This window comes from Pseudomonas sp. MDT1-85, assembly GCF_054898065.1.
Window position 1 is genome coordinate 230686 of the sequence record NZ_CM142715.1, and the last position, 114964, is coordinate 345649.

Below are 114964 nucleotides of genomic sequence, written 5' to 3' on the forward strand. Positions count from 1 at the left end.
GGCGACGGCTTTGATATTGTCGAACAATAACTCGACGTCCGTCGTGGACATAGCCTTTTCCAACAGTTCAGCCTGCCAGTGCGACATAGAGATTCCTTCTCTTCTTTAGTGCTATCAGCGTCGTGCCAACATGCCTAGCATACTTCCAAATGTTTCCGCTAGCTGTCAAGGGTGACAGCTAGTACGCAATCTCGCCGCGCGCTCTAATCGGAACCCAACAAGTCACTATAAGGGTAGATGTGATGGATTACGTGTCAGGACGTTACGACGAGTTAACGTCAGTAGAGCGTCAGCGGTTGGCACATTATCGGTATCAGGTGTTCGTTGAACGCCTCGGCTGGCAATTGTCGACGCCTTCCGATTTAGAGTTCGACCAGTTTGACCATAGTGGCACTCATTACATCGTCGCTGAACAGGACGACGGAAATATAAAAGGCTGCGCACGCCTTTTACCCACCACCCAGCCGTATCTATTAAGTGAAGTGTTCACCTCATTGCTGGGCGGCGTTCCTGCTCCTTGCCAGGATGACATTTGGGAGCTGTCACGCTTTACCTCTCTGGATCTTGATGCTCCTACCTGCAAAGACGAACAAATGATGTCCGACGAAAACACCGTTGGCCTGTTCATGGCCACCCTGGATTACGCCAAAACCTGCGGTGTTTCGCATCTGGTGTCGGTTTCCCCTGTCGCTATCGGTCGTTTGTTGAAGCGCGGCGGCATCGATTTCAAATGGCTGGCACCTCCCCAAGTACTGGACAACCGTACCCTGGGAGCCTGTTACATCACCGTTCAGTAACCCTTCCTGACGCCCGGTAACGCATAAAAATATTAAGTGAAGCTGCTGATACGAGCCGAGCGGCTCATATCGGTGTGGGTCGATTTCGCGACATGGATAGCTACTGCTGGAAAACCAACGTTCAACACAGAGGGAAGATCATGATCGACATGGAAAGGAAAGTCGGAAAAGACATCGTACATAAGGGTCACGATGACGATGTGTTGATTTACGACGCTCGCCACCAGCTACCCGCTTGGCTGTCCGCCGCCATCGTTCAACAGGCGAACCTTGATCCAGTGGATCTCGACATCGTAAACCAGGCCTATCGCCTGGACAGCGATCGACTGGTGCTGCGCTCGTTACCGACGATTATCGGCCTGGACGAACTCGAACAGGCGGGCATGTTGGCCTGTCTGCCAGAGCTTCTCGCCTGCTACGAAAAAGCAACCGATCACCTGGTACTGACAGGTGTCTGGGTACTGGAAAGTACCGAAGCCAAGCTGGCACAACTGCTGGGTTACGACGACCTGCTCGACGTAGGCCAACGGCGGCGGGTGCATGATGTCCTCAAGAATATGGACGGTTGCCCACAGCAAGGCTTGCTGTACTTCACCCTGTTCAACGACACCTCCAATTACTTCTTTTACCGCAAGCACCATGAACACGTTCCTGGCCTGATGTTGATCGAAGTCGCCCGCCAGGCCATGTACGCGCATTTCTACGAACACAGTGGCTATGCACGCGGTGAGGTGTCGATTTCCATCGTTGACCTGCTGTCGAACTTCCCCCGTTATACCGAGTCGTCCTTTCAGGTCGACGTACTCGTCGGCGATTACGATGAACTGGCTCAACCTCGGGCACGAAAAGTCGACAAGCGCGCGCGTTTCTTCCAGAGGGGCGAACTGGTGGCCGATATCCGGCTACACGGCGAAGTCATCAAAATGCCCGTCTTCAAGCGCATGCGAAACATCAATATCGACCCGGCCTTCTGGTTCCGGCCGCTCAAAGGTATACGGCATGAAGTGCTGGTACGTCTTGAGTCCGGTCGTCATCTGGCCGGCCGGTTGGAGTTGCTTTCAATGGCCGGGCTGCAAGTGCAGTGTGACAGCTTGGCCAGCCCGCTCGACACGCCCGCGCAGGGGCATGCCTACCTTTATCTGGAAAGCGAGGGAATGATCAGCCTGCCAGTGCAATCGGTACACGAAAGTGATGCGCCCAAGGGTCGCCTGCTCACACTGCAACTGGCGGACCTGGATTCACAGTTGCGATTCAAATGGCGAGAAGTACTCAAGCAGTTCACTTACTTCTCCCATCAGGAAACAGTCCCCGCCCCCGCTCTCGAGCAGCCACTCTGGATGACGCTTAACCAGGCGTTATCGATGTCTGAGCAGAGGACAGAAGCATGATGGACCGTTATCCCCACGTGCTTGAGCCGCTTCGACTGGCAGGCGGGTTGGAGCTGCGCAATCGTCTGTTTTTTGCTTCGATGGGCGTGGATCTGGCCGATCATAGCGGGTGCGTGACGCCCGCCATGATCGAGTTCTATCAGGGCATCATGGAGGGCGGCTGTTCCATGGCGTTTCTGTGCAACGCCACGGTATCACCCCAGTCCCGACTGCAGAGCACCGGGCTCGGACTGTACGATCAACACCAGGGCGAATCGCTCAAAGCCATGTTCGAGATGTCCGAGCGCGTCAACACTCCAGTGGGCGTGCAGTTGCAACATTACGGTGGTCAGGGCACCACGACGCACACCGGCGTTGCCGTGCTGACGCCCAGTGGCGTGCCATGCCCGCGCGTGTCCAAACTTGATCCGGACTATCGGGTTCGGATCATGGACGAAGCGGACATTGCCCTGGTGATCGAGCAGTTTGCCCATTCCGCCTGGCTGGCCTGGACTAACGGTGCCCGACTGGTGCAATTGCAGGCATCCAACGGTTATCTGCTGAGCAGTTTTCTGTCTCCACACACCAATAAGCGAACGGATCGTTATGGGGGCAGCGAAGAGAACCGTGCCCGTCTGCTGCTCGAAGTGGTCCAGGCCATCCGCGAACGAACCAATGGTGCGCTGATTATCACCATCAGGCTGGGTATCGATGATCGTCTGGGTGAGCAGGGGCTGCAATTCCCGGATATCAAAGAAACAGTCCAGGCACTCTGCCAGGCCGGCGTTGCAGCACTGGAGTGTTCAATGTGCATGGGCGCAACCTTCGGCCAGTTAATCGTCCACTCCTCGACGATGGATGACTACCTGCAAGCCGGTGTCAGGGCCATCAAAGCTGTGTCGACGGTACCGGTGGGGTATGCCGGCTTCACCGATGGGTTAGACAAAGCCGAACACTTGCTGGCCGATGGCGTCTGCGACTGGGTAGGGATGTCCAGGGCCCTGTTCGCCGACAACGACCTGATAAACAAAACGCTTCAGGGCCGTTCCAACGACATTCATAAATGCCAGTGGGACAGTAAGTGCTTCAGCGACAAAAGTAATCCGCGCCTAGACCGGGTGTATTGCTGCGTGAACCCGAAATACTTGAGACCCTCGTTGGCATAAGGATGCGACACATGTACGACTTCACAGGAAAAGTGTGCCTGGTAACAGGCGGAACCAGCGGGATTGGCGGGGGCGTCAGCGAACGCCTGATCGAGGCGGGAGCCGATTTGATTGTGTTCGGCAGAGACGCAGAAAAAGGTGCGCAGCTGGCAGACCGGTTGGGTGAGCGCTGCCGGTTCATTGCCTGCGATGTCGCCGATCCAAGTCAGGTAGAGCAAGCATTCGATACCATTCGATCCCTTTACGGCAGGCTCGATTGCGCCTTTAACAATGCAGGAGTGACCGCCCGCTATGGCACGCTGGCGGACTCGTGCCCGGATGACTGGATGAAGGTGATGAACATCAACGTCAACGGCACCTACCACTGCATGAGGCATGAACTGCAAATCATGCTCGGCCGGGGCACAGGCGCCATCGTCAACACCTCGTCCTGTGCCGGCGTGGTCCCTATTGGCGGCCAAGTGGCCTACGTCGCCAGCAAACAGGCCATCAACGGCATGACCCAGGTGGCGTCCATCGAAAATGCCAGACTGGAGAATGGAGGATGCATTCGCGTCAACGCGGTTGCCCCTGGCCCTATTCTGGGCGGCATGAACAGCGAAGCACGCTTGAAAGCAGCACCGGAAAACACCCAAAGAAAAATCAACGTCACCTCCATGAAACGCTTCGGTACGGCGGATGAAGTGGCAAACGCCGTACTCTGGCTACTCAGCGATCAGGCGTCCTACGTCACGGGTGTGGTCATGCCCATCGATGGCGGCTACGCGAGCGGCAAATTCTGATATGAACAGCGCATTCATGACAGGCGTCGGCCGTGGGTTCGGCCTGGCACTTGCTCTGGAGTAAACATCGGGTGCCCGTCATCGGTGTTTGACTGAACGCACTCAGAAGGCAAGACAGCACACACAAAACGACCCGCACATGGCGGGTCGTTTTGTGTGTGGCGAAGGATCAAGTTTCACTCACCTGTGGATAACTTATTCCACAGTCACCGACTTCGCCAGGTTACGTGGCTGGTCCACGTCTGTGCCTTTCAATACGGCGACGTAGTACGAGAGCAGCTGCAGCGGAATGGTGTAGAGGATCGGCGACAGGATGTCGTGAATGTGCGGCATTTGGACGACATGAGTGCCTTCACCATTGGTCATTCCGGCTTGTTCATCGGCGAAGACGATCAGCTCACCACCACGGGCGCGGACTTCCTGGAGGTTGGACTTCAGCTTCTCCAGCAACTCGTTGTTCGGCGCCACGGTGACCACTGGCATGTCGTTATCCACAAGCGCCAACGGGCCATGTTTCAGTTCGCCCGCCGGGTAGGCTTCCGCGTGGATGTAAGAGATTTCCTTAAGTTTGAGTGCCCCTTCCATTGCCACCGGGAATTGCGCGCCGCGACCGAGGAACAGTGTGTGGTTCTTCTCGGCGAACAGCTCGGCGATTTTTTCCACAGTGTTGTCCATGGCCAGGGCTTCGCCCAAACGGGTCGGTAGGCGACGCAGTTCTTCGACCAGTGTGGCTTCGACGCCTTCGGCCAACGTACCGCGAACCTGGCCCAGAGACAGGGTCAGCAACAGCAGGCCAACCAATTGAGTGGTGAAGGCTTTGGTCGAGGCCACGCCGATTTCGCGGCCGGCCTGGGTCAGCAGCGTCAGGTCCGATTCACGCACCAGAGAGCTGATGCCGACGTTGCAGATTGCCAGGCTGGCGAGGTAACCCCCTTCTTCTCTGGAAAGAGCCTTGGCATTACGCAGCGCGGCCAATGTGTCGGCGGTTTCACCTGACTGGGAGATGCTCACGAACAGGGTGTCGGGCTGCACCACTACTTTGCGGTAGCGGAATTCGCTGGCGACTTCGACCTGACATGGGATGCCAGCCAGTTCTTCGAGCCAGTAACGGGCAACCATGCCGGCGTGGTAACTGGTACCGCAGGCGACGATCTGTACATTGCGCACCTTGGCGAATAGCTCGGCAGCTTCCGGGCCGAATGCCTCGACCAGCACCTGGTTATGGCTCAGGCGACCTTCGAGAGTGCGTTGTACAACGACCGGTTGCTCGTGAATTTCCTTGAGCATGTAATGGCGAAATTCGCCCTTCTCAGCCGCTTCGGCACCATCGCGGTACTGAACGCTTTCACGCTCGACGAGCGCGCCATCGATGTCCCAGATTTGCACGCTGTCGCGGCGAATTTCGGCGATATCGCCTTCTTCCAGGTACATGAAACGGTCGGTCACCTGACGCAGCGCCAACTGGTCGGAGGCCAGGAAGTTCTCACCCATGCCCAGACCGATCACCAGTGGGCTGCCACTGCGGGCCGCCACCAGGCGATCGGGTTGAAGGGCGCTGATCACCGCCAGGCCGTAGGCACCGTGCAGCTCTTGCACGGTCGCTTTCAGGGCTACCGTCAGGTCGGGTTGCAGCTTGAGTTTTTCATGCAGCAAATGCGCGATGACTTCAGTGTCGGTGTCCGACGTGAACACGTGGCCCAAAGCCTGGAGTTGCTCGCGCAGGGCTTCATGGTTCTCGATGATGCCGTTGTGCACCACCGCCAGATCACCGGAAAAATGCGGGTGAGCATTGCGTTCACACGGCGCGCCGTGGGTCGCCCAACGGGTATGGGCAATGCCCAGGCGGCCGACCAGAGGCTCTTCGTTCAGCGCCTGTTCCAGTTCGCTGACCTTGCCCGGACGACGCGTGCGCAAGAGTTTTTCATCGTTGGTGTACACCGCCACACCGGCGCTGTCATAGCCACGGTATTCCAGACGCTTGAGGCCTTCGAGCAGGATGGCGGTAACGTTACGTTCTGCGACTGCACCAACAATTCCACACATGCTAGTTCTCCTGACTGACGGCGGCGCAAATCAAATTAATGCTGCGGGCCTGAATCAGATCGCGCGCCTCCAGTGGCAGGCGATCATCGGTAATGAGGGTATGGACGCTGCTCCATGGCAGCTCCAGATTGGGAATTTTGCGGCCGATCTTGTCGGCCTCGACCATCACGATCACTTCGCGGGCAACCTCGGCCATGACACGGCTCAAGCCCAGCAATTCATTGAAGGTGGTGGTGCCGCGCACCAGATCGATGCCATCGGCACCGATAAATAACTGATCAAAGTCATATGAGCGTAGTACTTGCTCGGCCACCTGACCCTGGAAGGACTCGGAATGCGGGTCCCAGGTGCCCCCGGTCATCAACAGCACCGGCTCGTGCTCGAGTTCGCTCAAGGCGTTGGCGACATACAGGGAGTTGGTCATCACCACCAGACCCGGTTGCTGACCGAGTTCCGGGATCATCGCGGCGGTGGTGCTGCCGCTGTCGATGATGATTCGCGCATGCTCGCGGATCCGCGTGACGGCGGCGCGGGCAATGGCCTGCTTGTATTTGGAAACCGGTTGCCCGAGGTCGGCGACCAGCTCCTGAGGCATGGTGACCGCCCCGCCATAACGCCGCAGCAGCAAACCGTTGCTTTCAAGCGCCGCCAAGTCCTTGCGAATCGTAACTTCCGAGGTTTCGAAGCGCTTGGCCAGCTCGTCCACGCTGACTTCCCCCTGCTCATTGAGCAAGGCGAGGATGTTGTGGCGGCGTTGGGGCGTGTTGCGCTTGGACATGGCTTGGTAAGTTTCGATTCGAAAGATAACGTAAGCAATCAAAACCTATTAGCGAAACTTCGTCAAGCGGGACACGATAAAAATGATCTGCGGATGAAAAGCTTCGCGGGCAAGCCTCGCTCCTACAGGGCCGGAGTCGTAAACACATTTGTGAACGACCTAAAATCCTGTAGGAGCGAGCGGTGCGGCGATCCGACTTGCCCGCGAAAGCGATCTCATGAGCGCACATCATGCGCTGTGGATAACTCAGCTCTTCTTGATCTTCTCCGGCCGTTTCCAGCCATCGATGTTCTTCTGCCGAGCCCGACCCACAGCCAACTGAGCCTTATCCACATTCTGGGTAATGGTCGAACCGGCCGCTGTGGTCGCCCCCGCAGAGATATCCACAGGCGCCACCAACGAGTTGTTGGAACCGATGAACACATCTTCGCCCAGCACGGTTTTCCACTTGTTGGCACCGTCGTAGTTGCAGGTGATGGTGCCTGCGCCGATGTTGGTACGCGCACCGATCTCGGCGTCGCCCAGGTACGTCAAATGCCCGGCCTTGGCGCCTTCGCCCAGATGAGCGTTCTTCAGTTCAACGAAGTTACCCACATGCGCGCGAGCTTCCAGCACCGTCCCGGGACGCAAACGAGCGAACGGGCCGGCATCGCTGCCTTCACCGAGCATCGCGCCGTCGATATGGCTGTTGGCCTTGATCACCACGCCTTTGCGCAGGGTGCTGTCCTTGATCACGCAGTTCGGACCGATCACCACGTCGTCCTCGATGACGACTTTGCCTTCGAGGATCACGTTGATGTCGATCAGTACATCCCGACCAACGGTGACCTCACCCCGCACATCGAAACGCGCCGGGTCGCGCAGGGTCACGCCTTGAGCCATCAAATGACGAGCCGTGCGCAACTGATAGTGACGCTCAAGCTCAGCCAGTTGCTTGCGATCGTTGGCGCCCTGCACTTCCATGGTGTAGTGGGGGTGTTCGGTGGCCACCACCAGACCATCGCTGACCGCCATGGCGATCACGTCGGTGAGGTAGTACTCGCCTTGGGAATTGTTATTGGAGAGACGACTCACCCAATCGCCCAGACGTTCGAAAGGTAGCGCCAGAATGCCGGTATTGCCTTCAGTGATCGCACGCTCGACGTCGTTGGTGTCTTTATGTTCGACGATGGCGGTAACCTTGCCGGCGGCATCGCGGACGATGCGGCCGTAACCCGTCGGATCATCCAGTTCGACAGTCAACAGGCCCAGTTGCTGCGGTTCAGCCAGCTTGAGCAGACGTTGCAGGGTTTCGACTTCGATCAACGGTACGTCACCGTACAGAATCAGCACGGTGTCGGACTTGATGAACGGTACAGCCTGGGCCACCGCATGTCCGGTACCCAGCTGTTGATCCTGCAGGACGAAATTCAGGTCATCGGCGCCCAGACGCTCGCGCACCACTTCGGCACCATGGCCGATCACCACATGGATGCGTTGTGGATCAAGTTGCCGGGCCGTGTGGATAACATGACCAAGCATTGAGTTACCGGCAACCGGGTGCAGAACTTTCGGCAAGGCCGAACGCATGCGCGTGCCTTGGCCGGCAGCGAGGATAACGATTTCAAGAGACATGACAGGCTACTAATCCTGGGGGGTCAGCGGCTGCGACCGGGTGATAAAAGTCGGAAAAGAAAAAAGGGTAGCCGAGGCTACCCTTTTTAATCAATCACACAATAAGTCGATGGCCGATTAGTGGCCGAACTTCTTGCGGATCTGCTGGACGGTGCGCAGCTGAGCTGCAGCCTCGGCCAGACGTGCGGCAGCAGAACCGTAATCGAATTCCGCGCCTCGCTCATGCAAGGCCTTCTCGGCAGCCTTAACGGCTTCCTGAGCGGAGGCTTCGTCCAGGTCGGCAGCACGTTGCACGGTGTCGGCAAGAACCTTGACCATGTTCGGCTGAACCTCGAGGAAACCACCGGAGATGTAATACACCTCCTCTTCCCCGCCCTGCTTGACCAGGCGGATCGGGCCCGGCTTGAGATTCGTGATCAATGGCGCGTGACCCAGAGCGATACCAAGATCACCCAGGGCACCGTGCGCAATCACCATCTCGACCAGGCCGGAAAAGATTTCCCCTTCCGCGCTGACGATATCGCAATGGACTGTCATAGCCATCTGATTGCCTCAACCTAAATTAGCGCCCGTTGCCGGGCGCCGGGATTACAGTTTCTTGGCTTTCTCGATCGCTTCTTCGATGCCGCCGACCATGTAGAACGCTTGTTCTGGCAGGTGGTCGTAGTCACCGTTGAGGATGCCTTTGAAGCCAGCAATGGTGTCTTTCAGGGAAACGTATTTACCCGAAGCACCGGTGAAGACTTCAGCCACGAAGAACGGCTGCGACAAGAAACGCTGGATTTTACGAGCACGGTTTACCAACTGCTTGTCGGCTTCCGACAGCTCGTCCATACCCAGGATCGCAATGATGTCCTTCAGTTCTTTGTAACGCTGCAGAACATACTGTACGCCGCGAGCGGTGTCGTAGTGGTCCTGGCCGATCACGTTCGGGTCCAGCTGGCGCGAAGTCGAGTCGAGTGGATCGACCGCAGGGTAGATACCCAGGGAGGCGATGTCACGGGACAGAACGACGGTGGCGTCCAAGTGGGCGAAGGTGGTTGCTGGCGACGGGTCAGTCAAGTCATCCGCCGGTACGTATACCGCCTGGATCGAAGTGATCGAACCTTCCTTGGTCGAAGTGATACGTTCTTGCAGAACGCCCATCTCTTCAGCCAGGGTCGGCTGGTAACCTACTGCAGAAGGCATACGGCCCAGCAGTGCGGATACTTCAGTACCGGCCAGGGTGTAACGATAGATGTTGTCGACGAACAGCAGAACGTCGTTACCTTCGTCACGGAACTTCTCGGCCATGGTCAGGCCGGTCAGTGCTACGCGCAGACGGTTACCCGGCGGCTCGTTCATCTGACCGTAAACCAGTGCCACTTTGTCCAGAACGTTGGAGTCCTTCATCTCGTGGTAGAAGTCGTTACCCTCACGAGTACGCTCACCCACACCGGCGAACACGGAATAACCGCTGTGCTCGATGGCGATGTTACGGATCAGTTCCATCATGTTTACGGTTTTGCCTACACCGGCACCACCGAACAGACCGACTTTACCGCCCTTGGCGAACGGGCAAACCAGGTCGATAACCTTGATGCCGGTTTCCAGCAGGTCGTTGCCGCCCGCTTGTTCAGCGAAGGATGGCGCAGGACGGTGAATGCCCCAGCGCTCTTCGGTGTCGATCGGGCCAGCTTCGTCGATCGGGTTACCCAGAACGTCCATGATCCGGCCCAGGGTCGCTTTACCGACTGGTACGGAGATGGCTGCGCCAGAGTCGATGACGTCCAGACCGCGCTTCAAGCCTTCGGTGGAACCCATCGCAATGGTACGAACCACGCCGTCGCCCAGCTGCTGCTGAACTTCCAGGGTGGTCCCGGCCGCGCTTTGAACTGTCAGCGCGTTGTAGATGCTCGGTACGCTGTCGCGTGGAAATTCCACGTCGATAACGGCGCCGATGATTTGAACGATACGTCCGCTACTCATAGCTGGATCCTCTGAATATTTGAACCGTTAAACCGCGGCAGCGCCGCCGACGATTTCCGAGATCTCTTGGGTGATCGCAGCCTGACGCGCCTTGTTGTAGACCAGCTGCAAATCGCTGATCAAATCACCGGCGTTGTCGGTAGCGTTCTTCATCGCGATCATCCGCGCAGCTTGTTCAGCCGCATTGTTCTCGACCACCGCCTGGTAGACCTGCGACTCCACGTAACGGACCATCAAGCCGTCAAGCAACTCTTTGGCGTCCGGTTCGTACAGATAATCCCAGTGGTGCTTGAGTTCTTGATCTGCGGTTGCCACCAGTGGAATCAACTGCTCCACGGTAGGCTGTTGCGTCATGGTGTTGATGAACTTGTTGGACACCACGGACAGGCGGTCAATACGGCCGTCCAGGTAGGCATCCAGCATCACCTTGACGCTGCCGATCAGGTCATTGATCGATGGCTCTTCACCCAGGTGGCTGATAGCTGCTACGACGTTACCGCCGAAGTTGCGGAAGAAAGCCGCACCCTTGCTACCCACTACACACAGATCAATCTCGACGCCGTTGTCGCGGTTTACCGCCATGTCCTTGACCAAGGCCTTGAACAGGTTGGTGTTCAAGCCACCACACAGACCACGGTCACTGCTCACCACGACGTAACCGACGCGCTTTACTTCACGGTCGATCATGAACGGGTGGCGATATTCCGGGTTGGCGTTGGCCAGATGGCCAATAACCTGGCGGATGCGCTCCGCGTAAGGACGGCTAGCAGCCATGCGCATTTGTGCCTTGCGCATTTTACTGACCGCCACTTTTTCCATGGCGCTGGTAATCTTTTGCGTGCTTTTGATGCTCGCAATCTTACTGCGAATCTCTTTTGCGCCTGCCATGTAACACCTATCAGGTTAGCAAGCGGGAGCCTTGCGGCCCCCGCTGCGGCTTACCAGGTTTGGGTGGCCTTGAACTTCTCGATACCGGCTTTCATGCCAGCGTCGATTTCGTCATTGAAGTCACCCTTCACGTTGATCTTCGCCATCAAATCGGCGTGATCGCGGTTGAAGAAAGCAATCAGCGCTTGTTCAAAGCTGCCGATCTTGGCGATTTCGACGTCAGTCAGGAACCCACGCTCAGCGGCATACAGCGACAGCGCCATGTCAGCGATCGACATTGGTGCGTATTGCTTCTGCTTCATCAGCTCGGTAACGCGCTGACCATGCTCAAGTTGCTTACGGGTCGCTTCGTCCAGGTCAGAAGCGAACTGGGCGAATGCCGCCAGTTCACGGTACTGAGCCAGAGCGGTACGGATACCACCGGAGAGCTTCTTGATGATCTTGGTCTGAGCGGCACCACCCACACGGGATACCGAAACACCGGCGTTCACAGCAGGACGGATCCCGGAGTTGAACATGGCCGATTCCAGGAAGATCTGACCGTCGGTGATGGAAATCACGTTGGTCGGAACGAACGCGGAAACGTCGCCAGCCTGGGTTTCGATGATCGGCAGTGCGGTCAGGGAACCGGTTTTGCCGGTCACTGCGCCGTTGGTGAACTTCTCTACGTACTCTTCCGAAACGCGGGATGCGCGCTCCAGCAGACGGGAGTGGAGATAGAACACGTCGCCTGGGTAAGCTTCACGGCCTGGTGGACGGCGCAGCAGCAGGGAAATCTGGCGGTAAGCCACTGCTTGCTTGGACAGATCGTCATAAACGATCAGCGCGTCTTCACCGCGGTCGCGGAAGAATTCACCCATGGTGCAACCGGAGTACGGTGCCAGGAATTGCAGCGCAGGAGATTCCGAAGCACTGGCAGCCACGATGATCGTGTTGGCCAGAGCGCCGTTTTCTTCCAGCTTGCGAACCACGTTGGCGATGGTCGATTGCTTCTGACCAATTGCTACGTAGACGCAGAAAATGCCGCTGTTTTTCTGGTTGATGATCGCGTCGATCGCCAGAGCGGTTTTACCGATCTGACGGTCACCGATGATCAGCTCACGCTGGCCACGGCCGACCGGGATCATGGCATCGACAGCCTTGTAGCCAGTCTGTACAGGCTGGTCAACCGACTTACGCCAGATCACGCCTGGAGCAACTTTCTCGACCGCGTCGGTCTGTGTGTGACCCAGTGGACCTTTGCCGTCAACAGGGTTACCCAGTGCGTCGACTACGCGACCCAGCAGTTCCTTACCAACCGGAACTTCGAGGATGCGGCCAGTGCACTTGGCGCTCATGCCTTCAGCCAGAGACTGGTAAGCGCCCAATACAACGGCACCTACAGAGTCTTGCTCGAGGTTGAGAGCCATACCGAAGACGCCGCCCGGAAACTCGATCATCTCGCCGTACATAACGTCGGCCAGACCGTGAATCCGCACGATACCGTCAGATACGCTGACGACAGTGCCTTCGTTACGGGCTTGGGAGGTCACATCGAGTTTGTCGATGCGGCCCTTGATAATTTCACTTATTTCGGAAGGATTGAGTTGCTGCATTGCTCTGCTGCCCCTTCAAACTCAAGATTTCAATGCTTCGGCAAGGTTCGCGAGTTTGCCGCGAACCGAGCCATCGATAACCAGGTCGCCGGCGCGGATGACAATGCCCCCAATCAGGGATTTGTCTTCCTCGACTTGCAGGCGCACTTCCCGGTTGAGTCGTGCACTGAGAACCTTGGCGAGTTTGTCTTGCTGTTCTTGGTTCAATGCAAAAGCACTGGTCACTTCAACGTCTACCGACTTCTCTTGTTCAGCCTTGTACAGGTCGAACAGAGCGGATATCTCCGGCAAAAGCGGGAGACGGTCGTTTTCGGCAACGACGTTAATGAAGTTCTGTGCCTTGGCATCAAACTTGTCGCCGCACACGTCAATAAACGTGGCGGCCTTGTTTGCGCTCGTCAGTCGCGGGGCCTTGAGCACGCGCTGCATGGTGTCGTCTTGCGACACTGCTGCAGCCAGGCCGAGCATGGCTGACCAAGAGGCCAGTTGCTGGTGGGCCTGGGCGTGCTCGAAGGCTGCCTTAGCGTAAGGTCGGGCCAACGTGGTCAATTCTGCCATGATCGCCCTCGCTTAAATTTCAGCAGCCAGTTTGTTTACCAGCTCCGCGTGCGCGTTTTGATCGATTGTGGCACCCAGGATCTTCTCGGCGCCGCCGACAGCCAGTGCACCCAATTGGGCACGCAGCGCGTCTTTGACACTGTTCAGTTCCTGCTCGATCTCGGCCTGAGCCTGAACCTTCACACGGTCAGCGTCGATACGGGCTTTTTCAACAGCCTCTTCAACGATCTGGTTACCGCGTTTCTTGGCTTGCTCAATGATTTCAGCTGCCTGAGCTTTCGCTTCGCGCAGTTGTTGACCCGCTTTATCTTGGGCCAACTCCAGGTCGCGAGCTGCTCGGGCGGCAGCGTCCAGTCCATCCGCGATCTTCTTCTGACGTTCGTGCAAAGCCGCGATGACCGGAGGCCATACGAACTTCATGCAAAAAAGTACAAAAATTAAGAACGCAACGGACTGGCCAATCAGGGTTGCATTAATGTTCACGCCAACACCTCGCTCGTTCGTTGCACAACACACTAATCACTCGACGATTCGAGTGATTAGCCAGCGAGTTGACCAACGAATGGGTTCGCGAAGGTGAAGAACAGAGCGATACCAACACCGATCATGGTTACGGCGTCGAGCAGACCGGCAACGATGAACATTTTAACTTGCAGCATTGGAACCATTTCTGGCTGACGCGCGGCGCCTTCCAGGAACTTGCCGCCCAACAGGCCGAAACCAATTGCGGTACCCAGTGCGCCCAGGCCGATCAACAGTGCAACAGCGATAGCGGTTAGACCAACTACAGTTTCCATCTTTCCTCCCGACTTTTACGTCGTATGGTTTAGGTTTTTTAGATTTTAAAGCGGTAAAACAAATCGTTTCATAGCCCTTTTCGGGCCCCCACCCGTGTTACCGGGTGGGACATCAGACCAGTCAAGACTGGTCTTAATGGTTCTCTTCGTGCGCCATCGACAGGTAAACGATGGTCAGCATCATGAAGATAAACGCCTGCAGGGTGATGATCAGGATGTGGAACACAGCCCACGCCCACTGCAGAACTATGCCCAGGCCGCTAAGCCAGAGCAGACCGCTGCCGAACATCACAGCAATCAGAATGAAGACCAGTTCGCCGGCATACATGTTGCCGAACAGACGCAGTGCCAACGAGATTGGCTTGGCAATCAGTGTCACGAACTCAAGCAGGAAGTTCACCGGAATCAGCAGGGCTTGAACGAAGATGTTCTTGCTGCCGAACGGGTGCAGGGTCAGTTCGCCGATGAAACCGCCGATGCCCTTGACCTTGATGCTGTAGAAAATGATCAACGCGAATACCGACAGGGCCATGCCCAGGGTAGCGTTCGGGTCAGTAGTCGATACGGCGCGGAACGGAATGTGCGGATCGCCGGAGATCAACATGGCCACTTGAGGAATCCAGTCAACCGGAATCAGGTCGACAGCGTTCATCAGGAAGACCCAGACGAAGATGGTCAGCGCCAACGGTGCAATCACCGGGCTACGGCCATGGAAGCTGTCTTTCACGCTGCCATCGACGAATTCGACCAATACTTCAACGAAGTTCTGCAAAGCACCAGGCTGACCGGAAGTCGCCTTCTTTGCCGCCATGCGGAAAAGAAGAACGAAAATCAGACCCAACGCGACCGACCAGCCGAGAGTATCGACGTGGAAAGCCCAGAAGCCCATTTCTTTGGCTTCTGCTGCGGTGTGGGCAAAACCCCACCCGCCAGTTGGGTGCTGACCGAAGGTCAGGTTCTGCAAGTGGTGCTGGATATAGCCCGAAGCGGTTGTCTCTGCCATGGTTGCCTCAAACGCCCTAAGGTCTCGAAAGTCTTGTTCTCATTAGCAGGGGAGCGAACCAGCTAACCAGTTGGGTCAGCACGAAGACGCCGAATACTGCTAACGGCGCCAATGGCTTCACACCTGCAAACGTCAATGCAAACAGCACTGCCGTCAAAATCAGTTTGCCCGCCTCGCCGGCATAAAAAGACCGGACGATGGCTTGAGCTGCTCGGGCGCCGGAAAACCGAAATGCCCTGTGAGCGAAATAAATATTGGGAAGTAAGGCTATCAGGCCTCCGCAGAGTCCTGAGTACCCGGCAACGACTCCATGCCATTGCCAGAGCGCCAAAGCGGCGATCAGCAAAACGACAAATTGAGCCATTAACACCGGAAAAACTGCCAGGCGATGGAACGGCAAGCGGTCTGGCGTGCGGTTTTCCATCTCTTTTGCTCCCCAATGGTCGGCTGCCAGAATTCAATAACCTGGCATAATTTGTGCCGACAAAATGCGCGCAGAGTATAGGGGCGGTTCTGCCCCTATTCAACTGTCAGGTAGTGATTTCCGACTTCACGCTACATGAGGAATTGTTTCAGCGGATGTGTGCGAGTACACCTTGAAGCTCATCAAGAGAGTTATAGCCAATCACCAACTGCCCCTTACCCTTCTTTCCGTGGCGGATCTGCACCGCAGAGCCTAGGCGCTCGGCCAGGCGCTGCTCCAGTCGGGCGATATCCGGGTCCGGTTTTGCCGGTTCCACAGGCTCCGGTTTGCCACTCAACCACTGGCGAACCAGTGCTTCAGTCTGGCGCACAGTCAGCCCCCGTGCGACAACGTGTCGCGCCCCTTCAACTTGTTGATTTTCCGGCAAACCGAGCAAGGCACGGGCATGACCCATTTCCAGGTCGCCGTGAGACAGCATGGTTTTGATGACTTCCGGCAGCGCAATCAGACGCAACAGGTTGGCGACGGTGACGCGGGACTTACCCACAGCCTCGGCCACTTGTTGCTGCGTCAGCTTGAATTCCTGCTGCAAACGCTGCAAGGCCACCGCTTCTTCGATCGGATTGAGGTCTTCGCGCTGGATGTTCTCGATCAGCGCCATGGCGATGGCGGTTTCATCCGGCACATCGCGAACCATCGCCGGGATGGTTTCCTGGCCAGCCTGCTGGCTGGCACGCCAGCGGCGTTCGCCGGCGATGATTTCGAAGCGCCCGCTGCCGATCGGGCGAACCACGATCGGCTGCATCACGCCCTGGGCCTTGATCGACTGCGCCAGCTCTTCCAGTGCTTGAGGATCCATGTCCCGACGCGGCTGGTACTTGCCACGCTGGATCAGGTCCAGGGGCAGGTGCTGCAGCTCACGCTGATCGGCTTGTACCGCTTGCTCTTCCAGCGAGCTGACAGTCGGACCACTCAGCAGTGCATCCAGTCCACGTCCGAGACCTCGTTTCTTGACGGCCATGGGGATTCCTTAAGTTGCCTGAGCAGCGGCGATGCGTGAGTTTTTGCGCTGACGGCGAACCATCTCGCCCGCCAATGCCAGATAAGCAATCGCGCCCCGCGATGATTTGTCGTAGGCCAGCGCCGGCATGCCATAGCTTGGCGCTTCGGCCAGACGGATGTTGCGCGGAATCACGGTGTCGTAGAGCTGTTCGCCGAAGTGTTCCTTGAGCTGCGCCGATACGTCGTTCATCAGGCTCAGGCGCGGGTCGTACATGGTCCGCAACAGGCCTTCGACTTTCAGGTTCGGGTTCAGCAGTTCGGCAATGCGCTTGATGTTATCCACAAGGTCGCTCAACCCTTCGAGCGCGAAGTACTCGCACTGCATGGGGATAATTACCCCATCGGCGGCAACCAGCGCGTTGAGCGTCAACATCGAAAGCGACGGTGGGCAATCGATCAAAATGTAATCGTAGTTTTCACGGATCGGTGCCAACGCACTGCGCAGCCGACTTTCCTTCATCTGCATTTCCAGCAGAACGACTTCGGCCGCGGTCAGGTCGCGGTTGGCCGGCAGCAACTGATAACCGCCGTGCTCGGAATAGTGCATGGCCTGGGCTAGATCGCATTCACCGATCAGCAGGTCGTAGACCGAGTTTTCCAGGCCGTGTTTATCCACACCGCTACCCATGGTGGCGTTGCCCTGTGGATCGAGATCGATCAACAGCACCCGACGCTTGGTAGCGACCAGGGAAGCTGCGAGGTTGATGCAGGTGGTGGTCTTGCCCACACCACCCTTTTGGTTCGCTATCGCGAATACCTTAGCCATTCTTGCTTGTGTTCCCAATCATGCCGTGCGGCGCAGTATCAGCAGATGGCGTTGGCCTTGGCAACCGGGTACGGCCAGGGCGTGTTCGCTATCGAGGTGGAAGTCTGCCGGCAATGCTACCAGCTCATCAGCGGGATGAACGCCCTTCATTGCCAGCCAACGTGTTTGGGTGTCGCCCAAATGGCGAGTCCAGTTGCTGAAGTTCTCCATGCTGCTGAACGCACGGGAAATGATCCCGTTGAATGGCAGTTCAGGCTGGAAGGCTTCAACGCGACTGTGGATAACTTGCAGGTTATCCAGTTTGAGTTCGAGTCTGACTTGGGTCAGGAAGCGGGTTTTCTTGCCGTTGCTGTCCAGGCAGGTCACTTGCGACTCGGGAAACAGGATCGCCAGGGGAATCCCCGGCATGCCGCCGCCACTGCCCACATCCAGCCAACGGCCGTTTTCGATGAAGGACATAACGCTCAGGCTGTCGAGCAAATGCCGTGAAACCATTTCGTCCGGATCACGCACTGCCGTGAGGTTGTAGGCCTTGTTCCATTTTATCAACAGGGCCAGATAACCCAGCAGCTGTGCATGCTGGGCTTCCGTCAGGTTGACACCGAGCTGGCGAGCACCTGTGGATAACTCTTCGGCGTGTTGCGAGGTGACCAACGAACTCAAGCGCTTTGCTCCAACTGACGGCCCGCGCCGCGTTTTTTCAAATGAATCATCAACAGCGAAATCGCTGCCGGGGTCACGCCCGGAATACGCGACGCCTGGCCCAGGGTCTCTGGACGGGTCGCGCCGAGCTTGCTCTGGATCTCTTTCGAGAGACCGGAGATGTTCGTGTAATCGATATCCACAGGCAGTTTGGTGTCTTCGCTGGCCCGCAAGCGCGCGATCTCATCTTGTTGACGATCGATGTAGCCGGCATATTTGGTTTTGATTTCGACCTGTTCGGCGACCTGTGGATCTTCTGCGCCCCCACCGGTCACGGCGATCAGACCAGCGTAGTCGATTTCCGGACGGCTCAGCAGGTTGAGCAAATTGTATTCGTGGGTCAGCGGTGTACCGAACTTCTCGGAAATCGCATCGCCCTGCTCGGTGCCCGGACGAACCCAGGTACTTTTCAGGCGTTGCTCTTCCAGATCGATGCTTTCGCGTTTCTTGCAGAACGCTGCCCAACGCACGTCATCCACCAGACCCAATTCGCGACCTTTTTCGGTCAAACGCAGGTCTGCGTTGTCTTCGCGCAGGATCAAACGGTATTCGGCGCGGGACGTGAACATCCGATACGGTTCCTGGGTACCCAGGGTAATCAGGTCGTCGACCAAAACGCCGATGTACGCCTCGTCGCGACGCGGGCACCAGGCATCTTTGCCCTGAGCACGCAGTGCGGCGTTGGCTCCGGCCAGCAAACCCTGGGCGCCGGCTTCTTCGTACCCAGTGGTGCCGTTGATTTGCCCGGCGAAGAACAGACCGCCGATCACTTTGGTTTCCAGGCTGTATTTCAGGTCACGCGGGTCGAAGTAGTCGTACTCGATAGCGTAGCCCGGGCGAACGATGTGCGCGTTTTCCATGCCGCGGATCGATTGCACGATCTGCAGTTGCACGTCGAACGGCAAGGAAGTGGATATCCCGTTCGGGTACAGCTCGTGGGTGGTCAGACCTTCCGGCTCGATGAAGACCTGGTGGCTTTCCTTGTCGGCAAAGCGGTGGATCTTGTCTTCGATCGATGGGCAATAACGCGGGCCGATGCCTTCGATCACGCCGGAATACATCGGCGAACGATCAAGGTTCGAAGCAATGATTTCGTGGGTACGGGCGTTGGTGTGGGTAATCCAGCAGCTGACCTGTTTCGGATGCTGCTCTTTGGAGCCCATGAACGACATCACCGGAATCGGCGTATCCCCTGCCTGCTCGGTCATCACCGAAAAATCCACAGTGCGACCGTCGATACGCGGCGGTGTACCGGTTTTCAGGCGACCGACCCGCAATGGCAGTTCACGCAGGCGATGAGCCAGCGCAATTGACGGCGGATCACCGGCGCGACCGCCGGAATAATTCTGCATGCCGATGTGGATAAGTCCACCGAGGAAGGTACCGGTGGTCAACACCACGGAATCTGCGAAGAAACGCAGGCCCATTTGGGTGACAACACCGCGCACTTGTTCCTGCTCGACTATCAGGTCGTCGGCGGCTTGTTGAAATATCCACAGGTTCGGCTGGTTTTCCAGAGCTTCGCGGACAGCGGCCTTGTACAGAACCCGATCTGCCTGAGCGCGGGTTGCACGCACGGCGGGGCCTTTGCGGCTGTTCAATACGCGAAACTGAATACCGCCTTTATCGGTAGCCATGGCCATCGCGCCGCCCAGGGCATCGATTTCTTTAACCAAATGGCTTTTGCCGATCCCGCCAATGGCGGGGTTGCAACTCATGGCACCGAGGGTTTCCACGTTATGCGTCAGCAACAGGGTTTTTGCCCCCATACGTGCTGACGCCAGTGCTGCCTCGGTACCGGCATGACCGCCGCCGATGACGATCACTTCAAAACGGGAAGGGAAATCCACCACGCACCTCGTGCCTGCTTCAGTCAGGTAATCCGGAAATAGTTTGAGCTCAGGTTTTTGGACCTGGTCGGCAAGTATAGGGACTTCGCCCTTCCTAAAGAACCCTTTGCACAAAATTTAACCAGCTGTGGAGAAGTCGAGGTTATAGAAATTAAAAAGAGAGAAATTTATTAAATCTTTGTTTTTATGTTTATTTCTACTGAGCCACCTTTCTGTGGATAGATTGATACAGCCCTTTATATTCAATATGTACAGAGATTCAAAACCCTGTGGTCATGTGCCAACGAGGCCCTTGGATAACCGGTTTAAGCCTGTGGATGAAAGGGATGGTTATCCACAGAGCGGGTTATCTTCAGTTTTCAGGCCTTGTTATCAACTGCCCTTAGCGGCACTTATTCACAGGGCTTAATCCACAGAAAAGCCGTCGAATGAGCAAATCCCGGGCAAGGGAAATCCGCTCAAGCGAAGAATCTGCTCGGCACTGGGGAAAAAATTTCAGAAAAGGAGAGAGCAGACAGGCCCGAATGGCCTGTCTGTGGACAGCGAAAGGGACTATTTACCGATACAGAAGCTGGAAAAGATCCTTCCCAGCAGATCATCGGAGCTGAATGCGCCGGTGATTTCGCCTAAAGACTGCTGTGCCTGCCGCAAATCTTCGGCCAGCAGTTCACCGGCACCCGCTAACGTCAGCTGCGCACGGCCATGCTCGAGGGATGCACTCGCATGACGCAGTGCCTCCAGGTGGCGCCTGCGAGCACTGAAGCTGCTTTCGGAAGTCTGTTCGTAACCCATGCAGGCCTTGAGGTGCTCACGCAGCAATTCCAGGCCTTCGCCGGCAGACCTCGCACTGAGGCTGATAGTAACGTGGCCATCGTTGCTGACTTCCAGGGCAATCGCTTCGCCCGTCAGGTCAGCCTTGTTACGGATCAGCGTAACTTTTGCTGGATCCGGACGGGTTTCGAGGAATTCAGGCCACAAGGCAAAGGGATCAAGGGCCTCGGGAGCTGTGGCATCGACCACCAGTAATACCCGATCGGCCTCGCCGATGGCTTTCAACGCCCGTTCGACGCCAATTTTTTCCACCTGATCATCGGTATCGCGCAGGCCGGCAGTGTCGACCACGTGCAACGGCATGCCATCAATGTGGATATGTTCGCGAAGAATGTCCCGGGTAGTGCCGGCAATCTCGGTCACGATCGCGGCTTCACGTCCGGCCAAGGCGTTCAGCAGGCTGGACTTGCCGGCATTCGGCCGGCCGGCGATGACCACGGTCATACCGTCCCGGAGCAAGGCCCCTTGCCCGGCTTCACGCAGCACTGTGGATAATTCATCGCGCACTTTGTCGAGCATGCTCAGGACATGGCCATCGGCGAGGAAGTCGATTTCTTCTTCGGGGAAGTCGATGGCTGCTTCGACATAAATGCGCAGGCCTATCAGTTGCTCGGTGAGGTTATGCACACGCTGGGAAAACGCACCCTGCAACGAACGCAGGGCATTTCGTGCCGCCTGTGCAGAACTTGCCTCGATCAAGTCGGCAATGGCTTCGGCCTGAGCCAGATCGAGCTTGTCGTTGAGGAAGGCGCGCTCGCTGAATTCACCCGGCCGGGCCAGACGACAGCCCAGTTCCAGGCAACGCTTGAGCAGCATATCCAGAACGATTGGCCCGCCATGGCCCTGCAGTTCGAGCACATCTTCGCCGGTAAACGAGTTCGGTCCCGGGAAATATAAGGCGATGCCTTCGTCCAGCACCTCTTCGTTTGCACTGAGGAACGGGCCGTAATGGGCAAACCGCGGTTTCAGTTCGCGACCGCTGATGGCTTTGGCCGCCAGACTCGCCAGCGGCCCGGAAATACGGACGATGCCCACACCGCCGCGACCTTGAGCGGTGGCGACGGCAGCGATGGTTTCACGAGGAGCGCTCATAAACCGGTATCCAGACAAAAGTGACAGATAGCAAAACGCCCCACTAGGGGGCGTTTTGAGTGGTTATCCACAGAGTAAGTTACGCCTCGGCTTTTTTGGTAGCCGCTTCGATCTTACGCGTGATGTACCACTGTTGGGCGATCGACAAAACGTTGTTCACAACCCAATACAGCACCAGACCTGCAGGGAACCACAAGAAGAAGAAGGTGAAGATGATTGGCATCATTTTCATGACCTTCGCCTGCATCGGATCCGGAGGAGTCGGGTTCAACTGCTGCTGGATGAACATGGTTACGCCCATGATGATCGGCAGAATGAAGAACGGATCCTTGATCGACAGGTCAGTAATCCACAGCATGAACGGCGCCTGGCGCATTTCCACGCTTTCCAGCAGAACCCAGTACAGCGAAAGGAAAACCGGCATCTGCACCAGGATTGGCAAGCAGCCACCCAGTGGATTGATCTTCTCTTTCTTGTACAGCTCCATCATGGCTTGCGACATTTTCTGCCGGTCGTCGCCATGTTGCTCTTTCAGCGCGGCCAGTTTCGGTGCCACTGCACGCATGCGCGCCATGGATTTGTAGCTGGCAGCCGACAGCGGGAAGAAAATCCCCTTGATCAGCATGGTCAGAAAGATGATCGACCAGCCCCAGTTACCGACCAGCGCGTGGATATGTTGCAGCAACCAGAATATTGGCTGGGCAATGAACCACAGAATGCCGTAGTCGACGGTCAATTCCAGACCTGGGGACAACTCTTTCAGCACAGCCTGGCTTTTCGGACCGGCGTACAGAACGGCGCTGGTTTCGGCTTTTGCACCTGGCGCGACAGTCATTGCCGGGGCGGTGTAGCCGATGATGTAGTTGCCTTTACTGTCTTTACGGGTCTGGACGATGTTGTTTTCGCCCTTGACCGGAATCCATGCAGTCACGAAGTAGTGCTGCAACCAGGCAACCCAACCACCGGTGACGGTTTCTTTCAGCTGAGCCTTGTCCATGTCGCTCATCGACACTTTCTTGTACGGCTCGTTACTTGTCCACAGGGCGGCGCCCAGGTAAGTCGCGGTGCCGGTGGCAGTGCTGGAAGAAGGATCGGAGCTGGCGTCACGCTTCAATTGCGCGAACATTGCACCGGACCAGGGCTGAGCGCTCTGGTTATCGATCAGGTAGGAAACGGTTACGTCATACAGGCCACGTTTCAGCGTGAAACGTTTGATGTAGTTGACGCCGTCCTTGCTGAACTTCAGGTCCGCGACCAATTGGTCTTGACCGTCAGCCAGTTGATAAATCTTCTTCTCGGAGGAGTAAACCGGACGACCGGCAGGACTTGCGTCCGGACCGTTGGTGCCGATCAGGCCACTCTGAGCCAGATAAGTCCGCTCGTTGCCGTTATCAAACAGCTGGAATGGAATTTCCGGATGATCCTGGCGACGTGGATACAGCGGCAACGTCAACTGGGCAACATCACCACCTTGTGGATCGATTGCCAGGTTGAGCACATCCGTTTTGATCTGGATGAGGTCTTTGCTTGCAGCTACTGGTGTTTCAGCAGGTGCAGTTGCACTGGTATCGCTTGCGGCGCGTGGAATGTCGTCACTGACAGAAGCATTATTGCCAGTCGCCGAATCCGGTAGGCCCGGTGCGGTAGTACTGGAAGCAACATTCTGAGTCGGCAGGGCAGCCTGGCCATAGTCCTGGTTCCATTTAAGGACCATAACGTAGGACACGATTGCCAGGGCGACGATCAGGATCGTGCGTTTGATATCCATGATTACTCGGCCATCGAAGAAGAACGGGAGGTAGGGATAGATGGAACCGGGTCATAACCACCGGGATTCCACGGATGACAGCGACCTAAACGACGAAAGGTCAGCCAGCCACCGCGCAGAAGGCCATGATTTTCTATGGCTTCATACGCGTAGCAGGAACAACTGGGGTAGAAACGACAGTGACTGGCCATCAGGGGACTGATGGCATAGCGATAAAACTGGATCGGAACGAGTGCCAGTTTACGCATCGGGACTGTCTACCCCTACAGTTTCGGTTTTGACTGCTGGTACCGGCTTGCTGCGTGCCAGACGTTTCCAGAGTTTGTCGAAATGCTGAATCAATTCGGGGCTTTCTACGTCACCCAAACCTTTGCGCGCGACGATAACAATGTCCCAACCGACCAGTAAATCCTGGTTCAGGCGAAACGATTCGCGCATCAGACGTTTGAGGCGATTGCGCTCGACGGAGAGCTTTACGCTCTTTTTCCCGATAACCAACCCGAGACGGGGGTGATCAAGATCGTTATTGCGCGCAAGGAGCAGGAGATTTTTCCCCGGAACCTTGCCGGTAGGGGAGTCAAAGACTGCCTTGAAATGCCGGGGAGTAAGCAGACGCTTTTCCCGACTGAAGTCCTGACTCACCTCCAGTGCCGGATTATCAAACTGCCAGACGCGCACGACCTTTGGCGCGACGACGCGACAGGACGGCACGACCGTTCTTGGTAGCCATGCGAGCACGGAAACCGTGGGTACGAGCGCGTTTGATAGTGCTTGGTTGGAAAGTACGTTTCATTGTCGTGTTACCTGGTTCGTCCACAACGGGCCGGAATGGCCCCCGTTTTAAGAGACCGGGGATTCTAGAGAAAGCAAGCCTCTAGGTCAATTTCCAACCAGCGTTTCCTTATAAATAGATCTCCAGACGATTTGCTCGTCGAAGGTCGTTCGCTAGATATAGAAATAAAGAAGGGAATTATTTAAAGCTTTTCTGTAAAGCTTATAAAAGCTAGGGACGCGTTCATCTGTGGATAACTACCTTTAGCCCTTCTAAACCGTGGTGTACAGAGAATGACAACTACGGTGGAAAACGGTGGTCAGCCTGTGCTGCGCTGTCGGATAAGCTGTGTGTGGAAAGGCCAGTTATCCACAGGCAGGTTATCCACCGAGTTTTGCCCCCACTTGTCCAGTGCCCTCATGGGCGGTTATCCACAGAGCTTATGCACATACCGTTGGTCTTTTTTTCGAGGGTTAACGCATTGATAAATCATGTCCTGTGCGCAACCTGCATGTGGATAAGTGGACGACTGGTCGCTACAATGACCGCTTGTTTTTGCCTCACCGGCTTTCAACTTAGGGGATATCCGTGTCAGTGGAACTTTGGCAGCAGTGCGTAGAGCTTTTGCGCGATGAGCTGCCTGCCCAACAATTCAACACTTGGATCCGTCCACTACAGGTCGAAGCCGAAGGCGACGAGCTGCGTGTCTACGCGCCGAACCGTTTTGTTCTCGACTGGGTCAATGAAAAGTACCTGGGTCGCGTCCTTGAACTGCTGGATGAGCATGGCAATGGCCTGGCGCCGGCGCTTTCCTTATTAATAGGCAGCAAACGCAGTTCGGCACCGCGTGCGGCACCTAATGCCCCATTGGCCGCCGCGGCGTCCCAGGCTCAGGCCGCTCAAGCGCCTGTCAGCGCTCCGGCGCCGGCCCCGGCAGCTGCATCGACCAAACGTGCGACACAAAAGGTTGCTGAAGTCAGTGAAGAGCCGTCCCGCGACAGCTTCGATCCAATGGCCGGCGCCAGTTCTCAACAGGCCCCGGTTCGTTCCGAACAGCGCACGGTGCAGGTCGAAGGCGGGCTCAAGCACACCAGCTACCTGAACCGCACCTTTACCTTCGAGAACTTCGTCGAAGGCAAGTCCAACCAACTGGCCCGGGCTGCGGCCTGGCAGGTGGCGGACAATCCCAAGCACGGTTACAACCCGCTCTTCCTTTATGGCGGTGTCGGCTTGGGTAAAACCCACTTGATGCACGCTGTGGGTAACCACCTATTAAAGAAGAATCCGAATGCCAAGGTCGTTTACCTGCATTCGGAGCGGTTCGTGGCCGACATGGTCAAGGCCCTGCAGCTGAACGCCATCAACGAATTCAAGCGCTTCTACCGTTCGGTGGATGCGTTGCTGATCGATGACATTCAGTTCTTCGCCCGTAAAGAACGTTCCCAGGAAGAGTTTTTCCACACCTTCAACGCCCTGCTTGAAGGTGGCCAGCAGGTCATTCTCACCAGTGACCGCTACCCGAAAGAAATCGAAGGCCTTGAAGAGCGCCTAAAATCCCGCTTCGGCTGGGGCCTGACGGTAGCCGTCGAGCCGCCGGAGCTGGAAACCCGCGTGGCGATCCTGATGAAAAAGGCCGACCAGGCCAAAGTCGATCTGCCCCATGACGCGGCGTTCTTCATTGCCCAGCGTATTCGCTCCAACGTCCGTGAGTTGGAAGGCGCGCTGAAACGCGTGATCGCCCACTCGCACTTCATGGGCCGCGACATCACCATCGAGCTGATTCGCGAATCCCTGAAAGACTTGTTGGCGCTGCAAGACAAACTGGTCTCTGTGGATAACATTCAGCGCACGGTCGCCGAGTACTACAAGATCAAGATCTCCGACCTGCTGTCCAAGCGTCGTTCACGCTCGGTAGCACGTCCGCGTCAGGTTGCAATGGCGTTGTCCAAAGAGTTGACTAACCACAGCCTGCCGGAAATCGGCGATGTGTTTGGCGGCCGGGACCACACGACTGTTTTGCACGCCTGCCGCAAGATCAACGAACTTAAGGAATCCGACGCGGACATCCGCGAGGACTACAAGAACCTGCTGCGTACACTGACCACTTGATGAACACCAGCGCAGCTTATTAAGGCAAGGGACTAGACCATGCATTTCACCATTCAACGCGAAGCCCTGTTGAAACCCCTGCAACTAGTCGCAGGCGTCGTCGAGCGCCGACAGACCTTGCCGGTGCTCTCCAACGTGCTGCTGGTTGTCGAAGGCCAGCAACTGTCGCTGACCGGTACCGACCTGGAAGTCGAGCTGGTCGGTCGTGTACAACTCGAAGAGCCTGCCGATCCAGGTTCCATCACTGTGCCTGCGCGCAAGTTGATGGACATCTGCAAGAGCTTGCCGAACGATGCGCTGATCGACATCAAGGTCGACGAGCAGAAGCTCGTGGTGAAGGCCGGCCGTAGCCGCTTCACCCTGTCGACCCTGCCGGCCACTGACTTCCCGACGGTGGAAGAAGGCCCAGGCTCGCTGACCTGCAGCCTTGAGCAAAGCAAACTGCGTCGTTTGATCGAGCGCACCAGCTTCGCCATGGCGCAGCAGGACGTTCGTTACTACCTCAACGGCATGCTGCTGGAAGTTTCGGCCGGGATCATTCGCGCCGTAGCCACCGACGGTCACCGTCTGGCCATGTGTTCGATGCAGGCCGATATCGGTCAGCCGGACCGTCATCAGGTGATAGTGCCGCGCAAAGGTATTCTGGAACTGGCGCGTCTGCTGACCGAACCCGACGGCAACGTCAGCATCGTGCTGGGCCAGCATCACATCCGCGCCACCACTGGCGAGTTCACCTTCACCTCGAAACTGGTCGACGGCAAATTCCCTGACTACGAGCGTGTTCTGCCTAAAGGCGGCGACAAGCTGGTACTCGGCGATCGCCAGGCACTGCGTGAAGCGTTCAGCCGTACCGCGATTCTGTCCAACGAGAAGTACCGTGGCATCCGTCTACAACTGGCCAATGGTCAGCTGAAGATCCAGGCAAACAACCCGGAGCAGGAGGAAGCGGAGGAAGAAGTGGGTGTTGAGTACAACGGCGGTTCTCTGGAAATCGGCTTCAACGTGAGCTATCTGCTCGACGTACTGGGCGTGATGACCACCGAGCAGGTTCGCTTGATCCTGTCCGACTCCAACAGCAGTGCGCTGGTGCAAGAGTCCGACAACGACGACTCGGCCTACGTTGTCATGCCGATGCGTCTGTAATCATGTTCAGCAGAACCTAGATGTCCTTAAGTCGCGTCTCGGTCACCGCGGTGCGCAATTTGCACCCGGTGACCTTCTCCCCCTCCCCCCGAATCAACATTCTTTACGGCGCCAACGGCAGCGGCAAAACCAGTGTTCTGGAAGCCATTTATCTGCTGGGGCTTGCCCGTTCGTTTCGTAGCAGCCGTCTGTTACCCGTCATTCAATACGAGCAATTGGCGTGCACGGTATTTGGCCAGGTCGAATTGGCTGAGGGTGGGCACAGCGCGTTGGGGATATCTCGCGACCGCCAGGGTGAGTTCCAAATTCGCATCGACGGTCAGAACGCCCGAAGCGCAGCGCAACTGGCAGAGATCCTGCCGCTGCAGCTGATCAACCCGGACAGTTTCCGCCTGCTGGAAGGTGCGCCGAAGATTCGCCGACAGTTTCTCGACTGGGGTGTGTTCCACGTGGAACCCCGATTCATGTCCACGTGGCAGCGCTTGCAGAAGGCCTTGCGCCAGCGAAACTCTTGGCTGCGACATGGTACACTTGACGCCGTTTCGCAAGCGGTTTGGGACAGGGAACTGTGCCAGGCCAGCGCTGAAATAGATGAATACCGCCGCGCTTACATCAAAGCCTTGAAACCAGTCTTTGAACAGACCTTGAGCGAACTGGTTGAGCTTGAGGGCTTAACGCTCAGCTATTACCGAGGCTGGGACAAAGACCGGGAATTGAGTGCAGTGCTCGCCGGATCCCTTCAGCGGGATCAGCAAATGGGTCATACCCAGGCCGGACCACAACGCGCTGATTTGCGTCTTAGATTGGGCGCACATAACGCCGCGGACATCTTGTCTCGCGGTCAGCAGAAGTTAGTGGTCTGCGCATTGCGGATCGCCCAAGGGCACTTGGTTAGCCAGGCCCGTCGCGGCCAGTGTATTTATCTGGTGGATGACCTGCCGTCCGAACTGGATGAGCACCACCGTCGCGCGCTTTGCCGCTTGCTGGAAGACTTACGCTGCCAGGTTTTTATCACCTGTGTAGATCACGAATTATTGAGGGAAGGCTGGCAGACGGAAACGCCAGTCGCTCTGTTCCACGTGGAACAGGGCCGTATCACCCAGACCCACGACCATCGGGAGTGAAGGCATTGAGCGAAGAAAATACGTACGACTCAACGAGCATTAAAGTGCTGAAAGGCCTGGATGCCGTACGCAAACGTCCCGGTATGTACATTGGTGACACCGACGATGGCAGTGGTCTGCACCACATGGTGTTCGAGGTGGTCGATAACTCGATCGACGAAGCTTTGGCCGGCCATTGCGACGACATCAGCATCATCATCCACCCGGACGAATCCATCACCGTTCGCGACAACGGTCGTGGCATCCCGGTAGACGTGCACAAAGAAGAAGGCGTCTCGGCAGCCGAGGTCATCATGACCGTGCTGCACGCCGGCGGCAAGTTCGACGACAACTCCTACAAAGTATCCGGCGGCCTGCACGGTGTAGGCGTTTCGGTTGTGAACGCCCTGTCCGAGGAGCTTGTTCTGACGGTGCGCCGCAGTGGCAAGATCTGGGAACAGACCTACATCCACGGTGTTCCGAAAGAGCCGATGAAAATCGTTGGCGAGAGCGAAACCACCGGCACCCAGATTCACTTCAAACCGTCCGATCTGACTTTCAAGAACATCCACTTCAGCTGGGACATCCTGGCCAAGCGGATTCGTGAGCTGTCCTTCCTCAACTCCGGTGTCGGCATCGTCCTCAAGGATGAGCGTAGCGGCAAGGAAGAGTTGTTCAAATACGAAGGTGGTCTGCGTGCGTTCGTTGAATACCTGAACACCAACAAGACTCCGGTCAACCAGGTGTTCCACTTCAATATCCAGCGTGAAGACGGCATCGGCGTTGAAATCGCCCTCCAGTGGAACGACAGCTTCAACGAGAACCTGTTGTGCTTCACCAACAACATTCCACAGCGCGATGGCGGTACTCACCTGGTGGGTTTCCGTTCCGCACTGACGCGTAACCTGAACACCTACATCGAAGCTGAAGGTCTGGCGAAGAAGCACAAAGTTGCCACCACTGGTGACGATGCCCGTGAAGGCCTGACCGCGATCATTTCGGTAAAAGTGCCGGATCCGAAGTTCAGCTCCCAGACCAAAGACAAGCTGGTGTCCTCCGAAGTGAAGACCGCGGTCGAACAGGAAATGGGCAAGTACTTCTCTGACTTCCTGCTGGAGAACCCGAACGAAGCCAAACTGGTCGTCGGCAAGATGATCGACGCGGCGCGTGCGCGTGAAGCGGCACGTAAGGCTCGTGAGATGACCCGCCGTAAAGGCGCGCTGGACATCGCCGGCCTGCCGGGCAAACTGGCTGACTGTCAGGAAAAAGACCCTGCCCTCTCCGAACTGTACCTCGTGGAAGGTGACTCTGCTGGCGGCTCCGCCAAGCAGGGACGCAACCGTCGCACTCAGGCCATCCTGCCGCTCAAGGGCAAGATCCTGAACGTCGAGAAGGCACGCTTCGACAAGATGATCTCTTCGCAAGAAGTGGGCACCTTGATCACCGCGCTGGGCTGCGGCATTGGCCGCGACGAGTACAACATCGACAAGCTGCGTTATCACAACATCATCATCATGACCGATGCTGACGTCGACGGTTCGCACATCCGTACCCTGTTGCTGACCTTCTTCTTCCGTCAGTTGCCGGAGTTGATCGAGCGCGGTTACATCTACATCGCTCAGCCGCCGCTGTACAAGGTCAAGAAAGGCAAGCAAGAGCAATACATCAAAGACGACGACGCCATGGAAGAGTACATGACGCAGTCGGCCCTGGAAGATGCGAGCCTGCACCTGAACGAAGAAGCCCCGGGTATCTCCGGCGAAGCGCTTGAGCGTCTGGTGAATGACTTCCGTCTGGTAATGAAGACCCTCAAGCGTCTGTCGCGCCTGTACCCGCAGGAACTGACCGAGCACTTCATCTACCTGCCAGCGGTGAGCATGGAGCAACTGTCGGATCACGCAGCGATGCAGGATTGGATGGCTCAGTTCGAAGTTCGCCTGCGCACCGTCGAGAAATCCGGCCTGGTTTACAAAGCCAGCCTGCGTGAAGACCGTGAACGCAACGTCTGGCTGCCAGAGGTCGAACTGATCTCCCACGGCCTGTCGAACTACATCACCTTCAATCGCGATTTCTTCGGCAGTAACGATTACAAGACTGTTGTGTCGTTGGGCGCTCAATTGAGCACCTTGCTGGACGACGGCGCGTACATCCAGCGCGGCGAGCGCAAGAAGCCGGTCACCGAATTCAAGGAAGCACTTGAATGGCTGATGGCTGAAAGCACCAAGCGTCACACCATCCAGCGATACAAGGGGCTGGGCGAAATGAACCCGGATCAGCTGTGGGAAACCACCATGGACCCAAGCCAGCGTCGGATGCTCAAAGTGACCATCGAAGACGCCATTGGCGCAGACCAGATCTTCAACACCCTGATGGGTGATGCGGTCGAACCTCGTCGTGACTTCATCGAAAGCAACGCCTTGGCGGTTTCCAACCTGGACTTCTGATCCGGTGTAGGTTCACAAAATAGTTGATCATTTTCCCAAATAGATGAATCGACGGACTCAAGCATAAAAAAGGCCAATTCTCTGAATTGGCCTTTTTTATGAGCTCGGAATTTGGTCCTGCCCTTCTGCAATGTCAACCAGTTGGGTCTCTGCTAGTTTGAGCGCGGTTGCTGCACAGTTCTGCCAAATCTTTTCCAGTGGGCGCAGGTCAGATTCGACCAACACCTTTTGGCACCATTGATAATGGTCATGCCAGGAACCTAAAGCCGATTGCAGCGCTTTGACAGAACTAGCAGCTTTACGCGAGAGCGGTCAGCAAAGGGAAAACCCCTTAACTGGACGACATTGCAGATGAACATACCCGGGCCCTACCAGCTTTTTTCGCTTCATAGAGTTGCTTGTCCGCAGCCTCTATCAACGTGTGGAATTCATGGTCGTCAGTGGGCGTCAATGTGGCGACGCCTAGAGAAAGAGTTACCACACGAGCTACATCAGATGCAGAATGCTCGATACCCAGCGCCCGGATATGCTCTTGCATTTTTTCTGCAAGTTGGACCGCTCCGCAAAGACCTGTATTGGGTAGAATGCAGGCAAACTCTTCGCCACCATACCGAGCGACCAGGTCGTAGGGGCGCCTAACCGTTTCAGACAACGCTTGGGCAACAGATTTCAAGCAGCCATCTCCAGCCTGGTGCCCATATTGGTCGTTGTAGCGTTTGAAAAAGTCAACATCCACCATGATGAGCGACAGCGGCTTTTGCTCTCGAAAGCACTGGCGCCAATCCGCCAATATGTCCTCATCGAATTTGCGTCGATTAGCCACTCCAGTAAGGCCATCCATTAATGCCATGGAACGCAGCAGATCGTTCTGTAGTTTCAGGGTCAGGTGTGTTCGCACACGGGCTCTAACAATGATTGGATTGATGGGCTTGCTGATGAAGTCCACCGCGCCAAGTTCCAGGCCTAGTACCTCATCCGACTCCTGCTGCTGTGCGGTGATGAAGATGATGGGGATGTCCTGGGTCGCAGGGTCAGCCTTGAGTCGACGGCATACTTCATGCCCGTCCACGCCCTCCATAACCACGTCCAGCAGAATCAGATCGGGTAGTTGGGTCTGGCATACCGTGATCGCCTGCTCACCGCTGGTCGCCATGAACACATCACAGTCCTCACGAAACAACTCATGGAGTACCCGGATATTAATCGGTTGGTCGTCGACAATGAGGAGTTTGGGACGGTTATGGGGATGTGGTAACCAGGTTTGCATCGATTGTTCCATCAGGCAGATCTCAACAGTTCACGACCAATCGGCATCGCAGCGGAAAAGTCTAGCGACTGCACCATGACAACCAGTTCGTCGAACTGTGGGCGCAGGGATTGCGGCGTTTTTGACGCCAATGCGTCTGCCAGCTCTATGGCTTGAAGGTTGCCCGCTTCCAGCAACAGCAAAATCTCCTCAAGGGATTCTCGCCATTGCGTGAGCGCCATCAATTCGGAGTCAACACAGACCTTTGCGCTTGGGCTCTGACCAAAGTAGACATTCATCTGCTCAAGGCTTTGTTGCAGTAATCTGCTCAACTCATCAAACCATGTTGCGTCAGCAAAGATGCGCGCTACAGACCCTGCATCTGCGGATTGTAGTTTTTGCTCCAGATCGCCGGCCAGTAGCGACATCGTCTTGGCACCCATGGTGCCGCTGCTACCTTTAATGGAATGGAGCACGAAAGCTGCCCCCGATGCGTCTCGCCGCTGGATCTGATCGTGCAACCGGCCAAGCAGTTTTTCTAGCTCGGGGCCAAAGTTACGCAGCACGTTGCGGATCAAATCGAAGTCGCCACCAAAGCGACTAATGATCGATGCACGCGACTCGATCACGCCTTCTCCTGTATTGGTTTGGCCAGAGCCTGGAGATGCCTGGCGATCCTCAAGGCCCACTTGAAAAAGCAATGTTGCCACGAGTTGTTCCAGATCTATGGGCTTGCCGACATGCTCATTCATCCCCGCAGCAAGACAGGCCTCACGGTCGGTATTGGACGCATTCGCGGTCATCGCCACAATCGGCAGCGATGCAAAGCGTGGATTCGATCGAATGCGGCGGGTCGCCTCCAAGCCATCAATATCCGGCATCTGGATATCCATCAACACGACGTCGAAGGGCACACTCTCAGCCATCACCCTGCTCACCCCTTCCAGCCCACCTTCAGCAAGCGTCACTCGAGCGCCTTCCCCTGTCAGTAACTCATCGGCAACCTGTCGATTAAGCATGTTGTCTTCCACCACCAATAGCCGCAGCCCGGCCAGGCGCTGCGGCCTGTCAATAGCTGACTTGGACGGGAGTGACTGCGCAAGGCCTTTGCCGTTGAGTGCTCGCTGAACAGCGTCAACTAACTGCTTGGGAGTGACAGGCTTGGTGAGAAAGCCCACGAAGGGAGCGTCTCCCATCTCGCTTGCGTCGGCCAACACTTCACGGCCGTAAGCGGTAATCATAATGACCAGTGGAGGAGGTACGCCGTTGCCCTGCTGATGGATCAATTGCGCAGCGCTCAGCCCATCCATATCGGACATCCGCCAGTCCATCAGTACCACGTCGTAGGCTTCGCCTCTCGCTTGGGCGTTTTTCACCCATTCCACTGCTTGCGTGCCACCACTCACGTGGTCGGCCTCCCACCCTAATGCATGAACGGTTCGCAACAGCAATTCACCCGCCATGGCGTTGTCGTCGACTACCAGTATCCGTATGGACACATCGACTCCAGGGCTGTCAAAACTCAGCAGCGAATTCGGCGCTACATCCAGGGTGATATCGAACCAGAAGCGACTTCCCATACCCTGCTGGCTCTCCACCTGAAGTTCACCGCCCATCAAGCTGACCAACCGCTTACAGATCACCAAGCCCAGGCCGGTGCCACCAAAGCGGCGGGTGGTTGAAGCCTCGGCCTGAGTGAATCCTTCAAAAATGCGTTGAAGTTGCTCCGGGCTGATTCCGATACCGGTGTCAGAAACGGCGATGCGCAATCTCACAGAGTTTTTCGTGCGCACCAATTGCTCGACGCTGACCACGATCTGGCCTTCCAGGGTGAACTTGAGGGCGTTACCCGCCAGGTTGATCAGCACCTGTAGCAGCCGCAAGCTATCGCCTATCAGGTCGTTGGGTAGATTGGAGTCCAGGTCGAACATGACCTCGACTTCTTTCTGACCCTGGTTGCCCGCCAGCACAACGGAGAGGTCACGCATGAGCGATTCGAGTTCGAATGGGTGCACATCGAGTTGTAGCTTGCCGGCTTCAATCTTGGAGTAATCAAGGATGTCATTGAGCAAGCCCAGCAGTGATTTCGCAGCGGACTGTGCTTTTGTCACATAGTCGAGTTGACGACTATTCAGGTCAGTGTTCTGCACTAACTGCAACATGCCCAGCACGGCGTTCATCGGCGTGCGTATTTCGTGGCTCATGTTGGCCAAGAAGGCAGACTTGGCCGCACTCGCGGTATCGGCCTGTTCCTTGGCGTACAGCAGATGTGACTCCAACTCGCGCTGGGAGGTTATGTCCCGATTGATACCCGTCACACGCAAAGCCGCACCGCTCGGACTACGTTCGACCTGCGCGCCTGCCTGTATGAAGCGGATCTGGCCGTCCGGGCGAACGACACGGAAAATGGTGTCGTACACACCACTCCCCTCGACTGCGGCACTCAGCTTTTCAGCTGCTGCCACTGCATCGTCGGGGTGAATACGCGAATACCAATGCTGATAACCCAGACCATTATTGCGCAACGTCAGTGGCTGACCGTAGAACTCGAACATGCGATCATTCCACTGCAAGGCATTGTCCGCCAACGTCCAGGACCAGACGCCCAGTTCGGCTACTTCAGCAGCCATCAGCAACTGATCATGAATCGCCATCAGTTCGCTACGTTGTTTCTGTGTCGTCTCCAGGCTCGCAGCCAGCTCCCTCTCCGCCGCTTTACGTTCGGTGATGTCCACCGCGATGCCCAGGTAGCCGCTCAATTTCCCGTCGTCATCACGCATCGAGGTGACCACCAGCGTGACAGGAAACCGCGAGCCGTCCTTACGTATGTAAGTCCACTCCCGGGTTTCTGCACCTTCAAGCTCAGGTTTATGGGTAAACACACGGAAACCATCGATTGTCTGAGCGTACTCCTCACTCAGTTCAACGCTACGAGCAGCGAGTTCCTCTGGCACATGTATCGATTCAGGTGTGTGCTGCCCCAGCAACTCATCGGCGTGATAGCCCAACAAATGCTCGGCACCTTTGTTGAACACACGGATAACGCCTTCGAGATCCGTCGCAATGATCGAAACCTCAGTGGCCGAGCGCAGCACGCTGCCTAACAATAGGTTGAGACGCCGCAACTCGGAAGTTCGCTGCGCAACCTGCTCCTCTAGGTTTGAATTGAGTTCAAGAATTCGGGCCTCCGCTACTTTTTTCGCCGAGATATCCCTTAGCGTCTTGGAGACTCCAATGACGCGACCACCCTCTCCATAAATGGGTGAGATGCTGGTGGAGGTATCGATCAGCCGGCCATCCTTACGGCGGCGCTGGGTATCAAAGCCAGTGATACTCTCCCCGGTCCTTATGCGCGCAAGGATATGGGCTTCCTCAGCTACAAACTCCTCAGGAATAACCAGACTGACCAGCGTCTGGCCCACAGCCTCCTCGGCGGTATAGCCAAAAAGGTGCTCGGCACCTTTGTTCCAGTTGGTGACGATGCCATCGGGTGTTTGTCCAATAATGCCATCGGCCGAGCTTTCGACGATGGCTGCCAGCCTTGCCTGTTCGGCCAATATCTGCCGCCGGCGTTGACGACTGACACTCACGACACCCGCCAGAGTAGCCAGTAGAAGAGTGAGCAGACCACCCATCAACAGGACGACTGTTGGTGAAACCTGATGCAGGCGCTGGATGAACAACGGGTGCGCGCCGAGTTCGATTTGCCATCGCCTCCCGTACACCTCGCGCTCCAACTGATGGGTCATCAGCGTTTCACGGCTGGCCGAATCGTCGGTGCTTTCATAAAACAGCTTCTCTTGCCCTGGGACGGTGATATCCCTCAGCCGCAGATGCACCGCTTCATTTTCTATGCGCAGGCCCTGAAGTACCTGCTCTGTCTGCAACACGACATAGCTCCAGCCAAACGCTGCTGTCTCTCGGTCAACAGCGGTCGCCGGAGTCTCTCCGCCGCGAAAGATGGGCATCAACACCAGGAAAGACTGCTGCGGTTTCGCGGTGCTCTGCAGCAGAGTGATGGGGCCGGTAATCCGTGCCATCCCGCTTTGTATCGAGGATTGGGCAGCCTCTCGCCGCGCTGTTTCCGACGCTATGTCCAAGCCAATTGCAGCCTGGTTACCCTCAGCCGGTTCGACATACTGGACAACGTAACGCTCACCTGAATGGGGTGAGAATTGACGAATGGAGAAATCGGCTTTGCCATCGGCCCGAGCGTATTTGAGAAACTCGCGTTCATCGCGCTCCGATACTCGCCTGATAAAGCCCAAAGCACTTGCGCCGGGGAACTCGGCAGCAAGGTCGCGCGTTTGGTGATATTGGTCAAAAACGTCGCGACTGATGCCATGTTCACCCGCTGTCAGCACCGCTCCACGAGCGCCACGCAATCCGTATTGGTAAAGATCGAGGCGAGTTAAAACCAACTCTGCGGCTTCCTCGGTGGCCGCGGCGATCGCGTCTTGAGCCTGCTGCTCGTTGATGCGTTCGAGGATCCAGCCACCCAGGATGCTTACCCCTAACCCCACCACCAGAGTGATAGCTACTCCCCAGCTCAATGCAAAAAATTTATGTTTTCTCACCCGCATTGTCCCATTGCAGAAGACCTTCAAGCCTTCAATATTAAAGTTAGAACTCGTTGAAGTCTTTCGAAGTCCGCTTCAGACTCTCCATTATTCATAGCAGCCCCAAGGCGCATGACCACTTGTTCGCGGTTATCTGCATGGGAGGTAACTCATAGATCACGCCTATCAACTCACGCAGTGCTTGAGGGAGTCCCCAGGAGGCTTTCAACTTGATGGCAAAGGGGGCGGCGAAATCACGCAGGGCATGGGTGAGCACTTTTTCATCCCCCCTATGCCCCCGGCGCTCCCACTTCTGGATCTGATAAAGCACACAAAGCTCGCCTATTCGGTGCCGCAACGCAGCACTCTGTAGTGGCGTCGGATCCAGCTTGCATCGTCGAGCAGCAAAACAACCTGTTCAGCCAGGCCCTCGGCATCGTCCAGATAAGACTGCATGCAGGCCATCACCACCCCTTTGGTTTGGGTATTGGTCTGTCGCAGGGCCTGGCTCAACGCCAGATTCACACTGGTAAGCCCGCCCAATCGTTTAATAGCATCGATCAAACTGGTGCAGGGTTGGCCCACTCCGTGATAAGCCGCGCTGTTGGCTGCCCCAATCAGATGAGCGCACAGCGCCGGATCATGCTGCCAATCCTGGACCAATTCGCGAATATCCAGCTGCTCTCCCCCAAATCCACACTGGAGATTTTCCTTCACCTGAGCGAGTAACGGCAGGTCCAGTTCATGGGTGGATAATCCGCTGAGATAGTCGATCAGGTTTTCATCAATAACGTATAAACACCTTCGCGAACCATTGCTATGATTTCTGAGGACTTCAGCGCGTTCCGACCGCGATCAGCTCACCCAATGGCCAAGCAGGCCCGCGAGGCGATGGCGTCAGAAATGCTGTCGGTAGTGGCTGACCGCGGTTACTTCGAAAGCGAGGAAATCCTGGCCGGTCACGACGCTAATATCACCGCCTATGTGCCCAAGCCAATGACCTTAGCCGCCAAGCCGTCGGGCGTTTCAACAATGATGCCTTCATCTACGACGCTTCAAAAAATGAATACATTTGTCCGGCTGGCGAGGCATTGATTTGGCTTTTCTCCAGCGTCTTTTTGACGGCAATGTCGATATTCACAATAAATCAAATCCGCGTTATGGAATTGAGAAGGGGTTGCTGGCGTTCTTCGAGAACTCGTTCGCGCAACGTATCAAGAAACAGTTTGAGCACCGGCGAGTCATCGTCTGCGCGGTAAGTGGCGTACAACGGCACTTCCGGTAACGCTGGGGTCAGGCGGCGGAACACCAGCCCGGCTGGCGCCAGCTGTTCGATGGATGCTGGCAATAACGCCACACCGAAACCGGCTTGCACCAGGCTGAGCAAGGTTTGAACCTCGATCACCTGTTGGCGGATTTGTGGGGTAAAACCGGCCTTGATGCAGCACTGATAGAGAAAATCAGCAAATCGCGACTGCTTGAGTTCCAGCGCCACAAAAGGCTCCTGTGCCAAGTCCGCCGGCGCCAGGCTTTCGCATCGAGCCAAAGGATGATCGACAGGCATGACCACGCGAATCGGCTCGTAGATCAGCAGTTCATTGCGCAACTGCGGATCGTCATAGCCGACCCGGAACACACAGGCATCGATGCGTTTCTCCTTCAACGCCATGACCTGTGCCGCCGGCGTCATTTCATGCAGCCGCCAGGACACCTGAGGATAGCGCTCGCGGAAGAGGTGTAAGGCCCGCGGCAGCACGCCAACCATCACCGAACTGATCATGCCGATTTCCAGCTCGCCCAACTGACCACGACCGGTCTGACGAGTCAGGTCCAGCGCGCGGTTCAGTTGTTCGAACACTAGCGGCGCCTGTTCCTTGAGCATCTGTCCGGCCGCCGTCAGCTCGACCCGGTGATGACTGCGCTCGAACAGCGGTGTACCTAGTTCCTCTTCCAGCAGACGAATCTGCTGGCTCAGCGGCGGTTGGCAAATGTGCAAACGCGTGGCAGCCCGGCCAAAGTGCAGCTCTTCAGCAAGGGCCATGAAATACCGCAGCAATCGCAAGTCCATGACGGCTATCCCAGGGTCAGTGGCGTCGAGCGCTGGCGCACACCGGTCAAGCTGAACAGCGCATTGGCGATGGCCGGGACCACCGACGTGCTGCCCAGTTCACCGACACCTCCAGGTTTGCTCGGCTCGCCGTCCAGTACCAGAATATCTATCGCCGGCATGTCCGACATGCGGGGCACCCGGTAATCATGGAAGTTGCTCTGCACCACCCTGCCCTGTTTGATGTCCATGCGGTCGAACAGCGCGTGACCGAGGCCCCACATCAAGCCGCCATAGATCTGCTCTTCGACACCACCCGGCGATACCGCCAGGCCGCAATCGACCACGCAGGTGAGCTTATCGACCTTGATCACACCGTCTTTTTTCGAAAGTCTGGCGACCACCGCGATGAAGCTGGTGTAACCCTGATTGGTGGCGATTCCCAAGGCTGTCCCATCCGGCAATGGCTGACCCCAACCGGCACGTTCGGCGGCGTTCTTCAGCACCGCGACGTGCCGGGGCCGTTCGTGCATATGGACCAGGCGAAAGGCCAACGGATCCTGTCCCGAGCTGTGGGCCAGTTCGTCCATGAAACTTTCGACGGCAAACACATTGGGAATGAAACTCACGGAGCGATACCAACCGCTGGGCACGTTGCTTTCGTGCTTGACCCAGACCAGGTCCAGATTCGAAGGACGATAAGCAAAGTCCCACGCGGTGATGGCTTCGGTCGTGCTGTAGTCCATGTGGTCGGGGCGTTCGAAATAGCCTGGTTCCCACTGTTCCGGTGAAGCCGGTGAGACCGCGTCAAGTTTCAACGCCGTGAGTTTGCCCTGAGCATCCAGCGCACCTTTGACTCTATGCAGAGTCGCCGGGTGCATGAACAGCGAACGCATTTCGTCTTCACGGCTGTTCATCAACTTGACTGGCACCTTGGCCTCCTGCGCCAGGTAGGCCACTTCGAACAACCAGTACTTGGCCTCCCGCGCCCCGAAGCTGCCGCCGGACACCAACTCATTGATGGTGACCTTATCCTTGGCGATCTTGCACACCTTTTGCGCAGCTTCCAGCGCCGAGGATGGCACCTGAACACCGCCCCAGTAGGTGATGGCGTTATTCTTCACCTCGGCGGTGATACAGATCGGTTCCAGCGGGTTCTGCACCTTGTACGGCATGAGGTAATCGGCTTCGAGCAGCTTCGCGGCTTTCGGCCACTGAGCGCTCACGTCACCTGCAACCATGGCGGACACCCGTTGCGCATTTTTGTCGTGGATGGCCGCCGCTTGCGCCGTCGCCAGTTGATCGCTGTCAAAATCGGCCAGGGGTGAATCGCTCCATTGCACCTTGAGCAACGCACGACCTTGTTGGGCGGCCCAGTAATTGTCCGCGAGCACTGCGACGCCTTCCTGATTGCCGCCCAGCACATCAGGCCGGCCGGGAATCGTGATCACCTTACGCACGCCCGGTACTTGCAACGCCGTACTGGAATCCACCGAGACAACCTGGGCGCCGACAACTGGCGTGCGCTGAATCACCGCCACCATCATCTCTGGCAACTCCACGTCGATGCTGTACTTGAAGCGCCCGCACACCTTGGCCGCCGCATCGCGCTTGTGCCGCAGTTTGCCAATGTATTTGAACTGCGCGGGGTCCTTCAGAGTGACCTTGGCCGGTGCTGGCAATTTCGCAGCAACACTCACCAGCTCACCGTACCCCAGGCTGCGTTTGCTGGCGGAATGCACCACCCGGCCCTCTTCGGTTGTGCAACTGTCGGGACTGACTTTCCATTGCTTGGCCGCCGCAGTGATCAGCAGTGCGCGCGCCGTGGCACCGGCCATCCGCAGGCGATCGTATTCCAGCGAAACACTGGTGCTACCACCCGTGGAGAAGACTTTCCATATAGGGTGAATGTAGGTTTCAAAGAACGGATTTTCCGGCGAGATCACCTGCACGGTCATCGGGTTGACATCCAGCTCCTCAGCCACACAAGCAGCCAATGCAGTCTGGGTGCCGGTGCCGGAATCGTGCTTGTGCACCACCAGTTTCACCGTGCCGTCGGGCAGCACGCGAACCCAGGCGTTGGGCTCGAATTCAGCCGCAGGTGCAGGCACTTTTGGATCCGTCGCCGCTAAGCCCGTGGGCAGATAAAACGCAATCGCCAGACCGGACGCGACGGTGGCGGCTTGCTTGAGAAAAATGCGGCGCGGCAGTTCGACCTGAGTGTCGTCGATAAAAGACATCACGCCTCCTTCGGCGCAGCAGCCGCGCGCTTGATGGCTTTGTTGATTCGCCCGTAAGTGCCGCAGCGGCACAGGTTGCCGGACATGGCGTTACGGATCGAGTCATCGGTGACCGTCGCACCGGTGTTGAGCAGCGCGGCGGCGGACATGATCTGACCGGATTGACAGTAACCGCATTGCGGGACATCTTCGGCAACCCAGGCCAATTGCAGCGGATGCTGTTCGGTGGGCGACAAGCCTTCGATGGTGGTGATGCTGTGCCCCGCCACGGCGGCGACCGGCAGTTGGCAGGAACGTACTGCGACACCGTCCAGGTGCACGGTACAGGCACCGCACAGGCCCATGCCGCAACCGAACTTGGTGCCGGTGAGTTTCAAGTGATCACGCAACACCCATAACAAGGGCATGGAGGGCGATGTCTCTACCAGCTCGTGTCGTTCGCCGTTTACCGTGAATTCGATCATTGTCAGGCTCCAAGAGAGCGGCCCGTCTTTGTGCAGGCCTGGTCGCCGATTATTGGGAGTCTGTGGAAAATCGGGCCAGCGACGATTTCTGCCATCCTGTGTAAGTAGGACTAACAGCATGTACAAGCGATACCCGTCGGTGCAGTCCATGAGTGCTTTCATCCAGGCGGCCCGCAGCGGCAGTTTCTCCAGCGCGGCGCGCAAACTCGACCTCACCCACAGCGCCATCAGCCAGCAGATCCGTGCCCTCGAAGACTTCATCGGCCAGCCGCTGTTCGTGCGTGAAGGGGGTGGCAGCAACCTGACCGATGCCGGGCAATTGTTCGCCAGCGTGCTGTCCGACGGGCTGGCGCAGATCGACCGGGCGCTGTCCTCGGTGAAAAACCGCAGCGTCGCGCAGCGGCTGACCCTTGATGTCGACAGTGAATTGGCCCAAAGCTGGCTCAATCCACGGCTACCGGAACTGCTCGATTTATTGCCTGACCATCAAGTGGTATTGCTGTCCATGCCGCGTTCGGATCGCAGTTCGTTTGAGCGGGTGGATTTGGCGTTGCGCTACGGGTATGGCGATTGGGAAGACTGTGAGATGACACAGATTTGTGGGGATCGCGTCAGGGCCGTGGCGTCGCCTGCGTTGCTGGAGCGCCATGGATTACAGGTGCCAATTACGCCGGCGCAAGTGCTGGCGTTGCCGCTGTTGGGGTACACGCGGCGCTCGTGGATTCCATGGCTGGATGCCGCGGGAATGGCGCCGACGGAGCCGGCAGCACGGGTGGTGTTCGACAATGCGGCGAACCTGATTGCCGCCGCCGAGGCCGGGGTGGGTGCAGGGCTGGTGCGCGGCTTGCTGGCGGCGGATGCGCTGCGCGCTGGACGTTTGGTGGCGCTGAATGCGGCGCAGGTTCCGGCGCATTACAACCTCTACGCCGTGTGGCCGCCGGGGCAGGCCGAGCGGGTGGCGCCGGTGGTTGAGGTGATCCGCCAGTTGGCTCGGCAAACACAGGACTGACGCCATCGCGAGCAGGCTCCCACAGGTGATTTTCGTCGTACACAAAACCACTGTGGGAGCGAGCCTGCTCGCGATGAGGCCGGCAAATCCACTGGTCCAACCGGCCCATATCGAACACGTATCAACACCCCGCCCAATTAATATTGTACGAACCTCACCCCCCCTTCCAATACTTCCCCCAAGCAGCCAGCGTCCCGAGCCGGATGCGACCAGGCGAGGGAATGCGCGAGTCTTTGCGCATAGAAATGGCCGATTGCCCGGGATGCGACTGCTGCGAACCGCAAGGTTCCCTTCCCCGCTATCAGGAGATCGACTTCAATGATCATCGATATCAGTTGCTATCCCACCGACCTGGTGGACCTCGCCTGGAGGCATGACGGTGACCCGTTCACCGGCGAGCGTCTGCTGGAGATGATGGATGGCCCGTACATGGTCAACGGCAAACCTCGCCGCATCGACAAAGCCTTCATCCAGCCACCACAAGGCAACACCATTTACACCTGGACCGACGGCGACCTCACCGGACGCGAGTCCATCGATGCCTACATGGCTTACACGCTGAAGATGGTCCAGACCTACCCGGATCGGTTCATTGGCTGCTTCGTCTACAACCCGCGCTGCGGCGTGGAAAACGGTGTCGAGGCGATTGAGCGCTACGTCAAGGAACACGGCTTCAAGATGGTCCAGATGCAGGCCAACATGCACGCCTATCGCCCGGACCGTGCGCTGGACTGGGTCCGTCCGGCCTTCGAGAAATGCGCCGAGCTGGGCATCCCGGTCAAACTGCACACCGGCGACGGGCCGTACAGCATCCCGTCGGAATGGGTGCCGATGATCAAGGAGTTCCCCAACGTCGATTTCATCATGGCGCACTTCGGGGTGCAGACCGGCGGCGTCTACGTGTTCGAACCGATGCAATGGGCGATGGAACTGCCCAACGTCTACTGCGAATCGGGCTGGTGCCTGCAATCGCGGATCGTCGAGTTCGCCAAGGTCCTGCCAACCCACAAGATCCTCTTCGGCACCGACACCCCGCCGAACGAGCCGGGCATGTGGTTGCGGTTGCTGGAAGTGCTCTGTCATGAGCCGCCGCAGGGTCTGAACCTCGACGAGGACACTCTGGAGGAATACTTGGGCAACAACACCGCGCGGATGATCGGCCTCGAGCCAACCCCGCCGCCGCGTTCCGTGTCCGAAGCCGAGGCGCAACTCAAGCGCCCAGTCACCACCCAATTGGCCAGGAGCTGAACCGATGATTATCGACACCCATCTGCACCCTACCAACCTGGTCGACGAGGCCTGGCGCCACACCGGCGAACCGTTCACTGGTGAGCGCATGCTCAAGCTGATGGACGGCCCGTACATGATCAACGGCAAACCGCGCCGCATCGACATGGGCTTCATCCAGCCGCCACCGGGCAACACCGGTTATCGCGACGGCAACCGGCGGGGCCGCGAAGGCGTGCGCGACTACATGTCGTACATCGCCGAGCTGTGCATGAAGTACCCGGATCGGTTCATTGGCAACTTCAACTTCAACCCGCGCTGGGGACCGGAAAACGGTGCGGCAGAGCTGGAGTTTCATATCAAGGAATACGGTTTCAAGATGCTCAAGCTGCACGCCAACATGCACGGCTATCGTCCCGACCGGGCACTGGACTGGCTGCGGCCGGCGATGAAAGTCTGCGCCAAGTACAACATCGTGGTGCTGATCCACACGGGTGACGGTCCGTACACCATCCCGACCATGTTCTACCCGATCATCCGCGAATTCCCGATGGTCAACTTCATCATCGGTCACTTCGGCATCCAGACCGGCGGCAACTACTCGTTCGAAGCGTTCTGGATGGCCATGGACACGCCGAACGTTTATTGCGAATCCGGCTGGTGCTTCCAGTCGCGGATCGTCGAGTTTGCCAAGGAGCTGCCGCGCAACAAGATCGTCTTCGGCACCGACTCGCCACCGAACGAACCGGGCATGTGGCTGCGGGAACTGGAAGTGCTGTGTTCGCCGGCACCGCAGGGCTTGGGCATCGATGAGGATCACCTTGAGGACTACCTGGGCAACAACATCGCCCGGTTGTGCGGCATCGAGCCGACACCGCCACCCAAGGACCTGATCGAAGCGGACATTCGTCTGACCACGACTTACCTGTAACAACCGAAGCTTTTCAGGCGTACAGAAGAACCGGCGTTCGATCGACCGGCAGGCCAACGGCTTGTCGATCGAGCGTCGCCCTCAGCCCTGCGCGCCTGCTTTTTACGAGGTGAAACCATGACCCTCTCTACGCTCGGCGACACCCAGGACTTCCACGATTTCATCGACGCCTATCGCCGGCAATACCCGGACGATGTGCTGACCGTTCACCAATCGCTTTCGGCAGACCAGGACGTCACCGCCCTGGTCGATGCCTTGGCCACCCAAGGCCGCGACCCGCTGCTGATCTGCGAAAAAGTCGGCAACCTCGGTGTGCCGGTGGCGACCAACCTGTTCGCCTCCCGAACCCGCATCGCACGGATCTTCGGTGTCACTCCGGCGCAGCTGCACGAAACCTTCCAGGCCCGCGCCAATCATCCAATCGCGCCCCGCTACGTCGAAACCGGTCCGGTACTGGACGAGATCTTCGAAGGCGAAGCCGTGGACCTGGCACTGTTGCCGATGCTCAAGCACTTCGACAGTGACCGTGGCCCGTACATTACCAACGCGATCATCATCGCCGAAGACCCGGTCACCGGAATTGCCAACATGAGCTATCACCGCTCGATGCGCCATGCCCGGCAGACCCTCGCCACCAGCCTGCATTCGCGCGGCCACCTGTGGCGCATGCTGCAAACCGCACGCGAACGCGGCGAAGAATTGCACGTGGCGATGGTGGTCGGCGCACACCCGCTGTTTATGCTTGCCGCAGCAGCGCGTTTGCCGTTCGGCAGCGATGAACGCGAAGTGGCCGGTGGCCTGTTCGGCGCACCGTTGGAGCTGGTCAAAACACCGCGCTATGGCATCGGCGTACCGGCCTATGCCGAGTTCGTCCTGGAAGGCGCCATCGACCCGGCGGCCTATGCCGAGGAAGGTCCGTTCGGCGAGTTCAGCGGTTACTCCTCGGACCGTTCGACCAATAATGTGCTGCGGGTCGACACCCTGATGCGTCGCAAGGACGCCTGGCTGGTGGACGTGGTCGGCGGGCGTTACGCCGAACACCTAACCCTGGCGCGGCTGCCCCGGGAAGCGGAGATGAGCGAGAAACTCAAGGCACGATTTCCCGCCGTCACCGCCGTGCACTACCCCAACTCCGGCACGCACTTTCATTGCTACGTGGCGCTGGATCAAAGCCGCGACGGCGAGGCGCGGCAGATCATGCTGGCCTTGCTCGGTTGGGATCCGTACCTGAAAACCGTGATCGCGGTGGACAGCGACATAGACATCACCGATGACAGCCAGGTGCTGTGGGCGTTGGCCACCCACTTTCAGCCGCATCAGGATATTTTCGTTATTGACGGTTTGCCCGGCAGTCCGCTGGACCCGTCGTCCTCGGTCAACGGCACCACGTCGCGCATGGGTCTCGATGCCACACGCGGTTCGGGGTTCGACGGGATCAAGGCGCAACTGGATCAGGATGTGGTCGAGCGCGCACGCAACCTGCTGAAGAGCTATCAGTCATGAACCGCCAGCGCATGGTGGTCGGCATCAGCGGCGCGTCGGGGTTCATCTACGGCGTGCGCCTGCTGGAATTGCTCGCCGAGTTGAACATCGAAAGCCACCTGATCATCAGCCGTGCCGCGCTGCTGACCATGGCCCATGAAACCGACTACAAACTGGCGCAAGTCACGGCGCTGGCCAGCCACTACCACCGCGCCGACGACGTGGCCGCCGGGATTGCCAGCGGTTCGTTCCGCTGCCTCGGCATGGTGGTTGCGCCCTGCTCCATGCGGACCCTTGCGGAGATCGCCACCGGGTCTTCCTCGGGCCTGATCGGCCGCGCCGCCGACGTGACCCTCAAGGAACGTCGCACCCTGGTGCTGATAGCCCGGGAAACCCCGCTGACCCTGGCTCACCTGCGCAACATGACGGCCGTCACCGAGATGGGCGGCATCATCGCCCCGCCGGTTCCGGCCTTCTACGCCCGCCCACAAAACCTTTCGCAACTGGTCGATCACAGCCTTGGCCGTGTCCTCGACCTGTTCGGCCTCGACGCCGGGACCGCGTTGCGCTGGGGCGAACCCGGCACATCGGCCATCGGCCATTTCGCAACAACGAAGGAGCTCGCATGAACAGCCCATTCAACGCCCCGACCCCAAACCGCAAGATCCCGGTGACCATCCTTACCGGTTTCCTCGGCGCCGGCAAAACAACCCTGCTGAACTACATCCTCAGGGAAAACCACGGCCGCAAGATTGCCGTGATCGAAAACGAGTTCGGCGAAGTCGGCATCGACGGCGACCTGGTGCTCAGCTCCGAGACCGAAGAAATCTACGAGATGGTCAACGGCTGCGTGTGCTGCACCGCCGAGGTTCGAGAGGACCTGGTGCGCATCGTCCGCGAACTGGTGGCGCGCCCGGTGCGGCTGGATCACATCTTGATCGAGACCAGTGGTTTGGCCGATCCGTACCCGGTGGCGCAGAGCTTCTTTATCAACGACCCGATTGCAGATGAAGTCGAACTGGACGCCATCGTAACCATGGTCGACGCCAAGCACATCGTCCAGCATCTGGAGGATTTGCAGCTGGATGGCGTGGACAACCAGGCGGTAGATCAGATCGTCTGCGCGGACCGCATTGTGATCAATAAGGTCGATCTGGTGAGCGAGGACGACGTGGCAGCGCTGCGCGGCAAGATTCGTGGATTAAACGCCACGGCGGACCTGGTGACCTCCAGCTACGCCGAGATCGATCTGTCGAAGATTCTCGGCATCGGTGCGTTCGAGTCAACGCAAAAGCTGATGGAAATCGGCTCCGAGCACGACCACCACGCCGACGAGCACCACCATGATTTGGATCATGACCACGATGCGAGCGTGTCGTCAGTCGGCATCGCCGTGGACGGCGCCGTGAATCTGCTCGCCTTCCACCAGTGGATCAGCGAGTTGCGCGATGAGCAGGCCGACAACCTCTACCGAATGAAAGGCGTGCTGGCCGTCGCGGATCAGGATCAGCGTTACGTGCTGCAGGGCGTTCATAGCCTGGTCGAGTTCCGTGCCTCCACCTCATGGGGCACGGAACCACGCTCCAGCAAGATTGTGTTCATCGGCCGCGACCTGGACCGCGCGGCGTTGAACCAAGGCTTTGCCGCCTGCCTGGCAGGCTGAAAAAACGGCATCGGAGCCGGTGGATGGCGGCTCCGGGCACACAGAACGAATACCCCTCTCTACAGCATAAAAACAGCAAGAGGTGATTCTCCATGTCGTCAGCCACTACCCCTTCCACCGTCCACCCGGTCGACCAGATTCTGCCGGTCCGCCAAATGCTCACCCTTGGCCTGCAACACATGGCCGTCTCGTACATCGGCGCCATCGCTGTGCCGTTGATTGTCGCCAGCGCCCTGAAAATGTCCCAGGCCGACACCGTGGTGCTGATCAGCACCACGCTGTTCTGCTCCGGCATCGCCACGCTTTTACAAACCGTCGGCTTCTGGAAATTCGGCGTGCGTTTGCCGATCTTGCAGGGCGTGGCGTTCAGCAGCGTCGGCCCGGTCATCGCCATCGGTACCAACCCGGAGGTGGGGTTCGCCGGGGTCTGCGGGGCGGTGATCGGCGCGGGAATCTTTACGATGCTCGTCGCGCCGTTCGTGGGCCGATTGCGTCGGTACTTTCCGCCGGTGGTCACCGGTTGCATTGTCACGGTGATCGGTTTGCAGCTGTTCCCGATTGCCTATGAGTGGATCGGTGGCGGTCGCAACGCCAGTGATTTCGGGGCGCCGGCGTACCTTGCCGTCGCCGCCGTGGTGCTCTCGACCATTTTGTTGGTCAACCGCTATGGTGGGCCGATGATGCGCAACATGGCGGTGCTGATCGGGATGCTGGTGGGTGCGGGACTGGCTTACGGCCTGGGCATGGGCAGTTTTCACAGCGTGCAGGAAGCGCCCTGGCTCACCGTGCCCTACCCGTTCTACTTCGGCCTGCCGACCTTTAGCCTGATCCCGATTGCGACCATCGTGGTGGTGATGATCGTGCAGATGGTCGAGTCCATGGGGCTGTTCGTGGCCATCGGCGACATCGTCGACAAACCGGTAGAAGAAAAACAAGTGATCAACGGCCTGCGCGCCAATGGCCTGGCGAGCACCATCGCCGGGATGTTCGCAGCGTTTCCGTTCATTGCCTTCATGGAGAACGTCGGGCTGGTGATTCTGACCGGCGTGCGCAGTCGCTGGGTAGTGGCGATCAGCGGTTTGCTGATGTGTACCGTGGCGCTGGTGCCAAAGGCCGGGGCGATCATTGCGTCAATGCCGACCGCCGCCCTCGGGGGTGCCGGGATTGCCATGTTCGGGGTGGTCGCCGCAGCGGGCATTCAGACCCTGGCCAAAGTCGACTACGAGCGCAACCGCTTCAACGTGTTGATCGTCGGTTTCACCATCGCCGCCGCCTTGGTGCCGGTGCTGGCGCCTGCCCTGTTCAAGCAAATGCCCGACTGGTCCCAGCCGTTCCTGCACAGCAGCGTGGTGATTGCCTGCCTGGTGTCGGTGCTGCTCAACGCGGCGCTCAACGGCGTCAGCGTTCCCGACAGCGCAGCCACCAAGCCTGCGCCCCACAGCCTCTGACTGGAGAAGCACATGACTCAACTTCAAAACATCCTGATCAAAAACCCGCTGGCGGTGATGACCGGCCTGCGTGGCCCGCGAGCCCGGGCCGGTGCTGTAGACATTCGAGTGGTGAACGGGCGCATTGCCGAAATGGCTGCGGGCCTGGTTGCGCAACCCGGCGAACGAGTGATCGATGCCCGCAACTCGGTGGTCTACCCAGGCTGGATCAACACGCACCATCACCTGTTTCAGAACCTGCTCAAAGCCGTGCCCGAAGGTTTGAATCAAGACCTACAAGGCTGGCTGGCCAGCGTGCCCTACCCGCGCCTCAACCGTTTTACCCCACAACTGGCGCAGATCGCCGCGCGACTAGGCATGGCCGAGTTGCTGTTGTCGGGGGTGACGACCTGCGCCGATCACCATTACCTCTATCACGCCAACGGCACAACCGAGACCGGTGACCTGCTGTTCGACACGGCTGACACGTTCGGGATGCGTTTTGTGCTGTGCCGGGGCGGCGCGCTGGAGTCCGCCAGCGCTCATCCGGGGTTCTCGAAAACGGCGCTGCAACCGGAGACGCTGGAGCAGATGGTCGGTGACATCGAACGGCTCAAATCGCGGTACCACCAGGACACGCCGGACGCGATGCGTCGTGTGGTGGTGGCGCCGACCACGCCGACGTTTTCGCTGCCGCCCACCTTGCTGCGTGAGCTTGCGCACACCGCTCGCGGCCTTGGATTGCGCTTGCACACGCACCTCTCGGAGACGCAGAACTACGTCAACTTTTGTCGCGAGAAATACAACTGCCTGCCGGTGGAATTCGTCGCCGAACACGAATGGCTCGGCCCCGACGTCTGGTTCGCTCACGCGGTGCATTTGCAGCCGGGGGAAATCCGCATGCTCGCGCAAACCGGCACCGGCATTTCTCATTGCCCGGTGAGCAACGCACGGCTGGGCAGCGGCGTCGCGCCGGTACCACAAATGTATGAGGCCGGGGTGCCGATATCGCTTGGGGTGGATGGCGTGGCATCGAACGAATCCGGAAGTATGGTCGGTGAGGCGCACACGGCGTGGTTGATTCATCGCGCCGAACAAGGGGCTTCGGCGACCACGGCCGAAGAGGTGATTCATTGGGGCACGGCGGGCGGCGCGCAGGTGTTGGGCCTGGGCGCGGTCGGAACGCTGGAAGTTGGCCAGGCTGCGGATCTGGTGATCTATGGCCTCGATCATCCACGGTTCTTCGGCTTCCACGATATCGCGCTGGCGCCGGTGGTCGCGGGTGAGCCGATTGCCGTGCGGTACAGCATGGTCGGGGGGCGGCTGGTGGTCGACGACGGCGTGATTCCGGGGCTGGATCTGGAGCGCATGCGTGCTGAAGCGTGGGAGGGGGTGGAGCAGTTGATGCATGTCGTCGACTGATCCAACCGCTAACACAACCCCTTGTTGGAGCTGGTTTGCCGGTTCCAACAGGTTGCGCACCGACTTTCGGGAGAACACACCATGTCCGGCCTCAACGACCTCCTCCAAGCCATTGAAACCTGCGCCCGGCAAGGCGAAGAAACCGTCCTCGCCACCGTGGTCAAGGTCGAAGGCTCGGCCTACCGGCGCCCCGGCGCACGCATGCTCATTCCCCTCCACGGCCGAACCATCGGCACCGTCAGCGGCGGATGCCTGGAACAGGACCTGGCCAAAAAGGCCTGGTGGCTGACCGATTCCGGCGAGCCGGTGGTGCGCCGCTACAGCACCGGCGCCACCGAAGATGAAGACGACGACCAAAGCGCCCTGACCTTCGGCCTCGGCTGCAACGGCACGGTTTTCGTCATGCTCGAACGCCTGCGCGCGAAGACCCCGTCATTGGCCATCGAACTGTTGCGACAGGTGCGTGACAGTCTCCAGCCCGCGGCCATGGCGACCATCATTGCCACGTCTCGCCACACGTCGGTGCGGGTCGGTGATCGGGTGGTGTCGCACGCAAGCCCCGCGCTGCGCAATCGCGCACTCGACAGCAGCATCCGCAAAGACCTGCGCAAAACACTCACCGAGAAAAAATCCTCTCTGCGGCTCTACACCGATGCCCGTGGAGAAGTCGAAGTGTTCTTCGAATACGTGGCTCCGCCCCCGCGTCTGGTGATCTTCGGCGCTGGCCACGACGCCCAGCCACTGGTGCGCATGAGCAAACTGCTGGGTTGGCACGTCAGCGTGATCGACAGCCGCAGCCACTTTGCCCGCCCTGAACGCTTTCCGCAGGCCGATGCGGTCATCGTCGCGAACCTCGACGCCTCCATCGTCCTCGGACCGTTGATCGAGGGGGCCGCGGTGGCCGTCATGACGCACAGCTACCGCCAGGACCGACACTGGCTCGGCCAATTGCTGCAAGGCGCACCGGCTTACATCGGCCAACTCGGCCCCCGCGAGCGGACCGAGCGCTTGTTGACCGACATTCGCCAACATAATCCTGTCCTGAATGCATTGCTACAGCTGCACTACCCAATGGGCCTGGACCTTGGCGGCGATGCGCCCGAAAGCGTCGCGCTCTCGATTCTGGCGGAGATGACGGCGGCGTTGAATCTGCGTAACGGCGGGATGCTCAAGCATCGGAGCAAACCGATTCATTACGTGGATTTGCTGGTGTGTGAAAAGTTGGAGGCAGCGGCAGCAGTCGATTGAGCTGGTTTCAAACGACGACAGTTTCTCGGCACCTATAAAAAAGTCCCTCAAGCCGAAGTGGACGACTACTCAAGGAAATGGAAGAGGCAGAACCGCACGTTTCTCGTTCGGCAGACCTTTGCCATCAGTACTCTGTTATTGACGACGGCCACTTCATTGCAAGCTGCCGACTGGAGCGATAACTCAATCAGTTACTGGTATGGCACCCACTTCGCCGAGCCGGGCATCGATGGCCCGATCGCCAAGCACATCGTTGAGTTCACTCACGTTGACGGATACAAATACGGCAGCAACTTCCTCGACGTGCAGGTGTTGTTTTCCGATAAAGACGATCCAGCCGACGGCGGCGACAACGGTGCTACCGAGGTGTATGCGATATATCGCGGTCGAAAGTCATCATTTCTGTGAACCTACATCCGGCAGGACCGCTAAAACGAAAAAAGGCCAACGCTTAGCGTTGGCCTTTTTTATTGATCGGCGAAACGTCGTCATGCGCTAGCGGTGGCCACGCTCTCAAGCCGATACCCATACCCGTAAATCGTCAGCAGTTGCCAACCGCGATCAGCCGTCAGGCCCAACTTGTTACGCAGGCGATAAATATGAGTGTCCAGCGGGCGGGAGGAGACTATTTCTTCATAGGTCCAAAAGCGCTCATACAAGTATTCACGGGACAAAGGTCGGCCCAGATTGGCGAACAGGCAACGGGCGAGACGGTATTCCCGTTCGGTCAGGCTGATAGGGGTGGAGGCGCGGGTGACGGTGAGTTCGGCGTCGTCGAATTCGAGGTCATTGAAGGTCAGTATTTCGGTGGCTGCCGCGCGTTGCAGTCCATGCCGACGAAGCACCGCGCTAACCCGAGCCATCAACTCGTTGGGACGAAACGGTTTGCTCACGTAATCGTCGGCCCCGGCGTTCAAGGCCTGGACGATATCGCTTTCGGTATCGCGACTGGTGAGCATGATCGCGGCCGGTGGTACGTCCATGTGTTCACGGGTCCAGCGTAACAACGCCAGGCCGCTGATATCGGGCAGTTGCCAATCGAGAATCAGCAGGTCGAAAGTCTCCCGCCGAAGTTGCCGTAGTAAGTCCTCTCCCCGCTCGAAGCAATGCAGCGTCCACGCCTGCTCTCCCGTGACGGGGATCTGTCGCAGTGTCTGTTCCACCCGGCGGAGCTCGGCAGGTTCGTCATCCAGTATTGCGACACGCATGCCGAGTGTTTCCTTCATCTCGTAAGTGCAAAGTAAAAATTCCTACGGGAGTTTAGGCTGATTGATTGAATCTGAACAATTGTGGCGAATTGCTGCGAAGTACCCAAATATCGCTACGCTGATGTCGCTTCGCCGACCGGATGTTTTAGCCTTCGACCAATTCTGAACAAATATTGAGAAACTGCTCGCAAGGTTACTTATGCCGGTAAATTCGTTGTCGCTGAGCGGCACAGGGGCATTGGGATGTGCGCCGACGCAGGGAGCGTCAAGCCAACCTGGCAAGACCGTCGATCGCCGGTTTTCGGCGGTCTCCAGTTCAGGGGAAACACACGGAGTGCCTGCTCGGCTCCGACACAGGGATGTGTCATCTCATATCCTTTGCTCCCATGGCTATCTGCCAGAGCGTCCGGTCAGGTATCGTGCGTTAAGCGCGTGCGTTCCCGGCATGATTTCTACAAGAGCATAAAAAGCAATCCATGAACCCCATGACCTTATTGCTCCCACGCCGTTCTGGTGTCTGTCTTTTACTGGTTGCCGGCCTGATGGGATTGTTCACCCAGAGTGCATCAGCAGCTGTAGCTTCGGCAAAACGCCTGCCTTATATCGATGAAAACCAACAATGCCGTGCTCAACCGCTGCCGGCGACTGTCGAGCATCTGACCGGCGAAGCCTGGAAGCTGGACGCCAAAGGCAAGCAGACGCCGCTGCAGGAAGGTATGTCGATCGACGAGCAGGAAGGCGTCAAAACCTCGCCCTCGGCGTTTGTCAGCCTGTCCCTGGGTGATGGCTCGCGGGTGGTGCTGCCTTCCAGTTCCCATATCACCTTGCACCTCAATGAAGAACAATCGATCCCACAGGTGATTCTCGAGCAAGGCCAGGTTGAGTCGTATGTGATCAAACGTGCCAGCGACCATGATCGCTTTCAGATCGTCACGCCGGTCGGTGTACTGGGCGTACGGGGCACGCATTTCCGGGTGCGCAATGATGACGATGGCCAGGCACTACTGGAGGTTCTGAACGGGCAAGTGGCGGTTAATCGTGATGAGGAAACGTCGGACGCCCGCCCTGCCCGGTCGGCTGCCAAACGGACTCGGAGCCCTGAGGATGCCGAGGTCCAGGTCATGGCCCGTCAAGGTTTGCGTATTCAGAAGCAAGGCCCGTTGATGCCAATCGACTTGTTACCTGCCCCACGTTTGTTGGGGCAAACCGGTCAGACAGGTAATGTGCCTGTCTGGCAATTGATCATGAAACCCATCGAAGGGGCCACGCGTTATCGGGCGCAAGTGGCCACCGACGCAGCCTTTCTGGACATCAAGCAAGAGCAGTTTTCCAGCTCACCCGAGGTCAAGTTCAGCGGGCTGAAAGCGTTTTTTTACCATGTTCGCCTTTCGGCGTATGACGCTCAGGGGCTAGAGGGAGAGACCGGGGTGTATGACATTTTCTATTACCCCAGAACCACCCGTGTCCAATAGCGCCTTGGCAGACGACCGATGAAGCACCGGCCAAGGAAGGATGACCGCGAGCCGACCCAGGCTCAGCGATTGTTTCGGCGGATGGTCCGCGAGTGGCTGTGGGTCTGTCTGATCCTGTTGCCGCTGACGGCGATGCTGTCCTTGAGCCAGGGTCTGATCTTGAGCAATCTGCTGTACGACAACCTTCGCCGGCTAAGCCCGCTGCCGGTGGACCCCCGAATACTGCTCGTAACGATCGACGACTACAGCTTGCAGCAGCTTGGCCAATGGCCGTGGTCGCGGGCCACGCACGCCCAACTGCTGGATCGGCTCAGCGCCGCGCACGTTAAAGGTGTTCTATTCGACGTGATTTTCAGTGAACCTGATAGCCAACCCGAGAACGATCAGCTTTTAGCCCAGGCGGCCTGCCGAGCCGGTAATGTTTTCGTGCCGCTGCTGCGCGAAGATGTAGCGCGTTATGGTCAGCCCTTGGGGGTAATTGAACCTGTGGATCCGCTGCACCATTGTGCTAAAGGCGTCGGGCATATCAATGCCGAAGCGGACGCCGATGGGATTGTGCGCAGCGTGTATTTAAGCGAAGGACCGGCGCAAAAAACACGCTCGCAACTGGCCTGGCTGCTGTACGAAGAAACCCTTGCCGACAAGGGAAATGCATCGATGCCTGGGACCCCGGCCCTGCCATCAGTGCAAGGCTGGCAGCGAGCCCACGAAATACGGATTCCTTTCATCCATGCCGACGCGGGCTTTCCCAGCGTGCCCTACGTCAGCGTATTGCGCGGCGAAGTACCGCCCGAGTTGCTGCGCGATCGCTTGATCCTGATCGGCTCAACCGCTCCAGGCCTGGGGGACCGTTACGTGACACCCCAATCGGCCAGCATCGGCACCTCACCGGGCATCGAGATTCAGGCGAATATCCTCAACGGACTGCTACAACAGCGCAACATTGTGGTTTTCGATCAGCGCTTGGCGGCGTTGCTATCGGTAGTGATTGTCGGTGAGTTGCTGGGCCTGCTGTTGGTGCGTCCGCGTCGCGCGCTATGGTTGACCTTGGGTGCAATGACAGCCGCTCTGCTGGTTTCGAGTGTGCTGTTGCGCCTAGGCTGGTGGTGGTCCCCGGCTGCGAGCCTGGTGGGTATTTTGCTGGGATACCTGATCTGGAATTGGCGACGGCTGAATGCGGTGCTCGCCTATTTCGGCTGGGAACTGGCGCGCCTGGACAGCGAGCCAAAAGTCTTTCCCGAACGTCGTCGCACCCAGGCCCCGGCCGGTGATGTGCTGCAAGGGCAAATCGTCGCGCTGGAGCAGGCCATGAGCCGGACCCGCGACACCCGACGCTTCATTGCCGATGGCCTTGAATACCTGCCGGTGGCGACGCTGATCAGCGATCCGCACGGGCGTATTCTGCTGGCCAACCGCAAGGCTCGAGAGGTATTTGATCGTGGCTTGGTGGGCGAAGAAATACTCGAGCAACTGAGCGACCTGGGTTACCCGTTGCTGTCCGACGGAACACGGTCTGCATTGTCGAACCTCGAGCCGCTGGAGTTTCGCGATATTCAGGCACGCAGCCTGCGTCTGGATCGGGCACCGCTATTGCCGGCCGAAGGTGACTCTGTGATCGGCTGGTTGTTGAGCCTTACTGACTTGAGTGTTGAGCGCGACGCCGAAGAACAGCGAGCCGTACTGCTGCGCTTTTTGTCTCATGACCTCAGAGCTCCTCACTCTGCGATTCTGGCTTTGCTCGATGTTCAGCGGCATCAGGTGTCCGGCGACACTCAAGTGTTCAGCCAGATCGAGTTACAAGTGCGCAAGGCGCTGAACCTGACCGAGGCTTTTGTGCAGTTGGCAAAAGCCGAGTCCGAGGTCTATCAGTTTCAGCCGAGCATGTTCGCGATGTTGTTGCTCGATACCTTCGACCAAGCCTCGAGCATCGCTCATCTGAAGAGCATTCAGTTGCTGCATGACCTCGACGAAGACGCAGAAGCGTTGGTGCTGGCCGATCAATCGCTACTGACACGGGCACTGTTCAACCTGTTGGAAAACGCCATCAAGTACAGTCCGGCGGGCTCGCGGATCTCTGTGCGGGTGAGTTGTGTCGAAGGCTGGTTGATATGCGAGATCGCCGATCAGGGCCGAGGGATTGCCGTCGAGGAACTTCCTGAGTTGTTCAGTCAGTATCGGCGTTTTACCTCGGCTCACGGCAGCGACGGTCTGGGGCTGGGTTTGTCCATGGTCAAGGCCGTGGTGGATCGTCATGGCGGGAGGATTTCCTGTCACAGCGTGGTGGGGCAAGGCACGACATTCAGTGTCCAGTTACCGCTATTGAGCGAGTGAGGCAGAGCTTTCAGCGGGCATAAAAAAACCGGCTATATCAGCCGGTTTTTTTACGTCAGAAATAAACTTATGCACCTTTTTCGACGTTTTATGTGCTTAAGAAATATGTATGAAAATCATAAGCTTAATAACTAAAAACGACGTTTTTCAACAAAACGGTACACAGGTTATCCACAGAATCTCAGACAGTCACTTGATCGGTGGCGGTGGGTGCATTCGGGGCGGCTGGCAGCGAACCCATCTCGCGCTGCATCCGTTCGTTCCAGGCTTGCACCCGATCATTCAGGTCGGCAACGGCTCGCGGCCCGCTACCCTCGGCGTACATCGGCGCGCCAATGATCACGGTGATCACGCCCTGCTTCTTTGCCCAGCCGGTTTTTGGCCAGAACTTGCCGGCATTGTGCGCAATCGGCAGTACCGGTAATGACGCATTAACGGCCAACGCGGTGCCACCGCGGGAGAACTTGCCGATGGTGCCATAGGGAACGCGAGTCCCTTCAGGGAAGATCAGTACCCAGACATTGTCCTTGAGCAGTTCATCGCCCTTCTTCGCCACATGCTTGAGCGCTGCTTTCGGGTTGCCACGGTCAATGGCAATCGGCCGCAGCATGGCCATGGCCCAGCCGAAGAACGGAACGTAGAGCAATTCGCGCTTGAGCACCTGGCTCAGCGGCTCGAAGTAGGCCGAGAGAAAGAACGTCTCCCAAGTGCTCTGGTGGTTCGACTGAATCACGCAGGGCTGGTCAGGCACGTTCTCGGCACCCTTCACTTCGTAACGGATACCCAGAAAGACGTTGCTTAGCCACAAGGCGCAACGGCACCAGTACACGTTGATAAAGCGATAGCGCGCCTTGAATGGCAGAAACGGCGCGATAAAAAAGCTCAGGGTGCACCAGAGCAATGAGCTGGTGCCCAGCAGCAGGTAAAAGAGGAAAGTTCTGATGGCCTGCAGTATCGACATGGCGACATTTACCGTTGCGGGCATTGCCCGCCTATTCAAGCGCACTCCCGATCAGTCCTTGGCCAGGATGTCAGAAGAGCCTTAGTTGTGGATAAGTTCCGCGGCAATCGCCGCCAGATCGTCAAAAATCAAGGTGCCCGCCGGCAGGGTTTTGCTGTGAGTCTTTTCGCCTTTCCCTGTCTTTACCAAAACTGGCTGACAGTCGACGGCTCTGGCGGCTTCCAGGTCACCGAGAGTATCGCCGACGAACCATAGATTCGTCAGCGAAACGTTGTAATGCGCGGCGATGGTTTTCAACATCCCGGGTTTTGGCTTGCGGCAATCGCAACCATCGTCTGGCCCATGCGGGCAATAGACGATCAGCCCGACTTCACCGCCCTGCTCCGCCACCAGCTCGCGCAAACGAGCGTGCATGGCATCCAGGGTGGCGATGTCGTAATAGCCGCGAGCGATGCCCGACTGGTTGGTAGCGACCGCTACCGTCCAGCCGGCCTTGCTCAACTGCGCGATCGCTTCGATCGAACCGGGGAGCGGAATCCACTCCTCCACCGACTTGATGTACGCATCGGAGTCGTAATTGATCACTCCGTCCCGATCGAGAATCAGCAGTTTCAACAGCAGCCCCTTAGCCCAGCAGCGAAATGTCGGCGACGCCGAGGAACAACCCACGCAGACGCGCCAGCAGCGCATAGCGGTTGGCTCGCACCTTGGCATCTTCAGCGTTGACCATCACTGCTTCGAAGAACGCATCCACCGGCTCGCGCAAGGCGGCCAGACGTGCCAGCGATTCGCTGTACTGACGCGCAGCGGCCATTGGCTGAACAGCCTGGTCAGCCTGCTGGATCGCCGAATACAGGGAGAACTCGTTGGCGTTGTCGAAGTACTTGGCTTCAACGACCGAAGGAACAGTGCCTTCGACCTTGCTCAGCAGGTTCGAAACGCGCTTGTTCACGGCGGCCAGGGCTGCGGCTTCCGGCAATTTGCGGAACGCTTCTACCGCTTGTACACGCTGATCGAAGTCCAGCGCCGAACCCGGCTTCAAGGCACGGACCGACAGGTAAGTCCCGACATCAACGCCTTCGTCTTCATAACGGGCACGCAGACGGTCGAAGATGAATTCCAGCACCGAGTCATTCAGGCCGGCAGCCTTGACCTTGGTACCGAACGCATTCACGGCAAACGCCACGGCGTCGTTCAGGTCGAGGTCGAGCTTCTTGTCGATCAGGATGCGCAGCACTCCCAGCGCAGCACGGCGCAGGGCGTACGGGTCTTTGCTCCCGGTTGGCAGCATGCCGATACCGAAAATACCCACCAGCGTGTCGAGCTTGTCGGCGATGGCCACGGCCGCGCCGGTCAGGGTGGTCGGCAGTTCAGCGCCGGCACCGCGCGGCATGTACTGCTCGTTCAGCGCCAGTGCGACTTCTTCCGGCTCGCCGTCGTTGAGGGCGTAGTAGTAACCGGCGACACCTTGCATCTCCGGGAACTCACCGACCATCTCGGTCGCCAGGTCGCACTTGGACAGCAGGCCGGCACGGGAAGCCCATGCGGCATTACCGCCAATGCGTTGAGCGATGAACGCAGCGAGTTTGGAAACGCGTTCGGCCTTGTCGTAGACGCTGCCGAGTTTTTCCTGGAACACCACGTTCTGCAGACGCAGGTTGAAGTCTTCGAGTTTTTGCTTCTTGTCTTGCTTGAAGAAGAACTCGGCGTCGGTCAGGCGTGGACGAACCACTTTCTCGTTACCGGCGATGATCTGCTGCGGGTCTTTGCTTTCGATGTTGGCCACGGTAATGAAACGAGGCAGCAACTTGCCGTCGGCATCCAGCAGGCAGAAATACTTCTGGTTGTCCTGCATGGTGGTGATCAGCGCTTCCTGCGGCACGTCGAGGAAACGTTCTTCGAACGAGCACACCAGCGGCACCGGCCATTCGACCAGCGCAGTCACTTCGTCGAGCAGGCTTGGCGGCACGATGGCCGTCCCTTCCTGCTGCGTCGCCAGTTCTTCAGTGCGCTTGCTGATCAGCTCGCGACGCTCGTTGGCGTCGGCCAGCACATAGGCAGCTCGCAGATCACTCAGGTAGTTGGCCGGCGAGGTGATGCGCACGCTTTCAGGATGGTGGAAGCGGTGACCACGGGAATCGCGGCCGGACTTTTGCGCAAGGATGGTGCAGTCGATGACGTGGTCACCGAGCAGCATTACCAGCCATTGAGTCGGGCGAACGAATTCTTCCTTGCGAGCACCCCAGCGCATGCGCTTGGGGATTGGCAGGTCGTTCAGGGAATCTTCGACGATAGTCGGCATCAGGCTCGCGGTCGGCTTGCCGGCGATGCTTTGGCTGTAGCGCAGTTTCGGACCGCTCTGATCGATTTCGCTCAGGTCGACGCCGCACTTCTTGGCGAAGCCCAGGGCTGCTTGAGTCGGGTTGCCTTCGGCATCGAACGCGGCCTGACGCGGCGGGCCGTCGAGGTTGATGCTGCGATCCGGCTGCTGGGTCGCCAGCGCGGTGATCAGCACGGCCAGACGACGAGGCGCGGCGTAGACGGTTTTGGTTTCGTAGTTCAGGCCGGCAGCTTGCAGGCCTTTGTCGATACCGGCCAGAAACGCATCGGCCAAGGTGTTCAGAGCTTTGGGTGGCAGTTCTTCGGTGCCCAGTTCAACCAGAAAATCTTGAGCACTCATTGTGCAGCCTCCAGCTTGGCCAGTACTTCATCACGCAGGTCCGGGGTCGCCATCGGGAAGCCCAGCTTGGCGCGAGCCAGCAGGTAGGCTTGCGCAACGGAACGCGCCAGGGTGCGTACACGCAGAATGTATTGCTGACGCGCGGTCACCGAGATTGCCCGGCGCGCATCCAGCAGGTTGAAGGTGTGGGAAGCCTTCAACACCATTTCGTAGCTCGGCAACGGCAACGGCTGGTCGAGTTCGATCAGGCGCTTGGCTTCGCTTTCGTAAAAGTCGAACAACTCGAACAGCTTCTCGACATTGGCGTGTTCGAAGTTGTAGGTCGACTGCTCCACTTCGTTCTGGTGGAACACGTCGCCGTAGGTCACTTTGCCCATCGGGCCGTCAGCCCAGACCAGGTCGTAGACCGAGTCCACGCCTTGCAGGTACATGGCCAGACGCTCAAGACCGTAAGTGATCTCGCCGGTCACCGGGTAGCACTCGATGCCGCCCGCTTGCTGGAAGTAAGTGAACTGCGTCACTTCCATGCCGTTGAGCCAGACTTCCCAGCCCAGACCCCAAGCGCCCAGCGTTGGCGACTCCCAGTTGTCTTCGACGAAACGGATGTCGTGCACCAGCGGGTCGAGGCCCACGTGCTTGAGGGAGCCCAGATACAGTTCCTGGAAGTTGTCCGGGTTCGGCTTCAGGACTACCTGGAACTGGTAGTAGTGCTGCAGACGGTTCGGGTTTTCGCCGTAGCGGCCGTCAGTCGGGCGACGACTGGGCTGCACATAAGCGGCGTTCCAGGTTTCCGGGCCAATGGCGCGCAGAAACGTGGCAGTGTGGAAAGTGCCGGCGCCTACTTCCATATCGTAGGGCTGAAGTACCACACAACCTTGCTCGGCCCAGTATTGCTGGAGGGCGAGGATCAAGTCTTGGAAGGTACGCACGGCTGGCGTAGGCTGGCTCACGAAATTCACCTGTTTCTTGGGCTGCGATTTAAAGAGCGGGAGTATACCCGATTCGGTCCTGCGCACGCCCCCTGGAGCCTTATGCCACGCTGCTTTTGGTGTACCGAAGATCCGCTGTACATGGCTTATCACGATCAGGAGTGGGGCACGCCGCTACGCGATGCGCAGGGTTTGTTCGAGTTGCTTTTGCTCGAAGGGTTCCAGGCCGGGCTTTCCTGGATCACCGTGTTGCGCAAACGAGAGCGTTATCGTGAGGTGCTATTCGGTTTCGACGTACAGCGCGTGGCGCAGATGAGCGATGCGGAAATCGATGAATTGATGCTCGATCCGGGGATCATCCGCAATCGGCTCAAACTCAATGCGGCCCGGCGCAATGCTCAGGCCTGGCTGGCCCTGGAGGACCCGGTGGGGTTTCTCTGGTCGTTCGTCGGCGGAGTGCCTGTGATCAATCATTTCAAGGATCGCAGTGAAGTGCCGGCCGTGACACCGGTCGCCCTCGAGATGAGCAAAGGCCTGAAAAAAGCCGGATTCACGTTCGTCGGCCCGACCATTTGTTACGCGTTGATGCAGGCCTCGGGCATGGTCATGGACCACACTCGGGATTGCGATCGCTACGCCCCTTTGGCGAACGGCGGTTAGAATAGCCCCCTCGCGCACAGCACAAGATCAGGAGTGACCTGTGGATAAGTTGAAAGGCGCCTTGATCGTAGGCGCTCTGCGGTTGTTTGCGCTGCTTCCTTGGCGGGCAGTGCAGGCGGTGGGTTCGGCGATTGGCTGGATCATGTGGAAAACCCCCAACCGTTCCCGCGACGTGGTACGGATCAACCTCGCCAAGTGCTTCCCACAAATGGACCCGGCCGAACGCGAGCGTCTGGTGGGCCAGAGCCTGAAAGACATTGGCAAGTCCCTGACCGAGAGCGCTTGCGCGTGGATCTGGCCGGCTCAGCGTTCTATTGATCTGGTGCGCGAAGTCGAAGGTCTCGACGTTTTGAAAGAGGCGTTGGCATCCGGCAAAGGCGTGGTCGGCATCACCAGCCACTTGGGCAACTGGGAAGTGTTGAACCACTTCTATTGCAACCAGTGCAAACCGATCATTTTCTACCGTCCGCCCAAGCTCAAGGCGGTGGATGACTTGCTACGCAAGCAGCGGGTGCAATTGGGTAACCGGGTGGCCGCTTCCACCAAGGAAGGCATCCTCAGCGTGATCAAGGAAGTGCGCAAAGGTGGCGCGGTGGGCATTCCGGCTGACCCGGAACCGGCCGAATCTGCCGGGATCTTCGTGCCGTTCTTCGCCACTCAGGCCCTGACCAGTAAATTCGTCCCGAACATGCTGGCCGGCGGCAAAGCGGTCGGTGTATTCCTGCATGCCCTGCGGCTGCCGGACGGTTCGGGTTACAAAGTGGTCCTCGAAGCCGCGCCGCAGGCGATGTACAGCACCGATACCGAAACCTCCTGCGCAGCCATGAGCCAGGTGGTCGAGCGTTATGTGCGGGCTTATCCGAGCCAGTACATGTGGAGCATGAAGCGCTTCAAGAAGCGTCCGCCGGGCGAAGCTCGCTGGTACTGACGCAAAAAAATCAAAAGATCGCAGGCTTCGCCAGCGCCCAACGGGCGCGTAGGAGCTGCCGAAGGCTGCGATCTTTTGATCTTTAGCCTGTATTACCTCTGATCAGTGCGCCTGACGCTCAAGCTTTTTCAGAAATACCATCATCTCCTTCTCCGCCTGCTTATCGCCATGGACGCGGGCAGCTTCCAGGCCCTGTTCCCAAGCCTGACGTGCTGCCGCGTAATCCATCAGCACCAGATGGGCCTTGCCCAATAGCTTCCAGGCCGCCGAATACTTCGGATCGAACTCGACGCAGCGCTGGAAATGCTCTGCGGCTTTGGCATTTTCACCCAGATCCAGATAACCCTTGCCCAGGCCGAAGCGCAGCAGCGAGTTATCCACACCCTTGGCGAGCATTTTTTCCAGGGATTCGATCATTGATGGCACCTTTGGTTTTTGGGTGAGTTCGAAATCGCCTTCGCGGGCAAGCCTCGCTCCTACAGGGTTTCGTCGTCCACATATTATGCGAACGACGGAACCTTGTAGGAGCGAGGCTTGCCCGCGAAGAGACCCGTCCAGCCACTGCAAATGCCGGATCAGAAAAAGCTCAACCCCACATGGAACAGCTTTTCCACATCCCGAATATGCTTCTTATCCACAAGGAACAGAATCACATGGTCGCCCGCTTCGATCACTGTGTCGTCGTGGGCGATGATCACTTCTTCGTCGCGGATAATCGCGCCGATGGTGGTCCCCGGTGGCAGGCCAATATTTTCGATGGACTTGCCGATCACCTTGCTCGACTTCGCATCACCGTGAGCGATGGCCTCGATGGCTTCCGCCGCACCTCGACGCAAGGAGTGCACGCTGACGATATCGCCGCGCCGCACGTGGGCCAGCAAGGTGCCGATGGTTGCCAATTGCGGGCTGATGGCGATGTCGATGTCGCCGCCCTGGATCAGGTCGACGTAGGCCGGGTTGTTGATGATCGTCATCACCTTCTTCGCGCCCAGGCGCTTGGCGAGCAGCGACGACATGATGTTGGCTTCGTCGTCGTTGGTCAGCGCCAGGAAGATGTCGGCGTCGGCGATGTTCTCTTCCATCAGCAAGTCGCGGTCGGAGGCGCTGCCCTGCAGCACCACGGTGCTGTCGAGGGTGTCCGAGAGATGGCGGCAGCGAGCCGGGTTCATCTCGATGATCTTCACCTGATAGCGGCTTTCGATGGCCTCGGCCAAACGCTCGCCAATCTGCCCGCCGCCAGCGATGACGATGCGTTTGTAGCTTTCATCGAGGCGGCGCATTTCGCTCATCACCGCGCGAATATTCGCTTTGGCGGCGATGAAAAACACTTCGTCGTCGGCCTCGATCACCGTATCGCCCTGGGGCAGGATCGGCCGGTCACGACGGAAAATCGCCGCAACCCGGGTTTCGACGTTCGGCATGTGTTCGCGCAGCTGGCGCAGTTGCTGACCCACCAGCGGACCGCCGTAATAGGCTTTCACTGCCACCAGCTGTGCTTTGCCTTCAGCGAAGTCGATGACCTGCAACGCACCCGGATGCTGGATCAGGCGCTTGATGTAGTTGGTAACGACTTGCTCGGGACTGATCAGCACGTCGACCGGAATCGCTTCGTTATCGAACAGTTCGGCGCGGGTCAGGTACGCGGCTTCGCGGACCCGGGCGATCTTGGTTGGCGTGTGGAACAAGGTGTGAGCGACCTGACAGGCCACCATGTTGGTTTCGTCACTGTTGGTCACTGCAACCAGCATGTCGGCGTCGTCGGCACCGGCCTGACGCAGTACGGTTGGCAGCGAACCGCGACCCTGCACGGTACGGATGTCCAGCCGATCGCCGAGGGCGCGCAGGCGTTCGCCATCGGTGTCGACCACGGTAATGTCGTTGGCTTCGCTGGCCAGGTGTTCTGCCAGCGAACCGCCGACCTGCCCTGCGCCGAGGATGATGATTTTCATCCAGTCACTCCTTTAAAACCGGTTAACCGCGCGCGGCGGCAATCTTGATCAGCTTGGCGTAGTAGAACCCGTCATGGCCGCCTTCCTGGGCCAGCAATTGGCGACCGTGAGGCTGCTTGATGCCGGCCTGACTGGCGATGTCGAGTTCACGGGCACCCGGCGTGCGAGCGAGGAACGCTCCGATGACTTCGGTGTTTTCGGTCGGCAGCGTGGAGCACGTGGCGTAAAGCAGAATGCCGCCCACTTCCAACGTTATCCACATGGCGTCGAGCAGTTCGCCCTGAAGCACCGCCAGCGCGGCGATGTCATCGGGTTGGCGGGTCAGTTTGATGTCCGGGTGACGACGAATCACCCCGGTGGCCGAGCATGGCGCGTCCAGCAAAATGCGCTGGAACGGTTTGCCATCCCACCAGGTCGCGGTGTCGCGGCCGTCGGCGGCGATCAGTTCGGCGCTCAGTCCCAGGCGTGCAAGGTTTTCCCGTACTCGCACCAGACGTTTGGCTTCCAGATCCACAGCCACCACGCCGGCCAGTTTGGGCTCGGCCTCAAGGATGTGGCAGGTCTTGCCGCCCGGTGCGCAGCAGGCGTCCAGCACCCGTTGGCCTGGCGCCAGGTCCAGCAGATCGGCGGCCAGTTGCGCGGCTTCGTCCTGCACGCTGATCCAGCCTTCGGCGAAACCCGGCAGGCTGCGTACGTCGGCGGGGGCGTCGAGGATGATGCCGTCCTGACTGTAAACGCAGGGCTTGGCAGCGATGTCGGCGTCACTCAGCAACCGGAGATAAGCATCGCGGGTGTGATGGCGACGGTTGACCCGCAAAATCATCGGTGGATGCGCGTTATTCGCCGCGCAAATGGCTTCCCACTGCTCAGGCCAGAAGGCTTTGAGGGATTTTTGCAGCCAGCGCGGGTGAGCGGTGCGCACCACTGGGTCGTGTTCCAGCTCGGCCAGCAGCGCTTCGCTTTCCCGTTGGGCGCGGCGCAGCACGGCGTTGAGCAAGGCTTTGGCCCAGGGTTTTTTCAGTTTGTCGGCGCAACCGACGGTTTCGCCGATGGCCGCGTGGGCCGGAACCCGGGTGTAGAGCAGTTGGTAGAGGCCGACCAGCAACAGCGCCTCGACATCGGCATCAGCTGCCTTGAACGGCTTTTGCAGCAACTTGGCCGCCAACGCCGACAAACGTGGCTGCCAGCGAGCCGTGCCGAACGCCAGGTCCTGGGTGAAGCCGCGATCACGGTCTTCGACCTTGTCCATTTGCGTCGGCAGAGAACTGTTGAGTGAGGCTTTTCCGTTAAGAACGGCGGCCAATGCCTTGGCGGCGGCCAGACGTGGATTCATTGAGCGTCCGCCGTTTGACCAAGAACGGTACCGACGGCGAATTTCTCACGACGGCTGTTGAACAAGTCGCTGAAGGTCAGCGCCTTGCCGCCGGGCAATTGCAGACGGGTCAGGCACAGCGCCTGTTCACCGCAGGCGACGACCAAGCCGTCCTTGCTGGCACTGAGGATTTCACCCGGTGCGCCCTGCCCTTCGGCCAGGCTTGCGGCCAGCACTTTCAGCGCTTCGCCGTTCAGCGTGCTGTGGGTGATCGGCCATGGGTTGAAGGCGCGAACCAGACGCTCCAGTTCAACTGCCGGGCGACTCCAGTCGATGCGCGCTTCGTCCTTGTTCAATTTGTGTGCGTAAGTGGCGAGGCTGTCGTCCTGCACTTCGCCTTCCAGAGTGCCCGCAGCCAGGCCGGCAATCGCCTGAACCACGGCCGGTGGGCCCATTTCTGCGAGGCGATCGTGGAGGCTGCCACCCGTGTCTTCGGCGCCGATCGGCGTGGTGACTTTCAGCAGCATCGGCCCGGTATCCAGGCCCAGTTCCATGCGCATGACGGTCACGCCACTTTCGCTGTCGCCCGCCTCAACGGCGCGCTGGATCGGCGCCGCACCGCGCCAGCGTGGCAGCAAGGATGCGTGGCTGTTGATGCAACCCAGGCGCGGAATATCCAGCACCACTTGCGGCAGGATCAGGCCGTAGGCGACCACCACCAGCAAATCCGGTTTCAGTGCGGCCAGTTCCGCCTGAGCGTCTTCGTTGCGCAGGGTTGGCGGCTGCAACACCGGGATATTGTTTTCCAACGCCAACTGCTTGACCGGGCTCGGCATCAGCTTCTGCCCACGGCCCGCCGGACGGTCCGGTTGGGTGTAGACCGCAACGATCTCGTATGGACTGTCGAGCAGGGCCTTGAGGTGTTCGGCGGCGAATTCCGGGGTGCCGGCAAAGACAATGCGCAGTGGCTCAGTCATGAAAGCTCTCAATTACAAAGCGTCTTGAAAAGAAAAAGGCTTGCCGCAGCAAGCCTTTGAAAGAAGGGCATCAAGCGTTCTGGCGATGGAGCTTTTCCAGTTTCTTCTTGATCCGGTCGCGTTTGAGCGTGGACAGGTAATCAACGAACAATTTGCCGTTGAGGTGGTCGCATTCATGCTGGATGCACACCGCGAGCAGGCCTTCGGCAATCAGTTCATACGGTTGGCCGTCGCGGTTCAGGGCCTTGATCTTGACCTTTTGCGGGCGGTCGACGTTTTCGTAGAAACCCGGCACCGAGAGGCAGCCTTCCTGGTACTGGTCCACCTCGTCGGTGAGGACTTCGAACTCGGGGTTGATGAACACCCGCGGTTCGCTGCGGTCTTCGGAGAGGTCCATTACGACGATACGTTTGTGCACGTTGACCTGGGTCGCGGCGAGGCCGATGCCTGGCGCTTCATACATTGTTTCAAACATGTCATCGACCAACTGACGCACTTCGTCGTCCACTACAGCCACGGGTTTGGCGATAGTGCGCAGGCGCGAGTCGGGGAATTCGAGGATGTCTAAAATGGCCATAAGCTCAATTGCTGCACGTGTGAGGTAAAGTCGGGTCGATGGCCTGGCGAGTCCGAGGATGCAGGCTACCGTTGTGAACGTAGCTTCCGGCTTTTCAATACTGAGCCGGAAGCGAGCCACGAGGGCTCTGGCGTTTCACGCGAACGTACATAATAAAGGGATTCACCGCATGAGGAAATCACTACTCGCCTTGCTCCTTCTGGCCTCGGCCGGTTTTGCGCACGGGCAAGTGCAACTCAGGGAAGGTTTCCCACAGCAATACACCGTGGTGACAGGGGACACACTCTGGGACATTTCCGCTAAATACCTGCGTGAACCGTGGGAGTGGCCGCAGCTCTGGCAGGCCAATCCACAGATCGAAAACCCCAATCTCATCTATCCCGGCGATACGCTGTCGCTGGTCTACGTCAACGGTCAGCCACGCCTGACCCTCAACCGCGGCGCTTCCCGGGGCACCATCAAGCTTTCGCCACGAATCCGCAGCTCGCCGGTGGCTGACGCCATTCCGAGCATTCCACTGAAATCGATCAACAGCTTTCTGCTGAGTAATCGCATCGTCGACAAGGCAGAGGATTTCGACAAGGCGCCCTACATCGTCGCCGGCGATGCCGAACGGGTACTCAGCGGCACCGGTGATCGAATATTCGCCCGTGGCCATTTCGACCCGGCACAACCGGTGTACGGCATCTTCCGTCAGGGCAAGGTCTACACCGACCCGCAGAGCAAGGAGTTTCTGGGGATCAACGCCGACGACATCGGTGGCGGCGAGATCATTGCCACTGAAGGCGATGTCGCCACTCTGGCCCTGCAACGCACCACTCAGGAAGTGCGACTCGGCGACCGGCTATTCAGCGGTGAAGAACGCTCGATCAATTCGACTTTCATGCCCAGTGCGCCATCAACCGACATCAACGGCTTGATCATCGATGTGCCGCGTGGGGTCACCCAGATCGGCGCGCTGGATGTCGTCACGCTGAACAAGGGCCAGCGCGATGGCCTGACCGAAGGCAATGTTTTGGTGGTGATGAAAACCGGTGAAACCGTGCGTGACCGGATCACCGGCCAGCCACTGAAAATTCCCGACGAACGGGCCGGTCTGCTGATGGTCTTCCGCACCTACGACAAGCTCAGCTACGGGCTTGTCCTTAACGCATCGCGCTCTTTGGCGGTGATGGACAAGGTGCGAAATCCTTAAGCCTGCTCACAAGTTACCAACAGAGTTATCCACAGCTTATTCCCGATTCGACGGGACTCTATAACGATCAAGGATGATCCATGTCGCTGTCTGCCTGTACGTCCGTTTCCCCTGCGGAACTGGAAGCCCGTTTACGCCTGCACCGTTTGCCGGAGCTCGGCCCTGCGCGTTTCAAGAAGTTGCTTGAGGCCTTCGGCTCTGCCTCCAAAGCCATCAGCGCGCCGGCCAGCGCCTGGCGTGCGTTGGGCCTGCCACTCGTCTGCGCGGAGGCCCGGCGCTCCAGCGAAATTCGTGACGGCGCCAGTCACGCATTAGCCTGGATAGAGCGCCCTGGCCAGCATTTACTGATGTTGGACCAACCTGACTATCCCGCGCTGCTGGCGCAAATCAGCGATGCGCCGCCGCTGTTATTCGTCGCGGGCGATCCGGGAATTCTGGAAAAACCACAGCTGGCGATGGTCGGCAGCCGTCGTGCTTCGCGACCGGGAATGGACACTGCCACCGCGTTTTCCCGCACTTTGGCCGGCGCCGGTTTTGTCATCACCAGCGGTCTGGCCCTGGGCATCGATGCCGCCGCGCATCAGGCGGCTCTGGACGTTGGCGGGCAAACGGTCGGTGTACTTGGCACGGGGCTGGAAAATTTTTATCCACAGCGCAATCAGCGTCTGGCAGACGCCATGATCGCTTCGGGGAGCGCGGTACTTTCGGAGTTCCCGCTGGACGCCGGCCCTTCCCCCGGTAATTTCCCCCGGCGCAATCGAATCATCAGCGGTTTGTCCCTCGGCGTGCTCGTGGTCGAGGCGAGTGTTGCCAGTGGTTCATTGATCACCGCGAGGCTGGCGGCGGAACAGGGGCGTGAGGTGTATGCGATTCCGGGGTCGATCCATCACCCTGGCGCAAAGGGTTGCCATCAGTTGATCCGCGACGGTGCGGTGCTGGTGGAAACCATCGAGCACATCCTCGAAGCCTTGCGCGGCTGGCAACGGCTGCCGTTATCCACAGAAACGTCGCAGCCGACAGAGACTCATCCGCTGCTCATGTTGCTGCACGCGGCGCCCCATACCAGCGAAGCCTTGGCGACCACCAGCGGCTGGGCGTTGTCGAAAGTGTTGGCGGCGCTGACGGAACTGGAAATGGACGGCCGTGCGGTCTGTGAAAGCGGCCGCTGGCTTGCGCGGGACGCTAGGTTTTACAGGGAAGATCGGTAAACTGCGCAGAGCCTTATTCTGGAGAGTCTTTCATGGTTAACAGTTGGCGTGTGCAACAAGCCGCACGAGAAATTCGCGCTGGGGCGGTCATTGCCTATCCAACCGAAGCTGTCTGGGGCCTGGGTTGCGACCCGTGGGACGAAGAGGCAGTGGATCGTTTGCTGCTGATCAAGGGACGGTCTGTGGATAAAGGCCTGATTCTGGTGGCCGACAATATTCGCCAGTTCGACTTCCTCTTCGAAGACTTCCCTGAATTGTGGATGGACCGTATGGCCAGCACCTGGCCTGGCCCCAACACCTGGCTGGTGCCGCATCAAAATATGTTGCCCCAGTGGATTACCGGTGTGCACGAAACCGTGGCGTTGCGGGTTAGCGATCACCCGTTGGTGCGGGATTTGTGTGCGTTGGTCGGGCCGCTGGTGTCGACCTCGGCCAACCCTCAGGGGCGGCCAGCGGCGCGGACGCGGCTTCGCGTGGAGCAGTATTTCCGTGGTCAGATTGATTGGGTGCTGGGCGGTAATCTGGGTGGACGGAAGAATCCGAGCGTGATTCGCGATCTGGCCACCGGCCACGTTGTGCGCCCGGATTGAGACCGCAGCGCTGCCAATCGCGAGCAGGCTCGCTCCCACTTTAGGTCTCCGGTGGACATGGATTTTGTGTTCGACAAAGATCCACTGTGGGAGCGAGCCTGCTCGCGATGGCGTGCTCAAGGCAACAAAACGGTCGACCCCGTCGTACGCCGCGCCGACAATTCAGTCTGCGCTTTCGCCGCTTCAGCCAATGGATAGCGCTGACTGATGTCCACCTTCAACTTGCCGCTGATGATCATCTCGAACAGTTCATCGGCCATGCTTTGCAGGTTTTCAGCGTTGTTGGCATAGGTCGCCAGGGTTGGTCGGGTCACGTACAGCGAACCCTTCCCCGCGAGAATCCCCAGATTCACTCCGTCCACTGCGCCTGAAGCATTACCGAAACTCACCACCAGCCCTCGAGGCGCGACGCTGTCGAGCGATGTCAGCCAGGTATCTTTGCCTACGCCGTCGTACACCACCGGCACTTTTTTACCGTCAGTCAATTCCAGCACGCGTTGTGCGACGTTTTCATGGCTGTAATCGACGGTCGCCCAGGCACCATTGGCTTTCGCCAGTGCGGCTTTCTCTGGTGAGCTGACCGTGCCAATCAGTTTCACGTCCAAGGCCTTGGCCCATTGGCAGGCGAGGGAGCCGACGCCTCCGGCTGCAGCGTGGAACAGAATGATTTCGCCACCCTTGAGTTCATACGTCTGACGCAACAGGTACTGCACGGTCAGGCCTTTGAGCATCACGCCGGCGGCTTGTTCGAAGCTGATGGCATCTGGCAGATGCACCAGATTGGCTTCCGGCAATACGTGAACGTCGCTATAAGCACCCAATGGGCCGCTGCCGTACGCCACGCGATCACCGATCTTGAAGCGGGTGACTTCGCTTCCGACTGCTTCGACCACGCCCGCGCCTTCAGCCCCCAGGCCCGACGGCAAGGCGGGTGGCGCATAAAGGCCACCGCGGTAATAGGTGTCAATGAAGTTCAGGCCGATAGCCTTGTTGGTCACGCGCACCTGCAGCGGGCCGGGTTCGGCGGGTTGGTAATCTACATGCTCGAGTACTTCGGGACCGCCATGGGCGCGGAACTGGATACGCTTTGCCATCTGCACTCTCCTTAGGTCTTGGCTTCTAGAGTTGTAGCGCGAAGCGTTCTATCGAACTCCTAAGCTTGACCTTCGTCAACTGCGACGGCACAAGGTGCAGTGTTATCCTACGCAGCAATTTGCCGCCGGCCTGTATGAGCGCCGCGTAGCTTTGCCCGATTCAAGGTGATGCCATGACTACCCGCACCGAGGCCGTAAAAGCCTACCTGCTCGACCTGCAAGACCGCATTTGCACTGCCCTGGAAGCTGAAGACGGCGGCGCGCGTTTCGTCGAAGACGCCTGGACCCGGCCTGCCGGTGGTGGCGGTCGCACCCGGGTGATCGAAAACGGCGCGGTCATTGAAAAGGGCGGCGTCAACTTTTCCCACGTCTTTGGCAGCGGACTCCCACCCTCCGCCAGCGCTCATCGGCCAGAACTGGCCGGCCGAGGCTTCGAAGCCTTGGGCGTGTCTTTGGTGATTCACCCGCACAACCCCCATGTACCGACGTCCCACGCCAACGTGCGCTTTTTCATCGCTGAAAAAGAAGGTGAAGAGCCGGTCTGGTGGTTCGGTGGCGGCTTCGACCTGACCCCTTATTACGGCAACATCGATGACTGCGTGCATTGGCACCGCGTCGCCGAACAGGCCTGCGCGCCGTTTGGGCCAGACGTCTACCCGCGCTACAAAGCCTGGTGCGACAGTTACTTCCACATCAAGCATCGCCACGAGCCGCGTGGCATCGGCGGCCTGTTTTTCGATGACTTGAACGAGTGGGACTTCGACACCAGCTTCGCCTTCATGCGCGCCATCGGCGATGCGTTCATCGACGCGTACCTGCCGATCGTGCAGCGCCGCAAGAACGATGCGTTCACGGCCAAACAGCGTGAATTCCAGGAGTTTCGCCGTGGCCGTTACGTCGAATTCAACCTGGTCTATGACCGCGGCACGCTGTTCGGCCTGCAATCGGGTGGGCGTACCGAGTCGATCCTGATGTCGCTGCCGCCGCAAGTGCGCTGGGCCTACGACTGGAAAGCAGAGCCGGGCAGTGAAGAAGCGCGCCTGACCGAGTACTTCCTGCAAGACCGCGATTGGTTGGCCAAGGCCTGATTCCAGGGTTTGAGTTTTTGCATCGTCAGGGCTGCAGTCAAGATCGCAGCCTTCGGCAGCTCCTACGGTTGAGGAATGTAGATGGATCGTTACGTTGTATTCGGTAACCCGATTGGCCACAGCAAGTCGCCGCTGATCCACCGTTTGTTCGCCGAGCAGACGGGGCAAAAACTGGACTACAGCACTTTGCTGGCGCCCCTCGACGATTTTTCCGGCTGTGCCCAGGCATTTTTTCGCGAAGGGCGCGGGGCGAATGTGACAGTGCCCTTTAAGGAAGACGCCTATCGTTTGGCGAACAGCTTGACCAAGCGAGCGCAGCGCGCCGGCGCGGTGAATACCCTGAGCAAACTGGCCGATGGCAGTTTGCTGGGTGACAACACCGATGGCGCCGGGCTGGTGCGGGACCTGACGGTCAACGCCGGATTCAGCCTTGCGGGCAAACGTATCCTGTTGCTGGGTGCCGGCGGCGCGGTGCGCGGTGCGCTGGAGCCGCTGCTGGCGGAGCAACCGGCGTCAGTGATCATCGCCAACCGCACAGTGGAAAAAGCCGAATTGCTGGCTGAACTGTTCGCGGATTTGGGGCCGGTGTCGGCCAGTGGCTTCGATTGGTTGCTGGAGCCGGTGGACCTGATCATCAACGCTACGTCCGCCAGTCTGTCAGGCGATGTACCGCCGATTGCCAGCAGTTTGATCGAGCCGGGCAAGACGGTTTGCTACGACATGATGTACGGCAAGGACCCGACCTCGTTCTGCCGCTGGGCCCGCGAGCACGGTGCGGCGGTGGCGATGGATGGCTTGGGAATGCTGGCCGAGCAGGCGGCGGAAGCTTTCTATCTTTGGCGCGGTGTGCGCCCGGATACAGCGCCAGTGCTGGCCGAACTCCGCCGCCAGCTCGCCGCGTAACCTCTGTAGGAGCGAGCGGTGCGGCGATCCGACTTGCCCGCGAAGGGAGCGCCGCGAAGATTCAGACATACCGCATCATCGTTCTTCGCGGGCAAGTCGGATCGCCGCACCGCTCGCTCCTACAAGGGGCTGTGTTTCAATCTTCGAAGCGAATCGGGCATTTCTCCGCGCCTTCGAGCTTTCTCAATTCTTCCACCACCTGCGGTCGTGCTCGCCGCAGGGTCAGGCTGCGGTCCTGGCGCAGCAGCCGTCGCGCTTCCTGGTGCAGCATTTCCACGCCTGAATAGTCGATGAAGTTGATCTGCTGCGCCTCGATCACTACCCGCACGCCGTGCATCCGTTGCAAACGCACTTGCAGGTAATGGCTGGCGCCGAAAAAGATCGAACCGCCGACTCTCAGAATGTCTTCGTCGCCCTCACGCCAATGCTGCACCCGTGGTTGCGACGTCCGTTTGAGGTAGAAGAACAGCGACGCCAGCACGCCGGCGTAGATCGCCGTTTGCAACTCCAGCAACAGCGTCGCGACACAGGTCAGCGCCATGACCAGAAACTCGGCACGGCTGACCCGCAACAAGGCGCGAATGCCGCGATGGTCGACCAGTCCCCAGGCGATCAACAAAATGCTGCCGGCCATGGCCGGGATCGGAATGTGCGCGATCAATACCGCACCGAAGATTGCGAACAACGCCACCCACACCGCTGAAAAAACCCCCGCCAACGGTGAGCAGGCTCCGGCGTCATAACTCAGGGCCGAGCGGGTGAAGGAACCGGCTGACAGCGAGCCGGAAAAAAACGCACCGACCATGTTCGAAAAACCCTGGGCGCGGACTTCTTGATTGGCGTCGAGCAACTGCTGCGAACGTGCCGACAAGGAGCGGGCAATCGACAGGCTCGTCACCAGCCCGAGCATCCCGACCGCCACCGCGCTAGGCAGCAGACGCAACACCAGGTCCAGATCCAGCGGCAGCGGGCTGAAGGGCGGCAGCCGCCCGACAAAGGCGCTGACCAACTGCACATGACCGAACATCGCTGGCCACAGCCACACCAACAATCCGCTCAGGGCCAGAGCGATCAACAGCGTCGGCCAGCGTGGCAACAGCAGTTTCAGCACGATGCCCACCACCACCGTGGCCAGGCCCAGTACCAGTGAGGGTTTGTCCACCTCACCGAGATGACTGAACAGCAGCATCAGGCTGTTCAGCGCCGTGGCCTGGTTGGGCACATCCAGGCCCAGCAAGTTCGGCAGTTGCCCAATGGCAATCACCACCGCTGCGCCAAGGGTGAAGCCCAGCACCACCGAGTGAGAGACGAAATTCACCAGGGCGCCGAAACGCAGCAAACCCAGCAACCACTGGAAAATGCCCGCAAGGAGTGTCAGAAGCAGGATCAGCGTGACGTAGTCCTGCGACGCGGGGACGGCCAGAGGACTGACGCTGGCGTACAGGACGATGGAAATGGCCGCCGTAGGGCCGCAGATCAAATGCCATGAGGAACCCCACAGGCAGGCGATCAGCACCGGGATGATGGCGGCGTACAAGCCATATTCCGGTGGGAGACCGGCAATCAGGGCGTAGGCAATCGATTGTGGCAACGCAAGAATTGCACCGCTCAGGCCGACGATCAGGTCACGACCGACGCTGGCGCGGGTTTGCCGGGGCAACCAGGTCAGGAAGGGAAAGAGTGAATGGCGGCTGGGGAAGGCCATGGGTCCTCTCGGTGAATAACTGCAAAAAGCGTCAGGGTGGTGTTTCAGTTGTCACGGCGCAAGGGCAAAAATCGATTCGCGAGCAGGCTCGCTCCCACAGGGATATGCGCGGTCCTGTGGGAGCGAGCCTGCTCGCGATGGCGTCCTCGAACCTTACAACTTGGCTTTCACGGCCGGCAACGCATCCTTTCCGTCCACGGTCTTCACACCGTCCAGCCACTTATCCAGCACCTCTGGATTGGCCTTGATCCAGGCCTTGGCCGCCGCGGCATTGCTGATCTTTTTGTTCACCACCTCAGCCATGATGCTGTTCTCCATTTCCTGGGTAAAACTCAGGTTGGTGAGCAGCTTGCCGACGTTCGGGCAGGCCTGTGCATAACCTTTGCGGGTCAGTGTATAAACGCTGCCGGTGTCACCGAAGTACTTCTCGCCACCCTTCAGGTAATGCATTTTCAGCTGCACGTTCATCGGGTGTGGGGTCCAGCCGAGGAAGGTCACGAACTTCTGTTTCTTCACCGCGCGAGACACTTCAGCCAGCATCGCCTGCTCGCTGGATTCGACCAGCTTCCACTGACCCAGGTCGAAGTCGTTCTTCTTGATGATCTCTTGCAGCGAGATATTCGCCGGGGCCCCGGAGCCGATGCCATAGATCTTCTTATCAAACCTGTCGGCAAATTTGTTCAAGTCGTTAAAGTTATGCACACCCGCGTCCCAAACGTAATCCGGGACCGCCAGCGTGAACTCGGTGCCGTCGAGGTTCTTCGCCAGTTGCGTAACGTCGCCATTGGCCACGAACTTGTCGTAGAAGCCTTGCTGCGCCGGCATCCAGTTACCAAGGAATACATCCACCTGGCCATCCTTCAGACCGCCAAAGATGATCGGCACTGCCAGCGTGTCGACCTTGGCCTTGTAGCCCATGCCGTCCAGCAGAAACCCGGTAATGGCGTTGGTTGCAGCGATGTCGCTCCAGCCAGGGTCGGCCATTTTCACCGTCTCGCAGCTTTGCTCGGCATAAGCCGAGGCGCTGCCCAGAGCCAGAAGCCCGACCGTCAGTACTGTGGATAACCTTTGCATGGACTTCCCCTTAACATTATTGGTTTTGGCAGGGTTGTGGATAACGTGCTTTACGTTCCAGATCGTCGAGGTCGATGTGGTTGCGCATGTACTGCTGGCTGGCGTCCACCAGTGGCTGGTGATCCCAGCTCTTCAGCTTGCCGATGGTCAGGGCGTCGGCGACGAAACGCCGGCGTCGCTGACTGGCGAGCACCTGTTGGTGGATCGCCGGGATATCCCATTTGGCCCGCGCTTCGGCGAGAAACGCCTCGAAAAGCTGCTGATATTGCGGCGACTGGCTGAGTTCTTCCTGTTCCTTCGGATCGTTATGTACATCGAAGAGTAGGCAAGGGTCGTCTTCGCTGTAGATGAATTTGTAGGCACCACGGCGAATCATCATCAACGGGCTGATGGTGCCTTCGGCCATGTACTCGCCGAACACTTCATCGTGACCGCCCTGCCCTTGCAGGTGCGAAACCAGCGAGCGGCCGTCCAGCGGCAGCCCCGGTTCCAGCGAGCCGCCAGCCAATTCGACAAAGGTCGGCAGCAGGTCGGCAGTGGACACCGCCGCGCTGACCCGCCCTGCCCCGAATTGTCCCGGTGCACTGATCAGCAGCGGCACACGGGCAGCCATTTCGTACCAGTGCATTTTGTACCAGAGGCCGCGCTCGCCGAGCATGTCGCCGTGGTCACCGGAGAATACGATGATGGTGTCATCGATCAGCCCGGTTTCTTCGAGTGTTTGCAGAAGTTTGCCGACGTTGCTGTCGATATAACTGCATGCACCGAAGTAGGCACGGCGCGCATCGCGAATCTTATCCACAGGCAGCGGCTTGTCCCACAGGTCATAGACTTTGAGCAAACGCTGGGAATGAGGATCAAGTTGATCCTGTGCGGGTGTTTCGGGCAAAGGGATGTCGGCGTCGTCGTACAGATCCCAGAAAGCTTTGGGAATCGTGTACGGGTCGTGTGGGTGAGTCATCGATACGGTCAGGCAGAACGGTTGATCGCCCTCCTCGCGGATGTGATCGAACAGGTATTGCTGGGCCTTGAACACCACTTCTTCGTCGAAATCCAGCTGATTGGTGCGAACGCAGGGCCCGGCTTGCAGCACCGATGACATGTTGTGGTACCAGGTTGGCCGCACGTCCGGCTCATCCCAGTTCACCGACCAACCGTAATCGGCCGGGTAGATGTCGCTGGTCAGGCGTTCTTCGTAGCCGTGCAATTGGTCCGGACCGCAGAAATGCATCTTGCCCGACAGTGCGGTGCGGTAGCCGAGACGCCGCAGGTAATGGGCATAGGTCGGAACATCGGCGGGGAAATCAGCCGCGTTGTCGTAGGCGCCGATCTTGCTCGGTAACTGACCACTGACCAGAGTAAAACGCGACGGCGCGCAAAGGGGGCTATTGCAATAAGCGGCGTCGAACACCACGCCTTCGGCGGCGAGGCGGCTGAGATTCGGTAGTTTGATGGGCGAAGGGCCGTAGAACGGCAACATTGGCGCGGCCATTTGATCGGCCATGATGAAAAGAATATTTTTGCGCTTCATGTGATCGCGGCATTCCATAGTGGATATTTATGCGAGAGTGCTGTGATCGAGCATGGAGTCCATTAACCTTGTGGTAAAGCCCATGCCAGGCAATGACTAGGATAAGCACAGCTTATGTATGACGCCCTCGGAGATTTGTCCCTGGACCTGCTGCGTGCCTTTGAAGCCGCGGCCCGGCAACGCAGTTTCACCGCCGCCGCGGTGGAGCTCGGCACCACGCAACCGGCCATCAGCCAGCAGATCAAACGACTGGAAGAACAACTCGCGACACGGTTGTTCGACCGTATTTATCGCGGTATTGAACTGACTGAGGCCGGGACCATTCTGTTCGAGCAAGTTCAGCTTGGTTTGCAGAATATCGATGCAGGATTGAGCGCAATCAGCGCACAACAACAGCACGAAGTGTTGCAGGTGGCCACCGACTTCGCCTTCGCGGCGTATTGGCTGATGCCGCGTCTGCACCGCTTCCATACCGCCAACCCTCAAGTGGATGTCAGCCTGGTCACCAGCGAACGCAGCCACAACATGTTGCGAACCGATATCGATGTGGCGGTACTGTTCGGCGATGGCCGGTTCAAGCAAGGCGAGAGCCACTGGCTGTTCAGCGAAGAGGTGTTTCCGGTGTGCAGCCCGCTGCTATTGAAGGACCGTGCCCTGCCCTTGCCGGCTCAGGCATTGCTGGAGTTTCCGCTGCTGCACCTGCGAGGCGAACACAGCAGCAACTGGTTTGACTGGAGCGGCGTGTTTCGCGAACTGGGGATCACTTCAGCCCCCGCGCCGGGGCAACTGCGCTTCGACAATTACACCTTGCTGATTCAGGCGGCGATTGGTGGTCAGGGCGTTGCGATCGGGTGGCGGCACCTTGTGGATAACTTGTTGGCGCAAGGGCTGTTGTGTCGCCCGATTGCCGACACGGTGATTTCCAGGCTGGGCTATTACGTGGTCCTGCCCCAGCGCAAACGGCGTGGGGCATTGATTAAGCTGTTTGTGGATTGGTTGATGGCGGAACAGGCCAGCAGCGCGCAATCGCTCAATGGTCTTCCGTTACCCTCGATTGCGGTGTGAATGCAAAAAGATCGCAGCCTTCGGCAGCTCCTACGGGTGCATGCCGAAGTCTGCGATCTTTTACTATTCCGAAGTCCCGACAAAACTCACATGCTCACCAACATGCAGATTCAGGTGCAGCTCATCGGCAATCCCTACAGCTACCCTGTTCAGTTGTTCCAGCACTGCGGCCAGACCCGGCTCCAGGCTACTGCTGACGTGACTGAAATGCTCGATGGTCAGGCCGGGCACGCGGCGTGGTGCATTCACCAAAGTCCAGTGCAAAGAGCTGCTTTGCAGAGCCTCGCGGATTTCTTCGGCGGCGTGGCGTTGCAACGGGTCTTCTATTTCGGGGTCGTCCAGCACCTCGAAATCGCCCACAACAAACAGCCGGGCAATGCCCGCGGCCTGCATGCCGTCGATCAGTGCATCCACCGCCAGCACCTCTTCGACCGGGCCAGGCACAAAGGATTTTTCAATGTGCTCACTGTTCATCGGCAACCCTGGCGCATTGAGCAGGCAGATCACCGCCGAACGGCCGGCCACGCTTTGTTTGATCCGCGTGGCATCGAACAGATCGCCGGTCTTGGTGCGCAAACCCGGGCGCGGCGCGAGCGCGGTCAGGTCATCGAGAATCGCGATCACTTCATGCTGACGCCGCAGCATTTCTGCCATCAGCGCACTGCCCAAGCTACTCATGGCACCATAAAGCACTACCTTCACCACTGGGGTTTCGGCATTTTTCATGGCCGTGCTCCCTGTTTTCTTGCCTATATGGTGTGTGACCTGCGGGAAGCGGCGAGGGTTCGACAAGGTTTCAGAGGGGTTCAGATGCAAACGATCAAGGGTTACCACGCCCATGTCTATTTCGACGCCAGCACCCTGCCGCAGGCAAGGGCCTTGTGTGAGCAGGCCGCGCAATTGTTTCCGCTGAAGTTGGGGCGCATGCACGAACGCCCGGTCGGCCCGCACCCGGACTGGAGCTGCCAATTGGCTTTCGAGCCGCAACACCTCGGCGCGGTGTTGCCGTGGCTGGCGCTCAACCGCAAGGGATTAGTGATATTCCTGCACCCGGATACCGGCGACGATCTGCTCGACCACACCGAGCATGCAATCTGGATGGGCGCGATCCGGCCGCTGAATCTGTCTGTTTTTTGATCAGAGTTGTTCCTCGGCCTCTCCGGGCAAATGCTCGTCCAGATGCAGCCACGGCAAACGACTGTCCGTCCAGATATGCCGCTCGGCCGGCGCTTGCTCGGGATGGTCGAGGGTGGCGATGGTCACGTCGATGCTCTCGGGGCTCAGCTGCGTCACCAGCGCCAGTTGCGCCCCACAGTTTTGGCAGAAATATCGCACGCAAGTAGACGAAGACTCGTATCGGGACGGCGTACCCGTCATCCATGTAAATGCCGAAGCGGGGACAGTGATCCAGGTGGTCACTATCCCGCCGCTGACCCGCCGGCAAATCGAGCAATGGCAGTGAGCGATGTCGTGCAATGGCCCGCTGAATTGATAGCAGATTTGTCCGCAGTGGCAGCCGCCGGTGTGAAGTTCGCCCATGTCTTTTGCTCCTGACCCCGTGTTTACGGTCTTTCAACCGGGCCGACGGCCGGTTGTACATTCGGTCAATGCTTTCACTCGCGAAAGCTGGCTGAAAGCTTCCCCGATTAGGATCGCCCTCACTGCCGGCAACAGACCGGTTGGCCAATGCGAGTGTTTTATCGCCCGCCCGGTCCATTAAACAACAACAATGGTGATTCTGATGTCCGCTACTACCCGCCTCTTCGCTGTCACTCCGCCCGTACGTCTCGTGCTTCCCGTTCTGCGCTGACCCCATCCGGTTCGCCATTCCCTAGCCGCGCTACGCCTGGAGTATTCCTATGCTGACTTTCCTTGGCTTCGCCATGGTCATCACGTTCATGTTCCTGATCATGACCAAGCGCCTGTCCGCGCTGATCGCTTTGATCATCATCCCGATCATCTTCGCCCTGTTCGGCGGCTTCTCGCCGAAGATCGGCCCGATGATGCTCGAAGGCATCACCAAACTCGCGCCGACCGGCGTCATGCTGATGTTCGCCATTCTCTACTTCGCCCTGATGATCGACTCCGGCCTGTTCGACCCGGCCGTGCGCAAGATCCTCAAACTGGTCAAGGGCGACCCGTTGAAAGTTTCGGTCGGCACCGCCGTACTGGCGCTCGTCGTTTCCCTTGATGGTGACGGCGCGACCACTTATATGATCTGCGTGGCCGCCATGCTGCCGCTCTACAGCCGCATCGGCATGAGCCCGCGGATCATGGCCGGTCTGATCATCCTCGCCGGTGGCGTGATGAACATGACCCCTTGGGGTGGCCCGACGGCTCGTGCGGCCAGTGCGCTGCATGTCGATCCGTCCGACATCTTTGTGCCAATGATTCCAGCAATGCTGGCCGGCGTGGTGGCGATCCTGGCGATTGCCTATTTCTACGGTAAACGCGAGCGTGCACGCCTGGGTGAACTGCACCTGGTCGGTGATGAAGTCGATCACAGCGAAATCAGCGTTTCGCAGTTCCCGGATGCCCGTCGTCCAAAGCTGATCTGGTTTAACGGCGCCCTGACCCTGGCGCTGATGTGCACCCTGGTCGCCGGCCTGTTGCCGCTGCCAGTACTGTTCATGGTGGCGTTCAGTATCGCGATGATCGTCAACTACCCGTGCCTGCAACAGCAGAAGGATCGCGTTGCGGCCCACGCCGGTAGCGTGCTGGCGGTGGTCGGTTTGATCTTTGCCGCGGGTATCTTCACCGGTATCCTGACGGGCACCGGCATGGTTGATGCCATGTCGAAAAGCCTGCTGGCGGTCATCCCCGATTTCCTCGGCCCGTACCTGGCCGTGATCACCGCGCTGGTGAGCATGCCGTTCACGTTCTTCATGTCGAACGATGCATTTTATTACGGCGTGTTACCGGTACTTGCCGAAGCCGCTAGTCATTACGGTATAACCGCAGTGGAAATGGCACGTGCCTCGATCGTCGGTCAGCCCGTCCACTTGCTGAGCCCGCTGGTACCATCGACTTATCTGTTGGTGGCCCTGGCCGGTATCGAATTCGGTGATCACCAGCGGTTCACCTTAAAGTGGGCAGTGCTGGTTTGCCTGTGCATACTGGTGGCTGCGTTGCTGATGGGGATTTTTCCGCTGTTCAGCACTCTATAAGCCCAAGACTCACCATGACGGGTCCAGGCTTTGTTGTCGAAGCCTGGGCCCTTCGTGGTTTAACACATCCTCAAAGGAATACACATGGAATGGCTGACCAACCCTGAAATCTGGGTTGCCTTCTTCACCCTGACTGCCCTGGAGATCGTCCTGGGCATCGACAACATCATCATGATCTCGATCCTGGTCAGCCGCATGCCCAAGCACATGCAGGCGCGCACCCGGATCTTCGGCCTGGCACTGGCCATGATCACGCGGATCCTGTTGCTGCTGTCGATCACCTGGGTCATGCGCCTCACCGCAGACCTGTTCGAAGTGTTCGGCCAGGGTATTTCCGGGCGTGACCTGATCCTGTTCTTCGGTGGTCTGTTCCTGTTGTGGAAGAGCTCGCAAGAGATGTACCACGCCCTGGAAGGCGAAGATGAAAGCCACGACGAGCCGACCGCCAAGGGTGGCAGCTTCCTGTACACCATCATCCAGATTGCGATTATCGACATTGTGTTCTCCCTGGACTCGGTGATCACCGCCGTGGGTATGGTTTCCCACGTACCGGTCATGGTCGCTGCGATCATCGTCGCCGTACTGGTGATGATGCTGGCGGCTGGCACCATCAGCGAATTCATCGACAAGCACCCGTCGCTGAAAATGCTGGCGCTGTCGTTCCTGTTGCTGGTGGGTACCGTGCTGATTGCCGAGTCTTTCGAAGTGCACTTGCCAAAAGGCTACGTCTACTTCGCGATGGCGTTCTCGTTGGCAGTGGAAGCGATCAACATCAAGATGCGTACCGCGATGATGAAAAAGAAGAAGCAACAAGACCCAGTGAAACTGCGCAAGGATGTTCCGGGGCAGTAATCCCGGCGTCTGCCAGCTAGCACCAAACCTGTGGGAGCGGGCTTGCCCGCGAAGACGGAGTATCAGTCGACTTCAATGTTGACTGATACGCCGCTTTCGCGAGCAAGCCCGCTCCCACATTTGTTTGTGCTTATGCCGGGGAATCGAGGCTTTAGTCTCCCAAGCGCGCCTGCGCGCACAGCTATAAAACGGTATGGCGAGCCCTCAAAGATTGACGCACAGAGCTTCGATGGTTAGCGTCCCCCGCTCGCATCAAACGACAATGACAAGGAATGCACATGTCCGGAAAACCAGCCGCACGCGTCACAGACCCCACCACCTGCCCTCTCCCCGGCCACGGCACTAACCCGATTGCCAGCGGTTCGCCCGATGTTTTTTTCGATGGTCTCGCCGCCGCACGGGTCAACGACAAGTGCACCTGCGGCCAGGCTCTCAGTGGCGGGTTCTCCTCAACGGTGTTCATCAACGGTTTGAACGCCATGACCATCGATAGCACTGCGAGCCATGGCGGCGTGGTGATCGGCGGCTCCGGCAGCGTCATCATCGGCGACAGTCACACCCCCGCGCCATTTATCCCGCCCTTGCCGATCATTGGTCAGCCCTTGGTCGAATTCAAAGCCGTCAGCGCCGGCAATGGCGAACCAATTGCCGAACAAGACTACGAAATCGAAACCGCCGAAGGCCGTATCGTCAAAGGCCAGACCAACGCTCAGGGCATGACTCAGAGCGTCGTCACCCTACAGCCCGACCTCGCCGTAGTCCGTTGGACTGTCTGACGCCTCAAGGAAGAATGAAATGACCGGACAATGCATCGCGCCCGACGACCTGGACATGAAAAAACTCTGGGACAGCACCTGCGAACTGCCCGCCTGCAAACGCGAAACCACCAAGGGCGGACCGAACCCGAAAACCCGCGTCGAAGTGCCGTTGCTGACCTGTAATTGCCTGTGGCGCAGGTTTCAGAAAGAAGCCGAAGAATGGGTTGCGCCGGGTGGCGTGCTGATTGCCGACCCGCAAGTGCGCAACCGCAAGATTAATGCGGCCTATGCGCAGTTGTGGCTGGCGGATAACCGGTTTCAGTGGGCGGGATTGGCGGCGTTTGCTTCCAAGCAGGTGGGGTGTGGGTTGATCCATGCCACCAAGTTGCAAACCGCTATCGCGGCACAGAAGGCTGCGCAAGAGAAACTGCGCACCGGTAAGTCGGAAACCATTTTTGAAGGGTTTGGGTTCAAGCTCAGTAAGACCGATCCTGAAGTAGAGAAGGAAGTAGAAAGAGCGCGAGCGGCCAATCCTCTGCCTACCGAAGACATTACCTTTGGCGATAACTCTCGTTCGGTTGTCCAGCAGCAGTTGGACTACGTATATGAAATGCTGGCTCTCGGTAACACCTCGCTGTTTCTGGATGTTTATCCGTTGCATCGGTTTTTTATGGTGCGGGGTTACAAGGAAATGGAGAAATGTTTGAAGAGCCGTCGTGGCATTGTGAAGGATGTGATGTGGCCGATTGCAGGAAAAGTGGAGTTTGGCGCAGATACTCCAGAGATTTACGCAACGTTCAAAGCCATCGACGACGGAGATATCAAGGGTAGCGTCGAGCAAATGGCGACTCACGAACAAGTAAATATCCTGCAACCTGCCATGTACGACGAAACTCATTTCGCCATGCTCATGCGAGGTACACATGGAGGCGATGTCATTTCGGTCGTAACAGGTTTGTTGCCAGGGGCAGCCGAAGAAATCCAGCTTACCCTCGCTAGCCAATGCAAAGCTCCTGACAATAGGAAAGTCGCTTTCGGCAGCAATCCGCTTGCCAACCTTGCCGATAAGAATCAAAGAATGAAGTTTGTCTTACGCGCCGCCAATCAATTTGACGCATTGCTTAAAGAGCCAACCTCCCGCGCAAAGTTGAAGCAATCCATTAGTGACATTGCGAGCGGCGGGGGCAACAGGTGATGCACAAACGAAATACCTACTTTGCTGCTGCCGTTGCGTTGGTGACAGTCATTTTGGCGTTTTATTTCAGCCGTGGCCCGGAACAAATTTCTTTCCATATTGGGAAAAGTTATGACGATGTGGTGCGCGATTCGACATTTCCTGTAAAGAACGAAACCGCCATTTATCCCAGTGAACCACCTCACCCAAGCTCCACTTGGATTAGCACGCCAGTCATTATCACCTTTGATGACAAACAACATGGATTCACATTGCCGCCCACAAAATTCGGTGTGATTGGGTGGTCCGAATTCAAAGCGATCACCCTGTCTACGTCGCCGATGCTGGAAACCTTGCCGTTCGAACAAGCAGTAAAACTCCTTGATGAGCTACAACAAAAGTTTAAACAGGTCGGGTGGGCTCCGGAACCTGTTGAAGGTAACGATTGGCTCAAAATAGAAACAAAAGAGGACCAAGTGCGACTTCAAGCCAAACTCTTTGATCAACTGGACGGCGTCATCTTGTTGATTCCGCACAAGTACAGCTTGATTCTTCACATCAAATGCTATGCCCGCTGCGACGAACGAAACCCCGAGACGGCCAAGTACCTGATCGACGTCGGAATGGGCGAGGATCTCTTCAGCGATTGAAATCTCCCCGATTTCAGGGCTCCTGCGTAGCCCAGCGGGGGGCTCCCTCGCCATAGGGGTTATGTTCATGACAGTTTTGTTTCAATCGCCTCTTTAGCTGTGCGATGCTGGCGCCCAGACCGTTAGCCAACTACAGCTTAAATACACAACGTAGAAAAACGCGCGGCACCGTCGACTTGCCCCATTGGGGCGCTACCACCACAGGGGGCCTGCATGCTCACCCTGCTCAATTTGTTATCGGCCGTGGCCTTGTTGATCTGGGGCACGCACATCGTCCGAACCGGCATCCTGCGGGTTTATGGTTCCAACTTGCGCCATGTGATCGCCCATAACATGTCCAGGCGCTGGCTCGCGTTTGTCGCCGGGATCGCAGTGACCGCCATGGTCCAGAGCAGCAATGCCACCGCCATGCTCGTGACCTCGTTTGTCGGTCAGGGGCTGATGGCGCTGACGCCAGCCTTGGCAACCATGCTCGGTGCCGACGTGGGTACCGCCCTGATGGCGCGGGTACTGACCCTCGACTTGTCGTGGCTGTCGCCGCTGCTGATTTTCCTCGGAGTGATTTTCTTCCTGTCGCGCAAGCAGACCCGGGTAGGACAGATGGGCCGGGTCAGCATCGGTCTGGGGCTGATAATTCTGGCGCTGCAACTGATCGTCGAGGCCGCCGCGCCGATCACTCAGGCGCAAGGGGTGAAGGTCATCTTCGCCTCCCTGACCGGCGATATCTTGCTCGATGCCTTGGTCGGCGCGCTGTTCGCGATGGTTTCCTATTCCAGCCTGGCTGCCGTTTTGCTGACCGCGACTCTCGCCGGTGCCAGCGTGATCAGTTTGCCAGTGGCCATCGGCCTGGTGATCGGCGCCAACATCGGCAGCGGCATTCTGGCTTTCCTCAGCACCAGCATGCAGAACGCGGCCGGCCGTCAGGTGGCGCTCGGCAGCCTGTTGTACAAACTGATTGGCCTGCTGCTGATCATTCCGGTGCTCGACCCGTTGGTGCACTGGATCGACAGCCTCGACTTCAGCCCTCAGGAAATGGTCATCGGCTTCCACCTGCTCTACAACACCGCGCGTTGCCTGATCCTGTTGCCCAGCGTCGGGCCGATGGCCAAACTCTGTGCATGGTTGCTGCCAGAGCGGCCGGACATCAACGGCACGGCCAAACCGCGGCATCTTGACCCGACGGCGTTGGTCACCCCGAGTCTGGCACTGGCCAATGCCGCCCGGGAAACCCTGCGCATCGGCGATCTGGTCGACAGCATGCTCGAAGCCATGCTCGCCGTGCTGCGCGGCAAACAAACCGCTGTCACCCAGGAAGTACGTCGCCTGGCCGATGATGTCGAAGCGCTCTACAGCGCCATCAAGCTCTACCTGGCGCAAATGCCCCGGGAAGACCTCAGCGAGCAGGATAGCCGGCGCTGGGCGGAAACCATCGAATTGGCGATTAACCTGAAACTCGCCAGCGACGTGATCGAACGGATGCTGCGCAAGGTTCAGCAACAGAAAACCTCGCAACGGCGGTCTTTCTCCGAGGACGGTCTGGAGGAGTTGGCGGGGCTGCAAAACCAATTGATTGCTAACCTGCGTCTGGGGTTGTCAGTGTTTCTCAGTTCCGACCCGGAAAGTGCCCGCCAGTTACTGCGTGAGAAACGTCGCTTTCGCGCACAGGAACGCCGCCTTGCCCACGCTCATGTCAGCCGTTTAAACCGTAAGATCGTACAAAGTATCGAGACCAGTTCGCTGCATCTGGAACTGATTGCCGACATGAGACGCTTGAATTCGCTGTTCTGCAGCAGTGCCTATGCGGTGTTGGGCACTTCGGACACCGGCGCTCTGGCGGTCGACGATTTGACTGACATCACTCATTCACCCTGAACGTCCACAGTTGCCTGAAGTCTGTTGAACTTACGCTGGTCGTACGGAAACTCGTTATGCGTTGTCTGCTGTTCGCTTGTCTGTTGCTCGGCTCACTGCCTTCATTTGCCCTGGATCGCTTTCAGGTCGAGGGCTACACCTTGCGCAACGGCCTGCAATTGGTCCTCAAACCGGGCTCCGAGCGCGGGCATGTGGCGATCCGGTTGGTGGTTGGCGTAGGCCTGGATGATTTCAGCTGTGCCGACAAGGAGCTGCCGCATCTGCTCGAACACTTGCTGTTCAGTGGCATCGACGCTACCGGCGAAGGCGGTCTGGAAGAACGCATGCAGGCTCTGGGCGGTGAGTGGAATGCCTATACCAGCAACGCCGACACAACCTTCGTCATCGAAGCCCCGGCGAAAAACCAGCGCAAGGTTCTCGACCTGTTGTTGGCGCTGCTGACCCAGACCCGTATCGACGACACTGCCATCAACGTCGCCAAGCAAGTGGTCGAGCGCGAAGACGGTGGTCATTACTCGCACCTGCAACGCTGGCTGGATCGCCAGGACCTGGGGCACACCGCGAGTAATCAGTTGGCGGTGGAGCTGGGCCTCAAATGCCCCGAGCGCGCGCAAGTCGATCACCTGACCCGCGAGCAACTGGAAAACGTGCGCAAGGCCTGGTACGCGCCTAACAACATGAGCCTGATCGTGGTTGGTGATCTCGACCGCCTGCTGCCGGCCTATCTGGAACGGGCCTATGGCGCGCTCGAAGCGGTTGAGCCTAGCGCTCATCTGCCGTTGCCAGACATTCAAGCCAGCGCGGCCCACGAACGCAATTTGAGTAACGATTTCGTCGGCGGCGGTGCCAAATTGCATTGGCTGGTGCCGGAACCGGTGCTGGAAGACCAGCATGACGAAACCTTCGACATGCTCAAGGACTATCTGGACTGGGCGCTCTATCGCCAATTGCGCCTGGCCCATGGGTTGTCCTATGGGCCATCAGCCGAGCGCGAGGTATTTGGCGCAGTGGGCTTCATGAGCCTGAACGCCGACCTTGATCGCGACGACGTGCTGGCAGCGGAACAGGTGCTGGATGAGCTTAAAGCCGATCTGCTCAAGAACGGCCTCGACGCCGCCACCTTCGCCCGTCTCAAACAAGCCGCCATCGCTCGCCAGACTTGGGCCGTGCAAGGCAACAGCGCTCTGGCGGACTATTACTGGAGCGCCCTTGGCGACTACGAGGACGGCCATTTCGTCAACCCGACCAAGGCGCTGCAAGACGTGACACTGGCCGAGGCGAACAAGGCAATGCGTGAGTTGCTGCTGCAACCGGGGTATCTGCGGATCGAGAAGCCGCTGGTGAGTTATGACCAGGTGATGTGGGCAATTGTCGGGGGCTTTGGGTTGATGGTGCTTGGAATATTGGGTTGGCGCGTTCACCGCAGAAAGTAAGCGTTCCCTGTGGCAAGGCGCAGAACCTGTGGGAGCGTGGCTTGCCCGCGAAGAACGATGACGCGTAATACCTGAAAAACCGCGGTGTATTCTTCGCGGGCAAGCCTCGCTCCTACAGGATCTTCGTCGCGGCATTGGGGCAAGCCCCCTCGCCACAGGGCCTCTCGGGCGGTACCCTGTCGAGGATTTCCCCACGACTATTGTGAATCGCCGAATGCCGAATCTGACCCTGTACGTACAGCGCATCCTCGAATTGATGAAGCGCTATCCCGGGGTCATTGCGCTTGGCGGTTTCATCTCCGGGGTCGGCAGCTTCATGCTGGTGGATCGCCAACAAGGTCTGGCGACGTGGATCACCACTATCATGCTGGTCAGCTGGGTCTGGCTGATGCTGGAAAACAGCCTCACCAAGCTGTTCGCCAGGGTCTTCAAGCGCGAAATACCCCCGCCGCTGCTGCGTTACGCGACGCAGATGATCCATCAGGAAAGCCTGTTCTTCGTCCTCCCGTTCTTTTTAATCACCACCACCTGGAACAGCGGCCAGTTATTCTTCACTGGATTGCTGAGCATGGCGGCACTGATTTCGATCATCGACCCGCTCTACTACAAATGGCTGGCACCGCGCCGCTGGGCGTTTTTGGCGCTGCACACCCTGACCCTGTTCGCGGCCCTGCTGACCGCCCTGCCCGTCATCCTGCACCTGACCACTGCCCAGAGCTTCAAGCTGGCGCTGGGCATTGCCATGGTGCTGTCGTTCCCGAGCCTGGCCTCGATTTTCCCGATTCGCACCGTGCGCAATGCGTTGGCGATCCTCAGCATCACCGTCGGCATCGGCGCCGCCGGTTGGGTGCTGCGTTCCTGGGTTCCGCCGGCGACCCTGTGGATGACCGATGTGGCGATCAGCACTCAAATGCAGGATCGAACTCCCGGCAAGAGTCTGGAAGAAGTCAGCGCCGAACAGATTCGCGGAGGTGGGTTGTACGCGTACACCGCGATCAACGCCCCGCGGGGTCTGGCCGAGCGGATCTATCACGTCTGGATATTCAACGGTAAAGAGGTCGATCGTATTCCTCTGGACATCCACGGCGGGCGCAAGGAAGGCTACCGCGCCTGGACCCACAAGCAGAACTTCCCCGGCAACCCCGCGGGCAAATGGCAGGTTCGGGTGCTCACCGAAGACGGCCAACTGATCGGCGTGTTGCGCTTCAAGGTCATGGACAGCACACCCATCAAAGAAAAGTAAGGGTTCTGCTGCGAGCGTAGTCGTGCGGTTGAATGCGTTGCTGATGCATGGACATGCGGCTCTGAAGACCTACACACATCAATGTGGGAGCGAGCCTGCTCGCGATGAGGTCGGCACATTCAACAATTTTGTTGGCTGTTGAACCGTCATCGCGAGCAGGCTCGCTCCCACAGGGTTCTCGGTTAGCCAAAGAACCAGTAACAAACCCCGATCGCCCCCAACACCCCCGCCAACTCCGCCAGCAACGCACACCCCACCGCATGCCGCGCGCGCTGGATGCCCACCGCGCCGAAGTACACCGCCAGCACATAGAAGGTCGTTTCGGTACTGCCCTGAATCGTCGCCGCCACCAGCGCCGGGAAGCTGTCGACTCCGGAGGTCTTCATGGTTTCGATCAGCATTGCCCGTGCTGCGCTGCCGGAGAAGGGTTTGACCATGGCCGTCGGCAACGCATCGACGAAGCGCGTGTCCCAACCGGCCCACTCCACCAGATGACGAATCCCGTCCAGACCGAAATCCAGCGCCCCGGATGCTCGTAGCACGCCCACGGCACAGAGCATCGCCACCAGATACGGCAGCAGGTTCTTGGCGACGTCGAAGCCTTCTTTGGCGCCTTCGATGAACGCCTCGTAGACCTTCACTTTGCGTAACGCTCCGATCACCAGAAACAGCATGATCAGCCCGAACAGCGTCAGGTTGCCGAGGATCGATGACAGGCTCGCCAGAGCGGTCGCCGAGAGCGTTGCCAGCAGCGCCATGAAACCACCGAGTGTCAGGGCACCGGGAATCATGTATGCCAGCACCACCGGGTCCCACAGGCGCAGGCGCTGCATGACCGCCACCGATAACAGACCGACCAGGGTCGAGCAACTGGTGGCCAGCAGGATCGGCAGGAACACCAGGGTCGGATCAGGCGCGCCTTGCTGGGCACGGTACATGAAGATGGTCACCGGCAGCAGGGTCAGGGAGGAGGCGTTGAGCACCAGAAAAAGGATCTGCGCATTGCTGGCAATCGTGTCGCTGGGGTTGAGGTCCTGTAGCGCACGCATGGCCTTGAGACCGATGGGCGTGGCGGCGTTGTCCAGGCCCAGGCCATTGGCGGCGAAGTTGAGGGTGATCAGGCCGATGGCCGGATGCCCGGCCGGCACTTCCGGCATCAGGCGCAGGAACAAGGGCCCCAGCGCCTTGGCCAGCCAATCGACGATCCCGGCCTTCTCGGCGATCCGCAGAAAGCCCAGCCAGAGGGTGAGGGTGCCGAACAACAGGACCATGACCTCGACCGACAATTTGGCCATGGCGAAAAGGCTTTCCACCATCGCCGCAAAGATCCCGGCGTTACCACCGATCAGCCACTGCGCGAGCGCCGATACGGCCGCCACGATGAAGAAGCCAAGCCACAGGCCATTAAGCATCAGTCAAATCCCCCGGAAGTTGCGGCGAATGATAGCGGGGTAGGCAGAAACGACAAACCCCGGATTTCTCCGGGGTTTGTTTGCGAGATTGCGTCATACACCTAATGTGCATGCTACCTCGTCCTGTAGGAGCGAGGCTTGCCCGCGAATGGGACGCCGCGGTGTTTCAGTTACACCGCGTTATCGTTCTTCGCTGGCAAGCCATGCTCCTACAGGTTTTTGCGTCAGTTGCTGGAAACTTCGCCAACCGGCAGCTTTTCCTTGCTGCGCCAGTGCGGCAGGGAGTTCCAGTAGCGCTCGCCCTTGGCGTCGTCGTACATGCCTTCCCAACGTGCGATGACCAGCACGGCCAAGGCGTTGCCGATCACGTTCAGCGCGGTACGGGCCATGTCCATGATGCGGTCAACACCAGCGATGAACGCCAGGCCTTCCAGTGGAATACCGACGCTGCCCAGAGTAGCCAGCAGCACCACGAAGGACACACCCGGTACGCCGGCGATGCCTTTGGAGGTGACCATCAGCGTCAGCACCAGCAGCAACTGTTGGCTGATCGACAGGTCGATGCCGTAGAGCTGGGCAATGAAGATGGCCGCAATGCTCTGGTACAGGGTCGATCCGTCGAGGTTGAACGAGTAGCCGGTCGGTACCACGAAGCTGCAAATGGCTTTCGGCGCGCCGTAGGCTTCCATTTTCTCGATCACGCGCGGCAGCACGGTTTCGGAACTGGCGGTGGAGTAGGCCAGCACCAATTCATCCTTGAAGATGCGCATCAGCTTGATCACCGAGAAGCCGAACAGGCGAGCGATCAGGCCCAGCACCACGAAGGCGAAGAAGGCGACGGCGAAGTAAACCAGGACGACCAGTTTGGCCAGCGGCAGCAGGGAGGCAAAGCCGAAGTTGGCTACGGTCACCGCGATCAAGGCGAACACACCGATCGGGGCGTAGTTCATGATCATGTGAGTGACCTTGAACATGCTTTCCGATACGCCCTGGAACATCTTCACCAGCGGATCGCGCAGGTCCGATTGCAGGCTCGACAGACCGAGACCGAACAACACGGAGAAGAAGATGATCGGCAGCATCTCGCCGCGGGCCATGGCCGCGAAGATGTTCGACGGGATCAGGTTGAGGATGGTCTGGATGAACGCATGTTCATGCTGAACCTCGGCAGCAGTGGCCTGGTACTTGGAAATATCCACCGTACCGAGGGTGCTCATGTCGATGCCGCTGCCCGGATGAACCACGTTGGCCAGCACCAGACCGACCAGAATGGCGATGGTGGTGACGATTTCGAAGTAAATGATGGTCTTCAGACCGATACGACCGAGTTTCTTCGCGTCGCCCACGCCAGCAATGCCGACGATCAGCGAAGAGATCACAATCGGGATCACAATCATCTTGATCAGACGGATAAAGATATCGCCTGCCGGTTGCAGCACGTTGCTGATCCACCAGGCTTTTTCGGCACTGAAATGGTTGAGCAGTGCACCAATTGCTATCCCCAGAACCAGACCGATGAGGATCTGCCAGGCGAGGCTAAGCTTTGCCTTCTTCATATCTTTACCCTTACTTGCGTTTGACTCAGGCTGATGCATGAACTGAAACACTCGATGGCGAACAGGTCTTGCATCGGCCCCCGTATAAGGTCCCCGCGAGCGAGCATTTACAGCTCTCAGGCAGCGAAAAAGGCGCAACTATTCCGATGCAGGGAAGCGCCGTCTAATGCCGTAAACGCCTACCCTATGCCGAATCGGCATGAGATTTTCTATCTGAAACCCGCGTCCCAACCGGGTTGAATACGACATTCAGGCGGGCATAAGTGCCGTATGCCGGCCATTTCACCGCAGGTCGATGGTTTTTAAATAGGCGGAAATTTAGGAAAAAGCCTACGTTTGGCGGCGAATTTTCTTCTCGGGAAAGTCGGAGCTTTCTCGATATACGGTCAAGAAGAAACACCGCGAAACGGTTTTGCGGGGAATATGCAGCAATAACAGATGAGCTGAATGCTCTAGATCAACGTTTTGCACGTTGAAGCCCTTCCGCAAGTCCGTCGAGTCGCTTTGGCCCCGGCGAACTTGCGTCGCAGCTTTACTTGACCCGGCCCTTGCGCAGGTACTCCCTGTACCCGTAGGTCACTCCGACCCTGAAACAGTCAGAACGTCCCGACCCCTTGGTCATGCGTCTACCGTCCTCGGGTAGCGCAGTGGAAAGAAGCGCTGTGGCCTCTTTCGTGTTTCGAACTTTTTCTTCAGTTATTTCAGCCTCGACCGCGGCGGCCAAAGAAGAAGGAAGCAATAAACATCACCAGGAACACGACAAAGAGAATCTTGGCGATACCCGTGGCGGTGCCCGCGATACCACCGAAGCCCAGTACTGCAGCGATGATGGCAATGATCAGGAATGTGATTGCCCAGCTCAACATGGTGATTCTCCTTACGCTTCTATTTAAAGGTGTTGCGGGTGGTGCTTATCCCGGCGCGTTGAGCGCGCCAAGTTCGATTGCTTAAAACACCCAACGCTCCTGAGGCGTCTCGACCACAGGCTGGGCCTGGTCGACGTCCATCATTCGCATCGAGTCGCTGTCAGCCGGGTTGCTGACGGCACTAAAGTGGGTTTGGGGGGCGTGGGGAATCGACAGGTGCGGCGGCGTCTCTGGCGGCTGGCTCTGTTCCCAACGCAAGAACTGCTGGCCGCCAATCAAGGTAATCAACAATGCCAGCAGGGCGAACAAGCCTTGCTGGATATGCAATGGCGAGATACGCAATTGGGCGGCACCTTGGCGATTCATCCTGAAGTTCCTCCCACTGTGGGGTAGGTAGGCGGGCACTGATTTATTAAATGCCCTGATGACTCAGATACCTGCAGCCTGCATGCCACCTTTTTGTTGGGTTTAATACCATTAAAATCAATGAGTTACATGATCTGTTAAAATCGGTTTAGACGCATCCTGCACGATGGCCCATTCAAGGCCGTGCGTAATGCACGATGAATTCGCCGAAACTTTCAATATTTTTGGAATTGAACGAAGGGCGCGGATGTCAGAAAGGGACGCAGGCAATCGCCAAAGAACGGTTCATTAATAAAAAATTAAATAAATCAGTGGTTTATCTTGTGGCGAAGCAGATAGCTCCGCTGATGTGGCTGAAATCGACCACAATCAATCATGCAAGTTGCCCGATTTTTCCGGGCCTAACCAAATTCCACAATTAAAGGAGCGTAGGGACATGGAATCAGCCACTGAGCATCAAGGCCGCATTCTGCTGGTGGACGACGAGTCCGCGATCCTCCGAACCTTTCGCTATTGCCTCGAAGACGAAGGCTACAGCGTGGCCACCGCGACCAGCGCTGCTCAGGCCGAAGCCTTGTTGCAGCGCCAGGTTTTCGATCTGTGTTTCCTCGATTTGCGCCTGGGTGAAGATAACGGCCTGGATGTGCTGGCCCAGATGCGTATTCAGGCGCCCTGGATGCGAGTAGTCATTGTCACTGCTCACTCGGCCGTGGACACCGCAGTGGATGCGATTCAGGCGGGTGCCGCCGACTATCTGGTCAAACCTTGCAGCCCCGACCAGTTGCGTCTGGCCACTGCCAAACAGTTGGAAGTACGCCAACTCTCGGCGCGGCTGGAAGCTCTCGAAGGTGAAGTGCGAAAACCCAAGGAGGGACTGGATTCCTATAGTCCGGCCATGAAAGTGGTGCTCGAAACCGCGCGCCAGGTCGCCAGTACCGACGCCAATATCCTGCTTCTTGGCGAGTCCGGCACCGGTAAAGGTGAGCTGTCGCGGGCGATTCACGGCTGGAGCAAACGCCAGAAGAAATCCTGCGTCACCATCAATTGCCCATCCCTGACTGCCGAATTAATGGACAGCGAGCTTTTCGGACATAGCCGTGGCGCATTCACCGGTGCCAGTGAAAGCACTTTGGGGCGCGTTAATCAGGCTGACGGCGGAACGCTGTTTCTCGACGAAATCGGCGATTTTCCGCTAACTTTGCAGCCAAAGTTGCTGCGTTTCATCCAAGACAAGGAGTACGAACGCGTGGGTGACCCAGTGACCCGTCGCGCTGACGTGCGAATTCTCGCAGCGACTAACCTCAACCTGGAAGACATGGTGCGTGAGGGTCGTTTTCGGGAAGATTTGCTCTATCGCCTGAATGTCATAACCTTGCACTTGCCGCCGCTTCGCGAGCGCAGGGAAGACATTCTGAGCCTGGCTGACCGTTTCCTGGCGCGCTTCGTCAAGGAATACTCGCGTCCGGCCCGATGCTTCAGCGACGAGTCCCGCGAAGCGCTGCTCAGCTACCGCTGGCCGGGCAACATTCGCGAGCTGCGCAACGTGGTGGAGCGCGCGAGCATTATTTGTCCGCAGGAGCGGGTAGAGCTCAGCCACTTGGGCATGGCCGAGACCCCGACCAACCACACGCCGCGCATTGGTGCTGCGCTGAGCCTGGATGAATTGGAAAAAGCTCACATTGGCGCGGTCCTCGCCACGGCCGACACGCTGGATCAGGCGGCCAAGACCCTGGGTATCGATGCCTCGACCCTGTACCGCAAACGCAAGCAGTACAACCTGTGAGTCGTAATCGATGAAACTGGCGATGACGTTGCGCACCCGGCTGTTTCTGAGTATTTCCGCACTGATTACCGTGGCGCTGCTCGGGCTCTTGCTCGGGCTGGTCAGCGTGATGCAGATGGCAGGGACTCAGGAAGCCCTGCTCCGTGACAACTTTGTCAAGCTGGATCTGGGATTGAAGCTGCGTCAGACCCTGGGTGATCAACTGATCATCGTGCTTGGCGAGAACCCTGACCCTGCTGCGTTCGAGGCATCCAGCAGGCACTCCCTTGAATTGCTTGACGAAGGCATTGCTCACGAGCCGTCCAGCGAAGGTGTCCAATATGGTTTCAGAAAGGCCAAGGCTGATTATCAGAGCTTGTTGCAGGCCTTTGATCTTTCCCACGCTCCGGTACAGGTAGTCAGTGATGACGGGGATCTCACGGAAAAATTCAACGCGTTGCGTAACGGTTTGATCTCTGAACAGAAGCGCGCACTGGATAACATCACTGAGATCGAGCGCCAGGCCCGGGAGCGAGCACTGTTGATTGCCGGCCTGCTTGGATTGGTCGGCGTGGCAGTGTTGTTCATCGGGTTCATTACCGCCCATGCGATCGCCCGGCGTTTTGGGGCTCCGATCGAGGCTCTGGTGCAGGCAGCTGACAATATCGGCCAGGGCAATTTCGAAGTGACTCTGCCGATTTCTTCCGCGGTGGAAATGAACCAGTTGACCCGGCGTTTCGGGATCATGGCCGAGGCCTTGCGTGAGCACCAGGCTACCAATATCGACGAACTGCTCGCCGGCCAGCAACGTTTGCAAGCGGTACTCGACAGCATTGACGACGGTTTGCTGATTATCGATCGTCAAGGTCATCTCGAACACCTCAACCCGGTGGCTCAGCGCCAGTTAGGCTGGGACACCGATCGTTTCGGCCAAGGGCTGGGCGCGGCGCTTGAGCGTCCCGAGCTGGATGAACAACTGCAACTGGTATTGCGCGGCGGCACGCTGGACCGAGCGCCGGACGACTTGAGCATCGAGGTCGATGGGGAGTCGCGATTGCTGACGTATAGCCTGACGCCGGTCAGCCATACTCAGGGTCATATTCTCGGCGCCGTGATGGTGTTGCATGACGTCACCGAACAGCGTGCCTTTGAAAGAGTACGCAGCGAGTTCGTCCTGCGCGCCTCCCATGAGTTGCGCACGCCGGTTACCGGGATGCACATGGCATTCGGCCTGTTCCGCGAGCGGACGCATTTTGCCGAAGACTCCCGCGAAGCCGACCTGCTGGACACCGTCAACGAAGAAATGCAGCGCCTGATGCAGTTGATCAACGACCTGCTGAATTTCTCTCGCTATCAAAACGGCCTGCAAAAACTCACGCTGGCACCGTGCTCCATCGAAGACTTGCTGGATCAGGCCAAGATGCGTTTTGCCGGGCCGGCGCAAGAGAAGGGCATCGAGCTGCTGGTGGAAGTGCAGGGACCGTTGCCGCGGCTGCAAGCAGATCAGGCACAACTGGAACGGGTGCTCGATAACCTGATTGACAACGCCTTGCGCCATACCTCCCACGACGGACTGATACGTTTGCAGGCCCGGCGCCATGGTGAGCGGATGATTATCAGCGTCGAGGACAACGGCGAAGGCATTGCCTACGGCCAGCAAGGACGGATCTTCGAGCCCTTTGTTCAGGTTGGCCGCAAAAAGGGCGGTGCCGGGCTGGGTCTGGCGCTGTGCAAGGAAATCGTGCAGCTGCACGGCGGGCGGATGGGGGTCTATTCGCGGCCGGGGCAGGGTACGCAGTTCTACATGGCGCTGGCGATATAAACCGCAGCCCTCTCAGGCTTCGTCATCCAGGCGTCGCGTGGTCAGTCGGCGGCCACGGGTAATCAGTTCGATGAACTGCACGGCGCTCAGTGCGTGGGCGAACAGCCAGCCCTGACCGAACTTCACCCCTTCGCTGCTCAGAAAAACCGCTTGGGCTTCGTGTTCGATACCTTCGGCAATCACTTTGAGTTGCAGCGCCTGAGCCATGCGAATGATGTGCGGTGCCACGCCACTGCTGGCGGCATCATGGCCCAGCGCGTCGATAAACGCCTTGTCGATTTTCAGGCAGTCCACCGGTAGGGTTTGCAGGTAGGCGAGGCTGCAATAGCCGGTGCCAAAATCGTCGATCAGCACTTGATGCCCGACATCCCGCAGGGCTTGCAGGTTTTCTCTGGCCACCACCACATCCACCAATCCGCGCTCGGTCACTTCAAAGGCAATCTGCCTGGCCGCCACTCGGTGCACGCTCAGCAGGCGCGCCATCACCTGACCGATACGCGGCACCATGACATCGCAGGCCGCCAGATTGACCGAGATGTACAGCTGCGGATTGGACCGCAACAGTTGCCCGAGCTGTTCCAGCAAGCGCTGCAATACAAAGTCGGTCATCTGGCGGATCTGGCCGGTATTCTCCGCCATTGGAATGAACAGGTCGGGACTGGTCAGCGTGCCATCCGGCCTTCGCCAGCGCAGCAGGGCTTCGGCACCGACGCAGTTGCGGCTGTCGAGGTCGAAGATCGGTTGATACAACACCTGCAACTCGCCTCGCCGCATGGCGCCTTGCAGTTCCGCATCCAGCGACTGACGCTGGCGCACCAGCAAAAACACCAGAATGCCTACACAGGCACTCAGCGCCAGGCTAGCCGGCAGTAGCCACCACCATACCGCCGGCACATGCATCCCGGAGCGCGGTGTGATCAGTACCAGTTGATATTCGGGGGTGTTAGTGGGCATTCGGTAAATCAGGCGGGTATGAGTAACTTGCAGCGCATCGCGGCTTTTCGGGGGCCAGGGTTCCGCCGGGGGCCATGTCTGCGCGACACCGAGTACCGGAACCGCCCGGGTGCCGTGATCGAGCACCACCAACAGGCTGCTTCCCGGTGACAGATCGACCATGTCGGTCAAATGCCCGCGAGAAGTTGCCACCCGGAAATTACCGCGCCCAAGCATTAGTGCGGCGCGGTTCTCATCGGGTTCGGTGGTGGTGTTCAGCCAATAGCTGTAGGTAGGGCCCTTGATGTCCGGCGGTCGGATCAGCGATACCCCTTCCTGGCGGGGGCGGTTGGAGCAGATTCGCGAAGTGTCCATATAAGCGGCTTCATAAACGAAGCGGTAATTGAAGCTGACCTGCTGCAGGGTGGCGATCATGTCATCGTCACAACCTCGCAGAGGCTGGGCTTCCAGGTCATCGAGGCTTTCGCGCAGCTGTCCAAACAGTTGCTCGAGACGGGCGAGGAAGCGCTCACCTTGAGCATTCATTTCCTGGCTCTCGTTGTGCTCGACCTGATGCATCGCCACAAACAAACTGCCGACCGTTAGAAGCGTTGCGCTCAAGGCAGTAGCCAGCATCGCCAAAAACCAAGGGCGATAGAACCAACTATGCAGTCTCTCCCGAGCAGCAGTCATCATGGAATATCCGAAGAATTACCAATGAGTTATAGCTGCTGATTTGGAAGAAGCGCTGACCGTCGGGCGGTCGTCATTATTTTGTCTGATTCAACACCTGAAGAATAGCCGCGGTTTGTGCGTCCGGTGTACCGTCGAAACGGGATGGGCGAAAATGCAGCTGGAAGGCCGCCAGTACATTGCGTGTCGCTACATCCAGTTCGCCGGTTTGCGGCGTGGCATAGCCCAAGCGGGCAAGCTGCCCCTGAAACCAACTGATAGTGGGTAATTGCACGGCGAACTGCGCTTGCTGCCGCGCCACGGCCTGCTCGTTCGGCCATATTCCCAAGCCTTCGGCAGCGAGGCGCTTCCAGGGAAACAGGGGGCCGGGGTCGAGCTTGCGCATCGGTGCGATGTCGCTATGGCCAATGATATGGCGGGGGCTGATGCCTTGGCGTTTGCTGATGTCCTTGAGCAGGAAGATCATCGACTGAATCTGGGCTTCGCTGTAGGGATACCAAAGACGACCGTTCGGGGTGTCCTCAAAGCCCTGATTGACGATCTCGATACCAATAGAGCTGGAGTTCAGCCAGGTCCGGCCTTGCCATTCGCTTTCGCCAGCGTGCCAGGCCCGGAAATTTTCATCCATGAGCTTATAAATAGTGGCGCGCTTGTCGTCGCTAATCAGGTAGTGGCTGCTGACTTCGCCATGGGTCAGCAATTGCAGCGAGGTTTCCAGGGATGCGGAGGTGTAATGCATCACCACGAACTGAATACGACTGTCGTGATTGGCTGAAGGGTGGCTGGTATCGATTCGGGGGCCGCTGGCACAACCGGCTAATAGAAGCAGCGACGCAATAAGGACAAGACATTTCATGGCAAGGGCAATACACGCGAGACAATAATGCAACAGTGTAACGTATTGCCTTGCGGCGCTGACGGCAAAAAATGCACCTTTAAACAAAATGGAACAATTGGCCGTCAGCCCAGTTCTATTCGATTTCGTCCGGTATTTTTTGCCCGATATAGCGCCTGATCAGCTCTTTTAAGCACAAGATCGCTATGTTCGCCGGGTCTGAATGCAGTCAGTCCCATGGAAATGGTGATGGTGACTCGCTCGCCCTTGAAGTGGAACGGGCAGGCTTCGATCGATGCGCGCAAGGTTTCCAGTAGTTTCGCGCCGACCATAGGGATTGTGGCAGGCATCAACAGTACAAACTCCTCACCGCCAAATCGGGCGATGAAATCAGTCCCGCGCAGACGCTTGCGTAGCACGCTGGCGATGATTTTCAGCACCTTGTCGCCCGCCAGATGGCCATAGTTGTCGTTGATGCGTTTGAAATGGTCGAGGTCGAGCATTGCCAGCAACAGGGTATTGCCATGTTGCTGCCATTGGCCGATTTCATGCTCCAGGCGCTCGCTCCAGGCTGCTCGATTTGGCAGGCCGGTCAATGGATCGATCAACGCCTTCTGGCGCTGTTCTTCAAGATGCTCGCGGTAGCCCAGGGCTTCCTGCTCCATGTGGGCAACCCTTTCGGCCAGGCTTTGCAGACGGGCCGCTACTTCCTGCTCTCGCTCATCGCGCTGCTTCTGGTGTTGGTCCATGGTGCCGAGCAGGCCTTCGAGATGGTTTTCCAGCACATGCTTGAGATCATCAAGATCTGCCGCTTCCTGCATGCTGCTCTGCAAGCCGTCGACTTGCTCGCGAATTTGCGTGTCCATCTCGCGCGCGGCCGAGCGGTTGTCGGCGTGGCCGTCGCTCGCGGCCTGCAGGTTGCTCTGGAATGACTCGAGGCGTTCGTTGAGTTGCTGTAGATACGCTTCGAATTCGTGCTGGCCGCTGTCGGTGATCGCCAGCATCAATGTGGCCAGGTCATCGAGGATGGGTAGCAGTTCGTACCAGTTCAAGCCATTTTGAAGACGATCGCGCATCGCCTCGGCTTGCGGACGATGGCGCTCGGGCAACGCCAGATCATCGAGAAGGCCCAGCAGCGTTTCTTCGATATGCTTGGCGACAGAGCTGTAGGACGGTTCCGGTGAGTCCGGCAGGGCATACAGAATATCGTGCCCGGACGGCTCTGGATCGGTGGCCACCGGAGAGAGTTCGTCGGGATTGATTGTCGACAGAACCTGAATGGCCGGTGGGGCGATCGCCAGAACCGGCTCTTGTGGTTGCTCGATATTGGGTTGGGTTTGTGGCTCCGGCACTCGGCTGCCCATAGCTTCTGGCTCAAGGATGGGCGGGTCAAACGCCACAACTTCAACGGCAGGTGCCATTACTGTTGGAACCTGAATTTGCGGTGGTTGAGCAAGCATAGCGGCGGGCAGGGCGGCTTCTACGGTTGGCAACGCCCGTTGCGGTTTATCGGCCATCGGTTGTGGGGGCTCGGCCGGTGCTGCAACCGGTTCGACAGGTCGCGCGGCAGGTATTTGGGATTCGGGGGCGACGATCTGTGACGTGGTCTCCTCCGTTTCCCTACTGAACAACCGCTGCAGAAAACCCGGACGATCAGGTTCGGCAGGGTTTTCCAGCAGGTTCAAGGCTTTGCCTTGCAAGCCGCTCAGCTCGCTGAGCAGCAACGGAATTTCGCGAGCCTGGCCTACGCGTCCGTCCAGCTGTTTGGCGAATTTTTTCAGTGGCCGGCTCACTTCCCTGGGCAGCGGCAACGCTTGCAGCTGAGAGACCAGCGCTGTCAGTGCGGCACTGACTTGATCGACCCGGGTTTCCCGACGTTGCTCGGAGTCGAGCACGGCTTTTTCCAGGCGCGGCAGCAAGGCAGCCAGGCCGGCGTCCATGTCATCGGTGCGGACGACTTCACGCATTTCCTTCATGCATTGATCAACGGCGCGATCGGTACCTTCTGCAGCCAGGGTGCTGCGCACCAGCCCACGACGCAGCAAGTCGAGCCGGGCGTCCCATCGACGTTCCAGTTTTTCTTGTTGTTCGATGCTTTTGAGGTATTTCTCTTTCCAGCGCTGTGTTTCGTCGCTCATTCAGGCAGGACTCAACGCGGGCAATGCATCGGCCGTGAGCGAACCCGGCAGACGAATCTCTACCGCGACCGGTAGGTGATCGGAAATGGGATGTGCCAGCACTTCGACCTTTTCAAGGGTCAGGGTGGGGCTGAGCAGAATATGGTCCAGGCAACGCTGTGGGCGCCAGCTGGGGAAAGTCGCTTCCAGTTGCGGCGCGAGCAGGCCCAAATCACGCAACGGGGAGTTTTGCAGCAAGTCACTGGCATGGGTATTCATGTCGCCCATCAGCACCTGGTGTTTATAACCACCAATCAACTCGCGGATGTAGGCCAGTTGCAGGCTGCGGGCCCGAGCACCTAGCGCCAGGTGCATCATCACCACCACGAGCGCTTCCGGACCTTCGCCGAAGCGCACCAGAATGGCCCCGCGACCCTTGGGCCCCGGCAGCGGGTGATCTTCAATCGCCCACGGGCGCAGGCGGCTGAGCACGCCATTGCTGTGCTGACCGAGGTGACCGAGATTGCGATTGAGTTGTTGATACCAGTAGGGGAAGGCGCCGAGCTGCGCCAGGTGTTCGACTTGATTGACGTAACCCGATCGCAGGCTGCCGCCATCGGCTTCCTGCAAGGCGACCAGATCGAAGTCGCCCAGCAGATTGCCGATTTTTTGCAGGTTATCGGCACGTCCGTTGTGCGGCAGCAGATGCTGCCAGCCGCGGGTCAGATAGTGCCGATAGCGCTCGGTACTGATGCCGACCTGGATATTGAAACTGAGCAAACGCAGACGGCTGCCCACGGGCAACCCCGTCGATTCCAGGTGATGCTCGTTGACCCGCGGATGATGCAGGCCAACGATGCGTTCAGTTCCCCAGCGGCGCATGGCAGGTGCCGCGCTTAGTTGGCGACGGCCTTCGTTGCCGCTCGCTCTTTGGCAACCAGTTGGTCGGCCAGTTTCAGCGCTTGTTCGGCACCGCCGGCAGAGCCGATGTCAAAACGATACTTGCCGTTGACGACCATGGTCGGCACGCCGGAGATTTCATATTTCTTTGCAAGTTCTTTGGCTTTGACGATCTGGCCCTTGATGGCGAAGGAGTCGAAGGTGGCCAGGAACTTGTCCTTGTCTACACCCTGGGTCGCCAGGAAGTCCGCCATGTCATTTTTGTCGGTCAGTTTTTTGTGTTCTTTCTGAATCGCTTCGAAAACTGCTGCATGAACCTTGTTCTCGACACCCATGGCTTCGAGGGTCAGGAACATCTGGCCGTGTGCGTCCCAAGGGCCGCCGAACATAGCCGGAATGCGCACGAAGTTCACGTCCGAAGGCAGCTTTTCAGCCCATGGGTTAACAACGGGTTCGAAGGCATAGCAATGCGGGCAGCCGTACCAGAACAGCTCCACGACTTCGATCTTGCCAGGCACGGCCACCGGGACCGGATTGCTCAGCTCGACATAGGGCGCTTCAGGTTTTTCGGCGGCTTGGGCGGTCATGCCGAACAGGCTGGCAGCGACGAGTGCGGCGCTGATGATCAGATTACGCATGCTTTACTCCTGGACAATTGGGGCGCTTCGCGCGACCTGTTTTCAGACAGATTCCGGCGGGCTTGAGTGCTGTAGTGTAACGGCAGCGGCCACAAAAAAGGGCAGCCAAAGCTACCCTTTTTATGTTTGCATCGACGGATTAATCGAGTGTTAACGTTGCAAGAGATGTGCATCACTCACAACGCTCGATCACAAGGCCTTAGTGCAAGCCTTGAATATAGCTGGAGACTGCGGCGATATCTTCGTCGCTCAGCTTTTTAGCGATGCTCTGCATCGGTTTGGTATCGCCGTCGTTGGTCCGGCCGCCTTCTTCTTTTCTGAAATCGGTCAGTTGCTTGCCGACGTACTGAGCATGCTGGCCGCCCAGATGCGGGAAGCCGGCAGCTGCGTTGCCCTTGCCATCTGGAGAGTGGCAGCCAGTGCAGGCTGGCAGACCCTTGGCCAGGTCGCCCCCACGGAACAGTGCTTCACCGCGAGCCACGACTTTCGGGTCGGCGGCGCCGACGCTGCCTTTCTGGCTGGCGTAGTAGGCGGCGATATCAGCCAGATCCTGATCACTCAGATTGGTCAGCAGGCCGGTCATTTCCAGTACCGTGCGTTTGCCGGACTTGATGTCGTGCAGCTGTTTGTTCAGATAACGCTCGCCCTGACCTGCCAGTTTCGGAAAGTTAGGCGCCATGCTATTGCCATCCGGGCCATGACAGGCGCCACATACTGCGGCTTTCGCCTGACCAGCAGTCGCATCACCTGCAGCATGGGCAATGCCGGAGATCCCCACGGTCAACAGCAGACTCACGATCAATTTGTTCATCAGCTAATCCAACTACGGCTAAGGGTTAAAGAGTTATGGACCGGGTTTACTCGCTCATCCACTGGATGATGGCTCGGTAATCCTCGGCACTGCAGTCCATGCACAAACCACGCGGCGGCATCGCCTTGAAACCCTGGGTCACGTGTTGCACCAGCGTCTCCATACCTTTCGCCAACCTCGGCGTCCAGGCTTCCTGATCGCCCTTGCGGGGCGCCATGGGTAGTTGGCCGGAATGACAGGCACCACAAACACGGTTGTACACAGCTTCCGGATCCTGTGTAGCCTGAGCGCTGTAAAGCGGCATCAAGACACCGGCAGCTAGCAGCCATTTCGTCATAAAACGACCTTTTCAGGGTTGAGAGCGTGCTGCGTTCTAATGCGCAATCAAGGTTAATCGCTCTCGTGAACTTCATCCTACGCTGGGACAAAGCGCACACAAAATCTGCGGCATTATATACTGGCGTCACTGAAACGGAAACGACACTGCTTGCCGCGTCCATTCCCGGCGCCGCCCACATCGGAAATCCCATGCAACTCAAGAACCCCATCCTCGGCCTGTGCCAACAGTCCACCTTCATGCTCAGCGCCGCCAAAGTCGACCAATGCCCCGACGATGAAGGCTTTGAAGTGGCCTTCGCCGGGCGTTCCAACGCCGGCAAGTCCAGCGCGTTAAACACCCTGACACATGCCAGCCTGGCCCGGACCTCGAAAACACCGGGTCGCACGCAGTTGTTGAACTTCTTCAAGCTAGACGATGAACGCCGTCTGGTCGACCTGCCGGGTTACGGTTACGCGAAAGTACCGATCCCGTTGAAGCTGCACTGGCAGCGTCACCTCGAAGCCTATCTGGGCGGTCGCGAGAGTTTGAAAGGTTTGATTCTGATGATGGACATCCGTCATCCCATGACCGATTTCGACCTCCTGATGCTCGATTGGGCCATCGCCAGTGGCATGCCGATGCATATTTTGCTGACCAAGGCAGACAAGCTGACTTACGGCGCGGCGAAAAACGCGCTGCTCAAGGTTCAGGCGGAAATCCGCAAGGGCTGGGGCGATTCGATCACTATCCAGCTGTTTTCGGCACCCAAACGCATGGGCCTGGAAGACGCCTACACTGTATTGGCGGGCTGGATGGAACTGGCGGACAAGGGCAGCGAGACTGCCGAGTAAGGCTGTACAGGTGAAAAGCCAGGCAAAAAAAACCCCGGACTTCATATGGGGAGGAAGAAGTTCCGGGGTTCAAGCTCCGGACCGCTAGGGCGGGGTCCAGATATCTGCCAACACTTAACACAACATAGGAGCATCGAAGGGCTTCACCAGCCATTCAGTATCTCTGAGTGGCGGTTCAGGGATTTAGTTCAGACTATTTTCAAAAACCATTGGAAATAATCGATGTCATTTTCCGCACTATAGCCCTTCGTTATTTTGTGCTGCGGCATAAGGCCGCAGCACAGGCGACTTTCAGCCGATCAGTGCGCTTCATCCCAGTTGTTGCCTACGCCCACCTCGACCAGCAGCGGTACATCCAGTTGTGCGGCGCTGCTCATATGCGCGCGAATGTCCTCACGGACTTGGTCGATCAGGTCCTCACGCACTTCGAGCACCAATTCATCGTGTACCTGCAGGATGACTTTGGCGTCCAGGCCTGACGATGTCAGCCAGTTGTCCACCGTCACCATGGCTTTCTTGATGATGTCCGCCGCGGTGCCTTGCATCGGGGCATTGATCGCCGTGCGCTCGGCAGCTTTGCGCAGTGCCTGGTTTTTCGCGTTGATTTCCGGCAGGTAGAGACGACGACCGAAGATGGTTTCGACGAAACCTTGCTCGGCGGCCTGCGCACGCGTGCGCTCCATGTACTCCAGCACGCCGGGGTAACGGGCGAAATAACGGTCGATGTAAGCCTGGGATTGTTTGCGGTCAACGCCGATCTGCTTGGCCAGGCCAAACGCACTCATGCCGTAAATCAAACCGAAGTTGATGGCTTTCGCGCTACGACGTTGATCGTTAGTGACTGCGTCCAGCTCGACGCCAAACACCTCTGCGGCCGTTGCCCTGTGTACATCGAGGTTGTTGCGGAAGGCATGCAGCAAGCCTTCGTCCTTGGCCAGATGCGCCATGATCCGCAGTTCGATTTGCGAGTAGTCCGCGGCGAGCAGCTTGTAGCCTTTGGGTGCGACGAACGCCTGACGAATCCGACGACCTTCGGCAGTGCGAATTGGGATGTTCTGCAGGTTTGGGTCGATGGACGACAAGCGTCCGGTGGCGGCGACGGCTTGCTGATAAGACGTATGAATGCGCCCGGTGCGAGCGTTGATCTGCTCTGGCAAACGGTCGGTGTAGGTGCTCTTGAGCTTGCTCAGCGAGCGGTATTGCATCAGTACCTTGGGCAGCGGGTAGTCTTGTTCGGCCAACTCGGCCAATACCGCTTCGGCCGTCGAGGCCTGACCCTTGGCGGTTTTGCTGAGTACGGGCAAGCCGAGTTTTTCGTAGAGGATCACGCCCAGTTGCTTTGGCGAACCCAGGTTGAATTCTTCACCGGCAATGGCGAACGCCTCACGCTCAAGGGCGACCAGTTTCTCGCCCAGTTCGACGCTTTGGATGCCCAGCAGGTTGGCATCCACGAGTGCGCCTTGGCGCTCGATTCGGGCCAGAACCGGCATCAGCGGCATTTCAATCTCGTTGAGCACTTTGCCCAGGCTTGGCGTTGCTGCCAGTTTTTCCTGCAAAGCGAGGTGCAACTGGAAGGTGACATCGGCATCTTCGGCAGCATAGGGGCCCGCCAGCTCAAGAGAGATCTGGTCGAAAGTCAGCTGTTTGACGCCTTTGCCCGCGATCCCTTGAATGTCGGTCTTGCTTTGCCCCAGGTACTTGAGCGCCAGGCTGTCCATGTCGTGGCGGGTGGCCGTCGAGTCCAGGACGTAAGACTCAAGCATGGTGTCGTAGGCAATGCCCTGAACAATAATCCCGTTGCTCTGATCGCCAGCGATGGCGCAGTTGGCGAGGATATTGGTTTCGAACTTGGCGTGTTGGCCGACTTTCAGTTTGTTCGGATTTTCCAGCAGCGGCTTCAGTGCCAGCAGCACGGTGTCGCGATCCAGTTGCTCCGGCACGCCCATGTAGGAATGGGTCAGCGGAATGTAGGCCGCTTCGTTGGCCGCGACGGAAAACGACAGACCCACCAGTTGTGCATGTTGAGCATCGGTGCCATTGGTTTCGGTGACGAAGGCGATCAGGGGTGCCTTGTCGAGCTTGGCCAGCCAGGCCTCGAAGTGCTTCTGGTCGAGGATAGTTTCGTACTTCGCTTCGGCGGCGCCCGGCTGTTCCTGGACGATCTCGACAATGTCCTGACCCGAGCGCTTGGCGTCGCGCTGGTTCTCTTCGAACCAGCTTTTGAATTCCAGCACGGTGTAAAGCTCGGCGAGCTTGTCGTGATCCGGCTTGCCCATTTGCAGATCGTCGAGACCGATGTCCAGCGGTACGTCGATCTTGATGGTTGCCAGTTGATAGGAGAGGAACGCCATTTCCTTATGTTCTTCGAGCTTGGCCGCCAGGGTTTTGGCGCCGCGAATCGGCAGGGTCGGGACGATGTCGAGCTGTGCATAGAGCTCGGTCAGGCCGCCGTTCACGCCGACCAACAGGCCGGAAGCGGTCTTGGGACCGATACCCGGAACGCCCGGGATGTTGTCGGACGAATCGCCCATCAGCGCCAGATAATCGATGATCTGCTCGGGAGCGACGCCGAATTTCTCCTTCACGCCTTCCACATCCAGCGCGCTACCGGTCATCGTATTGACCAAGGTAATGTGCCCGTCGACCAGTTGTGCCATGTCCTTGTCGCCGGTGGATATCACTACCGGGCGGTCGGCGGCCGCGCTGCTGCGGGCCAGGGTGCCGATTACATCGTCTGCTTCGACGTTGTCCACGCACAGCAGCGGGAAGCCCAGAGCCTTGACGCTGGCGTGCAACGGCTCGATCTGAACCCGCATGTCGTCAGGCATGCTTGGGCGATTGGCCTTGTATTCGGCGAACATCGCGTCGCGGAACGTCCCGCCCTTGGCGTCGAACACCACGGCGAACGGGCTGTCCGGGTACTGCTTGCGCAGACTCTTGAGCATGTTCAATACGCCTTTGACCGCACCGGTCGGCAGGCCTTTGGACGTGGTCAGCGGTGGCAGCGCGTGAAAGGCGCGGTACAGATAAGAAGAACCGTCCACCAGGACGAGGGGGGCTTGGCTCATGAGCAGGATCAACCTTTTCGGCGGGTCCGGCGCTAGAATAGCGGGACCGTTGACGACAAAGGGACAAGGTTATCATGCGCACACTAAATCGCTTGTTGCTGGCTGGTTTGTTTGCAACCGTTCCGTTGGCCGTCATGGCGGCGGACGATGCGCCGACACCGGAGCCGGAAGTCACGATCCGCACGGAAGGGGACAAAACCATCCAGGAGTACCGTCAAAACGGTTTCTTGTATGCGATCAAGGTCACACCGAAGGGCGCACCGCCGTATTTTCTGGTGCGCGCGGACGGGACAGATGCAAACTTCATCCGCTCGGATCAGCCGGATATGCTGATTCCGTCGTGGAAGATCTTTGAGTGGAAGTAGTTTCTTAATTTCAATCGGCGCTGGCTCAAGCAGCGGCGCCCGTACTGGCAGTTCAAACATGTCTGTGTTCACCCCCCTGGCTCGGCCCGAGCTGGAAACCTTTCTCGCCCCTTACGGGCTCGGCCGCCTGCTTGATTTCCAGGGGATTGCCGCCGGTAGCGAAAATACCAACTTCTTTATCAGTCTGGAGCGGGGCGAGTTTGTCCTGACCCTGGTCGAGCGTGGGCCGGTGCAGGAGATGCCGTTCTTCATCGAGCTGCTCGACGTGCTGCACGACGCTGACCTGCCGGTGCCTTATGCACTGCGCACCACCGACGGCGTCGCCTTGCGCGAACTGGCCGGTAAACCTGCGCTGTTGCAGCCACGTCTGGCGGGCAAGCACATCAAGAACGCCAATGCGCAGCATTGCGCTCAGGTCGGCGAGCTGCTCGCTCATCTGCACCTGGCGACCCAGGCCAACATGATCAAACGCAAAACCGATCGCGGTCTGGACTGGATGCTGGAGGAGGGCACGCAGTTGCTTTCCCATCTGAATGCCGAACAAAGCGATTTGCTGCAACGGGCGCTGGATGAAATCACACAGCAGAAGACGAAAATTCTGGCGCTGCCGCGAGCCAACATTCACGCCGACCTGTTCCGCGATAATGCGATGTTCGAAGGCACGCACCTGACCGGGTTGATCGACTTCTACAACGCCTGTTCGGGACCGATGCTCTATGACGTGGCAATTGCCTTGAACGATTGGTGTTCGGACGAGCAAGGGCAGCTTGATGGTGCTCGGGTGCGGGCGTTGCTGGGTGCTTATGCCGCGCTGCGACCGTTTAACGCTGCCGAAGCCGCGCTATGGCCGACCATGCTGCGCGTGGCGTGCGTACGGTTCTGGTTGTCACGGTTGATCGCCGCGGAGTCCTTCGCTGGACAGGACGTGTTGATTCACGATCCGATGGAGTTTCAGTTGCGGCTGACGCAACGGCAGAAGGTCAGCACACCGTTGCCGTTCGCGCTTTAAAGTCAAAAGATCGCAGCCTTCGGCAGCTCTACAGGGGTACACAAAACCCTGTAGGAGCTGCCGAAGGCTGCGATCTTTTTTATGGGGTTACAACGACTCCAGACACCCCGCCAAATCATTCCCCAGCTTTTCCAACAACTGCTCATACCCCTGAGCGGTCGCTGGCGTGTACCCGCCCAAAGCATCCAGCTCCGCCAGTTTCACTGGCAACCCGGCCACCAGGGTTTCCGCCAGACGCGGACGCAGCGGCGGTTCGCTGAACACGCAAGTCTTGCCGACTTCCTGCAACCGCGTGCGCATCGCTGCCACGTGTTGGGCGCCGGGCTGCACTTGGGCAGCGACACTGAACACGCCGGTGTGCTTGAGGCCGTAAGCGTCTTCGAAGTAGTCGAAGGCTTCGTGGAACACGAAGTAAGGCTCGCCCGCGATACCCGCCAGACGAGCCTTCAGGCGCAGGTCCAAAGCATCGAGCCGCTCATCGAATGCCTTGAGGTTGCTCTGGTAGCGCGCCGCGTTGGCCGGATCGACAGCACTCAGATCGGTGGCCATTTTGCTGGCGATCACGCGGGCGTTGATCGGTGACAACCACAAATGCGCATCCAGGTTGCCGGGGCGATGATCGTGGTCATGCTCGTCGGCTTCTTCGACGTGGGAGTGATTGTCTTCGGCGAAATGTCGCAGCTTCAGGCCAGGCAAATCCTGCACGGCGACGGTGGGCAGCGTACGACCTTTCAGCACGCGAGGCAGGAAACCTTCCATGCTCGGGCCGATCCAGTACACCAGCTCCACCGATTGCACTTTCCGTACGTCGGAAGGGCGCAAGGCGTAGTTATGGGGCGAAGCGCCGGGCGGCAGCAAAACCTCCGGAACCGCTACGCCGTCCTGCACTGCCGCGGCGATCAGCTGTAGGGGCTTGATGCTGGTGAGCACTTTGACTTCGGCATGAGCTGAACCAATCAGCAGAAAACTGGCGACAAATGCGACAAATATGGAAAAAAGTCGGGACACGATGACCACTCGAAGAGGCGAGAACGGGTAACATAATAACGTCTCTCACAACACGCGTCGCCGCTCATGCCTAAAACACCGATTGCCAGCCGTCCCCACGACCACTCTCATTGCGTTCATAGCGCATTGTCTGAGGCCGATGCCTTGTGCGCACGTCAGGGGCTGCGCCTGACCGCTTTGCGTCGGCGGGTGCTGGAACTGGTCTGGCAAAGCCACAAACCGTTGGGTGCCTATGACATTCTGGCGGTGCTCAGCGAGCAGGACGGCCGCCGCGCCGCGCCTCCTACCGTGTACCGCGCGCTGGATTTCCTGCTGGAAAACGGCTTGGTACACCGCATCTCCTCGCTGAACGCCTTCGTCGGCTGCAATCACCCGGAACACGCTCACCAGGGTCAGTTCCTGATCTGCCGCGAATGCCACGCCGCCATCGAACTCGAGCAAAAATCCATCAGCGACGCGATCATTGATAGCGCCAAAGATGTCGGATTTATCGTCGAGGCCCAGACCGTTGAAGTGATCGGTCTCTGCTCGGGTTGCCAGGGGGCTTGATGAGCAACGCGCTGATTCGCCTCGAGCAGGTGGCTGTCACCTTTGCCGGGCAAAACGTGCTGGACAACATCGAGCTGAGCGTCGAGCCTGGGCAGATCGTCACCTTGATCGGCCCCAATGGTGCCGGCAAAACCACGCTGGTGCGCGCCGTGCTCGGTTTGCTGAAACCGGACAGCGGCAGCGTCTGGCGCAAGCCGAAGTTGCGCGTCGGTTACATGCCGCAAAAACTCCATGTCGACCCAACACTGCCGCTGTCGGTGCTGCGCTTCTTGCGTCTGGTGCCAGGCGTGGACCGCGCTCGGGCCTTGGCCGCCCTCAAGGAAGTCGGTGCCGAACAGGTGATTGATAGCCCGGTGCAAAGTGTTTCCGGTGGTGAAATGCAGCGAGTGCTGCTGGCGCGGGCATTGTTGCGCGAGCCGGAACTGCTGGTGCTTGATGAGCCGGTGCAAGGCGTCGATGTGGCCGGTCAAGCCGAGCTCTACAGCCTGATTACACGCTTGCGCGACCGTCATGGTTGCGGCGTTTTAATGGTCTCTCACGATCTGCATCTGGTGATGAGCACCACCGACCAGGTGGTGTGCCTGAATCGCCACGTCTGCTGTTCCGGACATCCCGAGCAAGTCAGCGGCGATCCGGCATTCGTCGAGCTATTCGGAAAAAACGCACAAAGCCTGGCGATTTATCACCACCATCACGACCACGCCCACGACCTGCATGGCTCGGTGGTCAGCGCGGTCCCGTCGACTCACGTTCATGGAGATAGCTGCAAGCATGGCTGATTTTCTGCTTTATGCCCTGCTTGCAGGTCTGGCCCTGGCGCTGGTCGCGGGTCCGTTGGGTTCGTTCGTGGTCTGGCGGCGCATGGCCTATTTCGGCGACACCCTGTCCCACGCCGCACTGCTCGGCGTGGCGCTGGGTTTTCTGCTGGATGTCAGCCCGACCGTTGCGGTCACCGTAGGCTGCTTGTTGCTGGCGGTATTGCTGGTGACGTTGCAACAACGGCAGCCACTGGCGTCCGACACGCTTTTGGGAATTCTCGCACCGAGCACGCTCTCTCTGGGCCTGGTGGTACTAAGCTTCATGCATGAAGTGCGGATCGACCTGATGGCCTATCTGTTCGGCGACTTGCTGGCGATCAGCCCGGCCGATCTGGCGTGGATCCTCGGCGGTAGCGCGGCCGTGCTGGCATTGCTGGTCACGCTGTGGCGACCTTTGCTGGCGATCACGGTGCACGAAGAACTGGCCAAAGTGGAAGGTTTGCCCGTGGCGGCGTTGCGCCTGGCCCTGATGTTGCTGATCGCTGTGGTGATTGCGGTGGCGATGAAAATCGTCGGCGTGTTGCTGATTACTTCGTTACTGATTGTTCCGGCGGCTGCGGCACAGCGTCACGCCCGCTCGCCGGAGCAGATGGCATTGGGCGCGAGCCTGCTGGGCATGCTCGCGGTGTGTGGCGGGCTGGCGTTGTCCTGGTTCAAGGACACCCCGGCCGGCCCGTCGATTGTGGTGACGGCCGCCGCGCTGTTTCTGCTGAGTTTTGTCCTGCCCCGTCGAGGGGTGTAGACTTGCTCGTTTTTTGCGCAAATAGAGAGTCGCAGGAATGAAGCTGTTCGCCTCCCGTTATCTGCTCCTTGTCGCATTTTCGCTGCTGCTGGGCGCTTGCCAAAGCACGCCACCGGCGGCCACCGAGGCCCCCGATGCGCGGGCCACGGCTATCGCACAGCTGGAACAAAGCCTGGCCAGCAGCGAACTGGCCACCGCCGAAGGACAATTGGCGGCCTTGCAGGCCAAGTCGCCCAACGATCAATCCCTCGAGCAATACCAGCGGCAATTGGCCGAAGCTTATTTGCTGCGCAGCCGGATCGTGTTGCAAAAAGGTGATGTGAATGCAGCAGCCACCGCCCTCAGCCGTGCCCGGGTATTGATGCCCAAAGCCCCGGCGCTGACCGGTGGTGTCAACAGCGCCATTGTCCATGCGCGCAAGGCTGAACTGGATAAAGCCGAAGCGGCTCTCAAGGCTGCCGAAGCCAAACCTCAGGCCAAAGTCATCGACCCGACGGCTGAAAGCACTACGGTGGCGTTGAACCTCACCGATATGAGCAAGCTTCGTCGTC

Annotated in this window: 104 protein-coding genes and 1 pseudogene (2 of these 105 running past the window's edge); 47 read left to right on the plus strand and 58 right to left on the minus strand. The window is 58.4% G+C overall.

The genetic code is table 11. From position 1 onward, the window contains the following. Positions 1–87, minus strand: the beginning of a protein-coding gene (locus ACYZT2_RS01085; RefSeq protein ID WP_461969403.1) for an autoinducer binding domain-containing protein. It extends 633 nt beyond the left edge of the window; only the first 87 of its 720 coding nucleotides appear in the window; its start codon is at positions 85–87; its stop codon lies off the left edge, out of view. A 155-nt stretch (positions 88–242) separates the two neighbouring features. On the opposite strand from ACYZT2_RS01085, the gene ACYZT2_RS01090 reads away from it, so the two are divergent. The 4 genes from ACYZT2_RS01090 (at position 243) to ACYZT2_RS01105 (ending at position 4112) form a co-directional block, all read left to right on the plus strand. Further along, positions 243–797 carry an acyl-homoserine-lactone synthase gene (locus tag ACYZT2_RS01090; protein WP_461969406.1) on the plus strand — a complete coding sequence of 185 codons (555 nt, stop codon included), beginning with the start codon at positions 243–245 and terminating at the stop codon, positions 795–797. Positions 798–937: 140 nt separating this feature from the next. After that, on the plus strand, positions 938–2185 hold the full coding sequence (locus ACYZT2_RS01095) for an AfsA-related hotdog domain-containing protein (RefSeq protein WP_461969408.1): 1248 nt from the start codon (positions 938–940) through the stop codon (positions 2183–2185). After that, positions 2182–3330, plus strand: coding sequence for an oxidoreductase (locus ACYZT2_RS01100; RefSeq protein WP_461969410.1), 1149 nt, complete (start codon positions 2182–2184; stop codon positions 3328–3330). Before ACYZT2_RS01095 ends, ACYZT2_RS01100 begins: the two co-directional genes overlap by 4 nt. 11 nt (positions 3331–3341) lie before the next feature. Further along, positions 3342–4112 (plus strand): SDR family NAD(P)-dependent oxidoreductase, encoded by a 771-nt coding sequence (locus tag ACYZT2_RS01105; RefSeq protein ID WP_461969412.1) that lies wholly within the window; start codon positions 3342–3344, stop codon positions 4110–4112. 195 nt (positions 4113–4307) lie between these two features. On the opposite strand, the gene glmS is transcribed toward ACYZT2_RS01105, so the two are convergent. The 21 genes from glmS to rpmH all read right to left on the minus strand — a co-directional run bounded on the left by glmS (position 4308) and on the right by rpmH (position 24644). Further along, complete coding sequence (gene glmS, locus ACYZT2_RS01110) at positions 4308–6155, minus strand: glutamine--fructose-6-phosphate transaminase (isomerizing) (RefSeq protein ID WP_461969414.1); 1848 nt, start codon at positions 6153–6155, stop codon at positions 4308–4310. Between the two features lies 1 nt (position 6156). Then, complete coding sequence (locus ACYZT2_RS01115) at positions 6157–6933, minus strand: DeoR/GlpR family DNA-binding transcription regulator (protein ID WP_461969416.1); 777 nt, start codon at positions 6931–6933, stop codon at positions 6157–6159. Between the two features lie 246 nt (positions 6934–7179). Beyond that, positions 7180–8547 (minus strand): bifunctional UDP-N-acetylglucosamine diphosphorylase/glucosamine-1-phosphate N-acetyltransferase GlmU, encoded by a 1368-nt coding sequence (gene glmU, locus ACYZT2_RS01120; protein WP_461969418.1) that lies wholly within the window; start codon positions 8545–8547, stop codon positions 7180–7182. A 117-nt stretch (positions 8548–8664) separates the two neighbouring features. Beyond that, positions 8665–9090, minus strand: coding sequence for a F0F1 ATP synthase subunit epsilon (locus tag ACYZT2_RS01125; RefSeq protein WP_007969909.1), 426 nt, complete (start codon positions 9088–9090; stop codon positions 8665–8667). A 45-nt stretch (positions 9091–9135) separates the two neighbouring features. Further along, positions 9136–10515, minus strand: a complete 1380-nt coding sequence (atpD, locus tag ACYZT2_RS01130) for a F0F1 ATP synthase subunit beta (protein WP_038980433.1) — start codon at positions 10513–10515, stop codon at positions 9136–9138. A gap of 27 nt (positions 10516–10542) precedes the next feature. Further along, positions 10543–11403 carry a F0F1 ATP synthase subunit gamma gene (atpG, locus tag ACYZT2_RS01135; protein ID WP_030132552.1) on the minus strand — a complete coding sequence of 287 codons (861 nt, stop codon included), beginning with the start codon at positions 11401–11403 and terminating at the stop codon, positions 10543–10545. Positions 11404–11453: 50 nt separating this feature from the next. Then, positions 11454–12998, minus strand: a complete 1545-nt coding sequence (atpA, locus tag ACYZT2_RS01140; RefSeq protein WP_461969421.1) for a F0F1 ATP synthase subunit alpha — start codon at positions 12996–12998, stop codon at positions 11454–11456. Between the two features lie 21 nt (positions 12999–13019). Beyond that, complete coding sequence (locus ACYZT2_RS01145) at positions 13020–13556, minus strand: F0F1 ATP synthase subunit delta (RefSeq protein WP_007903030.1); 537 nt, start codon at positions 13554–13556, stop codon at positions 13020–13022. 12 nt (positions 13557–13568) lie between these two features. Further along, the gene (locus ACYZT2_RS01150; RefSeq protein WP_007903028.1) at positions 13569–14039 is read right to left on the minus strand and encodes a F0F1 ATP synthase subunit B; all 471 of its coding nucleotides are present in this window, start codon (positions 14037–14039) and stop codon (positions 13569–13571) included. A gap of 56 nt (positions 14040–14095) precedes the next feature. Beyond that, entirely contained in the window at positions 14096–14353 is a 258-nt protein-coding gene (gene atpE, locus ACYZT2_RS01155) for a F0F1 ATP synthase subunit C (RefSeq protein WP_002555987.1), read from the minus strand. A gap of 133 nt (positions 14354–14486) precedes the next feature. After that, positions 14487–15356, minus strand: coding sequence for a F0F1 ATP synthase subunit A (gene atpB, locus ACYZT2_RS01160; RefSeq protein ID WP_030132556.1), 870 nt, complete (start codon positions 15354–15356; stop codon positions 14487–14489). 16 nt (positions 15357–15372) lie between these two features. Continuing rightward, complete coding sequence (locus tag ACYZT2_RS01165; RefSeq protein ID WP_007903021.1) at positions 15373–15780, minus strand: F0F1 ATP synthase subunit I; 408 nt, start codon at positions 15778–15780, stop codon at positions 15373–15375. 148 nt (positions 15781–15928) lie between these two features. After that, entirely contained in the window at positions 15929–16801 is an 873-nt protein-coding gene (locus tag ACYZT2_RS01170; protein WP_461969424.1) for a ParB/RepB/Spo0J family partition protein, read from the minus strand. A 9-nt stretch (positions 16802–16810) separates the two neighbouring features. Next, positions 16811–17608, minus strand: a complete 798-nt coding sequence (locus ACYZT2_RS01175) for a ParA family protein (RefSeq protein WP_460144013.1) — start codon at positions 17606–17608, stop codon at positions 16811–16813. Positions 17609–17626: 18 nt separating this feature from the next. After that, positions 17627–18271 carry a 16S rRNA (guanine(527)-N(7))-methyltransferase RsmG gene (gene rsmG, locus ACYZT2_RS01180; protein WP_461969426.1) on the minus strand — a complete coding sequence of 215 codons (645 nt, stop codon included), beginning with the start codon at positions 18269–18271 and terminating at the stop codon, positions 17627–17629. Beyond that, positions 18268–20160, minus strand: a complete 1893-nt coding sequence (mnmG, locus tag ACYZT2_RS01185; RefSeq protein WP_008007892.1) for a tRNA uridine-5-carboxymethylaminomethyl(34) synthesis enzyme MnmG — start codon at positions 20158–20160, stop codon at positions 18268–18270. The genes rsmG and mnmG overlap by 4 nt, the downstream gene beginning before the upstream one ends. 552 nt (positions 20161–20712) lie before the next feature. After that, complete coding sequence (mnmE, locus tag ACYZT2_RS01190; RefSeq protein WP_461969429.1) at positions 20713–22083, minus strand: tRNA uridine-5-carboxymethylaminomethyl(34) synthesis GTPase MnmE; 1371 nt, start codon at positions 22081–22083, stop codon at positions 20713–20715. 79 nt (positions 22084–22162) lie between these two features. Next, the gene (yidC, locus tag ACYZT2_RS01195; RefSeq protein ID WP_461969431.1) at positions 22163–23851 is read right to left on the minus strand and encodes a membrane protein insertase YidC; all 1689 of its coding nucleotides are present in this window, start codon (positions 23849–23851) and stop codon (positions 22163–22165) included. 2 nt (positions 23852–23853) lie between these two features. Beyond that, positions 23854–24099: a membrane protein insertion efficiency factor YidD gene (gene yidD, locus ACYZT2_RS01200; protein ID WP_052966011.1), complete on the minus strand. Its 246-nt coding sequence runs from the start codon at positions 24097–24099 to the stop codon at positions 23854–23856. Beyond that, a complete protein-coding gene (gene rnpA, locus ACYZT2_RS01205; RefSeq protein ID WP_038983561.1) occupies positions 24092–24493 on the minus strand; it encodes a ribonuclease P protein component in 402 nt (133 codons plus the stop codon). The genes yidD and rnpA overlap by 8 nt, the downstream gene beginning before the upstream one ends. Positions 24494–24509: 16 nt before the next feature. Beyond that, positions 24510–24644 (minus strand): 50S ribosomal protein L34, encoded by a 135-nt coding sequence (gene rpmH, locus ACYZT2_RS01210; RefSeq protein ID WP_003213577.1) that lies wholly within the window; start codon positions 24642–24644, stop codon positions 24510–24512. A gap of 567 nt (positions 24645–25211) precedes the next feature. Here rpmH and dnaA point away from each other — a divergent pair. The 4 genes from dnaA to gyrB are packed head-to-tail and all read left to right on the plus strand — an operon-like array spanning position 25212 to position 31422. Then, positions 25212–26732 (plus strand): chromosomal replication initiator protein DnaA, encoded by a 1521-nt coding sequence (gene dnaA, locus ACYZT2_RS01215; protein WP_461969434.1) that lies wholly within the window; start codon positions 25212–25214, stop codon positions 26730–26732. 39 nt (positions 26733–26771) lie between these two features. After that, the gene (gene dnaN / locus ACYZT2_RS01220) at positions 26772–27875 is read left to right on the plus strand and encodes a DNA polymerase III subunit beta (RefSeq protein WP_461969436.1); all 1104 of its coding nucleotides are present in this window, start codon (positions 26772–26774) and stop codon (positions 27873–27875) included. A gap of 20 nt (positions 27876–27895) precedes the next feature. Then, positions 27896–28999 carry a DNA replication/repair protein RecF gene (gene recF / locus ACYZT2_RS01225; protein WP_461969438.1) on the plus strand — a complete coding sequence of 368 codons (1104 nt, stop codon included), beginning with the start codon at positions 27896–27898 and terminating at the stop codon, positions 28997–28999. Positions 29000–29004: 5 nt separating this feature from the next. Continuing rightward, positions 29005–31422, plus strand: a complete 2418-nt coding sequence (gyrB, locus tag ACYZT2_RS01230) for a DNA topoisomerase (ATP-hydrolyzing) subunit B (RefSeq protein WP_461969440.1) — start codon at positions 29005–29007, stop codon at positions 31420–31422. A 331-nt stretch (positions 31423–31753) separates the two neighbouring features. Here the strand turns inward: gyrB and ACYZT2_RS01235 are convergent, their stop codons facing one another. The 4 genes from ACYZT2_RS01235 to ACYZT2_RS01250 all read right to left on the minus strand — a co-directional run bounded on the left by ACYZT2_RS01235 (position 31754) and on the right by ACYZT2_RS01250 (position 37944). After that, the gene (locus ACYZT2_RS01235; protein WP_461969442.1) at positions 31754–32701 is read right to left on the minus strand and encodes a diguanylate cyclase; all 948 of its coding nucleotides are present in this window, start codon (positions 32699–32701) and stop codon (positions 31754–31756) included. Continuing rightward, positions 32701–37251 (minus strand): PAS domain-containing hybrid sensor histidine kinase/response regulator, encoded by a 4551-nt coding sequence (locus ACYZT2_RS01240; RefSeq protein WP_461969444.1) that lies wholly within the window; start codon positions 37249–37251, stop codon positions 32701–32703. Before ACYZT2_RS01240 ends, ACYZT2_RS01235 begins: the two co-directional genes overlap by 1 nt. A gap of 88 nt (positions 37252–37339) precedes the next feature. After that, the gene (locus ACYZT2_RS01245) at positions 37340–37558 is read right to left on the minus strand and encodes a hypothetical protein (protein WP_461969446.1); all 219 of its coding nucleotides are present in this window, start codon (positions 37556–37558) and stop codon (positions 37340–37342) included. A gap of 11 nt (positions 37559–37569) precedes the next feature. Beyond that, complete coding sequence (locus ACYZT2_RS01250; RefSeq protein ID WP_461969448.1) at positions 37570–37944, minus strand: HDOD domain-containing protein; 375 nt, start codon at positions 37942–37944, stop codon at positions 37570–37572. Positions 37945–38059: 115 nt separating this feature from the next. Between ACYZT2_RS01250 and ACYZT2_RS01255 the strand changes: the two are divergent. Then, positions 38060–38342 (plus strand): annotated as a pseudogene (locus ACYZT2_RS01255) (IS5/IS1182 family transposase); the annotation flags it as partial. Positions 38343–38374: 32 nt separating this feature from the next. Here ACYZT2_RS01255 and ACYZT2_RS01260 read toward each other — a convergent pair. Genes ACYZT2_RS01260 through ACYZT2_RS01270 form a run of 3 tightly spaced genes read right to left on the minus strand, consistent with a single transcriptional unit; the run spans position 38375 to position 41978 of the window. Beyond that, on the minus strand, positions 38375–39295 hold the full coding sequence (locus tag ACYZT2_RS01260) for a LysR substrate-binding domain-containing protein (protein ID WP_461969450.1): 921 nt from the start codon (positions 39293–39295) through the stop codon (positions 38375–38377). Positions 39296–39300: 5 nt separating this feature from the next. After that, a complete protein-coding gene (locus ACYZT2_RS01265; protein ID WP_461969452.1) occupies positions 39301–41514 on the minus strand; it encodes a xanthine dehydrogenase family protein molybdopterin-binding subunit in 2214 nt (737 codons plus the stop codon). Further along, positions 41514–41978 carry a (2Fe-2S)-binding protein gene (locus tag ACYZT2_RS01270; protein WP_461969454.1) on the minus strand — a complete coding sequence of 155 codons (465 nt, stop codon included), beginning with the start codon at positions 41976–41978 and terminating at the stop codon, positions 41514–41516. Before ACYZT2_RS01270 ends, ACYZT2_RS01265 begins: the two co-directional genes overlap by 1 nt. A gap of 118 nt (positions 41979–42096) precedes the next feature. On the opposite strand from ACYZT2_RS01270, the gene ACYZT2_RS01275 reads away from it, so the two are divergent. The 10 genes from ACYZT2_RS01275 (at position 42097) to ACYZT2_RS01320 (ending at position 52795) form a co-directional block, all read left to right on the plus strand. Further along, entirely contained in the window at positions 42097–42987 is an 891-nt protein-coding gene (locus ACYZT2_RS01275; RefSeq protein ID WP_461969456.1) for a LysR substrate-binding domain-containing protein, read from the plus strand. A gap of 318 nt (positions 42988–43305) precedes the next feature. Next, entirely contained in the window at positions 43306–44235 is a 930-nt protein-coding gene (locus tag ACYZT2_RS01280; RefSeq protein ID WP_090183042.1) for an amidohydrolase family protein, read from the plus strand. Positions 44236–44239: 4 nt separating this feature from the next. Beyond that, on the plus strand, positions 44240–45145 hold the full coding sequence (locus ACYZT2_RS01285) for an amidohydrolase family protein (protein WP_134418495.1): 906 nt from the start codon (positions 44240–44242) through the stop codon (positions 45143–45145). Between the two features lie 117 nt (positions 45146–45262). Then, positions 45263–46648, plus strand: a complete 1386-nt coding sequence (locus tag ACYZT2_RS01290) for a UbiD family decarboxylase (RefSeq protein WP_461969459.1) — start codon at positions 45263–45265, stop codon at positions 46646–46648. After that, positions 46645–47256: a UbiX family flavin prenyltransferase gene (locus ACYZT2_RS01295; protein WP_461969461.1), complete on the plus strand. Its 612-nt coding sequence runs from the start codon at positions 46645–46647 to the stop codon at positions 47254–47256. The genes ACYZT2_RS01290 and ACYZT2_RS01295 overlap by 4 nt, the downstream gene beginning before the upstream one ends. After that, on the plus strand, positions 47253–48290 hold the full coding sequence (locus ACYZT2_RS01300; RefSeq protein ID WP_461969463.1) for a CobW family GTP-binding protein: 1038 nt from the start codon (positions 47253–47255) through the stop codon (positions 48288–48290). The genes ACYZT2_RS01295 and ACYZT2_RS01300 overlap by 4 nt, the downstream gene beginning before the upstream one ends. Positions 48291–48382: 92 nt before the next feature. Continuing rightward, positions 48383–49738: a nucleobase:cation symporter-2 family protein gene (locus ACYZT2_RS01305; protein ID WP_461969465.1), complete on the plus strand. Its 1356-nt coding sequence runs from the start codon at positions 48383–48385 to the stop codon at positions 49736–49738. Between the two features lie 12 nt (positions 49739–49750). After that, positions 49751–51139, plus strand: a complete 1389-nt coding sequence (locus tag ACYZT2_RS01310) for an amidohydrolase family protein (RefSeq protein ID WP_461969467.1) — start codon at positions 49751–49753, stop codon at positions 51137–51139. 81 nt (positions 51140–51220) lie between these two features. Further along, positions 51221–52387 (plus strand): XdhC family protein, encoded by a 1167-nt coding sequence (locus ACYZT2_RS01315; RefSeq protein WP_461969469.1) that lies wholly within the window; start codon positions 51221–51223, stop codon positions 52385–52387. 57 nt (positions 52388–52444) lie between these two features. Next, the gene (locus ACYZT2_RS01320; protein ID WP_461969471.1) at positions 52445–52795 is read left to right on the plus strand and encodes a hypothetical protein; all 351 of its coding nucleotides are present in this window, start codon (positions 52445–52447) and stop codon (positions 52793–52795) included. Positions 52796–52875: 80 nt separating this feature from the next. Here the strand turns inward: ACYZT2_RS01320 and ACYZT2_RS01325 are convergent, their stop codons facing one another. Then, a complete protein-coding gene (locus tag ACYZT2_RS01325; RefSeq protein ID WP_461969473.1) occupies positions 52876–53595 on the minus strand; it encodes a response regulator transcription factor in 720 nt (239 codons plus the stop codon). Positions 53596–54071: 476 nt separating this feature from the next. On the opposite strand from ACYZT2_RS01325, the gene ACYZT2_RS01330 reads away from it, so the two are divergent. Next, positions 54072–55067, plus strand: coding sequence for a FecR family protein (locus ACYZT2_RS01330; protein WP_461969475.1), 996 nt, complete (start codon positions 54072–54074; stop codon positions 55065–55067). A gap of 18 nt (positions 55068–55085) precedes the next feature. After that, a complete protein-coding gene (locus ACYZT2_RS01335) occupies positions 55086–57398 on the plus strand; it encodes a CHASE2 domain-containing protein (protein WP_461969477.1) in 2313 nt (770 codons plus the stop codon). 181 nt (positions 57399–57579) lie between these two features. On the opposite strand, the gene ACYZT2_RS01340 is transcribed toward ACYZT2_RS01335, so the two are convergent. The 4 genes from ACYZT2_RS01340 to glyQ all read right to left on the minus strand — a co-directional run bounded on the left by ACYZT2_RS01340 (position 57580) and on the right by glyQ (position 61989). Continuing rightward, a complete protein-coding gene (locus tag ACYZT2_RS01340; protein WP_461969479.1) occupies positions 57580–58359 on the minus strand; it encodes a lysophospholipid acyltransferase family protein in 780 nt (259 codons plus the stop codon). A gap of 81 nt (positions 58360–58440) precedes the next feature. Continuing rightward, positions 58441–58980, minus strand: a complete 540-nt coding sequence (gene gmhB / locus ACYZT2_RS01345) for a D-glycero-beta-D-manno-heptose 1,7-bisphosphate 7-phosphatase (RefSeq protein WP_461973306.1) — start codon at positions 58978–58980, stop codon at positions 58441–58443. Between the two features lie 4 nt (positions 58981–58984). Then, complete coding sequence (gene glyS, locus ACYZT2_RS01350) at positions 58985–61039, minus strand: glycine--tRNA ligase subunit beta (RefSeq protein ID WP_461969481.1); 2055 nt, start codon at positions 61037–61039, stop codon at positions 58985–58987. After that, a complete protein-coding gene (gene glyQ / locus ACYZT2_RS01355) occupies positions 61036–61989 on the minus strand; it encodes a glycine--tRNA ligase subunit alpha (protein WP_008155694.1) in 954 nt (317 codons plus the stop codon). Before glyQ ends, glyS begins: the two co-directional genes overlap by 4 nt. Positions 61990–62070: 81 nt before the next feature. Here glyQ and tag point away from each other — a divergent pair, with 81 nt between their 5' ends. Continuing rightward, the gene (tag, locus tag ACYZT2_RS01360) at positions 62071–62628 is read left to right on the plus strand and encodes a DNA-3-methyladenine glycosylase I (protein WP_461969483.1); all 558 of its coding nucleotides are present in this window, start codon (positions 62071–62073) and stop codon (positions 62626–62628) included. 40 nt (positions 62629–62668) lie between these two features. Further along, complete coding sequence (locus ACYZT2_RS01365; RefSeq protein ID WP_461969485.1) at positions 62669–63556, plus strand: lysophospholipid acyltransferase; 888 nt, start codon at positions 62669–62671, stop codon at positions 63554–63556. Between the two features lie 102 nt (positions 63557–63658). Here the strand turns inward: ACYZT2_RS01365 and ACYZT2_RS01370 are convergent, their stop codons facing one another. From ACYZT2_RS01370 to def, 5 genes are all read right to left on the minus strand, one after another. Further along, positions 63659–63973, minus strand: coding sequence for a tetratricopeptide repeat protein (locus tag ACYZT2_RS01370; protein WP_461969488.1), 315 nt, complete (start codon positions 63971–63973; stop codon positions 63659–63661). A gap of 158 nt (positions 63974–64131) precedes the next feature. Continuing rightward, entirely contained in the window at positions 64132–65505 is a 1374-nt protein-coding gene (gene trkA / locus ACYZT2_RS01375; RefSeq protein WP_461969490.1) for a Trk system potassium transporter TrkA, read from the minus strand. A gap of 22 nt (positions 65506–65527) precedes the next feature. Beyond that, positions 65528–66838 (minus strand): 16S rRNA (cytosine(967)-C(5))-methyltransferase RsmB, encoded by a 1311-nt coding sequence (gene rsmB / locus ACYZT2_RS01380; protein ID WP_461969492.1) that lies wholly within the window; start codon positions 66836–66838, stop codon positions 65528–65530. Next, positions 66835–67794: a methionyl-tRNA formyltransferase gene (fmt, locus tag ACYZT2_RS01385; RefSeq protein ID WP_461969494.1), complete on the minus strand. Its 960-nt coding sequence runs from the start codon at positions 67792–67794 to the stop codon at positions 66835–66837. The genes rsmB and fmt overlap by 4 nt, the downstream gene beginning before the upstream one ends. 70 nt (positions 67795–67864) lie before the next feature. Next, on the minus strand, positions 67865–68371 hold the full coding sequence (gene def / locus ACYZT2_RS01390; protein ID WP_052963527.1) for a peptide deformylase: 507 nt from the start codon (positions 68369–68371) through the stop codon (positions 67865–67867). A 169-nt stretch (positions 68372–68540) separates the two neighbouring features. Between def and ACYZT2_RS01395 the strand changes: the two genes are divergently transcribed. The 3 genes from ACYZT2_RS01395 to ACYZT2_RS01405 all read left to right on the plus strand — a co-directional run bounded on the left by ACYZT2_RS01395 (position 68541) and on the right by ACYZT2_RS01405 (position 71364). Then, positions 68541–69566, plus strand: coding sequence for a LysM peptidoglycan-binding domain-containing protein (locus ACYZT2_RS01395; protein WP_461969497.1), 1026 nt, complete (start codon positions 68541–68543; stop codon positions 69564–69566). Positions 69567–69646: 80 nt separating this feature from the next. Further along, positions 69647–70774 carry a DNA-processing protein DprA gene (gene dprA / locus ACYZT2_RS01400; RefSeq protein ID WP_461969499.1) on the plus strand — a complete coding sequence of 376 codons (1128 nt, stop codon included), beginning with the start codon at positions 69647–69649 and terminating at the stop codon, positions 70772–70774. A gap of 32 nt (positions 70775–70806) precedes the next feature. After that, the gene (locus tag ACYZT2_RS01405) at positions 70807–71364 is read left to right on the plus strand and encodes an L-threonylcarbamoyladenylate synthase type 1 TsaC (RefSeq protein WP_305447617.1); all 558 of its coding nucleotides are present in this window, start codon (positions 70807–70809) and stop codon (positions 71362–71364) included. Positions 71365–71480: 116 nt separating this feature from the next. On the opposite strand, the gene ACYZT2_RS01410 is transcribed toward ACYZT2_RS01405, so the two are convergent. Beyond that, entirely contained in the window at positions 71481–72458 is a 978-nt protein-coding gene (locus ACYZT2_RS01410) for an NADPH:quinone reductase (RefSeq protein ID WP_461969501.1), read from the minus strand. A gap of 173 nt (positions 72459–72631) precedes the next feature. Between ACYZT2_RS01410 and hemF the strand changes: the two genes are divergently transcribed. Beyond that, positions 72632–73546 (plus strand): oxygen-dependent coproporphyrinogen oxidase, encoded by a 915-nt coding sequence (gene hemF, locus ACYZT2_RS01415; protein WP_461969503.1) that lies wholly within the window; start codon positions 72632–72634, stop codon positions 73544–73546. 81 nt (positions 73547–73627) lie between these two features. Next, positions 73628–74449 (plus strand): shikimate dehydrogenase, encoded by an 822-nt coding sequence (gene aroE / locus ACYZT2_RS01420; protein WP_461969505.1) that lies wholly within the window; start codon positions 73628–73630, stop codon positions 74447–74449. A gap of 136 nt (positions 74450–74585) precedes the next feature. On the opposite strand, the gene ACYZT2_RS01425 is transcribed toward aroE, so the two are convergent. The 3 genes from ACYZT2_RS01425 to betC form a co-directional block, all read right to left on the minus strand. Continuing rightward, positions 74586–76154, minus strand: coding sequence for a SulP family inorganic anion transporter (locus ACYZT2_RS01425; protein ID WP_461969507.1), 1569 nt, complete (start codon positions 76152–76154; stop codon positions 74586–74588). Positions 76155–76307: 153 nt separating this feature from the next. Then, positions 76308–77228, minus strand: coding sequence for a choline ABC transporter substrate-binding protein (choX, locus tag ACYZT2_RS01430; RefSeq protein ID WP_461969509.1), 921 nt, complete (start codon positions 77226–77228; stop codon positions 76308–76310). 16 nt (positions 77229–77244) lie between these two features. Beyond that, the gene (gene betC, locus ACYZT2_RS01435; RefSeq protein WP_461969511.1) at positions 77245–78759 is read right to left on the minus strand and encodes a choline-sulfatase; all 1515 of its coding nucleotides are present in this window, start codon (positions 78757–78759) and stop codon (positions 77245–77247) included. 114 nt (positions 78760–78873) lie between these two features. On the opposite strand from betC, the gene ACYZT2_RS01440 reads away from it, so the two are divergent. After that, the gene (locus ACYZT2_RS01440; RefSeq protein WP_461969513.1) at positions 78874–79824 is read left to right on the plus strand and encodes a choline sulfate utilization transcriptional regulator; all 951 of its coding nucleotides are present in this window, start codon (positions 78874–78876) and stop codon (positions 79822–79824) included. A 63-nt stretch (positions 79825–79887) separates the two neighbouring features. Here ACYZT2_RS01440 and ACYZT2_RS01445 read toward each other — a convergent pair whose 3' ends face one another. Then, positions 79888–80550: an NAD(P)-dependent oxidoreductase gene (locus tag ACYZT2_RS01445; protein ID WP_461969515.1), complete on the minus strand. Its 663-nt coding sequence runs from the start codon at positions 80548–80550 to the stop codon at positions 79888–79890. An 84-nt stretch (positions 80551–80634) separates the two neighbouring features. Between ACYZT2_RS01445 and ACYZT2_RS01450 the strand changes: the two genes are divergently transcribed. Continuing rightward, a complete protein-coding gene (locus ACYZT2_RS01450) occupies positions 80635–80961 on the plus strand; it encodes a DOPA 4,5-dioxygenase family protein (RefSeq protein ID WP_461969517.1) in 327 nt (108 codons plus the stop codon). Here ACYZT2_RS01450 and ACYZT2_RS01455 read toward each other — a convergent pair whose 3' ends face one another. After that, positions 80962–81363 carry a GFA family protein gene (locus ACYZT2_RS01455; protein ID WP_461969519.1) on the minus strand — a complete coding sequence of 134 codons (402 nt, stop codon included), beginning with the start codon at positions 81361–81363 and terminating at the stop codon, positions 80962–80964. Between the two features lie 320 nt (positions 81364–81683). On the opposite strand from ACYZT2_RS01455, the gene ACYZT2_RS01460 reads away from it, so the two are divergent. The 8 genes from ACYZT2_RS01460 (at position 81684) to ACYZT2_RS01495 (ending at position 90973) form a co-directional block, all read left to right on the plus strand. Next, positions 81684–82991 carry a CitMHS family transporter gene (locus ACYZT2_RS01460; protein ID WP_310660869.1) on the plus strand — a complete coding sequence of 436 codons (1308 nt, stop codon included), beginning with the start codon at positions 81684–81686 and terminating at the stop codon, positions 82989–82991. A gap of 84 nt (positions 82992–83075) precedes the next feature. Further along, positions 83076–83843, plus strand: coding sequence for a TerC family protein (locus ACYZT2_RS01465; protein WP_461969522.1), 768 nt, complete (start codon positions 83076–83078; stop codon positions 83841–83843). A gap of 278 nt (positions 83844–84121) precedes the next feature. Next, positions 84122–84619 carry a PAAR domain-containing protein gene (locus tag ACYZT2_RS01470; RefSeq protein ID WP_461969524.1) on the plus strand — a complete coding sequence of 166 codons (498 nt, stop codon included), beginning with the start codon at positions 84122–84124 and terminating at the stop codon, positions 84617–84619. Positions 84620–84638: 19 nt separating this feature from the next. Then, entirely contained in the window at positions 84639–85796 is a 1158-nt protein-coding gene (locus ACYZT2_RS01475; protein WP_461969526.1) for a DUF2515 family protein, read from the plus strand. Then, positions 85796–86425 (plus strand): hypothetical protein, encoded by a 630-nt coding sequence (locus ACYZT2_RS01480; protein ID WP_461969528.1) that lies wholly within the window; start codon positions 85796–85798, stop codon positions 86423–86425. The genes ACYZT2_RS01475 and ACYZT2_RS01480 overlap by 1 nt, the downstream gene beginning before the upstream one ends. A gap of 213 nt (positions 86426–86638) precedes the next feature. After that, positions 86639–88297 carry a Na/Pi cotransporter family protein gene (locus tag ACYZT2_RS01485; RefSeq protein ID WP_461969530.1) on the plus strand — a complete coding sequence of 553 codons (1659 nt, stop codon included), beginning with the start codon at positions 86639–86641 and terminating at the stop codon, positions 88295–88297. Between the two features lie 56 nt (positions 88298–88353). Then, on the plus strand, positions 88354–89730 hold the full coding sequence (locus ACYZT2_RS01490; RefSeq protein ID WP_461969532.1) for a M16 family metallopeptidase: 1377 nt from the start codon (positions 88354–88356) through the stop codon (positions 89728–89730). A 214-nt stretch (positions 89731–89944) separates the two neighbouring features. After that, positions 89945–90973, plus strand: a complete 1029-nt coding sequence (locus ACYZT2_RS01495; RefSeq protein WP_461969534.1) for a DUF5924 family protein — start codon at positions 89945–89947, stop codon at positions 90971–90973. 182 nt (positions 90974–91155) lie between these two features. Here the strand turns inward: ACYZT2_RS01495 and ACYZT2_RS01500 are convergent, their stop codons facing one another. From ACYZT2_RS01500 to ACYZT2_RS01515, 4 genes are all read right to left on the minus strand, one after another. Next, positions 91156–92385 (minus strand): nucleoside recognition domain-containing protein, encoded by a 1230-nt coding sequence (locus tag ACYZT2_RS01500; RefSeq protein WP_461969536.1) that lies wholly within the window; start codon positions 92383–92385, stop codon positions 91156–91158. A gap of 224 nt (positions 92386–92609) precedes the next feature. After that, a complete protein-coding gene (gene gltP, locus ACYZT2_RS01505; RefSeq protein WP_461969538.1) occupies positions 92610–93941 on the minus strand; it encodes a glutamate/aspartate:proton symporter GltP in 1332 nt (443 codons plus the stop codon). A gap of 701 nt (positions 93942–94642) precedes the next feature. Continuing rightward, positions 94643–94807 carry a DUF1328 domain-containing protein gene (locus ACYZT2_RS01510; RefSeq protein WP_003177151.1) on the minus strand — a complete coding sequence of 55 codons (165 nt, stop codon included), beginning with the start codon at positions 94805–94807 and terminating at the stop codon, positions 94643–94645. Between the two features lie 81 nt (positions 94808–94888). Continuing rightward, complete coding sequence (locus ACYZT2_RS01515; protein ID WP_461969540.1) at positions 94889–95173, minus strand: hypothetical protein; 285 nt, start codon at positions 95171–95173, stop codon at positions 94889–94891. Between the two features lie 436 nt (positions 95174–95609). On the opposite strand from ACYZT2_RS01515, the gene algB reads away from it, so the two are divergent. Both algB and ACYZT2_RS01525 read left to right on the plus strand, forming a co-directional pair. Continuing rightward, a complete protein-coding gene (algB, locus tag ACYZT2_RS01520) occupies positions 95610–96956 on the plus strand; it encodes a sigma-54-dependent response regulator transcription factor AlgB (RefSeq protein ID WP_461969542.1) in 1347 nt (448 codons plus the stop codon). A gap of 10 nt (positions 96957–96966) precedes the next feature. Beyond that, on the plus strand, positions 96967–98757 hold the full coding sequence (locus ACYZT2_RS01525) for an ATP-binding protein (RefSeq protein ID WP_461969544.1): 1791 nt from the start codon (positions 96967–96969) through the stop codon (positions 98755–98757). Between the two features lie 12 nt (positions 98758–98769). Here the strand turns inward: ACYZT2_RS01525 and ACYZT2_RS01530 are convergent, their stop codons facing one another. The 7 genes from ACYZT2_RS01530 to ACYZT2_RS01560 form a co-directional block, all read right to left on the minus strand. Then, on the minus strand, positions 98770–100386 hold the full coding sequence (locus ACYZT2_RS01530) for an EAL domain-containing protein (protein WP_461969546.1): 1617 nt from the start codon (positions 100384–100386) through the stop codon (positions 98770–98772). 73 nt (positions 100387–100459) lie between these two features. Beyond that, complete coding sequence (locus tag ACYZT2_RS01535) at positions 100460–101239, minus strand: N-acetylmuramoyl-L-alanine amidase (protein WP_461969548.1); 780 nt, start codon at positions 101237–101239, stop codon at positions 100460–100462. 104 nt (positions 101240–101343) lie between these two features. Next, on the minus strand, positions 101344–103356 hold the full coding sequence (locus ACYZT2_RS01540) for a GGDEF domain-containing protein (protein WP_461969550.1): 2013 nt from the start codon (positions 103354–103356) through the stop codon (positions 101344–101346). Then, positions 103357–104217 (minus strand): endonuclease/exonuclease/phosphatase family protein, encoded by an 861-nt coding sequence (locus ACYZT2_RS01545; protein WP_461969552.1) that lies wholly within the window; start codon positions 104215–104217, stop codon positions 103357–103359. Positions 104218–104231: 14 nt separating this feature from the next. Continuing rightward, a complete protein-coding gene (gene dsbA / locus ACYZT2_RS01550; RefSeq protein WP_461969554.1) occupies positions 104232–104873 on the minus strand; it encodes a thiol:disulfide interchange protein DsbA in 642 nt (213 codons plus the stop codon). 199 nt (positions 104874–105072) lie between these two features. Further along, positions 105073–105684, minus strand: a complete 612-nt coding sequence (locus ACYZT2_RS01555; RefSeq protein ID WP_253545661.1) for a c-type cytochrome — start codon at positions 105682–105684, stop codon at positions 105073–105075. Positions 105685–105730: 46 nt separating this feature from the next. Further along, positions 105731–106021 (minus strand): c-type cytochrome, encoded by a 291-nt coding sequence (locus ACYZT2_RS01560; RefSeq protein WP_003196231.1) that lies wholly within the window; start codon positions 106019–106021, stop codon positions 105731–105733. A 191-nt stretch (positions 106022–106212) separates the two neighbouring features. Between ACYZT2_RS01560 and yihA the strand changes: the two genes are divergently transcribed. Beyond that, positions 106213–106854, plus strand: a complete 642-nt coding sequence (gene yihA / locus ACYZT2_RS01565; RefSeq protein WP_038980342.1) for a ribosome biogenesis GTP-binding protein YihA/YsxC — start codon at positions 106213–106215, stop codon at positions 106852–106854. 299 nt (positions 106855–107153) lie between these two features. On the opposite strand, the gene polA is transcribed toward yihA, so the two are convergent. Next, positions 107154–109922: a DNA polymerase I gene (gene polA, locus ACYZT2_RS01570; protein WP_461969558.1), complete on the minus strand. Its 2769-nt coding sequence runs from the start codon at positions 109920–109922 to the stop codon at positions 107154–107156. A 74-nt stretch (positions 109923–109996) separates the two neighbouring features. Here polA and ACYZT2_RS01575 point away from each other — a divergent pair, with 74 nt between their 5' ends. Both ACYZT2_RS01575 and ACYZT2_RS01580 read left to right on the plus strand, forming a co-directional pair. After that, on the plus strand, positions 109997–110287 hold the full coding sequence (locus tag ACYZT2_RS01575; RefSeq protein ID WP_076029142.1) for a DUF2782 domain-containing protein: 291 nt from the start codon (positions 109997–109999) through the stop codon (positions 110285–110287). A 58-nt stretch (positions 110288–110345) separates the two neighbouring features. Beyond that, positions 110346–111296 (plus strand): homoserine kinase, encoded by a 951-nt coding sequence (locus ACYZT2_RS01580; protein WP_461969560.1) that lies wholly within the window; start codon positions 110346–110348, stop codon positions 111294–111296. Positions 111297–111383: 87 nt separating this feature from the next. Here ACYZT2_RS01580 and ACYZT2_RS01585 read toward each other — a convergent pair whose 3' ends face one another. After that, complete coding sequence (locus ACYZT2_RS01585; protein WP_461969562.1) at positions 111384–112304, minus strand: zinc ABC transporter substrate-binding protein; 921 nt, start codon at positions 112302–112304, stop codon at positions 111384–111386. Between the two features lie 66 nt (positions 112305–112370). Between ACYZT2_RS01585 and zur the strand changes: the two genes are divergently transcribed. The 4 genes in view from zur to ACYZT2_RS01605 are tightly spaced (at most 37 nt apart) and all read left to right on the plus strand, a layout consistent with a single transcriptional unit that may run on beyond the window. Continuing rightward, on the plus strand, positions 112371–112853 hold the full coding sequence (zur, locus tag ACYZT2_RS01590) for a zinc uptake transcriptional repressor Zur (RefSeq protein WP_461969564.1): 483 nt from the start codon (positions 112371–112373) through the stop codon (positions 112851–112853). Continuing rightward, positions 112853–113632, plus strand: coding sequence for a zinc ABC transporter ATP-binding protein ZnuC (znuC, locus tag ACYZT2_RS01595; RefSeq protein ID WP_008076246.1), 780 nt, complete (start codon positions 112853–112855; stop codon positions 113630–113632). The genes zur and znuC overlap by 1 nt, the downstream gene beginning before the upstream one ends. Then, on the plus strand, positions 113625–114413 hold the full coding sequence (znuB, locus tag ACYZT2_RS01600) for a zinc ABC transporter permease subunit ZnuB (protein ID WP_461969567.1): 789 nt from the start codon (positions 113625–113627) through the stop codon (positions 114411–114413). The genes znuC and znuB overlap by 8 nt, the downstream gene beginning before the upstream one ends. A 37-nt stretch (positions 114414–114450) precedes the next feature. Then, positions 114451–114964, plus strand: the 5' portion of a protein-coding gene (locus ACYZT2_RS01605) for a PA5502 family lipoprotein (RefSeq protein WP_461969569.1). It continues 203 nt past the right edge of the window; the window shows 514 of its 717 coding nt (coding positions 1–514); its start codon is at positions 114451–114453; its stop codon lies off the right edge, out of view.

What these genes read in the sequence shown, in the direction of transcription:
- ACYZT2_RS01090 (WP_461969406.1), top strand. Translation starts at nt 243, where the DNA reads ATGGATTACGTGTCAGGACGTTACGACGAGTTAACGTCAGTAGAGCGT.
- ACYZT2_RS01095 (WP_461969408.1), top strand. Translation starts at nt 938, where the DNA reads ATGATCGACATGGAAAGGAAAGTCGGAAAAGACATCGTACATAAGGGT.
- ACYZT2_RS01100 (WP_461969410.1), top strand. Translation starts at nt 2,182, where the DNA reads ATGATGGACCGTTATCCCCACGTGCTTGAGCCGCTTCGACTGGCAGGC.
- ACYZT2_RS01105 (WP_461969412.1), top strand. Translation starts at nt 3,342, where the DNA reads ATGTACGACTTCACAGGAAAAGTGTGCCTGGTAACAGGCGGAACCAGC.
- glmS (WP_461969414.1), bottom strand. Translation starts at nt 6,155, where the DNA reads ATGTGTGGAATTGTTGGTGCAGTCGCAGAACGTAACGTTACCGCCATC.
- ACYZT2_RS01115 (WP_461969416.1), bottom strand. Translation starts at nt 6,933, where the DNA reads ATGTCCAAGCGCAACACGCCCCAACGCCGCCACAACATCCTCGCCTTG.
- glmU (WP_461969418.1), bottom strand. Translation starts at nt 8,547, where the DNA reads ATGTCTCTTGAAATCGTTATCCTCGCTGCCGGCCAAGGCACGCGCATG.
- ACYZT2_RS01125 (WP_007969909.1), bottom strand. Translation starts at nt 9,090, where the DNA reads ATGGCTATGACAGTCCATTGCGATATCGTCAGCGCGGAAGGGGAAATC.
- atpD (WP_038980433.1), bottom strand. Translation starts at nt 10,515, where the DNA reads ATGAGTAGCGGACGTATCGTTCAAATCATCGGCGCCGTTATCGACGTG.
- atpG (WP_030132552.1), bottom strand. Translation starts at nt 11,403, where the DNA reads ATGGCAGGCGCAAAAGAGATTCGCAGTAAGATTGCGAGCATCAAAAGC.
- atpA (WP_461969421.1), bottom strand. Translation starts at nt 12,998, where the DNA reads ATGCAGCAACTCAATCCTTCCGAAATAAGTGAAATTATCAAGGGCCGC.
- ACYZT2_RS01145 (WP_007903030.1), bottom strand. Translation starts at nt 13,556, where the DNA reads ATGGCAGAATTGACCACGTTGGCCCGACCTTACGCTAAGGCAGCCTTC.
- atpE (WP_002555987.1), bottom strand. Translation starts at nt 14,353, where the DNA reads ATGGAAACTGTAGTTGGTCTAACCGCTATCGCTGTTGCACTGTTGATC.
- atpB (WP_030132556.1), bottom strand. Translation starts at nt 15,356, where the DNA reads ATGGCAGAGACAACCGCTTCGGGCTATATCCAGCACCACTTGCAGAAC.
- ACYZT2_RS01165 (WP_007903021.1), bottom strand. Translation starts at nt 15,780, where the DNA reads ATGGAAAACCGCACGCCAGACCGCTTGCCGTTCCATCGCCTGGCAGTT.
- ACYZT2_RS01170 (WP_461969424.1), bottom strand. Translation starts at nt 16,801, where the DNA reads ATGGCCGTCAAGAAACGAGGTCTCGGACGTGGACTGGATGCACTGCTG.
- ACYZT2_RS01175 (WP_460144013.1), bottom strand. Translation starts at nt 17,608, where the DNA reads ATGGCTAAGGTATTCGCGATAGCGAACCAAAAGGGTGGTGTGGGCAAG.
- mnmE (WP_461969429.1), bottom strand. Translation starts at nt 22,083, where the DNA reads ATGAGCGCTCCTCGTGAAACCATCGCTGCCGTCGCCACCGCTCAAGGT.
- yidC (WP_461969431.1), bottom strand. Translation starts at nt 23,851, where the DNA reads ATGGATATCAAACGCACGATCCTGATCGTCGCCCTGGCAATCGTGTCC.
- yidD (WP_052966011.1), bottom strand. Translation starts at nt 24,099, where the DNA reads ATGCGTAAACTGGCACTCGTTCCGATCCAGTTTTATCGCTATGCCATC.
- rpmH (WP_003213577.1), bottom strand. Translation starts at nt 24,644, where the DNA reads ATGAAACGTACTTTCCAACCAAGCACTATCAAACGCGCTCGTACCCAC.
- dnaN (WP_461969436.1), top strand. Translation starts at nt 26,772, where the DNA reads ATGCATTTCACCATTCAACGCGAAGCCCTGTTGAAACCCCTGCAACTA.
- recF (WP_461969438.1), top strand. Translation starts at nt 27,896, where the DNA reads ATGTCCTTAAGTCGCGTCTCGGTCACCGCGGTGCGCAATTTGCACCCG.
- ACYZT2_RS01235 (WP_461969442.1), bottom strand. Translation starts at nt 32,701, where the DNA reads ATGGAACAATCGATGCAAACCTGGTTACCACATCCCCATAACCGTCCC.
- ACYZT2_RS01240 (WP_461969444.1), bottom strand. Translation starts at nt 37,251, where the DNA reads ATGCGGGTGAGAAAACATAAATTTTTTGCATTGAGCTGGGGAGTAGCT.
- ACYZT2_RS01260 (WP_461969450.1), bottom strand. Translation starts at nt 39,295, where the DNA reads ATGGACTTGCGATTGCTGCGGTATTTCATGGCCCTTGCTGAAGAGCTG.
- ACYZT2_RS01265 (WP_461969452.1), bottom strand. Translation starts at nt 41,514, where the DNA reads ATGTCTTTTATCGACGACACTCAGGTCGAACTGCCGCGCCGCATTTTT.
- ACYZT2_RS01270 (WP_461969454.1), bottom strand. Translation starts at nt 41,978, where the DNA reads ATGATCGAATTCACGGTAAACGGCGAACGACACGAGCTGGTAGAGACA.
- ACYZT2_RS01275 (WP_461969456.1), top strand. Translation starts at nt 42,097, where the DNA reads ATGTACAAGCGATACCCGTCGGTGCAGTCCATGAGTGCTTTCATCCAG.
- ACYZT2_RS01280 (WP_090183042.1), top strand. Translation starts at nt 43,306, where the DNA reads ATGATCATCGATATCAGTTGCTATCCCACCGACCTGGTGGACCTCGCC.
- ACYZT2_RS01285 (WP_134418495.1), top strand. Translation starts at nt 44,240, where the DNA reads ATGATTATCGACACCCATCTGCACCCTACCAACCTGGTCGACGAGGCC.
- ACYZT2_RS01290 (WP_461969459.1), top strand. Translation starts at nt 45,263, where the DNA reads ATGACCCTCTCTACGCTCGGCGACACCCAGGACTTCCACGATTTCATC.
- ACYZT2_RS01295 (WP_461969461.1), top strand. Translation starts at nt 46,645, where the DNA reads ATGAACCGCCAGCGCATGGTGGTCGGCATCAGCGGCGCGTCGGGGTTC.
- ACYZT2_RS01300 (WP_461969463.1), top strand. Translation starts at nt 47,253, where the DNA reads ATGAACAGCCCATTCAACGCCCCGACCCCAAACCGCAAGATCCCGGTG.
- ACYZT2_RS01305 (WP_461969465.1), top strand. Translation starts at nt 48,383, where the DNA reads ATGTCGTCAGCCACTACCCCTTCCACCGTCCACCCGGTCGACCAGATT.
- ACYZT2_RS01310 (WP_461969467.1), top strand. Translation starts at nt 49,751, where the DNA reads ATGACTCAACTTCAAAACATCCTGATCAAAAACCCGCTGGCGGTGATG.
- ACYZT2_RS01315 (WP_461969469.1), top strand. Translation starts at nt 51,221, where the DNA reads ATGTCCGGCCTCAACGACCTCCTCCAAGCCATTGAAACCTGCGCCCGG.
- ACYZT2_RS01325 (WP_461969473.1), bottom strand. Translation starts at nt 53,595, where the DNA reads ATGCGTGTCGCAATACTGGATGACGAACCTGCCGAGCTCCGCCGGGTG.
- ACYZT2_RS01330 (WP_461969475.1), top strand. Translation starts at nt 54,072, where the DNA reads ATGAACCCCATGACCTTATTGCTCCCACGCCGTTCTGGTGTCTGTCTT.
- ACYZT2_RS01335 (WP_461969477.1), top strand. Translation starts at nt 55,086, where the DNA reads ATGAAGCACCGGCCAAGGAAGGATGACCGCGAGCCGACCCAGGCTCAG.
- ACYZT2_RS01340 (WP_461969479.1), bottom strand. Translation starts at nt 58,359, where the DNA reads ATGTCGATACTGCAGGCCATCAGAACTTTCCTCTTTTACCTGCTGCTG.
- glyS (WP_461969481.1), bottom strand. Translation starts at nt 61,039, where the DNA reads ATGAGTGCTCAAGATTTTCTGGTTGAACTGGGCACCGAAGAACTGCCA.
- tag (WP_461969483.1), top strand. Translation starts at nt 62,071, where the DNA reads ATGCCACGCTGCTTTTGGTGTACCGAAGATCCGCTGTACATGGCTTAT.
- ACYZT2_RS01370 (WP_461969488.1), bottom strand. Translation starts at nt 63,973, where the DNA reads ATGATCGAATCCCTGGAAAAAATGCTCGCCAAGGGTGTGGATAACTCG.
- trkA (WP_461969490.1), bottom strand. Translation starts at nt 65,505, where the DNA reads ATGAAAATCATCATCCTCGGCGCAGGGCAGGTCGGCGGTTCGCTGGCA.
- rsmB (WP_461969492.1), bottom strand. Translation starts at nt 66,838, where the DNA reads ATGAATCCACGTCTGGCCGCCGCCAAGGCATTGGCCGCCGTTCTTAAC.
- fmt (WP_461969494.1), bottom strand. Translation starts at nt 67,794, where the DNA reads ATGACTGAGCCACTGCGCATTGTCTTTGCCGGCACCCCGGAATTCGCC.
- def (WP_052963527.1), bottom strand. Translation starts at nt 68,371, where the DNA reads ATGGCCATTTTAGACATCCTCGAATTCCCCGACTCGCGCCTGCGCACT.
- ACYZT2_RS01395 (WP_461969497.1), top strand. Translation starts at nt 68,541, where the DNA reads ATGAGGAAATCACTACTCGCCTTGCTCCTTCTGGCCTCGGCCGGTTTT.
- dprA (WP_461969499.1), top strand. Translation starts at nt 69,647, where the DNA reads ATGTCGCTGTCTGCCTGTACGTCCGTTTCCCCTGCGGAACTGGAAGCC.
- ACYZT2_RS01405 (WP_305447617.1), top strand. Translation starts at nt 70,807, where the DNA reads ATGGTTAACAGTTGGCGTGTGCAACAAGCCGCACGAGAAATTCGCGCT.
- ACYZT2_RS01410 (WP_461969501.1), bottom strand. Translation starts at nt 72,458, where the DNA reads ATGGCAAAGCGTATCCAGTTCCGCGCCCATGGCGGTCCCGAAGTACTC.
- hemF (WP_461969503.1), top strand. Translation starts at nt 72,632, where the DNA reads ATGACTACCCGCACCGAGGCCGTAAAAGCCTACCTGCTCGACCTGCAA.
- aroE (WP_461969505.1), top strand. Translation starts at nt 73,628, where the DNA reads ATGGATCGTTACGTTGTATTCGGTAACCCGATTGGCCACAGCAAGTCG.
- ACYZT2_RS01425 (WP_461969507.1), bottom strand. Translation starts at nt 76,154, where the DNA reads ATGGCCTTCCCCAGCCGCCATTCACTCTTTCCCTTCCTGACCTGGTTG.
- choX (WP_461969509.1), bottom strand. Translation starts at nt 77,228, where the DNA reads ATGCAAAGGTTATCCACAGTACTGACGGTCGGGCTTCTGGCTCTGGGC.
- betC (WP_461969511.1), bottom strand. Translation starts at nt 78,759, where the DNA reads ATGAAGCGCAAAAATATTCTTTTCATCATGGCCGATCAAATGGCCGCG.
- ACYZT2_RS01440 (WP_461969513.1), top strand. Translation starts at nt 78,874, where the DNA reads ATGTATGACGCCCTCGGAGATTTGTCCCTGGACCTGCTGCGTGCCTTT.
- ACYZT2_RS01445 (WP_461969515.1), bottom strand. Translation starts at nt 80,550, where the DNA reads ATGAAAAATGCCGAAACCCCAGTGGTGAAGGTAGTGCTTTATGGTGCC.
- ACYZT2_RS01450 (WP_461969517.1), top strand. Translation starts at nt 80,635, where the DNA reads ATGCAAACGATCAAGGGTTACCACGCCCATGTCTATTTCGACGCCAGC.
- ACYZT2_RS01455 (WP_461969519.1), bottom strand. Translation starts at nt 81,363, where the DNA reads ATGGGCGAACTTCACACCGGCGGCTGCCACTGCGGACAAATCTGCTAT.
- ACYZT2_RS01460 (WP_310660869.1), top strand. Translation starts at nt 81,684, where the DNA reads ATGCTGACTTTCCTTGGCTTCGCCATGGTCATCACGTTCATGTTCCTG.
- ACYZT2_RS01465 (WP_461969522.1), top strand. Translation starts at nt 83,076, where the DNA reads ATGGAATGGCTGACCAACCCTGAAATCTGGGTTGCCTTCTTCACCCTG.
- ACYZT2_RS01470 (WP_461969524.1), top strand. Translation starts at nt 84,122, where the DNA reads ATGTCCGGAAAACCAGCCGCACGCGTCACAGACCCCACCACCTGCCCT.
- ACYZT2_RS01475 (WP_461969526.1), top strand. Translation starts at nt 84,639, where the DNA reads ATGACCGGACAATGCATCGCGCCCGACGACCTGGACATGAAAAAACTC.
- ACYZT2_RS01480 (WP_461969528.1), top strand. Translation starts at nt 85,796, where the DNA reads ATGCACAAACGAAATACCTACTTTGCTGCTGCCGTTGCGTTGGTGACA.
- ACYZT2_RS01485 (WP_461969530.1), top strand. Translation starts at nt 86,639, where the DNA reads ATGCTCACCCTGCTCAATTTGTTATCGGCCGTGGCCTTGTTGATCTGG.
- ACYZT2_RS01490 (WP_461969532.1), top strand. Translation starts at nt 88,354, where the DNA reads ATGCGTTGTCTGCTGTTCGCTTGTCTGTTGCTCGGCTCACTGCCTTCA.
- ACYZT2_RS01495 (WP_461969534.1), top strand. Translation starts at nt 89,945, where the DNA reads ATGCCGAATCTGACCCTGTACGTACAGCGCATCCTCGAATTGATGAAG.
- ACYZT2_RS01500 (WP_461969536.1), bottom strand. Translation starts at nt 92,385, where the DNA reads ATGCTTAATGGCCTGTGGCTTGGCTTCTTCATCGTGGCGGCCGTATCG.
- gltP (WP_461969538.1), bottom strand. Translation starts at nt 93,941, where the DNA reads ATGAAGAAGGCAAAGCTTAGCCTCGCCTGGCAGATCCTCATCGGTCTG.
- ACYZT2_RS01510 (WP_003177151.1), bottom strand. Translation starts at nt 94,807, where the DNA reads ATGTTGAGCTGGGCAATCACATTCCTGATCATTGCCATCATCGCTGCA.
- ACYZT2_RS01515 (WP_461969540.1), bottom strand. Translation starts at nt 95,173, where the DNA reads ATGAATCGCCAAGGTGCCGCCCAATTGCGTATCTCGCCATTGCATATC.
- algB (WP_461969542.1), top strand. Translation starts at nt 95,610, where the DNA reads ATGGAATCAGCCACTGAGCATCAAGGCCGCATTCTGCTGGTGGACGAC.
- ACYZT2_RS01525 (WP_461969544.1), top strand. Translation starts at nt 96,967, where the DNA reads ATGAAACTGGCGATGACGTTGCGCACCCGGCTGTTTCTGAGTATTTCC.
- ACYZT2_RS01530 (WP_461969546.1), bottom strand. Translation starts at nt 100,386, where the DNA reads ATGATGACTGCTGCTCGGGAGAGACTGCATAGTTGGTTCTATCGCCCT.
- ACYZT2_RS01535 (WP_461969548.1), bottom strand. Translation starts at nt 101,239, where the DNA reads ATGAAATGTCTTGTCCTTATTGCGTCGCTGCTTCTATTAGCCGGTTGT.
- ACYZT2_RS01540 (WP_461969550.1), bottom strand. Translation starts at nt 103,356, where the DNA reads ATGAGCGACGAAACACAGCGCTGGAAAGAGAAATACCTCAAAAGCATC.
- ACYZT2_RS01545 (WP_461969552.1), bottom strand. Translation starts at nt 104,217, where the DNA reads ATGCGCCGCTGGGGAACTGAACGCATCGTTGGCCTGCATCATCCGCGG.
- dsbA (WP_461969554.1), bottom strand. Translation starts at nt 104,873, where the DNA reads ATGCGTAATCTGATCATCAGCGCCGCACTCGTCGCTGCCAGCCTGTTC.
- ACYZT2_RS01555 (WP_253545661.1), bottom strand. Translation starts at nt 105,684, where the DNA reads ATGAACAAATTGATCGTGAGTCTGCTGTTGACCGTGGGGATCTCCGGC.
- ACYZT2_RS01560 (WP_003196231.1), bottom strand. Translation starts at nt 106,021, where the DNA reads ATGACGAAATGGCTGCTAGCTGCCGGTGTCTTGATGCCGCTTTACAGC.
- yihA (WP_038980342.1), top strand. Translation starts at nt 106,213, where the DNA reads ATGCAACTCAAGAACCCCATCCTCGGCCTGTGCCAACAGTCCACCTTC.
- polA (WP_461969558.1), bottom strand. Translation starts at nt 109,922, where the DNA reads ATGAGCCAAGCCCCCCTCGTCCTGGTGGACGGTTCTTCTTATCTGTAC.
- ACYZT2_RS01575 (WP_076029142.1), top strand. Translation starts at nt 109,997, where the DNA reads ATGCGCACACTAAATCGCTTGTTGCTGGCTGGTTTGTTTGCAACCGTT.
- ACYZT2_RS01580 (WP_461969560.1), top strand. Translation starts at nt 110,346, where the DNA reads ATGTCTGTGTTCACCCCCCTGGCTCGGCCCGAGCTGGAAACCTTTCTC.
- zur (WP_461969564.1), top strand. Translation starts at nt 112,371, where the DNA reads ATGCCTAAAACACCGATTGCCAGCCGTCCCCACGACCACTCTCATTGC.
- znuC (WP_008076246.1), top strand. Translation starts at nt 112,853, where the DNA reads ATGAGCAACGCGCTGATTCGCCTCGAGCAGGTGGCTGTCACCTTTGCC.
- znuB (WP_461969567.1), top strand. Translation starts at nt 113,625, where the DNA reads ATGGCTGATTTTCTGCTTTATGCCCTGCTTGCAGGTCTGGCCCTGGCG.